Raw genomic sequence first — 115,343 nt, 5'->3', positions numbered from 1 at the left:
TCCCGTTGCCATGACACCGATGTATTGGCATTTGTGCGCATGGGATAGCAGTTTTTCGTTTAGTATAACCTTGTTCGTTAAAATAATATCGGCATCAGCAATGCGTTCAGCGCATTCTGCCATAGAGGTCTGGGCATATTGGGTAAGCGTGATGGGTAAGTCGGTTAGACGACGCAGATCCAGTGTCGTCGGATGCAGCGTGTCGGCATCAAGCAATACCGCTTTCATCAGAACGCTTCCGTAATGGCATTTAGCGATTCTCGCACAGAGGCTGGAACAGGCACCGCACTGTTGGTTTTTCTATCCACATAAACGTACACAAACTGCCCGTGCGCAACCCGTCTTTTCGATTCACCGGCATAAACTGTCAGACCATAAGTAACCGAGCTTCTGCCCACTTTAACGACCCGTAAACCTACGAAAATAGATTCTGGATAAGAGGCAGGTGCGATATATTGACACTGCGAGCTCACTACATAGGTGACGACATTTGACGACCGCAGCGGTGTATCACAGTGGGCTTTTAAAAACCGGCTTACCGCTGTGTCGAAGTAACTGTAAAAGGCAACGTTATTTATGTTGCCGTTTTCGTCATTGTCTTGTAGTCGACTAGATAGCTCTACTGTGTAGGGATAATCACTAAGCGACGGCACAAAATCGGTCATGCAAGTTCCAGTATAATCGACATAGGATCAGCATACCCATTTGCTCAGTGCATTGCCAGAACGGGATTGGAACTGGCGTCTCGGCACTATAGCATCGGGTTGTCAAGCAATACCAGGTTGTCGCGGTGCACCACTTCTTCACCACTGTCATAGCCGAGTACCGCGGAAATATCTTTGCTTTTTTTTCCTTTAATGCGCTTAAGCTCAACGCTGTCATACTGCACCAGCCCTTTGGCAATAGCCACGCCCGCATGGACTATTTCAATAGCATCGCCGGCTCTAAATCGGCCCGAAAGATCCGTAATACCCGATGGAAGTAACGACGCACCCCTTTCGACAATGGCATTTCTTGCACCTTCATCAATACTGACGACGCCTCGGGTTGAAAGGGTATGGGTAAGCCATAGCGATCGCGCTTTATTTCGGGATTGGGTAGGGGCAAATAAGGTTCCCGGACAGCGACCATTAATGAGGGAATCGAATACCGCACCGTCACGACCATTTACAATCAGGGTTTGAATACCACTTTGGCTGCACTTATCCGCGGCCTCGATTTTTGTTTTCATTCCCCCGGTACCCACAGCTGTGCCAGCGCCTCCTGCTAACGCGTAAATATCAGGGGTAATAGCATCAACATAGGGAATAAAAGATGCAGAGAGATCTTTACGCGGATCTGCAGTATACAACCCATTAATGTCAGAACAGATAATCAGCGTATCGGCTTCCGCTACTATGGCCGTGTAAGCGCCGAGATTGTCATTATCGCCAACTTTGAGTTCGGCAACCGCGACCGTGTCGTTTTCATTCACTACCGGCAACGCATGGTGAGCCAATAATTCCCGCAGGGTATTTTGGATGTTCACATAGCGAGTGCGGTCATGTAGATCATCAGCGGTAAGTAGTACCTGGGCACAGGGGAAATCAAAAAAACGCTGCCAGTTAGCCATCATTTGCATTTGACCAATGGCGGCCATTGCCTGTTTCTCAGCAATAGATGGAGAGTGATTCACCGGGATCCGGCTACGCCCCGCCGCTACACTTCCAGATGACACCACTATCACTTCTTTACCCGCAGCACGGCTTTCCACTATAAAACGGGCAATGGGAAGCACGTACTTAGCGCTTACATGTTCACCGTCGGGTGCGATTAACGCACTGCCAACCTTAATTACGGCTCTCTGCCAGGTAAAGTCTTTCATGAGGAATTGAGATAGCACACAGAAGACGTTGAGAATACTGCAAATAATAAAAGAAAAACATCCTAAAAATGCACTTTTACTCTCCTACAAGCGCTTTTCATCACGCCGGGAGGTCGTTGTTCAACTTCCTGTAATTTGCGGTGAGGTAAAAATTATGCACGGTTAAAAAACTGGCAGCCATGGGCACAAGCGTTATATTATTACAACTTCGACAGAGAGATAATTATAAGGAAAAAATAAATGAGCACGGGGAACAAACGCATGCTTTGGCTGGTTTCTGCACTAACTCTATTAGTTCAGACTCCAGTTACTCAAGCAGCGATAAAACAAACTAAAGGTGACTTCGAAGACAAGTTCAGACAACTCGACGAAGTATTACCCACTCCTAATGTGTACCGCAATGCTGCAGGAGAGCCCGGTCATCACTACTGGCAACAAAAAGTAGACTACACCATTGAAGCCAGGCTCGACGAAGAAAAGCGCCGCATCGACGCCAGCGAAACCATTACCTACTACAACAACTCACCGGATACGCTTAAATATCTCTGGGTGCAGCTTGATCAAAACAAATTCCGCAATGACTCAATGTCAGCACTTACTACCACCTTCGGTGGCATTGGCAACAGGGGGCCTGCGACACAATCGGCCAACGGTAGCAGCCCGGCAAAGTTAAGCATGGGCGCACTGCGTCGCCAGCAATTTGTTGATGACAACGAACTCGGTTATCAAATTAACTCGGTTAAAGATGCCCGAGGTAAATCCCTTCACTACGTCGTTGTAGGTACCCTGATGCGGGTGGATTTGGCTACCCCGCTCAAGCCAAAAGCCAGCACAGAGTTCGCTATAGACTTCGGCTTTAACATTGTGGAAGAAGATGCCGTCTCTGCTCGTTCAGGGTACGAGCACTTCCCCGATGACGAGCGAGAAGGCGGCAACGACATTTTCCTTTTGGCACAATGGTTTCCCCGTTTGGCGGCGTACACCGATTACGAAGCCTGGACCAACAAAGAGTTTATCGGACGTGGTGAATTCACCCTGGAGTTTGGTAACTACGACGTCAAAATGACGGTCCCGGCTGACCACATAGTGTCATCTACTGGTGTACTACAAAACCCGAAAGACGTACTCACCCGTGAACAGCGCAACCGTTTGGAAAAAGCCAAAAATGCTGACCGCCCAGTGTTCATTGTTACCGCTGAAGAAGCGCTAGAAAATGAAAAAGAAGGCACGTCGAAAACTAAAACCTGGCACTTCAAAGCAGAAAATGTTCGTGATTTTGCCTGGGCATCCTCGAGAAAATTCATGTGGGATGCACGTGGTTATGAGCAAAAAGGTGACGTAAAACACGTTATGGCCATGTCTTTCTATCCGAAAGAGGGTGGTGACCTATGGAAGAAGTATTCTACTGAGTCTGTAATCCACACACTTGACGTATACAATCGTTTTACCTTTGAATATCCCTATCCAACTGCGCAATCAGTCAATGGTCCTGTAGGGGGCATGGAATATCCCATGATCACGTTTAACGGCCCGCGCACTGAGTTACAAGACGATGGCTCCCGCACCTATTCACTGGCTGAAAAACGGTTCCTTATTGGTGTTGTGATCCACGAAATTGGCCACAATTACTTCCCTATGGTTGTCAACTCAGACGAGCGTCAATGGACCTGGATGGACGAAGGTCTGAACAGCTTCCTGGATGGCGTTGCCGGACGTGAGTGGGATCCAAATATCCCATGGGGCGTAGAGCCGCGGGATGTTACCGGCTACATGAAGTCTTCATCTCAGGTTCCCATTATGACCCAGTCAGATTCAGTGCTGCACTTAGGTCCAAATGCCTACACCAAGCCTGCTGCTGCACTGAACATTCTTCGTGAAACCATTCTCGGCCGTGAGTTATTCGACTTTGCGTTTAAAGAGTACGCGCAGCGCTGGATGTTTAAGCGTCCTACTCCCGCAGATTTCTTCCGCACCATGGAGGAAGCTTCCGGTGTCGATCTCGACTGGTTCTGGCGTGGCTGGTTTTACTCCACAGACCATGTTGATATCTCTATTGATCGAGTATACAAGCTTCGCCTCGACACTAAAGATCCTGACATTGACCTTGCCCGTCAGCGTGAAGCTGAGCTTGACAAACCCATTTCCCTCACCGTTGAACGCAATGAACAGGAGGGCCGTAAGCTGTGGGTTGAACGCTTTGATGACATCAGTGACTACTACGACGAAAACGATCAGTACACACCGACCAATAAAGACCGCAACAAATACCGCGATTTTCTGAAAAAGCTGGAACCGTGGGAGCGCACTGCGTTTGAGCGTGCGGTTCGCGAAGACAAGAATTACTATGTAATGGACTTCTCAAACCTGGGAGGCCTGGTAATGCCGATTATTCTGGAAATGGAATTTGCTGATGGCAGCAAGGAAATGATGCGCATTCCTGCTGAAATTTGGCGCCGTACTCCCAAAGCGGTATCCAAACTGGTTGTTACTGACAAAGACAAGGAACTGATTAGTGTCACCGTTGATCCTCGCTGGGAAACGGCGGATGTTGACGTGGAAAACAACTATTATCCCCGTCGCATTATTCCGTCTCGCGTTGAAGCGTATAAGTCTAAGAAAAGCACATCCCGTGTGTCTATGGACTTAATGCAAGACAGCAAAGCGGAATTGAAATCTGACGACGAGGGCGAAGATGACAACTAAGTCTTTTCGCCCTCTACAGTGGGGCCTTATGGCCCTGCTGCTCATCGCCACTCAAGTTGTTCACGCCCATCAGATTAAAGCCGCTATCACGACTGTATTGTTTAACCCGCGTACGGAAAACATTGAAGTGATGCACCGGTTTAACCTACACGATGCTGAGCACGCAGTAAAAGCTCTGTTTGATAAAAGCGCCGATATTCTGGACGATACCGCCACACAGCAGGCATTTGCCGACTATGTAGCTCTCCGTTTTGACTTATTAGACGCCGACGATAGCCCATTGTCTTTAAAAACACTGGGATACGAAGTGGAAGGTAAGTTTTTCTGGGTCTATCAGGAAACCGCTCAGCCACCGGTACTGGGAGGTCTTAAAATACGCCATGACGCACTCCGGGATTTGTGGCCAGCACAAATCAATACTCTAAATGTAGAAGGTCAGGGTGACATAAAAACCCTCACCTTCCGCGACAATGTGGAATTGCTGAGCGTAGAATTCGGCCACCACCACTAAAGTCTTATATTCTTGTATTGACCCACTCGCCTGCCATAACGCATAGTTAACCAAACCATGCTAAGGCGAGTGTTATGTCTCAAACAACTCCTCAGGACAGCTTTTCCAATCGTAGAAACATCATGTGGGTATTGTTGTCAGGCGCGATGGCGCTGTTGTTTATTGTGATGTTATTCCTACCCGGTGCCAGCCAATCAGACAGCATGTTATCTGTTTACAGCGCAATGATTTGGTGTGGCCTGTTTGGCGCTACACTCTTTCGTTATTGGAATAAAAACGGATGGGTCGGCTTCGCGGCTGGTAGCGTAGTGGGATTAGTCATACAATTTACATCGCAAATGTTCACGTAATCTAATAGCTCGCCTGAAATATGTGAGCATTTTGTGCTGATCACGCTGATACCACGGCTATTCGAACTCAATAACCCAGGGCGTATATACTGGCGAAACGCCCAGATGTTGAGACGGATCTCAGGGACATTGCATTACCATCGCTTTAATATGGCAACGTCATGCTAAATGGCAACGCCGTGGCCTGCAAAGCTTTAGGTGGGTTACCAATCATTTCATCATAGGGTGTATCGTGCTTCATCACGGATTTTTCCACCTGACAATGTGAAAATGCCTCGCGAATGTGCCCTGCGCTGAAAAATCGCATGGGTTTGTCGCTGCCATGATACACAAGGCCGGCGTTATCACCGATGATGAGGAAAACGAGATACATATTCATCTCGTAAGATTGTACTTCCAGGTAGTCGATGTTAACGGGCCGGCTGGTAATGTCGCGATAGTGAAATTTGTACATGGTATCAAGGTCTCCGATAGCATTGAGTGTAAAAACATGTTGAGCCTTTTGCCAGCACAACAGAGTGAATAAAGATTAAGTTCTTGTAATACATTTGCCTTATTTCTCAGTTATTACCTGAAAAAAGCGATCAAAAAACGACTTTTGCGAGTAGAAAACTGTTAAAAAAGAGGAATTTGTTGGGTCAATGGAACAAATTGTTCCAATTGCCCCTCAAAACAGAAAGCATATCTCTGGTAGTATGTGGACGAATGGGACTGAAACAGGGTGAAAAGAGAATGAGTGACAATTCAGAGAAGAAAACACTGGCACCGCATTTCTTAATTATTGCGGTTATCGTGGTGGTAATTATTGCTGTGTTATTGTGGCCGTCGAAGGAAACGCCTGCGCCTGCTGTTGAAGAAACGCAACCGGTAGACACACAACCTGTCGTTGAAGAACCGGATACCTTCATACCAGCCCCTGCCCCAGAGCCTGTTGAAATCGAGCCCGTCGAGGAAGTGGCCCCCTTGCCGGAGCCGGTAGAACCGGAACCCCTCGACGTATCAGATGAAGGGCTCGAAAAGGCCTTGTCCGACATTTCAGATTCTGAAGATGTAAACCGTTTGATTGTTAATGAAGGCCTTATTCAGCGCTTCGTAGTAACTGTTACTAACGTGGCCAATGATCAAATGGCGCCAGCCCAGCAAGTGCCTCTTGCCGCCCCGGAGCAAAGCTTCCGCATCTATCGCCAAGCAGATAAAGAATGGATAGATGCGGCAAGTTACAAGCGGTATACGCCTTACGTAGCCATGTTGGAATCTTTTGACAATGAGGCCTTGGTGACATTGTTCGACAAATACAAAGATGAGATACAGGCAAAGTACGACGAAATCGGCGATCCAGGTCAACCGTTCTCATCCGTAATGGTAGACGCCATTGACCAGCTGTTAGATACGCCCGAAGTCCCGGTTCCCGTTGAGGTATACTCAGATTCTGTGGCCTACAAATTTGCCGATCCTAAATTGGAAAATCTGAGCGCCCCACAGAAACAGCTACTGAGAACGGGGCCGGACAACATGCGACGGGTGAAAGCTAAGCTAAGAGAGCTCAAATCCCTGCTTGTCGACAATGGATATTAACCGACTACAGAAACAGCTTGGTTCGCGTACTGACAAAGTACGCGAACTCCCCCCAGTTGAAAACTGGAACCCGCCATTTTGCGGCGACATCGATATTGTCATTGACCGATCCGGGCAGTGGCATTACAACCAAAGCCCCATATCCCGCGCATCTCTCGTCAATCTGTTTTCATCTGTACTTAAAAAAGAAGGTAATGATTACTTCCTGGTCACGCCAGTGGAGAAAGTTGGCATCCGAGTGCAAGACGTCCCCTTTATTATTGCTGGTTGGCAATGGGAAGACAAGAAACTAGTACTAAACACCCTGCAGGACGACCGCGTAGTAGTTGGCAACAATCATCCCGTTGAATTGAGATTTTCCGCGTCGGACAACAGTGCCATCCCATACGTTAATGTCAGGCGAAATTTATGGGCACGCCTGCATCAAAATGTTTACTATCAGCTACTGTCCGAAGCGACAGAAACCAAAACCCGAACCGGAACCCTTCGCTTCACGTTGCAAAGTGGAGACTACACAGTACTGCTTGGAGAAGTCTCTTCCTGATTTAAGGTCGTTAAAAAAACTTGTACGGAAATATTGATTTGTATCCTCAACATTGTCCTTTGCATCAACAATAGGGGATACGACCGTTGATCCACTTCACCTTCTCCAGGACGTATAAAGGGAATGTCAGCATGACTTCATATTTCTGTCGGGTCATCGTGGATGACCAACCTTATTATTAGTGACGGTAAAGTTGCAGAGCACCAGCAGGAAAAAATGGGCATATCGAAAAAGCTTAAGCACACCACCAGCAAAATGGTGGATTCAAAACACATGTTAAAAGGCATCACATTGGCGTCTTTTCTTGAATCCACCATTGTTCCCATTCCATTGGAAGCTGTATTGATTCCACTAATGCAGGCCCGCCGGGAAAAACTGTGGTCGATTGCACTCATGGCCACACTCGGCTGTGTTGTTGGTGCGCTTTTTGGCTATGCCCTGGGTTACTACCTCTTTGATATAGTCGGCGACTGGATTATCCAAACTTTCGCTTCACCAGAACAATTTGAAAGTGTTAAAAGTAAAATGGAGAGCCAGGGGTTTTGGTTTGTCATGACATTAGGCGTGGCGCCTATTCCATTTCAAATCGCCATGTTAGCCGCTGGTGCCACCCAATACTCCCTTTTACTCTTTCTGCTGGCCACGGTCATTGCCAGATCGTTACGCTATTTTGGTCTGGCTCTCGCTGTCTATTACGGTGGCGATCGCGCCGAATCACTAATCAGACGCTACAAAGCCAAAGCCATCGTCGCCCTTACACTGCTCATTGTGCTTTTATGGTTTATCTCCGACCAATTTTAAAACGCGAATCGGATAACGCAATTTTATTTGATAATAATTATCATTTGCATTATTTTGATGATCAGGAGGTGCGTAAGATGAAAACAGAATATTTATGTCCAGTATACAGAAAGTGGCTTCAACTTCACCCCGAACAAGCAAGACAACACCGGCTTCAACAAGTTGAGGCAGCACTGCAATACGCTGGCGAAGGGCTGCATCAAAAAGCCCTGGAAGCCAGTAAGCAAGCCTTTGAAATAGCCCATGCTGTGGTTTTGTCGCTTCAAAAGCCGGATCAATCTGAGGTTGTTACCAAGCAGGATCTCAGTATTTTTGGCAACATTGCCATGCATCTGGCCAATCACTTTGCCAGCAATGCAGAGTGTGCAGAAGCTGCAAATTGCCTGAATGGCGCACAACAGCAACTGCGAGGCATTGCACCGTTATTTGCTTGTCACTACGATATTCTGATGTTGATCCATACCATAGACAACACACTCGCCCATGCGGCAGCCTGCTACGAACGCGAAACCTACCGCCACCGGCAACTACACTAATGCATGGTTCAATGAATAAAACCAGAATTGCCGTTCAGTTGGACGAAGATATGATCAAACAAATGCTGCGCCGGAAAGTACTGCATATCAGTGATATTCACGGTGTGGATGTAAAGGACAAAGCCAGGTTACAGCGATTGCTGATCCAAGCACTAACGGAGCGGAATTAAGAACTAATTCCGCCCTTTTTTGATCAGATACCAATAGGGCATGTTGTCGGTTTGTGAAGCGACAAGGGTATGCTCCATAAACCGACAGAAGCTGGGAATATCCCGGGCAGTAGAAGGGTCGTCGGCAGTCACTAACAGAGTTTCGCCCTCTGCCATTTTACGAACCTGTAACCTTATCATCATCACAGGCTCAGGACACCGCAAACCAAGGGCGTCGAGCTCATGATCAGCGGTTCCTTCTTTATTCAACATCTCAGATGCCATATTGCTCACGATAAGCTTTGATATCTGCCATATGCTCACCATGGGTACCACTTTCCTCGAGGTACTCAATAACATCCGTCAGCGACACAATGCTTACCACCTGGGTATTAAAGTCTCGCTCAACTTCTTGTATGGCTGACAACTCACCTTTACCCCGTTCCTGACGGTCGAGTGCAATTAATACACCTGCAAGAATGGCATTGTTTTGCTCTATTAATGCCATTGACTCGCGGATAGCGGTACCTGCCGTAATCACGTCATCTACCAGCATGATCCGCCCGTTTAGCGGGCTGCCAACAAGATTGCCGCCTTCTCCATGATCTTTGGCTTCTTTGCGATTAAAGCAATAAGGCATATCCATATCATGATGATCGGCGAGGGCCACAGCGGTTGTTGTTGCAATGGGGATACCTTTGTAAGCAGGTCCAAACAGCACGTCAAACGGAATGGCGGCATCTGCCAATGCAGCAGCGTAATAACGCCCTAATTTAGCCAGGTCTCCACCGCGGTTGAACAACCCTGCATTAAAAAAATACGGACTGGTGCGCCCGCTTTTCAGCGTAAATTCGCCAAACCTGAGTACGCCCCTGGCTATCGCGAATTCAATAAATTCTCGCTTAAATGGTTTCATAAGGGCCTCTTATGCCAACGCCGCTTTTTGAATATCAAATAATTCACGCAGGCCGTGTTTGGCAATGTCCAGCATTTCATTCATTTCATCAAAGGTGAAGGGGTCGCCTTCTGCCGTTCCCTGAACTTCAATAAGTTGCCCGGTTTCAGTCATGACCACATTCATATCGGTTTCTGCAGTAGAATCTTCCGTGTACTCCAAGTCAGCGATAGGCGTGCCTTCGTGGATCCCCACAGATAGCGCCGCGACCATAAATTTCAACGGGTTAGTTTTGATGATGCCTTTACTTCTCATATGAGTAAGCGCATCGACCAGGGCCACACATGCACCCGTAATAGACGCGGTACGCGTTCCACCGTCGGCCTGAATCACGTCACAATCGAGAGTAATCGTGTTCTCACCAAGAAGTTTTAGATCTACGGCTGCGCGCAAAGAGCGCGCGATAAGGCGTTGAATTTCCAGCGTGCGCCCCCCTTGTTTACCCCGCGCGGCTTCCCGAGCACTACGTGTATGCGTTGCCCGCGGCAACATACTGTACTCAGCGGTAATCCACCCCTTTCCTTGCCCTTTCATAAAACGGGGAACACCTTCTTCCACTGTCGCGTTGCACAGCACTTTGGTGTTTCCAAATTCTACTAGTACCGAACCTTCTGCATGACATGTGTAGTTACGGGTAATAGTAACAGGGCGAATTTGACTGGCGGTTCTGCCGCTTGGACGCATAGGAGTCTCCTGAAAGGGTAAAATAACTGCATCAATTAAACAGCGGCAATTATAACGCAAACAAGAAGAGAAATTGAATGTTAGTGAGCGGCGTTCTTAAAAACTTAAAGGAAAAACGCCGCAGAAGCGGCGTTTGACCAACTAGTTCAAGTTGCTTCGCAAGAAATTCACCACTGTCTGGTAATATCTAGCCCGATTATCTTCATCGTAGAAACCGTGGGTTTCGGTATCTTCAACAAACCACTGATACGGTTTTCCTGCCGCTTTAAGGGCGTCTCTTAATTTCTCCGCATGTTCAACAGGAACCCTGCGGTCACGCGACCCGTGAGCAATTAATACAGGTCCTGACAATTTTTGCACATGTGTGACAGGGGAGAATGCAGTAAGTTGAGCGTGATCAGTACCTAGCACTTTTTCCAGGTAAGCATCACCAGAAAGAAATTCGGTGATATCTCCGGTAGTAAGCATAAGGTTTAAGTCGTATACGCCTGCAGTAGCAACGGCACACTTAAACAAATCAGGTGCCATTGTGGCAGACATCACAGAGGCATAACCACCAAAGCTGGCCCCCATAATACACACTTTACTTCCATCTACCTTACCCTGTTCAATGATAAATCGCGTACCTTCAATAATGTCTTGCTGAATTCTATCACCCCAGTGCTTGTAACCCGATTCCTGGTATTCGGCTCCATAACCACCAGAACCACGGTAGTTAACCTGTAATACTGCGTATCCTTGATTGGCCAGTAATTGTACTTCACGGTCGAATGCCCAGTAGTCTCTAACGCCATGGGGTCCGCCGTGAACCAAAGTCACCAAAGGCACTTTTTCCCCTTCTTTCATGCTGACCGGGTAAGTCACAAAGCCGTGAATCGTTTTATCGTCCGACGCGGTAAAGCTGATTGGTGTAGATTCAGAGAAATCATCAATTGAGATATGATCCATATTGGCAAACAACTGGCTTATTTTGTTTTTCTTTTTGTCATACAGGTAAAACGTACCGGCATCGATATCGTTGGTAGCGTATATAATCCACAAATTGCCATCTTCAGATCGACTGGCAATATGTACGCTGTAACCCGGAAGCGTGCCCAACAAGCTCTTAAATATTTTCGCTTCTTCACCAGCACTGTCGAATACTAAATAAGCAGGACGTCCGTCATCAACCCGAATAGCGTAGGCAGATGTTTTATCTGTGGTTACGTTTACCTGCTGCAAGGACACCACTTCATCGGTGTAAATCTCTTTTCGTTCACCGGTTTTGAGATCCATGCTGAACAAACCAATTTTGTCCTGCCTGTAGTTATCCAGATAAATTGCTGAACTGGCGTCATCGGTTAATGCCACTGGCCAAAAGCCTTCGCCAAATTCATTGGATACCTCTACCCACTCATCGCCTTGTCGGCGAAACACCAATTCATCATCGTTCGCGTTGATACCCGTCGCCATAACGAGATTACCGGCTTTATCTGTAAAAAAAGAAGCCCGCTGCGCTGGCGCTTTGGTGATTTGTGCCCGCAATGAGCCCGTGTAGATATCCAGCTTATGTACCGAAGCGAAACGTTCGCCCCCTCGAGAATGCGGCTCTGAAGAAATGAGAATTTCCCGGTCATTGCCAGGTAATGTGCTAATAATTCTCGCCCAACCATCGGTTTGTTTTTTACGTTGAATTTTTGTGTCTGAGCGTTCAGCTACCGAGAAACCGTATATCAGCTCACCACGTGAACCATCGTAGTTCACGGCATACAGTTCGCCGTAAAAGGAGGGTTCAGCCTGCCAAGGTGCGCGACGCCAAATTTCCAACACGATGCGCTCGTTATTACCCCAGTAAAAATCACCGACCTCACCACGTGAACCAAGGCCGAGGCCTCCTATTGAGGAAAAATCTGACATGTTAAACACCATGAGGTTGCGAACCCCATTGTGAATAACAGCAACAGCCATTTTGGTTCCGTCGGGCGACAGTTTTGCTTGTTGATAAGTGTATTTTTGGGCAATGTCCTGAACGGAAAAATCAGCCTGGACAGAAAATGAAAGGCTTAACAGCGAAAATAACGCGACTAGCGAACGGATTAACATACACACGTCCTTGAGTTACTTCTCCAGCACCACTCAATGTACTGGACTACAAATTAAATTCTATGAAAGCATAAACGTGTTAAATAAGGTGTTCAATGGCTATGTGCATATATTTAATCAAGCCGATCCTAATGCCAGGTTTATCTTTCGTCATCGACGGCGCTACTCGTTGTCCAGTGCATCCTCAACAGGTTAACGCTGACAACTGGCGGTTATCTGCGTAAACTAGACATAAATCCGTTAGGAGGATGTGTATGATTTATAGTATGACGGCGTTCGCCCGCAACGAAGTGAAAAAAGATTGGGGTACGGCAGTTTGGGAAGTGCGTTCGGTGAACCAGCGCTTTTTAGAAACCTATTTTCGCCTGCCGGAGCAATTTCGCTCTTTAGAACCTGTTTTACGGGAACGTTTTCGCAAGAAATTACAGCGTGGAAAAGTAGAGTGCGCCTTGCGCTTTAACGCTAACGATGCCGCCGTTACCAAGTTGAATTTAAATGAAACGCTGGCCAAAGAAGTCATGCATGCCGCCGATTGGGTACAGTCTCATGGACAGTCTACTGGCGTGAACCCATTAGATGTACTGCGCTGGCCGGGCGTGATTGCCGCCGAAGAAGCCGACATGGATGCCATTCAAGGTGATATGCTTGCCGCCTTTGACGAAACCTTACGCCAATTTATTGAAGCAAGAGCCACTGAAGGCGATGCGTTAAAAGCGATGATTGAACAGCGTCTTGACGGTATCGAAAAAGAAGTGGCTTTTGTTGGCGAGAAGATGCCCGCCATTATGGAATGGCAACGAGAAAAAATTCAAAGCCGTTTTGAAGAAGCGAAAGTTGAACTGGATGCCGGTCGTTTTGAGCAAGAAATGGTAATGCTGGCACAAAAAATTGATGTAGCAGAAGAACTCGACCGCCTAAATGCCCACGTAAAAGAAACCCGTAACATCCTCAAAAAAGGCGGTGCGTGCGGCCGTAGACTCGATTTTATGATGCAGGAATTTAACCGCGAATCGAATACTTTGGGCTCAAAATCCATCAACAGTGAAATTACCCAATCGGCAGTTGAACTGAAAGTGTTGATTGAGCAGATGAGAGAGCAGATCCAAAACATCGAATAGTTTTTTTACCCGTCCAAGAATGTCTTAGAAGCCCTGTTATTTGCTTGTAAATACAGGGCTTTTTTATTTTTCCCGTCCAAATCGGTTTGCAGATGTCCGTTACCAACTACCTGTTTAGTGGTGGGCAGAATGGTGGGCAGTCCCCTCATTTTTGCTCAATAAGCATTTTGCGGTGAGCAAATTGGTGGGCAGTAAGTTACCCAATTTTCGCATTTAACTCGCCACCACAACAGGTTAGCTGCTGATTCAATAAGCAAATCGGTGGTGGGCAGCCATTATTGCCCCCTCCATTATTTCAGCAACTATGGAGTAAACATGGGAAAACTCACAGCAAAACAGGTTATTGCATACAGCAAAGCCGACCCCAAAAAATATTCAGATGGTGAAGGGCTATACTTTTGCGTCCGCAAACAGGGCTCGCCTTATTGGATGATCCGCTACACCACAGCCAAAGGAAGACGAGAAGCAACCTTGGGGCAATTTCCTTTGATGTCGTTGGCAGACGCTCGAATTGCCGCGGCTTATTTTCGAAAAGAAGTACGTGACGGCATGATCCTCTTCTAGAAAAACAGAAAATCGAGTTACCTGACATTGAAACCGTGGATCAACTGTTCCATGACTGGTATCGAACCGATCTGAGTAGACGACTAAAGCATCCCAAGATTCCGTATCGGGTTTACACCAAAGACATAAGCCCTGTCATTGGCATTAAGTGTATTGCTGAGGTGACTGCACGTGACGTACGCGAAGTATTAGAGCGCATTCGAGAAAGTAACCGCCCTACCATTGCCAACGATACCTTGATGTACATGAAGCAGCTGTTTCGACATGCGATAAAGCTCGACTTAACGCTGAACAACCCAGCCGCAGCATTTACCGTGGACGATGCCGGTGGCGTGGAGTCCAGTAAAGACAGGATGCTCAGCAAAGAGGAAATTCACTACGCCTTTAGCGTGTTTCATACCCAGATCAATAGCTTTGGCCGCGACAACTACCTCGCTTGCTGCCTGTTTTTGGTGTTGGGCGTGCGCAAAAGCGAACTATGTGAAGCCATGTGGCGTGAAATGGACTTAACCACGGGCGTATGGGACCTACCCAAAGAACGTAGTAAAACTGGCGTGCCGATCAGCATCCCCTTACCGCGCCAAGCCATTACCTGGTTTAACGAGCTGCAAATCCGTGCTTGTGGATCGCCTTATGTTTTCCCAGCCAGACGAGCAAGCCACCGTCCACATATGGGGCCAGATACACTGAACCGCGCCATTTCTAAGTTGTTTGGTCGCGAGCCTGGGCGCAAAAAGCAGCCACCCAATAAAATGGGCAAGCTTGAACACTTCACCGTACACGATTTGCGCCGCACCTTTCGCAGCCTTGCCGCCTCTTTGGGCATTGCAGGCAACGTGGCCGAACGCTGTCTTAACCATAAGCTAAAAGGCGTTGAGGGCATCTACGACCGACACGATTACTTTGAAGAGCGCCGTATTGCCCATCAAACCGTAGCTGATGTGGTTGAACCGCTGGTGAACTTTGAGCACCCTTCACAGCACAACACAGGAGGGCGTTAACATGCAACTGATGATGCGACTCGCCCCCATTACCTTTCCAATAGCCATGCTGGCAGGCCTTGGCTGGTGTATTGGCATTGCCCTACTCGAACAGCCTCATGGCATAGGCTACGCACTTACTCGATATTGCCTGACGACATTGGTGGTTCTCGCCCCGTGGCTGACGCTAAAACTCACGTTCTACGTGATTGTCAGCCTAGGACGTAAACTAGGGCTCATCCCGCCAGCACGCCCAACGCATAGCCTAGGTTATGAAGAATCACTCTATTGGTTCAGGGTATTGGCCTTCTTCGATGGCAAACGCAGCCGCATGCCGAAAAGGCCCATCAGGCGAAACTAACAATCCCCCATTTGCTCACTTACCGTGGGCAGTTGGGACAATGGGGCAACACTTGATATGACGAGCATTAGAGGGTGAATAAGAGGAAATTACACTGCCCCAAGGAATGGGGCAATTGGGGGCAGCGACTTTACCCTTCGTTTTTTATGCTGATATTTCAATCAAATCGCTTTGATTAGTTCTAACGTCAACATTGAAACAGGTTAAATGTAATTGACAAATAATCTGATCGAACCTACACTTGCTAACAATATGACCGGCGCCACTGCATTTTTGTACGCGTCGGTTCTCATTTCTACCCCCGAAGTAACCATTTCTCCCAATCACTGATTACTCCAAAATCATCTAACGTTAAAATGCCGTTTCTCGATGCTGGGCAAGCTTTAAGTAACTCGACAAGTCTAGGTAACCAAGTTGAGTTTGGGCAAATGACTCCCATGAGTTGAGCCATGATAGCAAAGTACAAAAATGGCTTTGTATTTTTAATATCTGGCCAATGATCAGGGCATGGGGAAGGTTCCAACACGTTGATATTCCATAAGCGACTATGGTGAGCAGATACGTTGCGAATAAAGTTTAGACTGCGAATCCATTTTGCCATTGTATCGCCGTCAGCAAGCCCATATTTTTTTGCAATATGGTTTTTATCTTTGAATTGCAAACCTTCAAATAAGCGTGATAACAACCCAAAATCCCAGACTTCAATAGCAACCCAAACAGGTAGCCTACCATCATATTTGCTTTTATGGTGAGTAATGAATGGTTCACGGCGAGATCGACGTAACATCGAGTTATACTTTTCAAGCCAAACTTGGTGCTCAGTTTTACCTTTGTTAGGCCCTTTTTTAATTAGCTTTTTCGTGAAATTCCCGTGTAAACACTCCGGATTCTCATGCGCACAAGGTTCTTTCTCACCCAGTAAATGAGCTACATCAACTCTGACAGCCATTTCAATCCGCTCTAATGCATCAAGAGCAAGCAATCTCAATTTTTTATCAAAGACATATAAATTAACAACATCCTCGAAATGACTATCTTGGTAAAAGTGATCAAATCTAATAGGGCACTTTTGTTCGGCTGAAGACATTACGTCTATTTCTCTAAGTGGATACCAGTAGCCACTCAAGCGGTAATAACCTATGCGTGAAAGGTAATTCATTGCGGCATGCTCATTATCAATAAGCAGGCCGCGTGACTTTAGCAGTGAAAGCTGCTTTTCCATTGATATCCAAGGTTTAACGTCGGCCATTTAACACTCCATAAAATCTAACATTTGACGCTGCTTATGCAATGCCATTACTGACATCTGTAACAGCTCAGCGGCTTTCGATTCACTAACAATTCCCTCTGCCAATGCACGATAAACCAACTGCTCAAACAATAATGTCTGTTCTTGTGGATAAGGATTCCCAGGCTCTTGCTTGCGCCAACCGTTTTTTGAGAACTGTATAAATATTTGGCGTTTTTTCTCTTCGGTGATCACACCAAGGTCGGCACTGCGATACAAACAAGCTGCCATGCTTAAGCCATATTCGTGTTTCAGGAAATATAGCTCTTTGGGGTCTACGTTCGAACGTCGCTCTCCTAGATGCTGAAAAAGGCCTACTTCGGGCAATAAAAACGCAGAAGCAAAGCGGTTGCAGGCCATCTCTTCGTCAATGGATTCATCGAGTAAGCCATGTAAAACAAGGTGGCCAAGCTCATGCGCCAATGTGAACCGCTGGCGGCAACCAGGCCAATGAGAGGACACAACAACAATTGGCTGCCCTGATATTTTGGCTTGTAACCCATCAAATTTATCGGCTTGGGGTACGTTACTGACAATCACCAGAATACCTTTAGACTCAAGCAAGTCTATTAAGTCTGGCAATGGATTCATACCCAACTGCCAATCAGTACGGACTTTAGCAGCAACCTGTTCTACTGCGTCTAAAGTGCTTACAACAGGAACGTCGGGGTGGTAGTTAAAACTCGCTATCGGGAAGTTTGGCCATACATTTTTAAGCGCTAACCAGCGCTCAGCTTGGTCAACCACATCAGACTCAATCTTCTTTAGCAACTTAGCTGAAGCTGAGGCTTTTTTACGATACTCCACCTCACCCAAAGTCACCTGTGCTGGGCGAAAGAAGTATTCAGTACGAACCGACAAAGCCGTCGCCAATTTAAGTAAAACTCCCGACGAAGGCATACTCTGGTCGTGCTCGTATTTTTTAACCATGTTGGCACTAATACCAACTTGCTTACCCAAGGCCTGCATCGACAGGCCAGCGGCTGCACGGGCTCGTTTTATGCGCTCTCCAATCATACAGACCTCTGGTTTATAGAAACTAAAATTATTTTAAAAATATAAACCAAGATGGCGTTTTTGTCGATTGGTTTTGCAGGGCAATCATTCGCGTGTTCGCAAACACACTTCCCCATGGCTTTACCCCCTTACGCCAAAACCACTATCCGTTTGGCTTTTGGATCGAAACGCCAAACAGGGAAATTAGCCCATTTACTGTTTGGCGTCTCGATTGAAATCCAACGCTGCTAGGCCTTGCCGGTACTGGCACAAAGCAAGATTTGGCACTTTTTGCACTCTAAACCAACCTCGACTCCAACGTACAAACCGTTTGATTTTTTAAACCCAGAATGCAAACGATCGTTTGGCGTCTCGATTTTTTTGCACTAGCCCAATGCCGCCAAACAGCGCTGTATTGGACGATGTATTTCAAACAGTTAGCCGCGCACAGGTCAATCAGGACAAACCGATTTGACTGGTTAGTTTGATGGCCATTTCTTTTATCTAATTCACCACCGAGTCTGCGTCCGAGCACTGAAAATAGACGGCATGATGAACCAAAAGGTGATAAGTGACGTGTTATGGGCAAGTGCTAACGATTGGGATAGAGAATGGATACAGCAGGTGGTCGCGTTACTGATTGGGCATGGCGCGTTTACCCTCTACCCGGCACTAAGCCAGTGCGATAATGCCGCCGAACGCTTAACCCGCTGGCTGACCTATCAGTTACCGCGCGTTAAACAAGCACACCCTGGCTGCCCCATTCACCAATGGCTGAACAGCATTGGCGCGCAAGTGATCGTAGAAAAATGGCAAAGCCCCGAGCAATGGCCAAACCTGTATTGGCTGCCTTTACCTGAGATTGATGGCCATGCGCAAGGCGGGTTGGTTTTGTTACCGGCACATTTTTTACCGGTATATATGAACGGCACAATACAAACCAGAACATTGCAAGCAAACACACCGGCCAATGCCTGTATTTTTTGGTGCATTACGCCTTTATCTAAAACAGGAAAGCGCGCTACCTTGCACCCCAAACAGCAAAACCGCGCCTTTTGCCTGCCCAGTTCGCCGGAGCAAATGGGCAAATCATGCACGGGGTTATTAATGAGCGGTTTAAGAAAAACCAACGGAAAACTAAACGGCAACGTGATCAGCCACCAGATCAACCTAGCGCTGCTGCACCACCTTTGTGGACCGGAGAATGATGTGTGGTTTAGAGCGAATTTTGGTGCCGTAACTCATTACGATTCCAATGAATAGCACCTACTATCCCAAATCAAAAGCAAGTTCTCAGTGAATTACCAGAACAGTTCATGCGCTAGTTAGGTGTGGTATGGAGAGCTGCGATTAATTGAACCTGTAATGTGAAGAATCAGCAAAATTCCTGCAAGGAAACACTCCATTATAACGGCAAAATAAGTTAGTATAATCCTTTATATACACTGCATTTGGATTTTTTATATATGGGGAAAATGAGTAATTTGGCAGAAAATGCATTAAATGCTGTCTGCCCCTATTTCACAATGTTTCCCTTGGAATATCCGACCAGAATTCTGAAGAAGCTCAAATCAGAATCACCGGTTGTAATGGACCCCTTCTGCGGAAGAGGAACTTCACTGTTTGCTGCAAGAAAGTTTGGAATTGATGCGTGGGGAGTAGACTCTTCCCCAGTTGCTGTTGCGATAGCAAGAGCAAAACTAGCAAGTTGCAAGAGCGATGAGGTTATTGAACTTGCTCAGAAGTTGCTCTCCACGGCGCGAGATACTCAGCTACCTACAACTGATTTTTTTAAGTGGGCATATCACAAAGATACTCTTTCGCAGGTCTGTAAAATCAGAAATGGACTCCTAAACATCCAACGCGAGACCGATGCCTCTGTTGTCTTAAGGGCTGTCTGTTTAGGAGCGCTGCATGGTCCTCTCACTAAATCTATTGATACTGCTTCCTACTTCTCAAATCAGATGCCGCGCACGTTTTCGTCGAAGCCAGACTACTCCGTTAGGTATTGGAAAGAGCGCAATATGAAGCCACCAAAGATCGATGTTTTAACGGTCATAAGCAAACGAACCCTGCGTCTTCATGGTCTTGGCGATAAAGTTTCAGGAAGCTTTCAGCAAATTTTGAATGGTGATTCTCGACTTGCCGAGTCATTTAACGGTTCAAGAAGAGATTTCACCACAGTTATTACTTCTCCGCCTTACTATGGCATGCGTACATATGTGCAGGACCAGTGGTTAAGAAACTGGTTTTTGGGTGGTCCTGACTATGTTGATTATAGTGTCGATGAACAATTGGATCATGGTGGCCAAGCTGTATTCGCCGCATCGCTAGGGAAAGTATGGAGCAACATGGCACTGTCGACGTCTGATCAGCTCAGAATGTTTGTTCGTTTTGGCATCATTCCTTCCGCCAAAGTCGACGCAAAAAAACTTTTTTTGGAATCACTCGAATCCTCAGGCGCCAACTGGAAAGTCGTATCAGTCAGAAACGCAAAAACAGCTGATGAAGGAAAGCGTCAAGCAGAACAAATGAGGTCGAACTCAACAGCATCCTCTGAGTTCGACTTTCACGTTCTAAGGGTTTAGTTCATAGCTCTCAATGCCATCTCAGCTCAAACTCTCTAGGTCCACTAGATAACGGATGAACATACTTACAGGAACTTGAGCAAAACTCGTCAAGATAAGACTTCAATGCAACTGCCGAGTGTGCAACTTTTTTGTCGCTTGGCAAATGATAGGCGAGTGACTTTGGCATAATCATGATGCATTTGGCCATAGCGCGCGATACCGCAACATTGGTCCGCTCTAGTTGCATCAAGAACTCTTCCTCGGACTCCACAATTTCTGAATCACCAACGCCAAATGAAACAATAATTGTGTGTCGCTGGCCACCTTGAAATCGTTCAACAGTGTCGACCGCAGAAAATATCTTTTCTTTATCTGCGCTTGGGAACAGTTGATTTAGCTTCGAAATTATCAGCGATTTCTGGGCCTTATGAGGCGTTACTATTCCCACGCATTTTTCGAAAAACTCATCCTCGTTTGCAGGTCTGTGGTGAACTGTCTGCTTCGTTCCGTCGAGGAAATAGCTGGCGCTGTTAAATAAGTGCCAAATCAAAGTAACTACTAATTCTGCCTCTTCGGGATTTGCTTGAGATGAAGCGATATCTTCATGAATTAAACTGATTACCGATTTGTTCGGCGCTAATGTTTCACCAATCAGAGGAGAATAAGAAATTCCGGTCGCAGCCGGAGCACTGCTAGGCGCATTGATTTGATGTATTCGCAAATCTGGAAATTCGGGAACCAAAGCCTGAGGGTAGTCCAGGCTTCGTGCGTAAGCGACGATATCTGCACCTGAACGATAGTTGACCAGCAGGGGGAATGGCTTCAAGTTGAACCGTTGCAATAGATATGTCTGGATACTCCCAACCAGATACTCTGCGCCAACTGGAGCATCTAGGCTCGCAATTGGCGGCATTTGCATGTGGTCTCCTGCGATCACCAACTGAGATGAATCCTTAAGAACTGCTAAGGCGCGTAGTGCCAGCGTTACGGGAACCTGCGAGCTCTCATCAATAATCGTTAAATCGAATATGGGTGCCAATGAGCTTTGGTAGCCCAGCAGTTGAACCATCGATGGCAGGGCATGTGCAGCGGTACCAACAATTGTCACCCTGTTGACATCCTGCATGCTTTGCAAAAATGCTCCGTACAGCGGATCGCTGTTTGTAAACCTTAATGCACCTCCACCCAAATGGGCTGCATTAAGATTCAGAGGTACAGGCTCTCTTGATCGAGAAAAGCCGCTAAATACGTCGAGCGCGCAGGATGCGTCGTTTTCAATACTACTGATTGTTCTGTCTATTAATTCTTGAACAGCGCGATAGTTAGGGCCGGTTAGCAGAATTTTTAGACCGGAACCTTTCGCAATAGCTTCTGAAGCTAGCGCATGAATCAATGCCGACAACGTATCGGTTTTGCCAGTACCAGGAGGCCCCCAGATAATACTGAGGCTCTGTTTCGCACAACCTTTAATAGCATCGATTTGGCTTGGATTAAGGGGATGCCGGTTTAAGCTCTTAGCTTTTGAAACAATTGCTGTGACCTCTGAATGATTCCGGACAGCCTGCTTTGCTAGCTTATTAGCCTCCCAAAGTACAGCAGACGCGGGCGTTGCCGTATCAGTACCTGCTTTACTCGATGGTGCGCGTCGACCTAAAGCAATGACTGCATTCCTGTCTGCTTTCGAGTTAACAGGGTGGCCAATAGCTTCGAGGATATCGATTGTATTGTCGGAATCATCGTATGGTGCTGACTCCATTAGAAATACCGGTGATGCGCAGTTGTTAATCGGGGCACTACTCATTGCAGATTGAAATAAAGCATCAAACGCTGCCGGGTTAAAACGAGGTCTAAATTCCACTTCTGCCAGCCGATTTACCCTATCAAATCGAATCAGCGAGGCTGCGATAAATTTGTGAGTAGGCACTCTAAGCTGGTCAGCAACCGGATATGGAAATGACGGTGTGATGCCCAAGGAAAACCCGTTTTGAAGCAGAAATCCAGGAGTGCTAATTGAGCCTAGGGAAAGAAAATTATTACCTTCCTCTAGTTTCGACTCTGTTGAGTCTGGGCTTACTTCAAATTCAAAATGGTACGGGCCTAGCACACGAATAATGCGTGTTAGTACTATCGCCTTAAAAGACGATTCCAGTCTTTCTCCGGGCATAGTGAACTCAGAAACCCGTTCAACCTTGCTCGTAGCGGCATTGACCAACTCCCATTGTGCCCACAACTTCGAATCGTCAGCTACACCTCTTTTCCCTGAAACACCTTGCAAACGAAGAACACGCGCCGAGCCTTTTAACTTGCCTCTAAAGTCATGTCGCAATCTAGCGGTAATAGTCGCTAGGGAATATGCCTGAGCCCTGAGCGCCTTGCCGTAATCGGCGATAGCATCATGAACCATAATGGTCCTGGAACCACGCATGAATACACCTGCTGGGGATTTCCATATCTCGTAGATACGCTCGCGTGGAATGCTGTTGCCAAGCGGTTCTTGATAATAGTTGTCCACATTTTGCGGTGGCATTTGGGCTAGATGGTATTCTTCTGCCACCCTTAAAAGGGTAAGCGCAAAGGGAATTGGTGTATTCACAATTCGCTGAATAATATCTTGGATGAACACAATTGCAGGACTTATTTCACCGTCCTCTTTTTCAATCAGTTCATCCGGTGGAAATACCCAAGCTAGGCTTTTCTGCTTGGCCGTAGGCAGAGCAAGAATTGCTCCCAAATGACGACTGAAGGCTTTGCAAAGCTCTTCATACTGGCGAACCTCCCAAAAGTAAATTTGCGTCTTGGGACTGCCAAGATTCTGTGCGCCAAATTTGTCAACAGCCGAATCAACAACTCGGACAAATTCCTCAATGAAGTTCTGGACCACACCCCACTCAGATACCACCTCGTCTTTAGGGTTTATGAAACTTGTAAGGCTTAAGCGCTCCGGAGCACTCGCTGAACCATACGGATATAGCAGGTTTGCTCTAAAGCCAATGCCAGTTAAGTATCCTGAGGATGCATCAAAATTAACCGTAATATCGATCTCCAAATTTATATCCCGGGCAAGCCCAGCGACAATTGCGTTGGCGTCGGTCGTTAGGCTATTGGTCAATAAAGCCTGGGCTTTACCTTCGATTGAATTTCGTTCGCGCTTCAAAAAGGTATGCTTGCCAAGTATGGCGGGTGAGGTGCTTGGCACCTGAGCCAGTGCATTAACAGTGCTCACACCGTTATTGGACAGAATTTGTCGTGCACCTTTGCTTAAGCCAGGAAGTCTACAAAGATGGTCCTGTGTTTCAGCAGCTCTGGAGCAATAGTTTTCTGGATTATGTTGGAAGAAAATTTTATCTGTTGGATTAAGCCATTTCTCTACACCAAGCCAATCGCAAGCATTGCATTTTCCAGAGACATGGTAATCGACGGATTTCCAACCGCTGGAGTCGCCAATAGTAATTACCCGAATTAGATCTTCCCTGAAAAACTTGAGCACGCTTGGCATGTAAAGCAGGTAATTAACTGGCTCCCAGTCATACCGCAATGCATCGATTTTCTCCAATGGGGTTTTCATCGGCTTGGCAATCAATGCTTGGCTGAAATTGAATAGTTCTGCGTTACTCCAAAGAAAGCACTGGTGCGAGACGTAATATTGATCGTCTAGATTGTTAACGCTCAAATAGTTAGATAGGAATATTGAGTACAGGCACACTTCTGCTGCATAGCTGGCATTGCCCTCCTGAACATTTTTTAGGTCGATAACAGATAACGCAATACGGCCGTCGCTACCATCTATATGCGATCGTCTTCCGTCGGGCAACACCTCCCAATCGGGTTCCGGATTTGCCCATGCATAGACAAGGTCGGGGCGCATTCCACTCAGGGGCGGAATCAAGGACTGCTCGGTATGAGTGAGCCCAAGGTTGCCAAGAACGGTGTCGCGAAAGGTTTCGGGTTCTATAGCAGGCTGAATTATGAGCGTATTAGCAACGTGCGCCGATAGGGTTTTCAGCAAGTCGACATCGTTAAACGATGGCTCGAATACAACGTTGCCTGGCAGCTCCCTCACTAACATCTCATACTGCCCGCGCTCAAAATCATTGCCTGCTTTGGTAATGATCTGAACGCCTGGGCGGGACTTAAGCGGTACTGAAAGTCCGGCGGCCTCGATGTTCTCTTTTTTACCAGTATGCAAAGATAGATAGAGCTCACGGTCACATGCTGTTCTAAAGAACATCGACATAGTACTTTTGGAAATTCTTTTTTTGACAGTCATTCATCTTTCCCTGTTAGTAATGTTCTTCGATGTAAGCATACGCCTTAGCAAAAAGCTCTTTATCTTTACCAAGACCAAACTGAGCCAGTGTCACCAGCAGCGCCTTTTGAATCTCTCTTGGGCCACTGTTGGAGTTTTGCCAACCTTCAAAACGGGTGGCTTTAACGATTTTGTCGATTTGCTCTACCACATCACCGATTAGCTTGGGCGTGGTTTCGGGGCGAGTTTCCAGGAAGAGTTTGGTTAAGGCCTGCTTGTTGTCCTCTTCGGTCACCACATGATCACCGGTTTCGCGCTCAGCTTGCACCGTGTCTTTAGCGGCATCTAACAGGCCTTTTAACCAGTCGATGGCTTTGATGACGCCGGCTTCGTAGTCTTGGCGCAGTTTTTCTAAGCGTTCACCTAACTCGACAAACTTAGGATCGTTACTGCCACGCAGGCGGCCCATCAAGTCAATTTCCAGTCGTTTCGCGCGCTGCTCTTGCTCTTTGTCTGTCAGGGTGAAAATGGCGTGTTCATCCATGATCAGCTCGTCGATATCGTCGCGGATGCGATTGATGTCGGTATGCTCGTGGATCATCTTGATGGTTTCAGGGCCTAGCGCGGCCCACACCAAAGCGCCGGTTTGGCCGACGGGGCGCACGGATTCATAAATCTGTGCCAGCCATTTATAGTCTTTGCGATACGGGGCTAAGAAGGTGTCTGGGTTAATGGCCGACCATAGCTTGGCTAACACGCCAAAGCTGGCTGCAAATTCATCGCGCTTTTCATTGGTTGGCAAGCACTCTTGCGCCGCCATAATGCCTTCGAAACCTTCTAAGGTGCGGTCCACATTGGGGAAGAAGGACAAACACTTATCTAACTGGGCCGGTAATAATTCTTTAAAAGCCTCAATGCCTTCTACCACGCCATCGATTTCTTCCGGGTTGTAGGCCAGTGCTGTGCGCAGATTTTCAAACACGCCAAGGTAATCAATGATCAGACCCATGTCTTTGCGCACATCGTCTGTTTCGTACAAACGGTTGGTGCGGCACATGGCCTGTAAAAGCGTGTGGTCGCGCAGCGGTTTATCTAAGTACATGCAATAGCAGATCGGCGCATCAAATCCGGTGAGCAACTTGGCAGTCACGATAATAAGTTGTAACGGATGCTTGGGATCTTTAAAGCTTTCGATTAAGTCTTTCTGGGTTTGGTCTTCGGCATCTATGTGCTGCCAGCGCTCAAAATCTGCTTGTTTAATCGGCAGTTCTAAATCGTCGTGCCATTTACGCCAGTCTTTATTGAGCTTGTCTTTTTTACCGCCTTCTTCGGCTTTTACGGGTGCCTGGTCGACGTTCATCACCACTTCAACGGCATCAAAGCCGAGTTTTTCACCTAGCAAGTAGTACATCTGCACGCAGGCATCGCGGTCGTACACCACCACCATGCCTTTCATCTTTTTCGGCTTTACGTGGCTGGTAAAGTGCTCGGCAATATCATTGCTAACGGCAGCCATGCGCTTGGGGGCTTTGAGCATTACTGCCAATTTGCCCGCACGTTTTGATAGCGCGGCTTTTTCTTCGTCGTCGAGATTATTGTCTTTGGCAAGCTGCTCAAATTCTTGGTTGATGGCATCACGGTCTACCCGTAGTTCCGCCAAGCGTGGTTCAAACTTCACCGGGTTAGTAGCGCCATCGCGGATCGACTGCTTGTAGCTGTAGCGGTTCATGTAGCGGCCGGGGTCTTCTTCGGCACCGAATAGCTTGAAGGTATTGCGGTCAATACCGGAAATCGGTGTGCCGGTTAACCCATAGAAGTGCGCTTGTGGCAGGGCCCAGCGCATTTTCTCACCCAAGCCGCCTTCCTGCGTGCGGTGGGCTTCGTCCACTAACACAATAATGTTGTCGCGGTTGTTCAGGCCGTTAGGGTTGCCTTCATCAATCTCGACATCTTTAAACTTAAAGATGGTGGTAATCAAAATGCCACGGCTGTCTTGCTCGATATGTTGACCGAGCTTTTTGCAGCTTTGTACCTTGATAAGGTTTTTAACATCCGCTCCACCAAAGGTTTCGCTAATTTGCGTGTCTAGGTCGCGGCGGTCTACCACGATCAATACGGTGGGGTTTTTCAGGGCATTATCGCTACGCAGCATTTTGGCGGCGTAGAGCATGAGTAAGGATTTACCCGAACCTTGGAAATGCCAGATCAGGCCTTTTTTCGGGTAGCCTTTGCGTACTCGCTCAACAATCTGTTTGGCCGCTTCAAACTGCGGGTAGCGTGGCAGAATTTTAATGCGCTTAGGTGACGTGTTTTTACCGGTTTTCACCGTTGAAAACAGCGCGAAAGATTCTAGCAACTGCAATAAGGTTTGCGGGTTTAACAAGCCCTCACAGCTGTCCAGCACCGATGCCAAACCGGGCAAAATATCATCGCGCAGGTCAGTATTGTGCCAAGGGCCCCAATCTTTTACCCGGGCGTTGATGGCGCCATAAGCAAAGGTTTTTCCTTCACTGGCAAAACACAGCAGGTTGGGCACAAAGAAGGGTTCAACGTTTTTCCAGTAGTGCTTTTTACCGCCCATAAAATCGGCGGCGCCGTCTTGCCAGGTCACACTCGGGCGGGTAGCGGTTTTCACTTCGCCCACCACCAAGGGAATACCGTTCACATAGAGCACAATATCAAAATAAACTTCAGTCGCCGCGATATAGTGCACCTGCTGCGACACCACAAAGTGGTTGTTGTTGATATTGTCGAAATCTATCAGGTTGATGGTGATATGGTCGCCATTCTCACCAAAGGGCAAGGTCTTCTCGGCCATTAACCATTCATGAAAATTTTCATTGGCTTTCACCAGACCGGTATGGCGTGCTTCTAGCACCACACCACGCAACTTATAAATCACCTCATCGGCATAATCAGGCTGTTTGGCGATATCGGGGTTTAACGAACAAAGCGCATCTTTCAGCCATTCATCGACGAAGATATCCTGCGCTTTCTTGGGCAGGCTGTCGCCGTGGCAGTAAGTCCAATTTACCCCGCCTAAACCTTTTAAGCGGTCGATAATTCCATTTTCTGTGACGGTTTGTTCGTTAAACATATCTACCGAATCCTAAAAATTGCTTTTTTAACTGTCTTTATCTGCACATCTTTGTCGGCTAACGAAATCAAAATTGGCTTTATCCGACCGTGTAATTCAACAATCTCTTTTTGATTTTTGATTGACGGGTACTTAAAAGGCATGTCTTCAATTTGTTTTGCGTTAACATTTGGTTGAGCTCCGCCCCTGGCTGCTCCACTTAGCCAGCTTTTATACGCGCTCGAAAAAGTGAAAATTTGAAAGAACTCTGGTAACACTAGCTCTGGATTTAGTCGAACCCTAATTAAATATCCAGCGAACACAGCATGTCCAAACTCTTTCTTGTAGAGCAACGTCTTACCGACAGTGTTTCCACTTCGTGCTATTAGAAAGTCATCGTCATTTAGCCCAAACTTGGTTTCAAAACTACTGTCTACGCCTACGACATCTGATTGATCCAAAACGCCAGATTCAGATATGTCAGTCACACGTATATATCTTGGCCGCCCTTGATCATAAGGAACTGCTTTCGCTGCGGCTCCATACTCAGGCTTTCCAAGTAATACATCTCTCAAATTGCAACTAGACCAGTCTAACGAGTTATTCCATTGATCTTCAAAGAACGACGTAAATAGCTGGCGGGTTGATTGGAGGCTCTGTTCAAGCTCTCTCAATACCATTTCAGAACCATTTAATATCTTCAACAGCCTTGACTGGTTATCTATATCTGGGAGCGGGAAATTTTGCTCAGCTAAAACCTTCCATTTAATTGTTGGTGAAAGCGACCCCTCAGAAACTGCCACTGCCCGATTCATAAACACATCAGACTGCATAAAGAACGGTAAAAATTCAGGTATAACATTCTTGGGGTTCGCCTCAAGCACCATGGCATGTGCCGAACAAATACAGTCCCAGTCTGCCACGGCGACCTTGCGCTGATAGGCACGACGCTTACCAAAAATGATTTGCCCTTTCTTCACCAAAAGTTTTTGGCCTGCTATATCACTGGGCACACCATGACGTTTAATTTTCAAGCTGTCTGGGTCCAAATGTTCTAGACCGACATAGATTTCAAGGTCGGTTTCACTGGGCTCGACACGCTTGGAGATATGTTTGGCAATATCGCCAAACTTCACCATTTGCCAGCCTTCGGGTAATTGTTGCTCAGTCATTTACTGCTCCACCTTGCTAACTTCAGTCTCAAATCCCAGCTCAGCAAGGCTTTGGAATAACTTATTGGTCTGTTTTTTCAATTGCACCCGGCTAACTTTCCATGCCTCGATGGCATGCTCAATATCGTGCACTTCGCCATTGGTTTGTGCCTGCACATAGAGCGGGATAGAAAGGTTGTAGAGGTTGTCTTTGATGGTTTCGATATCGACCAAAGCGGTGATGTCGCTTTGCCGCTCAGGTTCAAAGTAAGCTTCACAGAGCACAGCCAAATCCTCATCCGATAAGCGGCTGTGGGCGCGCTCGCGGGTTACGTTCTCCACACCATTGATAAACAACACCTTGTTTTTGCGCTCGGCGGATTTATTGCAATTGAGCACCACCACGCAGGATTCCATCGGCGAGTTGTAAAACAGGTTTGGCCCAAGGCCAATCACCGCTTCGATAATGTCGGACTCAATCACTTGTTTGCGAATGCTCTGCTCGGAGTCGCGGAACAATACGCCGTGTGGCCAGAGCATAGCAGCGCGGCCAGTGTCGGGTTTCAGGCTTTTAATGATATGAGTATAAAACGCATAGTCGGCGCAGCCCTGCGGCGGTACGCCGTAGAGGTTGCGGCCGTATGGGTCGGCAGCGAACTTATCGCGGTTCCACTTTTTAATCGAATATGGCGGGTTAGCGAATATCACATCAAACTGCTTGAGCTGATCGTTTTCAATAAACTTGGGCTCAGCCAAGGTATCGCCGCGCAGTACATCGAACTCTTCAATGTCGTGCAGGAACATATTCATTCGGGCGATGGCTGAGGTGAGCAGGTTTACTTCTTGCCCATAGAGGTGCACCGAGCGCCATTGCTGTTGATCCGCTGAAGGCCCTCCCTGCGAACGCAAGTCCATCACCGCATTCAGCAACATACCGCCGGTGCCGCAGGTTGGGTCGTAAGCCGTTTCACCCGGTTTTAAGCCCATGATACGCGTCATCAGATGCACCACAGTGCGGTTGGTATAAAACTCAGCAGCAGTGTGGCCGGAGTCGTCGGCGAATTTTTTGATTAGGTATTCGTAAGCCTCACCCAGATCATCCTGAGCAACCGATTTAATCCCCAGCGGTATTTTACTGAAGTGCTCAATCAGATCAGCCAATAGGTGGTCAGGTAACCGCTCTTTATTGGTCCATTGGGCATCACCAAACACCCCATGTAAACGCGGGTTGTTGGCTTCAATTAAACGCAGCGCATTCTGAATGGCCTCACCAATGTTTTTACTGGTGTGGCGCACTTTTTCCCAGCGGGCTTCTTGTGGAATGTCAAAACGGTGGAACATGGGCATGGCGGCGTATTCGGCATCGCCTTCATGGATCTCCAAGGCTTCGGTGTATTCTTCCAAATACACGTCCGACAGGCGCTTATAAAACAGCAGCGGGAAGATGTACTGCTTGTAGTCTGAGGCGTCGATTTGGCCGCGCAAAAACTCGGCGGCGCCCCAGAGTAAATCTTCTAATTTTTTCTTATTTAATGCGCTCATGATGTCTTCTTATCGCTTAGTTGCTGCTGTACTTGTTGCTTTAGCTGCTGGCCAAGCGCGGTTAAACGGTATTTTTGGTTACGGCTGGTTGGCTTGTCTGGAATGGTCATTTCCACCAAGGCTGGGGTTATCTCCAGCGCCGGTTTTAAGTAATGCTTACGGAAATGCTCGGCGTTTTTCAGTGCCATTAATGCCATTAATTCGTCGCGGCTATGCTCTTGGCTCATCAGGCTGATCATCCGTGTAACTTCCGTGGTGACTTCCGTGGTGACTTCCGTGGTGACTTCCGTGGTGACTTCCGTGGTGACTTCCGTGGCGAACAGGGTCAAAGTCACACCGGAGCTGCTGTCGGAGTGCCATTGCGGCGCGGGTAGGCCCGCTGCTTTACAAGCATCTTGGATCACCACACTGCCGCGGCCAAGCTTTTCCATATAGCCTTGCAGGTATAAGCCGTGGGCGATGTCTGGGTTACGCAGTACCGAGATATGGCCTTGCTGAATCTTGTGCTCGTCGATGCCTTGCGGAAAAGCACCGGCGTTCCATATTTTTAGGTGCGCTGGGCTAACTTCAACCTTAATGCCCCCGGCAAAGTTGCTGTAATCACGGTGGGCAAAGGCATTTACAATGGCTTCGCGTACCGCTTGTTCTGGGTACATGGGGATGTCTTCACGCTGATTATTAGCGCTGCTAAAGCGTGCGCGCGATGGCGTATTGCGCATCACAAAGGTAATCAGCTGCTCGATCACCTCGACCATTGGACCATCGAGGTGCTGTAAATCCTGATATTCGTCGTCGGCCTTATGGCGATAACACACAGCACGCACGCGGGCTTGCGGATGGCGTTTACCCGGCGCACTGGCCAATAATACATCGGCGGCGTTGGTTAAGCGGCCGTATTTGGCCAAAGATAACAATTGCAACTGGTGCAGTAGGCCTTGTTCGGCTTGCGCGACCTCTTTGGGAATGCGTTTGGCGGATAGCAGTTTTTTACAAGCGCTGGCTGATAAACCTTGTTCATCGAGTTCAGACGAGAACAAACGCTCCCAGCGGGTAGGCTCTACTTGCTTGCGCATGACCATGTCGCGGATGGTATCGACATCGGCTTTTTGGGTTTGTTCGCCGGCACGTATGTAGATGTCACTGTTAAAGGCGTAAGGGATGTCTTTGCCGGCACGTATGTAGATGTCACTGTTAAAGGCGTAAGGGATGTCTTTGCCGGCCGGCACTTCAACCACTAATAACTGTTTATTTTCAACTTGCTGTACTTCTACCGAAAACAGCACTGGCGGTTGAATGGCCGATTTAAGCTGGCTTTCGAGCTGTTCAGCTACCTGTTCGGCCTGTTCTACGCCCTTGATTTGGCCGTTGTCATCGACTCCACATAGCAGGTATCCGCCTTGGGTATTTAAAAAGGCACAAACTTGCGGGCCGCAGTGTTTTAATTCGCAGCTGGTAAGATATTCAAGGGTTTGGTTTTCGCCCAGCGACAGTAGTTGCTTGAGTTGTGAGGCCGTTTTACTCATGGCTTGCTCCTACTGAGGCGCTCACTTGACTGACATTTTGAAAATGTTCGGTCAGGCGCTGCTCTACGTCTTGATAGCGAGAGAATTGCGCGACCACAAAAAGGTTGGCGTCGTCGTCCTGCTCATATTTTTGTACCCAGTTTCCAACACGCTCTATAACAGCCTTATCATCTAACTCAGGAGTACGAATTGCATCTTCATACATTTCTAGTACTCGGAGGTCTTCAATAGATTTTGAGCCCTTTTTTAATTCTAGCTTTGAACGAGCATCTCTATCAGGATAGCCAAGGTCCGTTAGTAATCTTCGAGCAAATACAACCTGGTCATGGGCTAAGAACCAACGTGGTTTGTTGAGTTCAATTGCCTTTTTAATCTCTTTGTGTGTGATAGATAATTCCGTTTTATCTTTTTCCTTACCACTACCATATTGCGGTGTGATAATACCCAAAAATAAGTCACACTTTTCAACTGCGGCAATACAAGACTCAAAAGCTGATTGATTCGAAAAAACCGGTACTGTACCTTTATGCGACATCCAAACTTCATAACCAAAGGCGGTGAGTAGTGAATACACGCGGTCTAGCAGCTCTTCTACGCCATAAACGGTGGATGACACCATCACAGTGAGCTTCTTACTCATAGTTTAAACCCTTCCTTGATCAGCAGTGCTTCCAGTTCATTTTCAGCCTGCTCTAGGGCGGCCAGTTTTTGCTGGAAGTCTTTTAGCGCCTCTTCCACTGTGATGGTTTCTTCTTCCAGTGGTTTTTGTACATAACGTGCGATATTGAGGTTGAAGTCGTTTTCTTCAATCTCAGTTAACGCGACCCAGCGGGCAACGCCTTCGATTTCTTCGGCTTTAGGGCCTAAAGTTTCTTGCTTACGATAGATGTTAAAAATTTCGTCGGCTTGATCATTAGACAAGGTATTTTGCGCACGGCCTTTGGTGAAGATTTCTTCTGCGTTAATGATCAGCACGTGATCTTGATGATCGGCTGGGCGTGATTTGCGCAGTACTAAAATGCAGGCCGGAATACCTGTGCCATAGAACAGGTTTGACGCTACGCCAATGATGGCTTCGATACGGCTTTCTTTTAACAGTTGTGTACGAATTTTACCTTCTGCCCCACCACGAAATAGCACGCCATGGGGCAATACCACTGCCATGCGCCCTTGCTCGTTTAATGAGGCAAACATATGTTGCACCCAGGCAAAATCACCGTTGGTTTTAGGCGCTAAACCATATTGTTTACGGCCATAAGGGTCGGCAGACCAGAGATCATAGCCCCATTCTTTGAGGCTGAATGGCGGGTTGGCGATTACACAATCAAAGGTTTCTAAGCGATCATTCACTAAAAACTTCGGTTCGCGCAGGGTGTCGCCACGAACAATGTCGAAATCTTCCTGGCCATGCAGAAACAGGTTCATGCGGGCAATGGCTTCGGTGGTTAGGTTCTTCTCCTGGCCTTTGATTTTTAACAGACGTGGGTCGCCACCGTTTTCTTTCACGTGGTGGATGGTTTCAAGCAACATGCCGCCAGTACCACAGGCCGGGTCGTATACGCTTTCTCCTGCTTGTGGGTCTAGGATGTTAACCATTAGGCGAACAATGGTGCGCGGGGTGTAGAACTCACCAGCCTTTTTGTTGGCCTTATCGGCAAAGCGTTTGATGAGGTATTCGTAGGCTCGGCCCATATCGTCGTCACGAACAGATGCCACACCTAGATTTACTTTGTTGAAATGGTTAAGCAAGGTAGATAAGAGTTCATCCGACAGGCGCTCTTTGTTGGTCCAGCTGGCATCGCCGAATATGCCGTGTAGATTTGGGTTGGCCAGTTCAATACCGCGAAACGCATCTTTTAAGGCTTGGCCTATGTCTTTGGTTTCGGCAAAAACGTCTTTCCAGTGGCACTCTTGTGGAATTTGAATGCGGTGAAACATATCGCCTTTGGCAAGCTCTTCATCACCCACTTGTTCCATGGCGTCGATAAATTCCTCGTCATACACATCGCAAATGCGCTTAAAAAAGAGGATCGGGAAAATATAAGTCTTGTAGTCCGATGCATCGATAGGCCCGGTAATGATGTGAGCTGCATGCCAGAGGTGTGCTTCGAGGTCTTTGATGTTAATTAGGGTCATTTTGTATTCTCATTCACAGCGGAGGCCGCAGGCGATTTTTCGAGTAGTTCGTGTATATCGCAGTTAAACAAATCGCACAGCTTATCTAATGCCTCTAAGTCCACCTTAAGCGCCGTTTCTTTGTAAAGTAGCGTGACGGTGGTACGGCTTAGGCCGGTTTCACGCATCACGTCGCTAATGCGCATTTTTCTCTCACCCATTAATCGGGCTAGGTGGCAGCGGATCATGCTCTCTCCACGGTGTTTTTAACCATAAAATTGGGGATTTTTCACTGTTGCTTAACCGTAGCACGATTATGATTTTTCTCAACTTATTTGAGTTAAAACCAAATAATTGAGCGTATTTGTTATTCGTTCAGTGCTGGTTGTTGGTACGCTAGCGGTTCACGGGAATGCCTCTAGCGGTATTGTCTGCGTTGGACTTCAAGCATCGATAGCTATTTATGTTGACTGGCAGTTCACCACAAGGCGACAAGCCCACATAGTGTTTATCGCCTTTTTAATCATCTAAGATACTGCCTTTCACGCAGTACATGCGTGGACGGGTGTTGTCGGGCAGGCTGACCTTGCGCTGTGGTCGGTTGCCATCGGGGATTAAGTAGCCTGCGGCCATCAGTGCTTTGGCAGCGCGATCTGGGCTTAGGCCTTCGGTAGCTTCACGCCAGCCTGTTGGGTAAAACAGGTAGAGGGTTTGTGGGCCGGTGACATCTATCCACCCTGCGCGTTGGCGTACTTGGCTGCTGTAACCGGTTTGTTTGAGCGTAAAGCGGCTTTCGCCATGTTGCTCAATAAAACTGCGCACCTGGCGAATGGCTTGTTGGTCTTCATTGGCAGCCACACCACCGCGAGCGAGTATCCATTGGTTAAGCTGGCTTAAACAGGCGGCTTCGACACTTTGGGTTGGCCAATCAAGTACTTTGGCTTGAATGGCTAACAGGCCAGCGCTGGCCAGTAAGGCAAATTTTTCGGCGACTCGGCGCACTTGGCCGTCTGCATCAGTGGGTAAGCTGGCTAAAAAGCATTGCCGTACGTTTTGGAAAACGGGTCGCACCTGCGCGCTGTGCTGCGTTAAATACCGCAACCAATCCAAGGCCAAGCTGCCGTAATGTTGGCGACTTTGTTGTTTTAGGTGGTCGGCTAAATCGGCGGCGTTCATGCCATGGCTATGGTTAAACACACCCATTTGCTCTCCGGCATCGGCACTGAGATCAATCACGCGCACTTGCTGCCCCGCTTTCACGCGCTTGCCGATACTAGCAAGGTGGCTTTCGAGCGTCACTTCGCCAGTAGATAAAAACACCAAACGCCAACGGGCGGGTAAGCGCATTTCACCGTATTTGCCTGCGCGTGTTTTACCCTGACCATTGGCAAGCATGTAAGCGACATCGCCCGCCTCTTTTGGGTCAACTTCGCCCATTTCATCGAGCGCCAGCAAGGCATCGTTATGCGCTAATGCTGTGCCTTCTAAACCGTTGGCCGTGGCACGCCAACTGTGGCGCAGTTGATTAGGCTCGCCCCACACCGATAATGCCGGATACAGCGCTGCGGTTTTACCAGTACTGCTGGCACCGTAGAGGTGTAAACCAAAACCATCCACCCCGCACAAGTGCAACAAAGGGGCAGCCAGTGCAGCGCAGACACCAACAATTAATAGCGGGTTATCCAGACAATAACGGCCAACGTGCTGCCGCCAACTGTTGCTACTACCTTGTTGAATAAAGCCTTCTATCGGGTTCATGGTTTGTAACACCATGCGCGGGTTGTTGCTGTGTTCACTAGGGTAAAAGGTGAGGCGCGGATGCACATAAGCATGGTGATGCCAGCCAATGCTGTTCACACTAATAGCCTTTTGCGTAGCCAGTTCGCCCATTTGTTGAATAAACAGCGAGAGCAACTGCCGCGCTTTGACACTGTTGCTTAGCCGCATACCTCGGCTGAGTAGGATTCGGCGGTACTCGCTGCCGTCTCCGGCCAATAGTTCTGCTGGCATAGCCCAGTAGCGATGGCGATTGTCATCGTCTAACCAGTGTAATAAATAGCCGCCCTTTGTTTTCAAGAGAAGAGTCCCCTTGCGGATCGCGGGTGCGAGCAGCCACTTGCAGCCAAGAGCAGATTTTGACTGGGCTATCTTGCCCCGCTGGTTGCATCACCAGCCAGTTTTGCGCGTTATAGGCAAAACCAGCTGGTAATTTTGGCTCGTTGCTATGCATATCACTGGCAGGTAATTGGTTTGATGCTGATGGTTTATCCACGGCCATAAGCAGCACCGATACGGCGGGTTTCAATCCACTGGTCGATATCGCTTTCTAACCAGCCCACGGCACGCGCACCAATTCGAATAGAACGTGGAAATTCACCGCTGGCCATCAGGGCATAAATGGTACTGCGGCCAAAGCCTGTTTTGGCCTTTACCTCGGGCAAGCGCAAAATCCGCTGCTGACGCGCTGGGTGTACTGAGTTTGTGGGTAATTGTGTGGTTGGGTTCATCGTTTGCTTCCTCACTGATCTGTTAAGTTCTCTTAGGAGTTTGTCCCCACTAGTATTAAAGAGTTAAACGGACGCAGTAGGCAGATAAATGCTCAGATCGTGCAGCTTTCTGAGGGTACAGGTCGCTACTTGCCCCAGTTTGTAGCTAGTGCCCAAAACAATAAATGCTCTGTGGGCAGGGTTAGTGTGTGCCTAAGTGGCGTGAACTAAGGCTTTGCCCAAACTGCCCCAAAAGCCCAAAGGGTAAGTGTCCAAAGCCATCTCAAAAGGGAAAGCCTTGCCCAACGATAACGCCATAACACTTTTATGCGCATAAAAATGTAAAATTCCACACTTTTCTGCGCGTAAAGGTGTGCAATGCAAGTTGAGTCCTCTATGCGTTTTACCGAACGGGAAAATCCAGCGGTTAGAGGTCTACACAAAGTGACTTTATGGGTAACAATCTGTAGACCTAAAGGCGGACATACAAGCTTTCAACCAATCAAAACTGGACGATATTTTTTGCTAACAACATTTGACCTGTCTATAACTTCATAGTTTATCGTCATTCGTGTTCTGGTCTGTTTGAGCCAGCCGCGCCATTATTAAAAAGAACTGAAAGGACGTTTTATCTGTGTATCGCATTTCTGAGTTAGCTGAAAAAGTCGGGCTGTCACGGTCAACCTTGCTCTACTACGAAAAGCTAGGTTTGTTGCAGGGTGTTCGCCAAACCAACGGCTATCGGCTGTATTCAGATAAAGATGTTCAGCGGTTGCGCTTGTTGCAACAACTGCAAGCGGGCGGTTTAACACTTAAGGAATGTAAATCCTTTTTGGACAGCAAGGTGCAGCGCACTGTACTTGAAAAGCGCTTGCAGCAGCTGGACGAAGATATCGCTAAAAAGCAACAAGCTCGCGCGTTACTTGCCGCCATGCTTGGTGAAGGTTCGCTTCGTCTTTGGCACCAACAGACCGATAAATTTGCACCAGATGCCCATCTGGAGTGGTTAAAGCAGCAAGGCTTTAATGAACAACAAGCCCTGCATTTGAAATGGTTATCAAAAGATATGAACGCACACGAGAAATACATGGCTGACTTTATGACGGTATTCCAACGCTTAGAACGCTGGGGACCAAGTTCTGATGCCGATACACTAAAAGCCTTGGCAACGCTGCCAACAATACCCACCAAGATCATTGATATTGGCTGCGGCAAAGGCTTTTCAACCCGGTTATTGGCAAAGCACACCCAAGCCGAGATTGTGGCAGTGGATAATGAGCAAAGTGCGCTGGATGAACTCGGTGAACGCCTCACTGAGCAGGGATTAGATACCCGCGTTAGCTTAAGCTGCGCCAGTATGACGAATCTGCCTTTTGCACCTAAAAGCTTTGATTGCATCTGGCCTGAAGCAGCGGCTTACATAATGGGTGTCGAGCAAGCGTTAGCTCAGTGGCGTAAACTACTGACTGATAGCGGCTTCATAGTAATCAGTGACCTAGTATGGTTAACCGACAACCCAAGCCAAGAGGCGGTTGCATTCTGGGAAGGTGAATACCCAGATATGCAAACCATCGAAAAGCGCTTAAGCCAAATGCGCCAAGCAGGCTTTGAAGTGATTGATCATTTCACCTTAAGGGAACAAGCATGGCACGATTACTATCAACCACTCAAAGCGCGAGTGGCAGAAGTAAAAGCAAGCATGCCAAATTCAAACGCCATCGCAGATATCGAGCGAGAAATTGCGATTTATGAACGCTACCTAGGCGAGTTTGGGTACCAGATGTTTGTGCTGCGCAAAGGAGCGTAAAACAGGAGCGTAAAAACGCCCCTGCCACAAACACCGTTTAACTAAGCATTAGGATGAGCCTTAGCGACAATAAAGCGCTGCATTTTCTTGTTTGCGCAGCTCCAATGTCTTAGCAATCGCAGACACTGTTGTTTTACTGATCCCTTGCTGCTGTGCCAGATACGTAAATTGGCTGATCGCTTCTGCGACTTCTTCAATGACTTGCCTTGCATCATGCCAATTCGCAAAGCCAGCACTGATCGCAAGTTTTTGCATCACCTTAAGCGGTGGCGCCTTGCCATAACCGCCGAACGCAGTGGCGTGTTCGTTGAATGGATGTGGGCTGTAGGTAACATCGTAAAAAGGGGCAGGATCCCATTGACCGTCATCCGCTTGCAAAAACGCCCAGTTTTTACTGTGGTCGTCTTGATTAGACGACAGCAGGTTAAAAATGGCGCGGCGAAATTGCAGTTGTCCAGCAGCTGGCGATTTACACAACTGACGGCTGGCTTTAATCAAATCAATGTAATCTAAACTTGGCGTTCGAAAGTCTGCATCCAGTAGCCCGCAAGCGCTGTGCATATGCAATCGATCTGCACTGCGCTTTCTGCCTAAGTCGGCCTGTTCAGTGACATAATCAAAACGCTTAAGCACCAACCAAGCAGACGCACCGCTTGTAGGTGGTGCTTCAATGAGTTGCCATTGCGGCGGTTGACACTTAGCAAGTTCTGCCATTTGTAAATAAACCGCCTCACACAAACCTTCTTCATGGCCAAGTGCGAGATTTTTAGAGGTAAACTTCACCAGCCAAGCCTCATCTCCAAGCTGAGCGAAGGTTCGACAATGCTGAGTTTCCCCAGCAGGCATATAAATTTGTGCCTTAGGTCTGGCCCCGCCCGAACTACCTCCGGCGACTAATGCGGCCAACACCTGTTGCGTATGCCCATCTAACTCATCGTGATTATCATCCATATAATCTGACATCGAAGAATCGAACAGCGTTTGTGCTTCTAAGCCTAACGTCGCTAAATCAATATCCGCGTGCGTGGTGGCTGAAAACTCAGACACCGGAGAAAAAGACAATGCTCCCATGCCTTTATCACCGACAAAGGCTAACCTATCCATCGCCGTTAATTGATTAGGCAGGATGCCCTGTTGCCGGAAAATACGATCTTGTAACAGCATGCCCCAGCCATCGGGTAAACAATCTCCAAATACGCCATGTACACCTTGGTGCGGCGCTTTAGGAGCGACTTGAACTTGCGCGTTCGCATGCAAGGTAAAAGGTGATAAGTTGCCAAACTGCTGCAAATAGCTGTCTGCATACTGAAAAAAAACGCCTTGCCGATTCTGCGCCAAGACCCCTACAGCAACCTGCTCACCTGAGCTTAACGTGCGAGTCACGGCGAGTTTTTGAATGGGTTTAAAACTCATCTTTTAGCACCTCATCAATACTCGTGGGCATAGCAGCGCGTTCTTTGCTAGGTTGTGTGAGTTGATAGAGCCTCTCTAGCGAATCAAGGGTCTGCCATAGCAACAGCAATTGGCGAAATGAAATTTGCCCGGTCAGCTCAAATTTCTTAATGGTGGCCGCAGGTACACAGCTTCGCTCAGCAAGCGCCGATCGTGACAGCTTTGCCTGCTTTCGTAACTCACGTAAATAAGCCGCATAGGCTTGGCTTACATCGGTATCATCAAGTAAGGTAAAATTCATCCGCACAGACCAGGTGGATACAGTTATATCCATTATAGCGAAATAAAACAGAAATTGGATACTATTGTATCCGCTAACGGATGAGGTGTTGAAAAATCACTCGATAAAGCCCTTCAAAACTGCTATGTTTTAGCTCTAACAGCAGCATAAAAACGGCACTGTTTTTCCATTGCTAACCACTAAGATTTCGTAAAAGCCATAGGCAAGTGGTGGGCAGTTTGGTGGGCAAACAGGCATTTTTGAGCGGTTTCTTTTCGATAACTCATTGAGTTTGTTAGGTTCTATCCCGCTGTTCAATGAGCAGATTCAGAATATAGAATAAACTAGGTGAGGAAAGCACTGCGCCTTCCACATAGGCAGAAGGGAATTTAGAAATAAAAAAGCTACCAAAAGAGGTAGCTTTTTTAGTTTACATAAGACGCTTTACAGCTGTGGTCCTAACAGTTCAAATTCAGCTACTTGCATCAAGCTGTCATCACCTTTGTTTTTGGTAATGTTGATGCGATATTGGCTGAATGCCCTGCCGTTTGTAGTAGAGAATACTTTGCGCTCAAAGCGTTCATCAAAGCTCTCCCCAGCCCAGGCGCCCAGTTCCTGCCAGTTTTCACCGTCGTTAGAACCAAGTAACACAAAGTTCTCAGGATCCCGTGATGGTGCATCGTTCGCGCTGGTCATTGCAAACTGGTTCACAACCACTGGCTCCGGAAGTACAATTTCTACCCAAGATGGATCATCAGTAGTTGGAATACCTGCGTTGTCTAACCACTTGGTGGCAATACTGTTGTCAAACACCATTTCGCCGGCTTCTGCGTCACTGATCGCCGCTCTTGCAGTAACAACTTTAGCGCTGTTATCACTGTGATCTACTGCCGCATAGTCAGTTCCGTACAAGCCAAATTCGGCAACCTGCATTAAAGAATCATCGCCTTTGTTTTTGCTAATTTGTACTTCGTAACGGCTGAATGCGCGCATATTGGATAGCGCAAAAGTTTGCGTTTCAAAACGCTCATCAAAGCTAAGACCTGCCCACTCACCCAATACAAACCAGTCTTCGCCGTCATCTGAGCCCAGCAGAGCTACATTTTCCGGGTCGCGACTTGGTGCGTCGTTAGCGCTGGTAATCGTAAAGGTAGTCACGGCTTTTGCTTCAGGCAATGTTACTGTTGCAAAACTAGGGTCTTCAGCGGTTGGAATACCTGTATCGTCGAGCCACTTCGTATTGGCATCTCCATCAAAGGCCATTGCGCCAGCTTCTGCCTCACTAATTGCACCTCTGGCCTCAACAACAACGCCACTTGCGGCACCAAGGTTCTCAGGAGCACTAGCTGGGCCAATAAGTGAAAGTTCAGCTACCTGCATCAGGCTATCATCGCCCGCATTTTTGGTAATATTAATGCGATATAGACTGAATGACTTCGCATTCTGGAAACTAAACGACTTGCGCTCAAAGCGCTCGTCGAAGGTTTCGCCTACCCAACTGGCCAACGTCGTCCAGGTTTCCCCATCGTCATTAGACCCCAACACTGAGAAATTCTCAGGGTCGCGGGACGGCGCGTCATTGGCGCTGATCATCGCCAACGTATTAACGTTAACCGGCGATGCAAACGCAAGGTCTACCCAGGAAGGATCGGTTTCCGACGGCACACCAGAATCGTCAAGCCATTTAGTTTCACTGCTGCCATCAAAAGCCATTTCCGGCGCTTCACCATCGCTGATAAAACCTCGGGCTGTGATTTCACTCGCACTATCTGAATGCACAACCGCCGCTTCAAGTGGTCCGCTAAGCTCAACCTCAGCAATTTGCATCAAGCTGGTATCACCTTTGTTTTTGGTGACGTTCATACGGTAGTGAGTATAAGCCAGACTATTATCCACAGGCAGATCCAGTGTCTGGAAGCGGTCATCAAAAGACAAGCCAGCCCATTCGCCTAAGGTTATCCATTGCTCCCCATCATTAGACGCTTCCAGCGACACATTTTCCGGGTCGCGGTCTGGTGCGTCATTAGCACTGGTGATCGAAAGTGTATTTACCGGAATGGCTTGCTCAAACGCGATGCTAATCCAGGACGGTTCTTCGGCGGAAGGAATTGCTGCATTGTCGAGCCATTTGGTGTTGTTGTCATTGTCAAATACCTTGTCACCAGATTCACCTTCACTGATCTCCGCCCGCCACTCAATAGCAGCAGAAGCAATGTTTTGCGCAGTAGTATATTCCACTACAGGACCTGAAGCCTGGGATTCCACCACTACAGGTAAAGTCAGATCCACAATAGTAGCCGGGTCGATAGCCAACTCATTGACAACAGGGTGTGCTGTTAACGCAGCTAATAACTGCGTACGAATTTGCGTAATTGCGTCTTCGTCACCGGCTGCAGCCAATTTTACAAGGGCGGTTAATGCATTGATGTGTGCCGCAATTGTCACGTCTTCAGTTGTGTTAGCAAGCGCCGCGTTTATCAATGATGCAGTAAGCGCATTTCCACTCAAATCTGCTACGCTGTCTACCGAATCAACACTTACCAAAGGCATGGAGAACACGTCTACATTTGAGGCATCTACACCTAATATACGCATTAACAATACGCTGTATTCACTTTGCGCTGGTAACAAGGTTGCTTGTGCAGAAATATTACGTCCTTCTGCAATAGCTTGTTCAACTAATACTGTTGCAAATGTCGTTAATGCATTGGCCTGGAATTCAGCTTCTGCCGTGCCATCGGCTTGGCTTCCCAATGGGGATTCAACCCAAGTTAACGTAGAAAGCGTCACGCCATCGAGCTGCGTCGCATCTACAGTTTCCCCCAGACCAACTGCGCCGCATGCACTGGCGTCACAGATCATGGTTGTGTCGTTATCTGCAGTAGCATCAATGCGATAGAGGCCTTTAAAAGCGAAACCGGGCTTAGAATTGACGGTAAAAAATGCAGTGCCGTTGCTGTCTGTTTCCGCACCACTTGAGCTGGCTTCTCCGCCAACCAGAGCTGTTGCAGAAAGGTTAGCCCCTATCATTGTGCCTTTAATGACACTTCCGGATAACTCAGCCTGTGTTGATGGCGGCTGCGGCGCGTCTTGTGGATCCGGCTCATTGCTGCTGCCGCCACAGCCCGACAATAAACCCAGTACAGCTGCTACACACAGAGACACTTTTGTTTTCTTGATATTGTTCATAATCGTTCCTATTCGTTTTTATTCTGTGACACCCTGCATTAGAAGTTGTAGGTAACACCTACGTAATAACGCTTACCTGAGTAACTGGTGTTGTATATTCGCGACGAAACGTCGTCGCCCACACGTGACGTGGCTTCTTCTCCGGTCACGTTGACCACAGACGCGTTCACCACGATGTCTTCATTGATCGAATAGGACGCATTTAAATCAATTTGATCATACGGGTCTTGGTAAACGTTGAAGCCGCTATTAAGGCCCAGAACAGTATCACCACGCTTATTCCATGACGCACGCAAGCTGTAATCATCGGTTTCGTAGTAAGCCGACAGGTTGTACTGATACTTCGCACTGCCAACAAGAGGAGACTGCCCCTCTAACACGCCATCTACGGTTATATCCGCCTTGTTGGTGATATTGCGGGTGTAGTTCGCATATAACCCAAAGCCGTTTTCAAAGGCATGCTGGATAAATACTTCCATACCTTTTGACTTGGCATCAGAACCGTTACCCGAAGTAGAGTAGGGTGATATGGTAATTTCACCGGCAGGTACAATATCGCCAAAACCAGCGAAGTCAGTGGTTCGATCTATAACTAATGGAACAATGAAGTTATCTACTTTTTTATAGAAAACAGCTGTACCGACGGCAGACCCTTCACCGTAATAGTACTCTAGTGACAAATCGAATTGGTCAGAAAGATACGGTTCGAGATTTTTGTTACCACCACTGCCTCTAAAGCCCGGTAGCTCGTTAAATTCTGCACGGTCAGACGCCCACTCATCAGACACAAAGGAAATTCTTTCCTGAGAACCTAATGCGCTATAGCCAGGCCGAGACATTACCCTGGCAGCAGCAGCCCGAACCACCAAGTTTTCACCAGCATCCCACACAATGTTCAAGCTGGGTAACACTTCAGTGTAGGTATTTTCCGATTCAATAAGATCAAACGATTCAACAAACCGATCATCACCAGTAACGGGTTCACCTGTTTCATCATCGACATTATCAAGGAAATAAGTATACAAATCAGTAGATGCAGCAGTGGTTGTCGTGCGTACTACGCGAACACCCACGTTACCGCGAAAATCAGAGTATTGGAATTCACCTTGTACGTATGCCGCTTGGATTTCTTCTTCAATGTCGTATACAAACTGATCTTCAATACGCGTGTAAGGAACGTAATTCGACGTAATGATATCGCGGTACTTATCCCAGTTTATTGTTGGCATCAAATTAATGTCGAAGCCACCTGCGATATTGTCTTCACCTGATGAATTAAGCACATCAGCAGCGGCTGGCATACCGTCATTCCACTGGTAGCTATCAAATACGTCGATACCGTCTTCAGTGGCCTCTGCTGCTGCAATGTCAAAGTCAGGGTCGAGGAAGAAGTTATTGCCGGTTTCGCGATGCAGCTCTCCTTTGCGATATTTCATACCGGTTTTAACTGTATGGAACATGCCCCAATCTACAAATATATCCAAATCGATTTGCGCATAATCCTCTTCCAGTTCACTGTTTACAAAGCTCGAACCTGAAGAACCAGGATCGGCCGCACCACCCACGCCAGAAAGTAAAGCGTTGAGGGTGTTAGGGTCCATATACATACTAAGTCTGTCGGAACCCAGTGACCAACCGGCATATTGCGCAGCATTTTCAATGAAGTCATCGCCCTGACCCCAGTTAGAACTCTTGTAAGCCGCTTCCCAATTTTCTGTAGGTCCGCCTTCCGCTTCGGTATGCCCTACCACAACGGTGGCAGAAAAGTCATCGCCATCGTATGAAAAGCTAAAATCGAAAGTATCTGAAGTTGACTCTTCCCGTGTATAAGTTCCTCTAATCCATGGAAACTGCATGTCTTTCTCAACACCACCAGCACCGACGACATAGTCAACGCCAATCACGTTTAACCCCGCATCATCAAGAGTTACGTTGGAGAGAAAATTAGGACTTAACGACCATTCCGGAATATCAACTACTGACAAGGTTCTATCCTGACCTAGTTCAAAACCAAAATAGTTTGCGGTTATTTCAATACGATCTGTTGGTCGCCATTGACCGGTTAACTGAACACCCTGACGCTGGCGGTCTTCTTCTATAACAGAGGTTCTCGCTACCTGAGGAAAATACACATCGCTATATGTATTGCCGTTGGCATCGTTTAGTGCCGCCCAAGGGTTGTTGTTGTCGATGGGATTGCCATTGGCATCCACAGCACTGCCGGCTTCGCCGGTCCAACGCCATATGTTGGCATCAGTTCCCCCCGACAAAGTACGGTTAGTTCTGTCTTGCTTCGTATAACCAACTAAAAAGCCAAGTGTTTCGTCTTCATTTTTCCACGAATACAACGCCGTACCCTGTGGTTCATAATCTTCCGTTACATCTGCATAGGTAGCTTCTAAATTCAGTACTCCGGAATTCGCTTCCATTTCAAACGGCTTACGGGTATGCAGAAGAACCGAACCACCCACGCCGCCTTCATCCAGGCGCGCTTCTGATGATTTGAATACTTCGACTTTTTTGATCATAGCTGAAGGCAGTAACGTATAATCAAATGACCGGGAAGGTTCACCGGGAGAGGAGGCAATAAAGTTACCGTTCAACTGGGTAAAGGTAAGATCTGAACTCAAACCGCGAATACTTACTCGTGCACCTTCACCACCATCCCGTGCGATAACAACACCAGGTACGCGTTGCAGCGAGTCAGCTACGTTCTTATCAGGGAATTTACCAATATCTTCAGCAGTAATGGCGTCAACCACCGCTTGCGACATTCGCTTGGTTGCAAGGTTTTCCGCCATACTTGAGCGAATGCCTTTAATTTCTATAATTTCCAGTGCGTCGTCAGCTTGGGCGGTCTGTTGATCTGTCTGCTCTTGTGCATGAGCGGCGCCAAAGGCGGAAAGAACTGATAAACACATCAGTGACTTCTGAAACCTCGTCACTTTTCTTGTTTGTCCCGGTTTTTTGTGCGTAGTCATGTGTTGCCTCCATTAGATATGTAATCGAAATCACAATCACATACAGGAATATCAAATTGGTTTTTATTTATAAATTTTTCAGATGGATACATGCACTAAAGCATGGTTAGTGTAAAAACGTTCTCTGAAATCTTTATGAAATCGTTTACAGTAACAAGTCGATATTATGACTGACAATCAAGGTTGTCAACAAAGAAACCTAAAAATTATTTACAAATCATTAACTGCTGGTACTTCGGGATACAAATTAGGTTGCTAGGTAGTCTTTGCCGGACCTGAACTTTCGCGTTCAAGCAGCTGAAATGGAAGAATTTCCCGTTTCCTCGCTAAGGGCTCGTTTTTAATCATTTTAATTAACACATTCACCGCGCGCTGACCCATGTCGAACGCGGGTTGGTCAACAGTTGTTAAAGGTGGATTAACATACCCTGACACGCGAACGTTATCAAAACCCGTAATTGATATATCGTTAGGCACAGACAAACCACACCGAGTTAATTCGTACAATGCGCCCATGGCAATATCGTCATTAAAACAACAAATTGCGGTAGGCTGTTCTGACTTGGCTAGTAATTCTTTCGCACCTGACACGCCGGTATCCAAGTCATAACTTGCGCCAACCAGGTAGGACTCGTCGAAGGGGATCCCTTCCTCAGCCATAGCGCTTTTCATACCGGCGAGGCGATCTTGAAATATCAGCGATGACCGCTGGCCAGCAATAAATCCAAACTTTTTATGACCATAGCTTATAAGGTGATTCATAACCGCACGGCCTGCTGCGTAATTATCAAGTTCTATGTAGGGGTAAGGTTTATCCACTATGCGCTCACACACACTGACCATAGGTACTTTTTCGGCCAACTCGGCGTCGGCTTCTGAGAACGGAAAGGAGTGATCCAGCTGTATTAAACCATCAGCTCGATTAGACAATACCATGCTGGCGTATTCATTTTCTCTTTGCTGATCACCCTGAGTATCACCCAGTAACACTGTGTATCCACGCTCTTGAGCGGCATTCTCGATGCCCTCAATAATACGCATGAAAAACGGGTTTACCAGGTTGGGGACTAACACAACAATGGAGTTAGACTTACCACTTTTAACGCTACTGGCAAGCCAGTTTGGTCGGTAGCCAGCCTGTTTAACTGCAATCATCACCTTCTCACGGGTCTTAACATTTACCAGCGAGGGCGTTTTAAGGGTACGGGAAACCGTTGCGGTCGATACCCCAGCAAGTTCACTAACTTTCTTAATGTTTGTCATGGAATCCCTTGCCTCTCGTCAATCAACGCTGAGGCGTAAAATTACTTTAATCCTGAAACCTTATAATAGCGGGAATAATGCAGAAATAGCAACAAACGCCAAGTAAACGTTTACATTTTTACTTATTTATGTTCATTTCTTGATACATTAAGGCTGAAAGGGAAGTTTATCGACAAATTCCAGGATTTATTCCGTTTATTTATCCAGCCATGGATGTAATCGATTACACCCCAAAAACACGACTGTTGCGTTTAACAGCTGAGAAAAAGAGGGAGTAAAAGCTCCGGGAATACTTGTTTGAGAAGAGGCGGCACGAGCACCTAGTCTGATAAAACTGATGCGTGCCGCTTAAATAAATAAACGTATTGCTCTTATTTTTACCAGCATATAAGCCAGTCATTATCGAATATCTACTTGGTGTGCACACCGCAGCCGGAGCGATAGCTTGTGTGAATGTCACTCCTTTTTCAGCCAGCTCATCAATAGCAGGTGTTTGTACGTCAGCGCCATAACGACTGATATGGTGAAAGCCTTCATCGTCAGTCACAAACACGATTATGTTCGGTTTTTTCTGAACATGTCCTTCGGCGCGAAGTTGAACCGAAAACCCCAGTAGCACTAAAGTGAGTAATACACATATTTTCATCGCAGTCTCTTCATGTGATAAGTGGAGAACGCCAGCCGCTAATAAACTATTGCGAGCAAATTAACAACGACAGCTAACGAGTAAAGACGAGCGATAACAGAAAATAACGTAAAAAAACGCCATGACAACATGGCGTTTCACAACAAGCAGTAAATTTACAAACGGTCCGTCTATTCGTCTTTTGACGGTTTACCCGTCTGGGTATTTACCACCAGATAGTGTAGAGAAGTATCAGGATTACCGTTACGCCAAGGGCAGCTAAATTGAACCCCCGTTGGGTCTGGAAGCTGATATCTGACATATCTACGGAACAGTCGGACTGCGGCTTACCCCCGTTTAGCGACACCAGAACGGACAATCCTATACAAAGAATAAATACGATGCCGATCCGGTCCATGAAGGGCAAGGTTGGCCACAAAAACATAAAAGCGAATGAAAACACTGCCGATCCCAAAGCTGATGCTAGTGCGCCCGCCGATGTCGTGCGTTTCCAAAACATCCCCATCAGAAATATGGCCGTAATCCCTGGCGAGAAGAGTCCGGTAAACTCCTGGATATACTGAAAAGCCTGATCAAATTTACCGAGTAGAGGCTCAGCCATTAGTAGCGCAATACCAAGAGACACCAAGGTAGAAATTCTGCCAATGTGAACATAGTGGCGCTGACTTCTATCAGGCACGATATTGCGATAAATATCCATAGTGAAGATAGTAGAAATACTATTAGTCATAGAAGCTAAAGAGGAAACAATAGCGGCAACCAAGGCGGCGAACACCAACCCTTTAATGCCGACTGGCATCAAGCTCATCATAGACGGATAAGCCTGATCCGGCGCCGTCAAATCAGGATATAGAATCAACGCGGCAATTCCAGGTAACACGACAATAATAGGCATAAGCAACTTGAGATAAGCCGCAAACGCGATGCCTTTCTGCGCTTCCTGTATGCTTTTCGCTGCCAGTGCGCGCTGAATAATGTATTGATTAAAGCCCCAGTAGCCAACGTTCATAACCCATAGGCCGCCAATGAGTACTGAAATACCAGGCAGACTCATATAATTGGGGTTGTCCCTGGATAAAATCATATCGAAGTGACCCGGCGCTTTTTCAGTCAGCGTTTGAAAACCGGCCAAAACACCCTCGCCACCAGCAATAGTGTCAAGAGCCAAATAGCTCAAAAACAAGCCCCCGAATACCAGTAACACCACTTGTATAATATCCGTATAGGCAACCGCTTTTAACCCGCCATACAGTGAATAAGCTACCGACAGCACGGCCAAAAAAATCATACCGAACATCCAGTCAACACCCGCTACGGTTTGAATAGCTAAGCCGCCTAGCCATAGCACGGAGGTCAGATTGACAAAAATAAAAACCGCCAGCCAAAACAGTGCAAGGGTTGTTTTTACGCGACTGTCGAAGCGCTGCTCCAAGTATTGAGGCATAGTGAAAATGTTGTTTTTGAGAAAAATTGGCAGTAGATACTTACCAACCAAAATTAAGGTAATGGCAGCCATCCATTCGTAAGATGCAATGGCCAAACCAATAGCATATCCCGACCCAGACATACCTATGATCTGTTCAGCTGAAATATTTGAGGCAATAAGTGAGGCACCGATTGCCCACCAGGGCAATGCTTTGCTGGCCAAAAAATAGTCTTCGGTATTCCGATCCCCCTTGTGATCGTTCCTTGAAATCCATAGAGCAATACACAATAGGCCTATGACGTAGGCGATAAATACAGTAATGTCGAGCTGTTCCAGTTTCATTTCTCTTACCTTTTTATAATTTTCATCTTTGCTCACCTGCTAGTTAAATAGTGGTCGCTATGAAGCCAACCTAATTTGAGCATTATTAAAATTCAATAACTGTTAGCCTAAGCGCGAAAAATATTAAATATTTGTTTTTATTGTTAACATTACGTATTTATCGGAGCCACGACAGAAGCAATTTACAATGGTTACCACGATAGTTTCACAACGGAAAAGTAAATAAAAAGAAAATAACACGTATTAACCCAACGCCAAATAAATTTTTAAAACACTGAAAAAAAAGAATTTATCAACACAAATCCGTATATCAACAGCCCAAAAAAACTACACAAATAAATACAAAATATTTACAAAATGATTGCATGATGATGTTTCTTGCTGAAATCCTGTTAGTTTTTACACGTGCTCCTACATAGCATTGGTTGCTACGCGTGATGCGCTGAATGCAAGCCATTACTGTAATCAAAGCCAGGAGACGAGAAATGAAATTTAGCGGAAGATTCAAACTTCTCACCGTTAGTATGGCGGTGTCTGCCGCCTTTGGGTCGGGCCACGTTCTTGCCCAAGCACCACAACCCGCTGCTGACAATAGTGTTGAAGTCATTCAGGTGAGAGGTATTCGAAGCAGCTTGAATGAATCCATGTCATTGAAAAAAGACGCATCTTCTATACAAGACAGTATTGTCGCTGAAGATATTGGAAAATTCCCCGATCAAAACGTAGCGGAGTCGCTCCAACGGATCAGCGGAGTGATGATTTCTCGTACCAATGGAGAAGGCACCGCGATAACAGTAAGGGGGTTAGGTCCCAAATTCAACACTGTTAAACTTAATGATCGAACTTTGGCAACCTCAGAGAGAGGGAGAGAATTTGATTTCCAGGTGCTGCCCTCAGAATTAATAGCGGGTGCCGATGTAATAAAAGCGTCCCGCGCTAATATTGCAGAAGGCGGTATCGGTTCCTACGTTACAATTAACACGGCTCGTCCATTAAATAGCCCAGGTGAGCATATAGCCGGTTCGGTAAATGTAAAATACAATGACCTGGCTGACGCCTACACTCCTAATTTTTCGGGTATTTATAGCAATACGTACAGCAATGACAATATTGGCGTGCTGCTCGGTTTTGCCCATACTAAAACAGAAAACCGTATTGATGCCCACGAAACCGCGTTTTGGGACAACGTACAGGCTGATGATGTACAACGCGCTCCAGGGCCTATTGTAGATGAAAGCGGCAGTGTCATTACCGGTGGAACGCTATGGTACCCGGGCCGAGCTCAATATATGTCAGATATTGAAGATCGCACCCGAACCAGTGCCAACGTAACACTACAATTTGCGCAGAGTGATGACATAACTCACACTCTTGACGCTTTTTATACCGATTTTGAACGGGATGCATTTAGCAACGGCATGCAAGCGCCTTTACATCGCGACGGCTTCGAAGATGTTATCGTCTCGCAAAACAGTACCATTTTGTCAGCCAGAAAGAATGCCGATCCTTTAGATGGTTTATTTCAAACCCGAGGAGAGTCTTCTAAAACCTATGCGATTGGCTATAATTTTTCAGCGTATAAGGGAAACTGGCACTATGAAGCCGATGTTTCTTATTCAAAGGCAGAGTCCGAGCCGAGGCTGGAGCAGTATGTTCCCAATATAATCAATGCAGATGGATTAACCGACAGCGATTACATCTCTTTTGACAGTCGCGGAGCGGATATTATTAACATCGATTCCAGTATTCAGTGGAATGACCCGGCAGGCGTTAAGGCTCACTGGAACAGACGCTCACGGGATGAGCGGGAAGACGAGGTACTCGAAGTCAAATTCGACGCTACTTATGCCGTCGACGCAGGTACCCTATACAGTGTAGATATGGGTATCGCGTACACTGACAGGGAAAAATCACTCAACCAATACAACTCAGACAATACTCAGTGTGGATCTGCGGCAGTAAATACCTGCGGTGCACTCATTGACTTAGACGACGACTTATTTTCCGTGAGATCCGGGGGAGATTTTCTAACAGATGTAGACGGTAACTTCCCTCGTAATTTCATTTCAATTAATAGTTTATCCGACTATATTGCCGCAATGAAAGCCATTACACAGGATGAAAACTGGGGTGCAAATGAACTCGTCCCCAATGCATCAGTAGAAAACACCGAAGAAATTTTAGCGTTGTATACACAGCTAAACTTTGAAGGTGACTTCAATACCGTCAGTTGGACGGGCAACGTGGGTGTTCGCTATATTGATTCTGAAAATACCTCTCAGGGTTTTGCGATACAAGTACTCGATATACGCATGGATGAAGTAGGTCGGGATGATGGTGAGAAAATTGTTGTTACCACCTCCGACCCCGTGTACACAGATGCCGCTACCTCTTACAGCGATTTTCTTCCCAGCGCCAACCTAAACTTTAACTTTAACAACGGGTTCTATATTAAAGCCTCGGCAGCCAAAGTAATGACACGAGCACCGCTGGAAGACGTGGGCGTAAATATGTCAGTGTCAGGGGTACGCCTCACAGAATACGCAAGAAATCAGGGCAACCCGTATCTGGAACCCTATCAGGCCACCCAGTTTGACGTAGCTTTGGAGTATTACCAAGACAACGGAAACAGCTACAGTATTAACTTTTTCACTAAAGATTTCAGCAGTTGGATTGCTACCCAAACCTTTGTACAGGATTCCGGTTTCGACGTTGACAGAAACTTTGATGGTACAGATGACTGGGATGTAAGAGAAACCGTTACGCAAAAGAGTAACCGCAGTGGTGTTTCTTTAAGTGGAGTAGAACTGGCGGCTTTGCACTTCTTTGATTATTTACCCGGATGGCTTGACGGCTTTGGGGTACAAGCAAACTATACGTACACAGACAGCAGTGATGATGAAGCCGACGTATTTGAGCAGGAAGGGGTGCTGTCGCCGGGCAGTGGTGTGGAAGGCTTCTCTCAAAACGCTTACAACCTCATTGCGTTTTACGACAAAGACGGGTTTCAGGCACGTCTGGCATATAACTGGCGCGAAGCTTTTCTCATTCAGCGCCAAAGTGAGGTGGGCGGAGGCTTACCAAAACACGCCGAGGACTATGGTCAATTCGATTTTAGTACATCCTGGGACATTGACGACAACTTTACCCTTAAGGCTGAGGTTATAAACTTAACAGATGAAAACATTCTTGAATACGCAGACGTAAGAGAACGCGTTACGCGCTTACAGTATTCAGGGCGTCGTTTCCAGGTAGGGGTATCGGCCACATTCTGATTTAAAAAGGCAGCCAAAACTGTGTGACCCCATACGCGCTGCCCAATCATCAGCGCGTATTTTCCATCATATCTGTGATAGCAGACTCAATTATCAACAAAAATAAAAAACTGTTTGTCTCTCAAACTATATTATCAACTTTAAAAAAATCCATAAACTGGCTTATATCGTGTAAATCGTTATCGGAGCCATACCATGTCACAGCAAATCATTACTGATCTCAACAAGCGTTATACTGCGAAAAAGTACGACGCATCGAAACGAATTTCCGACACTGATCTTGAAATAATAAAAGAGGCCTTGCGGTTATCAGCTTCCTCTATTAATTCTCAGCCGTGGAAATTTATCATCATAGAAAGCGATGACGCCAAGCAGCGTTTTTCTGATTCTTTTGCCAATAAACATCAGTTTAATCAACCTCATGCCAAGGAAGCTTCACATATCATTCTGTTCGCCTACGACCCGTTCTTTACCAGAGATAAATTTCGCGAAAGGGTAGACGCAGAAGTTGCTTCAGGCCACTTACCAGCTGAGATGTACGACAACTTTATGGGTGCCTACGCATTTGCAGAGGCCAATACCGACGAGCAAGGCTATAACGGTCACTGGACTAAAGCGCAACTATATCTGGCATTGGGTAACGTATTGCACACGCTGGCTCGTTTGGGAATTGCATCAACCCCTATGGAAGGTGTTGACTCAGAATTGCTTGGCGAGATATTCGAAACAGAATTAGACGGTCACGTGTGTGAAGTGGCATTAGCCATGGGCTATCACAAAGAAGGTGAAGACTGGAACTACGGATTACCAAAAGCCAGGCTACCCCAAGAAAAAATTATACAGACACTTTAGAAAAGGAAAACGCCGCATTGCGGCGTTTCTTTTTTACATCGTAAACAACACTTTCACAGAGTCATTCACAGCGCCGGCATCGACAAAACCGATTGCACCTGTATCTGACGATACCTGATTGAGTACGTCAGCATCACTCCCTAACTCTTTTGGTGGACGTCCACCACCGGTAAAAGACAGCTTTGCCCAGTAGGCTTTAAACTGGCCAGAATTTCGCGACAGTACTTTGTCGATAAACTCATCGGCCACCGCGCCTTTTTGCATGAAGGGCGTTAACGATTTATCTTTACCTAGGAAGATTTGAGATACCACTTCCTTATCAGCACTTCCTGCATAAGACGGGTTCACAATAACGGCCACGTCTGCCAGAGCCTGACTACTCACTAACAGCCCAAACGCCACAGCTTTTAACGTCACTTTAGTAATTTTCATAGCAGCTCCTTAAAATACAGTAACCAAAGCAACCTGGAACAGGCCGGCATCACCACCCTCAGCCAGATCTGTATGCGTATACTCAGCTTTAAAGGCAGCAGAATCGTGAAAATCCCAGCGCAAACCTACAGTGTAAAACATGTTTTCATAGGTGTTCCTGTCTATCACCCCTTCTGTGGTCGCAATTAATGCATCTAAAGCAGGATCAACGCCCACTGGCACACCGTTTACTGAGGTTGCAGATTCAACAACATCTTCGCCCACCGTGCCGTGTATCATGTATTTCCCTTCACCGAAACGCTTACCAACAGAAACCATCCACGGTTCGTAGTCACCAATTACGGAATTTTCCAATGTAGACGGAATATATTCGGCAAGGAATAGCCAATCCTGATTATCGAAGATTACGCCCACTTCGAAGCCGGTCAGACGGTCTTCATTTATGGCAAGATCGTCACCCACACTGCCGTAAGGCGTTTGCTTCCACGCATTTACCAGCTCGCCCAGGCCGATGTTACCTGTCATATCAAATTGGATATAACTGGTACGAAATGTCCACCAGCCGTAGTTCACGCTGGCAACCACACTGAATACATCATCCAGCTCCAGTTCATCACCATCTGCATTGGTATAATCTTCCTGCCCGTAATAAGCACGCAGGTTAACCATGGCATCACCCACACTAAAATCGTGAATAGAGGAAATACCATCGATGGAGTCAAAAGTCGCTTTGTATACTTCGCTCGGCGGCGCTATCCAGTGATAAGCATAAGACACATCCAGATAGTCGGAATACAAATAAATGGGAATACGCTGGCGACCCACCTGGATCCGCCAATTCGTGTCGACTTCGTAAGACAGGTAAGCCCAGGTAAACTCGGGTTCCCAGTCGTCTAGACCACGCGCGCGAACTTGCACCGTGGCGCTTAAACCGTCACTTAAGTCAGAATAAGCCTGTAAGGCAAAGAAAGAGCCTTGTTTTATTTCCACGCTGTCTTCATAGCCGCGAACAATTGCGTCGCTTTCTGTGGAAATTCCTCCAACTACGCTGCCAAAGCCACTCAGGTTAACTTCAGCAAACGCGTTGAAAGGCGCGGCTGACGCTAGTAAACAAGCTGGAATAATAAGGTTTTTCATAGTGATTTCTCTGGTAAAGGTTGTTCGATTCGAAGGCGAGCCATACCCGTCACACGCTCTGCCCTTCGTGATTTCAAGTTTTCGTAGCTGTAGCTACTGTTGTTGTTAAAATTAGACTTTAAATTGTCGCGCTATCGACTCAAGGGTACTCGCCAGCCCGGCTAATTCATTGCTTGCTGAGGCCAGCCGAACTGAGTTTTTCGAGGTTTCATCAGTGCGCGCGTAGATTTCGTCAACATAACCCACAATTTCAGTGGCGACTGCCTGCTGCTCATCGGTTGAGCTGGCAATTTGCCCGTTCATTGCACTTATCCGACTGATGGTTTCGGTGATGACTGTCAAACTTTCACCTGCTTTTGTCGCTTCTACCACACTTGCATCAGCTTGTGATGTACCTGAAGCCATCACAGTGACCGCCGATCGAGCGGCGTTTTGAAGTTGTTCAATAGTTGATTGAATTTCTTCCGTAGATTGTTGAGTTTTAGAAGCCAGGGTACGTACTTCGTCGGCTACAACGGCAAATCCACGGCCCTGCTCTCCGGCGCGAGCCGCCTCAATTGCGGCATTAAGTGCCAATAAATTTGTTTGCTCTGCAATGCCTTTAATCACATCCAAAACAACGCCCACTTGATTAGAATCGTTTTCAAGCTGACGAATCACTTCAGCAGTGTCACTGACATTTTTTGCCAAAGACTGAATGCTGGAAACTGTACTGTTTACCACCTGCTGACCATTTGTAGACGCTGAAGATGCTTCGTCAGCAGCGGTAGCAGCTTCCGCCGCACTTGCCGCAACGGCACCTACAGATTCATTCATATTATCTACTGCACTTTTTGCTTTCGTAGCAGCCCCCTGCTGGACTTCAATAGTCTGATTTGTGACATCTGTCAGCTGACTGAGGTTTTGCGCGAGATCTGCCAGTGGCAACGAAGTATTAACGATGTCTTTAACCACCGTCTGTAATTTTTCCATAAAACGGTTGAAGTACTTCACCAGTTCACCCACTTCGTCTTGTGATTTTGCCTCCAAACGAATAGTGAGATCCCCGTCTTCTTCTGCTAAATCCTTGAGCGAACCCACAACCCTTAATAAATTTCCTCTGATCTCATTGATAATAGGTAACGCTGTCGCAAACAAAATGAACGTCGTTATTACACCCATAATAATTCCCAACCAAAACAAAAAATCTTGGGCAGAATTATATTCTGCAAAAGCGCGCTCAAAAGTAGCCTGCCTTTCGCTTTTAAAGGTGTTCAGCGTACTGATACTTTGATCGTATTTTTGATTCATTTGTTCGAGCTGCTCACCAAGCGAGTTGTAATCCACCGTGTCTGTCATCATGCCGGTTGTCAGAGATTCTGCTTGAGAAAAATAGCTATTGAAGTCATCCAAAATGCGTTTGACTGAATGACTTAAACTCGGGTCAATTTGTTTTATATCAGATAGCTCGTCACGTACTTGTCCGGCAAACTGCACGGCTTGATCAATCGCATCTGTGTCGCCAGTAGTTACTGCCGAAGCTAGTGCGTCACGAACCTTTTCCATATTTGTGGAAGCCGATGTGCTAAGTTGTAACGCTGGGAAGTCAATAAGTTCCGCAGCTTGCAACTGTCTGGCATTTTGCGCAGATACAATACTATTGATAATAACGAAAGCCACGAAACTCACAGCCCCAATAATAGGAATAAGATAGATTTTCTGAGCAACTGATAAGCGAAGTAAAAAGTTCATGTGTGTCCTATCAAGGCAGACAAATGTCTGTTTCAAAATTACTAACGAACATTAAAAAAATAGTTCACACTTTTCAGAAAGCAAATTTCCAACGTAATTTTTTAAGAAAGTTAGTTCTTATAGAATGCACTGAATTTTATAGTAAAAAGTACTGTCAGCAAGGCTGTACATTCGTCTAACCTTATACTTTAGAGAACTGTAGAATGACCAGGAATACCTTAGATATTAAGAATATAGACAAAAGTTGAATTGACCGGTTAAGGTCTCCAAACTATCGGAATGGAATGAAGGAAGAAAAGGGGGGCTCCCCCCTTTTTTGAATCTATCGCGCAGTATTGCTTTGCGTCAAGGGTTGGATTTTTAGTTCCACTCGTCTGTTCATTTGCCTGTTATCGGCAGACGTATTTGGTACTTTTGGTTGATATTCACCCAACCCCACAGTGGTAACCCGTGTTGGATTTACGCTGAATGTCACCAGCAAATTTTTTACTGATTGTGCCCGCTGTTCAGACAACGTTTGGTTATAAGCCGCCGTTCCCGTATCGTCTGTATGCCCTTCAATCAGCAGTACTGTTTTCTCATACTGATTAACCACTGTTGCTACGTCTTGTAACACGGGATTGAAATTGGGACTAATTGCAGCACTGTTAGTCGCAAACGTGATATCCCCAGGCATAATTAACCGCAAATTATCGCCTTCCCGCACAACCTGTACGCCAGTATCAGCTAGTTGCTCTCGCAGTGCATCTTCTTGCCTATCCATATAGTTGCCAATTGCACCACCAGCAATAGCACCAACTGCAGCCCCCCAAGCGTAGCGACTTTTATCATTGTCACCGGTAGCTTTACCTAAAAGCGCCCCCACCACTGCACCAATAGCGGCGCCTTTCTGCGTGTTGTTAGGGTTATTTGCACATCCCGCCGCCGTAAGCGCGGCAGTCATTAAGCCCACTGCCAAAATTTTTCTCATACTTACCTCAGAGACCTTATTCGATGATGAAAACACTAACAGCAAATACCATTCCATTTCTGATTTGCTCAAGAATAAGGATAGGTGAACCTCGATGAACGCTGGCTGAATGCATGTTCGGCATGAGAGAGTGGCTTGTTTACTACTTATTGTTACGATGGGCAGATGGGAAATATTTTCCCATCTGTCTTTATTTTGCTACAACGCTTACAGGGAAATGTGTTGTGAAAAGTACTGATTAAAATCGATCTTGAAATCGCTCGCTTTCACCGCTTTTTCAACTTTTATACGTGAATCCTGCACTAGATTAATATCTTTAGCCGGAACGTAATGATTGCCTTTCACTGAGTAAAAAACCTTGACCACTGGCTTAAGGGGGTTATCAGTTTGTTCCAATACCATGGCAAGCCTATCATTCGACAACTGAACCAAACTGCCCACGGGAAATATCCCCATACTTTTGATGAACTGTTGTACAAGCGCGGTATCAAGCTTATTGGGACAATCACTCATTAGGATCTTAAACGCTTTTTGTGATGGCATACCAGGTTTGTAACAACGGTCAGCCGTCAACGCATCGTACATGTCAGCAATGGCAAGCATACGTCCCGCAACGCTGATATCGTCCCCTTTTGTTCCTGCAGGGTAGCCAAGGCCATCTAATCGTTCGTGATGCTCACTTACCGTTCTAATCAGCGCCTTGTCCAATTCAACGTCCATCAGCGCTTCTACTCCGTATTCAACGTGTCTGCGCATCACCTCCATTTCATCGTCAGTAAGCCGAGCTGGTTTGTGTAAAATTTCGTCCGGAATGCGTATTTTCCCTAAGTCGTGGAGAAATCCAGCACAGGCTAAATCTTGTACTGCGTCATCATCCATTCCCATGTGACGGGCAAAATTTGCTAACAGGATGGCCACGTTCAACGAATGTTCCAGTAAATAATCGTCTTTTTCTCGAATTCGAGTAAGGCAGAGTAGGGCGTCGGGGTTTCTGTCCACTGACTCAATCAGACTATGGGAAAATGCACTGGGTATGCGGTCATCAAAAGGTAAACCTTGCTTTACCGCATTCAACAAGGCTTTCTGAATACTCTTACCCTGTTTGTAAATGGTTTCCGCTTTAACGAGCTCAGTATTGAAATTCGCTTTTGTTTTTTTTTCTTTTTTTGAGATGGTGGCATCCGATTGCTCGGTCTTTGCAGATTCGTCTTCCGGATCAAACTGTTTAGATAAATCAATAATAAGTTTTAGCACACCCCGCTTGCGAAGAGCCGTCACAACATTCTGACTAGTCACTCGCCCCTGGCTTTTTAACTTCACCTTACCAGACTGCTCAACAATGTCACTGACGTACATCCCTGGTGTCAACTCACTAATTGTTATGGTTTTAAAATTCTCGTCCGTCACTTTTCACACCAAAATAGCTGCTAGTTGTTAATCTACATAAAACCGCATTAATCAACTTTCAAGAGAGGCTTGCCAAAATACTAATATTTCAAAGTGTGGAGTATCTCTGCTAGATCCGGCTGCCATTGAAAACGTTTCATAGAAATCCGGTTGTTGCGGACAACAACACCTTCAGCAATCAACCTTTGTCTTTGCTCTTCCGCTTTTTCACTGCCAACAGGAAATGCTATTTTTCCATCTGAACGCACAATGCGGTGCCAAGGGATCGCTGCGCCCTCAAACGTATTAGTAAGCTGTTTCCCCACCAGCCTGGCGCGCCCGGGTAAACCAGAAAGATCGGCTACTTGACCATAACTGGCAACAAAACCAGGTGGCACCACTTTTACAGTATTTAGGATTCGCGCAATAATGCTAACATTCGTCATGGTTTTTCACGCTATAGTATTTATTATGCGCGCCGTCTGTAAACAGTGTCTATATCCACTAACTACCTGCCTGTGCTCTGACGTTGCGCCCGTAATGTCGCCAATCCCCATACTTATACTCCAACACAAAAAAGAAGTCGGTCATGCAAAGAATACCGTGCGGTTGCTATCACTGTCGCTGAAAAACCTCACAGTTATTACCCACGACAATCACGCTGTGGCTAGCCAGGCTCTCAGCGCTCTACTGTCTAAGTATCGCAACCCAGCTGTAGTCTACCCTACTATTGGAAGCTTACCCATAGAGCAATTAAAAGGCCACTCGAAACACGATGCGTATATTTTGCTCGATGGCAGTTGGCGGCAATCACGTGGCATGTGGCTGGCCTACCCAGATCTTCACCCTTTACCACATTATCATTTCACAGACGCAGGTAGTTCAAACTACGTAATTAGGCATACGAAAATGGAACAGGGGCTATCGACACTAGAAGCCGTCGCTTATACATTAACTCAAACCACCACAGTTGATACATCTATTCTTTATCGCTTACAGGCCGCCATGCAAAAAAACTGGCGAGGCCCTCAACACCACTTGCGAAAACGAAAAGATAAATAACCCACTCCGTTTTTAGCTAATACTGCATAGGTACGTAACCTTTCTGGTCGGCAATCCGCTCCAGCCAGTGCTGTATACCTGTATAGGAGACCAATTCAAAGCCACCTTCATGTGCAACATGAGTGTAGGCATACAAACTAATATCAGCAAGAGTAAGCTGCTCACCCACCAAAAAAGGTGTTTTCTCTAATTGTTGATTCATTACAGCCAGCGCCTTGTGTCCGCCAGCCTGTTTACTTTGATATTCGGCTTTGCGTTCTTCTGGCAAACCTAAATACAAATTAATATACCGGGCTACTGCAATAAAAGGTTCGTGGCTATATTGTTCAAAAAATTGCCATTGCAACATGGTGGCATAGTCAAAGGCCGATTGAGGAATAAGAGGGGATCCTTGAGCGAGAAAAGAAATAATAGCATTAGATTCAGCCAGTGTTCTGCCATCATTCATTTCCAAAAGCGGTATTTTGCCGTTGGGATTCTTCTGAAGAAATTCAGGTTGTTGTGTTGCACCATCTAATACGTTGATTTCTTCCCATCTACATTGCTTGCCAAGCAGCGCCAAAAGTAGTTGGATTTTGTAACAATTGCCCGATCGACTGTCTCCATACACAACCATATTAAACCTCGTTTCCATTATAAAACGACAGCTTACTGAGAATTTTTTCAGGCCACAAGTTGCTCCAGCTGCATTAAGATAAACCACGATAGCGGAATTGAAGACAGTACTAACAGTACCCGACGCAGTTGTTTGAAGCTCGTGGGTATAGATGATGTTGACGCAACAACTTCAATATCCTGTTGCGCGCTTACATTATTAATATCACTACCAGCGGAACAAGCCGGTGGTATCTTTTGATTAATCATTGACGAAAGCGATGCGAACATCGCGTGTTTTGTATTGCCGATAGCTCGGTATGCCTCGATTGCCGGCCATATTACATAAACAGTCAGAAAAGTGAAAAACACTATCACCATTACAATGTCCACAAATGGAATACTTCGGTTAAACCAAAACACCGGTGCTATGATAAGTGCGATCAATCCGTACATGGCATTTTCAATGGCAAGTGATGCTACTCTTCTAAGAGCTTTAAGCGCCGCCACATCAAGCACTACGGACTGAACAAAATGCGTTCTCATATAGCGTGTTGACGATACAATTTGAAATAGGAAAAGCCAGAAGAAAAACCAAAAGGGGTAGGAAATAAGATCTAAGACCAGGGTTTTCGGAGCGAGATCGATAGCCAGTAGCTCTTCACTAATGAGGTAAACTGAATTAAAAGAGATAGCAAACGTTGCAGCAGTAATGGTGTGCTGTCTTAGTTTCTCTGACAACCTGTCGCGATGCTCAGCGAACTCACACAACCGATTATTGTCTAGCAGATAGCGCATGATAGTGCTGGCAACATTTTGTTGCTGAGCTCTGATAGACATCCAACAAAATGCAGTCAAAATAGGCAAGCCCAATGCACAGTTGAAGTCTCTTTGATCCCGTTCACTTCTGATATTATAGTAGTCGAGGGCGCCAGTTAGGTAATTTGCCACAAAACACAGCGCTAGGTAGCACAGAGGCGCAAACCAAACGGAAGTAGTTGTAATTGTTGGATAGGGATAGCGGTTCTTCATTTCGGCCTTCACAAAACATCTAGCAAAGTCCTTCCCACTACTGTTTTACAGGTTTATTATTTTCAACGTAGTGTAATATTTTGACGTCGATTTACAAGGATCCAAATCAATTATTAACGCTTGTTGAACTTTTATTGTGTTTCTTCGTAGTTTTCTGACCACACAGCAAACTCTGAACCGCCAGGTTCGCGGAAATGAAAGCGGTAACCACCGGGAAAAGCGAAGATATTTACCGTGATTTGGCCCCCGGCACGACAAATTTCGTTTTTGATACTATTAAGATCATCACTATAGAACACAGGTAGTGCAGCTCCCAAAGCTGCATTGGAAGCTTTGTCACTGTGGTAAAAGCCACCGTCGATATTATCCAAAGTGAATGCTGTGTACTCTGGTCCGTAGTCGGTAAAAGACCAATTGAAAACAGAAGAAAAAAACGCTTTTGTTTTTTCCAAAGACAGCGAGGGAACCTCAATATAATTCATAGATTTGTTTTTCATTCAGGCGACTCTTTAGCAAACGCAGCAATGATTTCCGCCCCTGTCATTTTTTTGGTATCTGGGCTAAGCGGGTAATAACTGGCTTTTTCGTCAACAAAAATATCAGATTCCAATGTAAAGCTCGGTTCGTTAAACAAGCCAGCAGGAAGATAATACTCTTGTGTTTCCTTGTACAGATAAAACAAATGGGTCCCACAACGATGACAAAAACCCCGCTCTGCCCATTGAGACGAAGCAAAGCGTGTAATGGCATCTTCACCTTTGAAGGTTACTCCAGTGCCAGCCTGAACCGTGTACAGAGGTCCGCCTCCCCAGGTTCTGCACATTGCACAATGACAGGCGTGAATGTGACTTGTGTATTTGGCCAGTTGGACATTTACCTCACCACACAAACATTTACCGGATAGCATGAGTAATGCTCCTTTTTGCTGTTTAAATATACAGTACATGATTTTGTAGTAAAGTGAATAGGGAGGCGAAAAAAAATACAAAAAAACCCGGCGCAATAGCCGGGTCTTTCAAACAGCTAATATCTATTTGCGCAGTTTTTGAATTAGGCGCAATTGAGCAATGGCTTCTGCCAGCTCATGTGCCGCTTCTGCGTAATTGAAATCAGCGCCTGGGTTGGCGATGTGCTCTTCAGCTCGACGTTTCGATTCTTCTGCAGCCTGTTCGTCCAAATCTTCCGCACGAACGGCTGTATCAGCGAGAACGGTTACCGTGCCGGGTTGTACTTCAAGTACACCACCGGCAACGTAAATCATTTCTTCTTCGCCGTGCTGCTTAACCAAACGCACCATACCAGGTTTTATTGCAGTGATAAGTGGCGCGTGACCAGGGTGGATACCCAGCTCACCTTCACTTCCTGTTACCTGAACTGTTTCAACGAGACCAGAGAAAATCTCTTTTTCTGCGCTTACTACATCCAGGTGAACGGTCATAGCTGCCATTGTAAACTCCTTAGTAAGGAACGTGAATCAAGTGCAGACAGGGTTGTAACCTGCCTGGCTTCATTCTTATTTCTTGGCTTTTTCCAACGCTTCGTCGATAGAACCAACCATGTAGAAAGCTTGTTCTGGTAAGTGATCATATTCACCTTCCAAAATGCCTTTAAAGCCACTGATAGTGTCTTTCAGAGAAACATACTTACCAGGAGAACCGGTGAATACCTCTGCTACGAAGAAAGGTTGTGACAAGAAACGCTGAATCTTACGAGCACGGGATACGACTTGCTTATCTTCTTCTGACAGCTCGTCCATACCGAGGATCGCAATAATGTCTTTCAACTCTTTATAACGCTGAAGCACGGTTTGAACGCCACGCGCTGTGTCGTAGTGTTCTTGACCGATTACCAGAGGGTCCAACTGACGAGAGGTGGAATCCAGTGGGTCAACGGCAGGGTAGATACCCAGTGATGCAATATCACGGGAAAGTACCACTGTTGCGTCCAGGTGAGCAAACGTTGTTGCAGGTGATGGATCAGTCAAGTCATCCGCAGGTACGTATACCGCCTGAATTGACGTGATTGAACCCGTCTTCGTTGACGTAATACGTTCCTGAAGAACACCCATTTCCTCTGCCAGAGTAGGCTGATAACCTACCGCAGATGGCATACGGCCCAACAATGCAGATACTTCTGTACCAGCAAGAGTATAACGGTAAATATTATCTACGAAGAACAGTACATCACGACCTTCATCACGGAATTTTTCCGCCATAGTCAGACCCGTCAATGCGACGCGCAAACGGTTACCCGGTGGTTCGTTCATCTGACCGTATACCAGGGATACTTTATCAAGTACGTTTGATTCGTTCATTTCGTGGTAGAAATCGTTACCCTCACGAGTACGCTCACCCACACCAGCGAATACAGAGAAACCACTGTGTTCGATAGCGATGTTACGGATAAGCTCCATCATGTTTACGGTTTTACCTACACCGGCACCACCGAACAGACCAACTTTACCACCCTTAGCGAATGGGCATACCAGGTCAATAACCTTGATACCGGTTTCCAGCAATTCAACAGAGCTGGACTGGTCTTCATAGCTAGGCGCTTCGCGGTGAATAGACATACGCTCTTCTTCACCAATTGGGCCCGCTTCGTCGATTGGGTTACCCAATACGTCCATGATACGACCTAGTGTAGATGTACCTACTGGAACCATGATTGGGTTACCGGTATTTTCTACTGCCAGACCGCGTTTTAGTCCGTCAGTAGTACCCAGTGCGATGCCACGAACAACACCGCCACCTAATTGCTGTTGCACTTCCAGGGTTAATCCTGATAAGTCACCTTCGGTAACTCTTAGTGCGTCATACACTCTTGGTACCGCATCTTGTGGAAACTCGATGTCCACAACGGCGCCAATGATTTGGACGACCTTACCTTGACTCATAATTAGTCCTCGTTATTTCTTCTAAACCTTTGCCTACACCGCTGCGGCACCGCCAACAATCTCACTGATTTCTTGTGTGATTGCGGCCTGACGCGCTTTGTTATATACCAGTTGTAACTCATCAATGAGATTACCGGCATTGTCGGTTGCTGCCTTCATGGCAACCATTCTCGCAGCTTGTTCTGAAGCTGCGTTTTCTACAACACCCTGATACACCTGAGACTCAATGTAACGAACCATCAATGATTCCAAAATTTCTTTTGGATCGGGTTCGTAGATATAGTCCCAACGGTGTTGGTATTCTTCGTCTTCCGACTTTGGCAAAGGCAATAACTGATTGATCACAGGTTTCTGTGTCATGGTGTTAACGAAGTCATTGAAAACCAGGAAAACCCTGTCAATCTTGCCTTCGTCATACGCTTTAAGCATAACGCGTACAACACCTACTACATCAGCTACAGACGGTTTATCACCTAAACCTGATTCAGCAGCAAGTAAAGTGCCACCAAAACGGTTAAAGAAACCGCATGCTTTTGAACCTAATGCAGCAAAATCCACTTCTACACCCTGGTCACGCCATTTTTTGACGTCCTGGGTAACAAGCTTAAATTCGTTGGTGTTCAAACCACCACATAAGCCTCGGTCAGTGGAAATCACAATATAACCAACGCGCTTGATTTCACGCTCTTCCAAATAAGGATGGCGATATTCAAGGTTGCCGTTAGCAATGTGACCAATCACTTTAAGCATGTTTTGTGCATACGGACGGCCATGAGCCATACGTTCCTGCGCCTTTTTCATTTTTGACGCAGCAACCATTTCCATCGCACTGGTAATCTTTTGAGTATTTTTGATACTCCCAATTTTACCTTTTATCTCTTTACCGCTGGCCATGATTATCTCTCCGATTACTCAACGAATTGTGCTGACCTTTTGGGTCAGCACCATTGATTACCAAGTTTGTGTCGCTTTAAAGTTAGTTAAAGCGTCTTTCAACTGAGCATCAATATCATCGTTGTAGTTGCCGGTTTCATTGATAGTCTTCATTAGCTCAGCGTGTTCGCTGTTCATGTAAGCGTGCAATGCTGCTTCAAAATCAAGGATTTTGCCCAGCTCAACATCTTTCAAGAAGCCTTTCTCAACGGCGTACAAAGAGACACCCATATCAGCGATTGACAGAGGCGCATATTGCTTCTGCTTCATCAGTTCTGTTACGCGTTCACCGTGTTCCAGCTGTTCACGAGTTGCATCGTCAAGGTCAGAAGCGAACTGTGAGAACGCCGCCAATTCACGATACTGTGCAAGTGCCAGACGAATACCACCACCTAATTTTTTGATGATTTTAGTCTGAGCAGCACCACCAACACGAGATACTGAAATACCGGCGTTTACAGCAGGGCGAATACCAGCGTTAAACAAGTCAGTTTCCAAGAAGATCTGACCGTCGGTAATTGAAATAACGTTTGTCGGTACGAATGCTGATACGTCACCGGCTTGGGTTTCAATAATAGGGAGCGCAGTCAGTGAACCGGTTTTACCTTTCACTTCACCGTTAGTGTATCGCTCTACGTACTTGTCGTTTACACGAGCAGCACGTTCAAGCAAACGGGAGTGGAGATAGAAAACATCACCGGGATAAGCTTCACGGCCTGGAGGACGCTTCAGCAGCAATGAAATCTGACGATAAGCAACAGCTTGCTTAGACAGATCATCGTATACGATAAGCGCGTCTTCACCGCGGTCACGGAAGTATTCACCCATGGTACAGCCAGAGTACGGTGCCAGATACTGCAATGCTGCAGATTCAGACGCAGATGCTGCAACAACAATGGTATGAGCCATTGCGCCATGCTCTTCCAGCTTGCGAACCACGTTAGCAATGGTAGAGGCTTTTTGGCCTACCGCTACATAAACGCATTTAATGCCAGAATCTTTCTGCTTGATGATGGCATCAACAGCCATGGCTGTTTTACCACACTGACGGTCACCGATAATCAACTCGCGCTGACCACGACCAATTGGAATCATAGAGTCAACTGACTTATAACCCGTTTGTACTGGTTGATCGACTGATTGACGTTCAATAACGCCCGGTGCAATTTTTTCTACCGGTTCAAAACCGTCAGACTCAATAGCGCCTTTACCGTCAATCGCTTCACCCAGTGTGTTAACAACACGACCCAGCAAACCAGGACCAACAGGTACTTCCAAGATACGACCAGTAGACTGTACTTTTGTACCTTCTTGCAGGTCCGCATAGGGACCCATTACAACAGCACCAACTGAGTCACGCTCGAGGTTTAGTGCAATTGCGTAGCGACTACCAGGAAGCTCGATCATTTCACCTTGCATTACATCGGCCAGGCCGTGAATGCGGATAATACCGTCGGTTACTGCGACGATAGTCCCTTCGGTGCGTGCTTCACTGGTTACATTAAACTGTTCAATTCGCTTTTTGATCAGTTCTGCAATTTCAGTGGAATTAAGTTGCATACTCTTATCCCCGTTATGCTTGCAACGCGTCTGCGAGACGGTTCAATTTCGATTTTACGGAACCATCAATAACTGTATCACCGGCTTTTACTACAAAGCCTGCGACCAGAGCAGGGTCCACGTTACAATTAAGCTTCACTTTACGTGCCAAACGTTTTTCCAGCGATGCGCCAATAGCAGCCTTTTGCGCTTCGGACAAGGCAGAAGCGGAAGTTAAATCCACTTCAACTTCTTTGTCGTAATCTGCTTTTAAAGCAGAAAATTGCGCAAAAATCGCAGGTAGGGCGATCAAACGTTTATTTTCAGCCAATACTTTAATCAGGTTTTGGCCGTGATCGTCGAGCGTATCACCACATACATTGATAAACACTTCAGCAAGTTGCTCTGCGGCAATGGCACCGGTTAATAACTGATGCACATCTTCGTTTTTCGCAACTTCGCCAGCAAACATCAACATATCCTGCCATTTGGCAACGGCGTTGTGCTCAACGGCAAAATCGAAAGCTGCTTTAGCGTAGGGGCGAGCGACAGTTGTCAATTCAGACATGGCTCATCTCCCTCTTATAGCTCAGCGACAAGTTTTTCAACAATGTCGTTTTGGGCGTTTGCGTCGATTTCACGTTGAAGAATTTGCTCTGCACCAGCAACAGCCAAAGCGGCTACTTGTGCACGTAATTCTTCCTTGGCACGATTACGTTCAGATTCAATTTCGGCATAACCGGAAGCGATAATTTTCTCTCGCTCGGCATGACCTTTCTGCGTTTCATCTTCAACAAGTTGATTTGCACGCTTTTTGGCTTGCTCGATAATTTCAGCTGCTTGCGCTTTCGCGTCTTTCATTTGCTCAGTGGCTTTCGCCTGAGCAAGTTCTAAATCTTTTTCGGCTCGCTCGGAAGCTTCCAGCCCATCGGCTATCTTCTTCTGACGCTCCTCAATTGCTGCCATAATCGGTGGCCAGACTTTCGCCATACAGAACCACACGAAAATAATGAAAGCAATGAGTTCACCGATTAGAGTCAAGTTGATATTCACAACCGATCCCCTCTATTCGTTGATAAACTTAAACCCTGCTTATTAAACAGCAAACTTAGCGCTTTCAACGAACAGTAAGAATAAGGCAATAGCAACACCGATCATCGCGATAGCATCGATCAGACCTGCTACGATGAACATTTTTACTTGCAGAGTAGGAGCAAGCTCTGGTTGACGAGCAGCAGATTCAAGAAACTTGCCACCCAACAGACCGAAGCCGATCGCTGGACCCAATGCACACAGGCCGATCAGGATACCTACTGCAATGTACAGATTACCTAAAATTTCCATAGTTTTTTCACCTTTAGTTTTGAAGTTAAAAAATAAAAATTAAGAATTTAAAAATTAGTGTTCTTCACTGGCTAAACTCAGATACACGATGGTCAACATCATGAAAATGAAAGCCTGCAAAGGAATAACAAGTAAGTGGAACGCTGCCCAAATGAAGTGCAATGGAAGCTGCCATAAGCCCATTGTGCCTGCGATCAGAATGAAGATAAGCTCGCCTGCGTACAGGTTACCGAACAAACGAAGTGACAGAGACAACGGTTTCGCCAGCAACGACACCACTTCGAGAATAAAGTTAAACCAGTACAGCCACGGCGTATTAAATGGGTGCGCATAAAGCTCTTTTAAGAAGCCGCCCACACCTTTAATTTTAATCGAGTAGAAAATCATTAAGGCAAATACGCCCAATGACAAAGCAAACGTCATGTTTACGTCTGTCGTAGGTACGACTTTCATGTAAACATGGTCAGGATCATGCCCCATAGCGCCGCCAATTTGCTGTGCAATCCACGGCAAGAAATCCACCGGCACCAAGTCCATCAGGTTCATGAGCAATACCCATACGAAAATGGTCAGGGAAAGCGGTGCTATTAGTGGACTTTTCCCGTGATAGGTGCTTTTTACTGTGTTGTCGACAAACTCAACAATGATCTCAATAACGGCCTGAAATTTTCCAGGAACGCCACTGGTCATGCCGTTTGCTGCTTTTTTGAAGATATATAAGAATAATATTCCCAAACCCACAGACCAAGCCAACGTATCGACATGAACAGCCATAAAGCCTTCACCGACAGTAGCATTGGTCAAGTGGTGCTGAATATAACCGCTTATGGATTGTTCGCCACCAGTTGATGCCATGTTAATTCCCAAATTGTTTAAAGTTAAAAAATTCTGGCGCCTGAATTCGCTAACCTTTTTGGGGAAATCAGGCAAATTACACGCATATTTTTTTAGTTAGTCGTTTTTGTTCTGCGTGTAACAAATAATATTGCTGGCCACTGCGCTACCATGGCAGTGATGTATCCAATGAACAGCGGAAATACCAGCGCTGTAGTATGCTTAAAAACCAATGCAAAAAGCACCATGGTTAACAATAATTTTAAAACACTTCCCTTGCGAAAACTTTGCACAACCTGTTTGTTTTTTTGTGCACCGGCGTATCGGAACGCGAACAGCGCAAAAACAGCACTTGGCAAAATACAGATGCCGGCACCAATCAGCGCAAAAATACCGCCTTCCTGGCCCATAATTAGCGCAATAACGAGAGAACTAAACAAACCGGCGCAACCCTGAATTATGATTGTTTTTGCTGCTAACCGTTGCCCTTTTCGGGCGATACTATTTACCACGTTAACCCTAGGCTCTCGTCGCTAATTTAAAAGCGTCAGAAGTATACTGTTTTAACGATAATTTTCAACTATACATCGCATTTCGAAAGTTATTTTGAAAATTTACTTAAACAATAACAATCGACGCGCATTGTACGTTAAAAGTCAATCGATAACGACAGACATTAACAAATATTTTACGTTTGCAGAATGGTTGACTAATTTATTTTGGAGAGGATGCCATCAAGTTGATCTAAGTCATTAAAACTTATAACTATTTTACCTTTTCCACGAGCGTTATGATCTATGCTTACCTGGGTACCGAGGTTGTCAGACAAACGCGTCACAAGATTTTGAACATCGGGATCAATCTTCTTTTCCGGTTTAGGCTTCTCTGGCTCAAGATATTTGCGCACCAGCTTTTCAGTGTCTCTTACCGTTAACCCTTTACCTGATACTACTTGCGCAGCATCTGTTTGTTGCTCACCTTCTAATGCCAACAGCGCCCTTGCATGGCCCATTTCAATATCACCATGTTCAAGCAATAACTTGACATCTTCGTTTAAGTTATTAAGCCGCAGTAAATTGGTCACAGTAGCTCTGGATTTACCTACAGCCTCAGCAGTTTGAGCATGGGTAAGTTCAAACTCGTTCATCAAACGCTGTAATGCCTGTGCTTCTTCCATGGCGTTGAGATCTTCCCGCTGAATATTCTCTATCAGCGCAATAGCTACGGCAGCTTCATCGGGCACGTCTTTAATTAAACACGGAACCACGTCTAGCTTGGCAAGTTGCGCCGCACGCCACCGACGTTCACCAGCAATAATTTCATAGCTGTCTTTGGCCAGTGTTCTTACCACAATAGGCTGAATAACACCCTGAGAACGTATTGATGAAGCCAGTTCTTCCAAGGCCTCTGGAGACATGTCTTTACGAGGTTGATATTTTCCCGGCTTCAGAAACTCAATAGGCAACTTACTCAGTTCGCTTTTACTGGCCAACTGACTTTCTGTTTCCTGATCCTGACGGGCGGAAGAAGACTGACTGGTGGCAAGAAGCGCATCCAGACCGCGTCCTAGTCCTCTTTTTTTAGCAGACATAATTTCCTCAATGACTCGCACTATAGACTGACAAGGTAATGGCCTAGTTTAACAGATTAACTGGCTTTTGCAGGCTGAATAGATTTTTCCCGGCGTCGGAGAATTTCCCCAGCCAGGGACAGGTATGCTTTTGCGCCAGCAGATGATTTATCATAGTACATCGCCGGCATGCTGAAACTAGGAGCTTCGGCCAGTCGGACGTTGCGCGGAATAACTGTGCGATAAACCTGCTCGCCAAAATGCCGCTTTAGCTGTTCTGAAACGTCATTCGCCAAGCGGTTTCGCGGGTCATACATGGTGCGCAACACCCCTTCAATTTTTAAATCTGGATTCACCACTGATGCCAATTTCTGAATAGTATCCATAAGCGCGGTTAACCCTTCCAGTGCGTAGTATTCACACTGCATAGGTACGAGCACAGAATCCGCGGCTGCAAGCGCATTTACGGTGAGTTGGTTTAGCGAAGGAGGGCAATCGATGAAGACAAAATCGTAGTAATCCATTACCGGCTCGAGGGCGTTGCGCAAGCGCACTTCTCTGGCAAACATTTCCATAAGCTTGATTTCTGCAGCGGTAACATCTCCGTTCGCGGCTATGAGATCGTACTTACCCGACGTTTCTCTGAAGATAACCTCTTCAACGGGTTTTTCTTCAATGAGCAACTCAAAACAGGTTGCTTCTGCTTCATATTTATCCAACCCACTTGCCATCGTGGCATTGCCTTGGGGATCAAGATCAATAAGTAAAACTTTACGTTTAGTTGCTGCCATGGAAGCAGCAACATTAACAGCAGTGGTCGTTTTACCCACGCCGCCTTTTTGATTCGCTATTGCGATTACCTTCGCCACAATGTACCCGTTAAACTTTTCGAATAGTTACCAGATGGCGGTCGCCTTCCAGATCCGGTACTGACAGTTCAGTGACTGACTCGATCTGAAAGTGATCACTCACTTCATCTATTTCACTTTGAGGGAATTGCCCTTTCAATGCAAGGAAGACTCCTGATGAATCTACCAGATGCTGGCACCAGTGCAACATATCTTTCAGTGAAGCGAATGCCCGACTGAGTACAACATCGTATGGTTGCCCTGGCTGATGTGCTTCAACCCGGCTGTGAAGGGGTGACACATTTTGCAAACCCAATTCATAAGCACATTGCTTCATAAAACGCACCCGTTTGCCTAAGCTATCGAGTAATGTAAATTGGGTATCGGGCAACATGATAGCAAGCGGTACGCCAGGCAACCCAGGTCCGGTTCCCACGTCTATCACCCTTTTCCCTCCCACGTGTGGAGTAACAGCAATAGAATCGAGAATATGTTTAACCATCATTTGTTCCGGATCCCTAATTGAGGTGAGGTTATACGCTTTATTCCATTTGTGAATGCGCTCTACAAACCCTACCAGCTGTGTTGCTTGAGTATCAGAAACAGATAACTTAAGAGCGTCGGCACCTTGAGCCAACACCTGGTGAAGCTTAGTTGTATCTATATTACTCACGCTGTTTTGAGTTCCTGCTTACGTAACATACCGTGCTTCTTCAAATACACCAATAACAACGAGATAGCAGCCGGCGTAATACCTGAAATTCGCGATGCTTTACCGATGGTTTCTGGCCGTGCTTCTGTTAACTTGGCCACAACCTCATTAGACAACCCGGATATTTTACTGTAATCGAAGTCTGCGGGTAAAAGGGTATTTTCGTGTCGTTGTGACTTTGCAATTTCGTCCAACTGACGAGCAATGTACCCCGCATACTTAATTTGAATTTCAACCTGTTCAGCAGCGATGGGATCTTCTACGCCAGGTCCCAGTGAAGCAATTTGCATTAATGCCTTATAGGTCATTTCCGGACGTCGGATCAGTTCTTCAAGAGAATGTTCCCGACTTACCGGATTTTTTAACAGTGGATTTAATTCTGCGGTAGCAGCGTGATCCGGATGGATCCACTGACCTTTAAGCCTTTGCATTTCCCGTTCAACTGTTTCTTGTTTTTGATTGAACGAGGCCCATCGCTGTTCATCAACCAAACCGATCTGGTAACCCAGTTCGGTTAAACGACTGTCAGCGTTATCTTCACGCAGCAACAAGCGATACTCTGCTCGGCTGGTAAACATGCGATACGGTTCTTTCGTTCCCATTGTGGCAAGATCGTCTATAAGCACGCCCATGTAGGCTTGATCTCGTCGCAATATAAGCGGATCTTTTTCCTTCACTTGAAGCGCAGCGTTCGCTCCCGCCAGTAATCCCTGGGCACCGGCTTCTTCGTAGCCTGTTGTCCCATTGATTTGTCCGGCGAAGAAAAGCCCTCGAATGAATTTTGTTTCCAGTGTTTGTTTCAGATCCCGAGGATCGAAGAAATCGTACTCAATGGCATAACCAGGGCGAATAATATGAGCATTTTCAAAACCGCGAATGGAATGTATGAGTTGTTGTTGAACATCAAAAGGCAAGCTGGTTGAAATACCATTCGGGTATACCTCAATGCTGTTTAAACCCTCTGGTTCAACAAAAATTTGATGTGACGTTTTGTCTGCAAAACGAGTGATCTTATCTTCAATACTAGGGCAGTAGCGCGGGCCTACGCCTTCAATTACGCCTGTAAACATAGGTGAGCGATCTAAACCACCGCGAATGATGTCGTGGGTTTTTTCATTAGTATGAGTGATGTAGCAATTTATTTGCTCTGGATGCATTTTCCGTGAACCCATAAACGAAAACACCGGTGTAGGAGTATCGCCGGGTTGTGGCTGCATGACGCTGAAGTCCAGTGTTTTTGCGTCAAGGCGAGCAGGGGTACCGGTTTTTAACCGGTCGACTCTAAACGGCAAAGATCGTAATCGTTCTGCAAGGGCAATGGATGGCGGATCGCCTGCCCGGCCACCTCGATAATTTTCAAGGCCAATATGAATTGTACCGCCCAAAAAGGTTCCTACTGTCAGAACAACGGTTTTAGCCTTGAACTTGAGGCCCATCTGGGTAACCACACCCACTACACGATCGTTTTCAACGATCAAGTCATCACAACTTTGTTGAAAAACCGATAGATTTGATTGATTTTCTACAGTGTTTCGAATTGCTTGCCGATATAGGCTTCGATCGGCCTGGGCGCGAGTAGCACGTACTGCAGGCCCTTTACTTGAGTTCAGTGTGCGAAATTGGATCCCGCCCAGGTCGATCGCCAGTGCCATAGCGCCACCTAAAGCATCGATCTCTTTGACTAAATGCCCTTTTCCGATCCCACCAATGGCTGGATTGCAGGACATTTGCCCAATGGTTTCCATATTGTGAGTAAGCAATAGGGTTTTCACACCCATGCGTGCAGAAGCAAGTGCAGCTTCTGTACCTGCGTGTCCACCACCTACAACGATGACATCAAACGCTTCCTGATAAAACATGGTAAACCTCACAAATTACGGTACTTAACGTAGAACACCAAACTTTTTCAAATGAAAGACTATGTGAAAAAGGGCGCGTATTTTAGCTGACTTATTGGCTAATGAAAATGGTTAAATTTTCTTCAACGTCATTTAATTTTGGTTCTGTGAGTTTGCTTATTAAAAGTAAAGATCCCTTTTAAGATCTTTATATTTATATTTATTAGGATCCGAAAGATCTGTGAGTAAGTGACAATTCCAACTTTAGATCATGATCTTACGGAATTAATAACATTGGTACAGAGGGGATCATAACCCACCTGTGATCGTGTGTATAACCCCCTATATTATCCACAGGCGCGTTGATTGAGAAAGTTATGCTTTTTGTGATCAAAGCTTATGCACAGCGGTTTAGGGGATCCTATCCACAGCGGTGATCAAGATGTGATCCAATTGGGGATAACTTGTCGAGAACGATCAGATATGATCGCGCTGGCTCCGCGTTTTAATGGGCTTATAGTGCCGATCGGCCTGTGATTAGATCTTTTCCACATGATCCCCTGTTTTTCACGGCATCGTGATCCACAGTTTTTTTTAATTGTCGGTTTGTTTTGTTAAGTAGTCACAATTTTTTGCCAATGGCCTTGGCGTTTTTATTAAAATAAGCCCTGACAGACGTTGAATTGTGAAAATTTAAAGGAAATATTATGGCTACCTGCACAGTAACAAGTAGCCTGAAGTGGGGGGTTAACGCAACTGGTTGGGCGTGTAACGAGTGTTCTGTGTATCTGACTGGCTTTGCTCGTCTTGTCCGAGACTTTGCCTTCTGCTTGGCCCACTGAAGCGCACCTTGTAAGTGTCGTATTCCTTGATGGACTCAAAACAATATTTACCCAATGCTAACTCTAATTCACTGAGGTTGTGATTGGTAATGATAATACAGTTCTTTTTATTCACGAGGCGTTGTCTGAGTAGATTGCCCAACCAACTCTGCTGATTCTTCTTTAAAACGGTTTCATTTACACAAACTTCGTCGAGAATGAGAAGATCAACATCCAATAATTCCTGATGAGTTTCCCTAAAACGCTGGCCAATATTGTCCTGTGAACCAAAATCAAAGGAAAAATGGCGCATTTCCATAAGTGTAGAAAGCTGTCTATATAGTACGGTTATCTCGTATTGCTCAATTAATTCGTGAGCAATGGCACCTGCTATATGGGATTTTCCACGCCCATAGTCACCGTAAAAGAGCATCATATGAGATCCGGCCTGACGCCATTCTTTGTCGCTGTGAGCAGCAATAAAAGACTGCGCAATACTCACCGCTTCGATAACGTCTTCACTGTCTTCTACCAGTGTAGAAAAGGTCCAGCGTGGGTTGAGATCTGAGCGCCCGTGAATATCAGTGATCCGCTTTTTCTTGCTTTGTCGCTGTAGTTGCCGTACTTCTTCATTAGCCTTTTTCTCGAATTCTTTTCGCAGTGTGTCGTAGTCAGTATAGCCTTCCTGAACGGGGGGCTTACCCATTGCCTGAGCGAGTGCGTTGAGTTTGTCTTTCAGCGATTGCATTGTTGTTAACTCTTCTTTTTAGCTGCGTATTTTTCTACCAGTTTCCTGGCATTATCATCTGCTTCAATGCCTGGCGCAATGGGCACTTTCTGCGTACCTGTTTTTTTTGTCGCTGTGTAGCTTACAGTGGCGGTACGCTTGCGTTTCATGGCGTAGGCAAATTTTTGAGTCCATTGAAAGTAACTGAATATGGCGTCGGGGCGCCCCAGCCAGTAAGCGACGAATTCGCCAATGTCCTCATCGGTAATTTGCCGATCGATGAGACCAAGTAGATCTGCCATGTCGTTAAACAACGCCGGATCGGGACGCCAACGGCCGTGGATGGCCGCATGTTGTCGATGTAGATGGGTATAGTCATTCTGATTTTGACAGTACAAGGGGAGCAGCAGACGTTGTCCGCTCAAGGATTCACTTAGCCTGGTATTACCCTGCAATGCGATGAGGCCTTGCTGCTCCAGTTCAGACAGTACCGTATTTATTTGTTGTCCACGGGTAAACTTCTCTTCGCCTTCATGATTGCCGTTAAGGAGGGTGATGAGAAACTTGTAGTTCAGTGGTTCCGTTATACCCGATGTACCGTCTGCGGTAGGCCTAAGGCCCAGACAATAGAGTACCCGGCAATCGTTTGATATTGACGCAGTTAAAGCGTGATATTCGGCTTCGGTGAACATGCCTGTTAGTTTTGCAGCTGTTTGTTAAACCAGTCTACCGCAATATCTTCTGGAATGGGGTGATTTAGTACGTCGATGTGAAGCGGTTCGGCCAGTATTGTCGCCCCTGCCTTGAGAAGTTTTCGTTCCATGGCTATTGCGCCATGACAAAACGTGTCATAACTGCTGTCACCTAAACCTACCACATAGGCTTTAATACCTGATAGATCACAATTTTCCAGTGCTTCGGCGAAAGGTTGTATATTTTCTGGCAAATCGCCGGCACCGTGAGTAGAAGTACAAATTAGCCAGGTGCCCTTGAGCGGCAGGGTGTCGATATTGGGTTCAAACTGAATCTGTGTATCAAACCCCGCGTTTTTTCCTACTTGTTCCAGGGCTTCGCCCACGTACTCTGAAGCACCTAATACTGAACCGACAATGACAGATAGGGTGTTTGTCATAACTATTTCCCAATACAAAATGACGAGAAAATTCGTCCTAGTAGATCGTCAGAGGTGAATTCCCCTGTTATTTCAGTTAACGCCTGATGTGCTAAACGAAGCTCTTCAGCCAGTAGCTCTCCTGCGTGGTTTCCCAGCAGTTGCTGTTGTCCGCTTTCTACGTGTGCGTTAGCTTTTGTTAGGGCATCTAGGTGCCGTCGGCGAGCGATAAACTGACCTTCAGTTGTCGTGTCAAAGCCCATGGTGTCTGCGAGGTGCTGGCGAAGTAACTCGACGCCATTACCAGTATTAGCCGATAAAGCGATAACGGCAATATCACCATGTTGTGTGGCTATGGTTTGACTTTGCACTGGTTCTTCAGACAGGTCAGCCTTATTTCGAATAATAGTTGTTGGAATGGCGTCGGGTAATCGCGCCATAAATTCTGGCCAAATATCATAGGGATCAACCACATGGGTATCTGTGCTGTCTACAACGAAGAGTACCCTGTCGGCATCTTCGATTGCTTTCCATGCGCGCTCAATGCCGATTTGCTCAACTTTGTCAGGACTTTCCCGTAGCCCTGCCGTATCGATAATGTGGACAGGCATGCCGTTTATTTCAATATGCTCTTTGAGTACATCTCTGGTTGTGCCAGCGATGTCGGTGACAATGGCACTGTCCCGGCCAGCCAGGGCGTTGAGTAAACTGGATTTACCAGCATTGGGCTTACCGGCAATGACGACTTGCATGCCTTCGCGAAGTAAAGAACCCTGTTTTGCCTTTGCCCGTACTTGCGCGAGAGTATGCAGAATAACTGCGAGATCGCCTGCTACTTTGCCGTCGGAAAGAAAATCAATTTCTTCGTCCGGAAAGTCAATGGCTGCTTCGACATACATTCTTAAATGGATAATTTGCTCTGACAGGGCCGTTACGGTTTTGGAGAATTCTCCTTGCAAGGAACGAAGTGCACTTTTTGCGGCCTGTTTTGAACTGGCGTCAATGAGATCGGCAATGGCCTCTGCTTGTGCCAGATCGAGCTTATCGTTTAAGAATGCTTGTTCGCTAAACTCTCCCGGCTTCGCTAAGCGAACGTTTTCACAAGTAAGTACGGCGTCAATTAACATGTCCATTACTACCTGACCACCATGACCCTGAAGTTCTAGTACATCTTCACCTGTGAATGAATTAGGCCCTTTGAAGTAAAGCGCGATGCCCTGATCGATAACTTCACCGTGCTGACCGAGGAAGGGTGTATACATTGCCTGTCGGGGTGATAGTGTCTGCGGCACCATCTTTTTAGCCACTTCGCAGGCGGCAGGCCCTGATATTCTGACAATACCCACGCCACCGCGGCCTGGCGCTGTTGCTTGAGCAACTATCGTATCTTGTGCAAAAGACATGGCTAATCTTTCATATTCTTAAATTGAAATGGCTGGCCTAAATTGGCGCCACGCACCAGCGCGATAACTTGTTGCAAGTCATCCCGTTTCTTTCCTGTCACCCGTAGCTGATCACCTTGAATGGCTGTTTGCACTTTGATCTTGTTGTCTTTAATTAGCTTGACGATTTTTTTTGCTGTGGCTTGCTCAATACCTTCTTTAAAAGCAATGACTTGCGTACAGGTTTTACCCCGTTGATCGCACTCTTTTACGTCCAGAATACTGGTATCGAGGTTTCGTTTGGCACAGGCGTTTCGAAACATGGATTGTAGTTGTTGTAATTGGAACTCGCCTTCGGCTTTCATCACAACAGTTTTGTCTTTAAATTCAATGCTTGCATCCACTCCGCGAAAGTCAAAACGCGTAGCAAGCTCCCGTTCAGTGTTTTCCGTCGCGTTGCGGACTTCTTCAATGTTGATTTCAGAAACGATATCGAAAGATGGCATGATTTATATATCTCTTTGAAAAGTCAGCCCGCATGTGCGGGCTGAATGAGTGTTTTACTTGGAACTAATGCCTTTCTTTTCCATTGCGGCATAAATCAGCTTGGCCTGAATAAGCGTGATGATATTACTCACAAGCCAATACAGAACCAATCCTGCAGGGAACCACAGGAAGAATATACTCATTGCCACAGGCATGAACTGCATAATCTTCTGTTGCATAGGGTCGGTTACCGTTGTTGGCTGTAGCTTTTGCAACAGCCACATACTGGCTCCAGTAAGAATTGGCAATACAAACCAGGGATCTTTCACAGACAGATCGGTTATCCACAGGAAGAAGTCAGCATGGCGCAATTCAACACTTTCGAGTAATACCCAGTACAAAGCAAGGAAAATAGGCATTTGCAAAATGATGGGCAAACAACCGCCCATGGGATTTACTTTTTCCTTGCGATAGAGATCCATCATTGCTTGCGACATCTTTTGTCTGTCATCGCCGAAGCGGTCTTTTAGTTGTTGCATTTTGGGCGCTAGGTTGCGCATCCGAGCCATGGATTCATACTGCTTTTTAGTTAACGGGTACATGGCACCTTTCACTATTACAGTGATAAGAATAATTGCTACACCCCAGTTGCCCACTAAACTATGTAAAAATTGAAGCAGTGAAAACAACGGTTGCGACAGCCACCATAAAATACCGTAATCTACAGTTAGATCTAAGCCATTGGCGAGAGTAGCGAGACTGTCTTGATCTTTTGGCCCTAAATAGAGCTGGCTTCCAATTGTTGCTGTCTCTCCTGTCGCCACATTAATTGGCGTGCCGGTAAAGCCAATGATGGCGTATTGGTTTTGAGAAAACGTTGAGTACAGGTTGTTTATCTGTGTTGCTGGGGGGATCCAAGCGGCGACGAAATAATGCTCGAGCATACCAACCCAGCCACCTTCAGTAGACGTTTTTAGCTTTTTGTCTTCAATTTTGTCAAACGTGTATTTCTCGTAGCGCTCTTCATCTGTGCCGTACGCTGCGCCACGGTAGGTGGGCATGAACATGTTGCCACCATCAGGTACTTCTGTGGTTTGCTTTAGTTGTGCGTACTGCTGAAAAGTTGTGTTTTCATCACTGTTATTTACGATAGTGTAAGTCAAAGCTATGTCATGACTTCCCTTCGTGAAGTTGTAAGTTTTTGTAATACTAAGACCATCGGCATTTTGCCAGGTCAGGGGCACTGATAATGTATCACCCTTCATCACAAAATCTGTTTCAGTTACGGTGTAGCGCGGACGTCCGGCTTTATTCCCATCCGGGCCATTTCGACCTACAAGGCCACTTTGCGCTATGTATAAACCATTTATAGGCCGAAGTAAGCTGTAAGTTTCTTCTGACTCTTGGGTCAGCGGAAACTTGACTAAATTTGCCTTAACGACATCTCCACCTACCAAGTCAATGCGCAAATCGAGAGTGTCAGTTAGCACGTGAACAAAGCGGTTATCTGCAGACGTCGCTTCCTGAATTTGTGTTGGTACGTCTGCTTGTACACCTTCAGGCACATCGCCAGAAGCTGCAGTAGCAGAAGGTACGCCATTGTCTGCACCGCTTCCGGCAGACTGGCTTGTTGCTGGTTTTACAGGCTGCGGCCCATAATCTTGTTGCCATTGCTGCCAAAGTAAAAAACTTACTAAGGCGAGGCCAATTAACAGAAAACTACGTTGCGATTCCATATAGGTCTCTTTAATCTGAGTGTTTATTGTTCCGTGGTTCCGGAACGGGGTCTATTCCGCCCGGATTGAAAGGGTGGCATTTTAATATGCGTTTAATCGATAACCAACCGCCAATTAGCAATCCGTGCGTTTTTAATGCCTGAATTGTGTAATATGAACAGGTTGGGTGAAAACGACAACGTTGCCCGAGTATCGGTGATATGAACCACTGATAACACTTTACCAGTAAAAGCGGTATAGCGATGGTTATTTTGCGCAGCGTTTTGCGAGCTTTTTCCATTGCTTATCCAAAAGTGAAAATACCTGGTCATTTGTGAGGGCGTCTGCTCCTGATTTTCCGACAACGATAATATCAATGGCAGGCAGGACGTGCTGGTGATGACGAAAACTTTCTCTGATAAGGCGTTTAAGCCGGTTTCTTTCGTGTGCTTTCTTTATTCTTTTTTTGGCCAACGTAATGCCTAACCTGGGATGTGATAGGTCATTTTTTCTGGCTAAAAGGGTAAAAGCAGGGGATACAGCAGGAATTGCGTTATCAAACACATAGGTAAAGTGGGAGGGAGTTAACAGACGTAACTCCCTGGAAAACGTATTTTCACCCACTTTTGGGATAGTACTCTTAAGCAGAAAGGCGAGCGCGACCTTTAGCACGGCGAGCGGCTAGTATTTTACGACCGTTTTTAGTCGCCATACGAGCACGAAAACCGTGAGAACGCTTGCGCTTTAAGTTGCTCGGTTGAAATGTTCTTTTCATGACCAAAGTCTCACTTTCTAGTTAAATATCAGACGTTCAAAGTAACGCCCAGTTTGTTAAACCACAGTGGTTTTACAGGTGGTCGTTACGCCGCCCATCCAAAAGGACGCTGAATTCTAGAGATCTCGGGCTCTGGTGTCAATGTAATTCGGGCTTTTACCGCATATTTTTTTATCATTGCTCGTTCAATAATTCATCAGTCATATGGTTATATCCAATGCTATCTCTATGGATTGTGAATAAAATAATAGTTTATATTTACTTATCCACAATTATGACAGAGATTTGCATAGATCGCGATAAATGTCGTAGTGATCCCAGTGGCTGATCGTCTGTACAGTAGTTTTCTATTTATAAATTTCAATCTAATGGTGTTATTGAAATTTATAATAATTTCAATTGGTTGTGTTTTTGATCTAAAAGATGGGTGAAGATCCGGATTTACTTTTTAGCCAGAAGATCAGATAATCCACAACGATCAAAATATAAAATAAAATCATCGCTGTTACCCAGACACCAACTTCGCATTCCTCTCGTATTTCAGCAGGAACGGTCGTTCTTTCATTGTCTTTTACGTTTGGTCCTCAGCGTCTTTTGGAGCCAAAGATATTATGTCCTTATGGAATATGTGCTTAGAGCGCTTACGCCAGGAATTGCCGACTCAACAATTTAGCATGTGGATAAGACCGCTGACCGCTGAAGAAGAAGCTGGTGTACTCACCTTGTTTGCTCCAAACCGCTTTGTGCTAGATTGGGTTCGAGATAAATATCGTGACAAGATCACCGAATTATTCACCGAGTTTTGTGGGCAGGATTCGCCTCAGTTACATTTGGATGTAGCTGTTCGTTCAGCCCGACCTGTATTTCGAAGTACACCAATGACAGGTAGTAACCCGTTATCCGCTTCACCGGAACGGGGTGACCAAATAAACAGCCATTCTGCAGCACAGGCTGTGGCAGCGTTGCGGGACGCCCAGCAACGCAAGCAGCACGGAACTAATGTGCAGAGCGACGGCGGGTCTACTCGCGATGGTGAACAGCAGCCTGGCTCAAGAGCTGGATCGAGTGCCAATCCATCTGTGGTACCTATTCCAGAAGCAATGAAGCACAAAAGTAATATAAATCCTACGTACCAGTTTGAAAACTTTGTTGAAGGTAAATCGAACCAATTGGCCCGGGCGGCGGCAACCCAAGTCGCCAATAACCCAGGGGGTTCTTATAATCCGTTGTTCATTTACGGTGGTACGGGTTTGGGTAAAACTCACCTTCTTCACGCAGTTGGAAATGGCATCGTTGTAAACCGGCCGGGCGCGAAAATTGTGTATATGCATTCAGAGCGCTTCGTACAGGACATGGTGAAAGCACTGCAAAACAATGCTATCGAAGATTTTAAGCGTTTCTACCGCTCTGTCGATGCGCTTCTGATTGATGATATTCAGTTTTTCGCTAACAAAGAACGATCTCAAGAGGAATTTTTCCATACGTTTAATGCGCTACTGGAAGGCAATCAACAAATCATTCTTACGTCAGATCGCTACCCCAAAGAAATCGATGGGGTAGAGGATAGGTTGAAATCCCGTTTCGGCTGGGGTCTAACGATTGCTATTGAACCTCCAGAGCTTGAAACTCGTGTTGCTATTCTTATGCGCAAAGCGACTGAGAATCGCATTCATCTTCCCGACGAGGTTGCGTTTTTTATTGCTAAGCGATTGCGTTCTAACGTGCGTGAACTTGAAGGGGCATTGAATCGGGTTATCGCTAACGCCAATTTTACCGGCAGACCCATAACTATCGATTTTGTCAGGGAAGCACTGCGGGATTTACTCGCTTTGCAGGAAAAGTTAGTAACGGTAGATAACATCCAGAAAACTGTGGCAGATTATTATAAGATAAAGGTATCTGATATTTTGTCTAAGCGTCGCAGTCGCAGTGTTGCCCGCCCAAGACAGGTAGCTATGGCGTTAGCAAAAGAGCTAACGAATCACAGCTTGCCGGAGTTGGGGAATGCATTTGGTGGCAGGGATCACACAACGGTGTTACACGCTTGCCGAAAAATAGAGCAGCTTAGAGAAGAAAGTCATGATATAAAAGAGGACTATAAAAACCTGATTCGTACTCTATCCTCATAATATTTGGACATTCCGGGCGGGAAAGTAAATAAATGAAATTTACCATCAGTCGAGAAAATTTTCTGCAACCGTTGCAGTTGGTCTCCGGTGCAGTTGAGCGTCGTCATACTTTACCTATTTTATCTAACGTATTAATTAAAGTTAGTGAGGACGCACTATGGCTTACGGGTACTGACTTAGAGGTTGAACTCATTTCCAGTATGCACCTTGAAGGCGATTACGAAGAAGGTGAAATTACCGTTCCCGCAAAAAAACTATTCGATATCTGTCGAGGTATCGCTGATGGCACTGATATTCATTTTTCGTTGGATGGCAACAAGGCGCTAGTTCGCGCTGGCCGTGGGCGCTATACTTTGTCTACATTGTCGGCTAATGACTATCCTAATCTTGAAGATTGGGAAGGCGAAGTCGAGTTCGAAGTCCCATCTTCAGATTTAAAGCGCCTGATCAACAGTACGCATTTTTCCATGGCACAACAGGACGTTCGTTACTATTTGAATGGTATGTCTTTGGAAACGGAAGATAATATCATTCGTACGGTAGCAACTGATGGTCATAGACTGGCTTTGTGCAGATTAGATTATAGTGAAACATCGTTGCCGTCTCGCCAAGTGATTATCCCTAGAAAAGGGGTGCTTGAAATTTCCAGATTGATAGGCGATGAAGAGCGCTCAATTAAAGTGCAAATTGGTGCGAATCATATTCGAATGTTTTCTAATGAGTTTATTTTTACCAGTAAACTCGTCGATGGTCGCTTTCCAGACTATCGTCGTGTCTTACCTCGTGATGGTGATAAAACCATAATAGCAAGTAAGGCCGTGTTAAAAGATGCGTTTACACGGGCCGCAATATTGTCTAATGAGAAATTTAGAGGGGTTAGATTAAACCTTGCCAGTGGTGAATTAAAGATTACTGCAAATAACCCCGAACAAGAAGAAGCCGAAGAGATCGTCGATGTCAACTACGAAGGTGACGACTTGGAAATTGGTTTCAACGTTGCTTACCTTATTGATGTACTCAATGCGTTAACGACGGAGGAAGTGCAAATTCTTCTATCTGATTCTAATTCCAGTGCTCTTATTCAAAATTCCGGGGACGATTCTGCACTATATGTCATTATGCCTATGCGTTTGTAGTATCAGTGTTTGCTCGATAGCGATAGCAGCATCTGCTATCGAGCCGTTTCGAGAACGTTTACGAGTTATTTTATGAAACTGGACAATGTCCAGCTGTCTGATTTTCGAAATATCGCCAGCGCTTCTCTTCATCCTTCGCATTCCCTTACGCTTATAACTGGTAAGAATGGCAGTGGTAAGTCGTCTTTAATTGAATCGTTATTCTATCTTGGGTTTGGTCGGTCCTTTCGCACAGTGAAACACACGTCTGTGATCAGAAACAATTCAGACAAATTCAGTGTGTTTGCTAAGTGCATAACGGATATGGGGGAAGAGCTTAATGTCGGCTTGCAACGTAGTCGAAGTGAACAGTTTTTATGCTCAATAAACGGAGAGCATTCAAATCGTCTTACAGATTTAGTTAGCCGCATTCCATTGCAACTTTTTACACCCCAAAGTACCGACCTTATTATTGGCTCACCAGGTGAAAGACGTCGTTTTATAGATTGGGGCTTGTTCCACGTGGAACATAATTTTAATAAAGTGTTTCAAACTTATCATCGGCTGCTAAAAAATAGAAATGCATTGCTCAAACAAGGTGCATTACTGACTGCCAAAGAGAATGCCTACTGGGAGCAGCAACTGGCTGCTGTTGGGGAAGAGCTCAATGTAAGGCGAAAATCCTACGTAGATGAGCTACAGAGCGTATTTAATCACATTTCAAGTGAATTTCTACCTGAGTTTTGCCTCGAAATTTCGTATTATAAGGGGTGGGAAAAAGAGCTTTCACTGGCTGAAAGTTTAGTAAAAAAAAGTGCCTATGATATAAAAGTGGGTTTCACGTCATCAGGGCCACATAAGTCAGATTTGCGGTTTAAAGTAGATGGTACAATTGCCCAAGAGTTGCTTTCGAGAGGGCAGTTACGAATGGCCGTCGCAGCCCTACAGCTGGCGCAAACCAAGCTATTCCAGCAACAGACATCGAGAAAGAGTATATTCTTACTAGATGATGTTGGGGCGGAATTGGATATCGAAAAGCGAGAACGTTTTATAGATGGGTTACTTGCGATGGATACGCAGCTATTTGTAACAGCAATTGAGCGTGAGCAACTTGCATTTATAGACAAATATAAAGATAAAAAAATGTTTCACGTGGAACATGGCCGCGTGAACGAGGAGTAAAGGTTACAGTATGTCAGAGCAAAACAACTACGACTCGTCCAGTATTAAGGTATTGAAGGGACTGGATGCAGTACGCAAACGTCCTGGTATGTACATCGGCGACACCGATGATGGTACTGGTCTTCACCATATGGTTTTCGAAGTTGTAGATAACTCAATAGACGAAGCCCTGGCAGGCTATTGTTCTGAGATTTTTATACAAATCCATTCAGACGGATCAGTATCTGTATCTGACAATGGACGTGGAATTCCAACAGCTATTCACCCTGAAGAAGGCGTGTCCGCAGCTGAGGTTATCATGACAGTACTTCACGCTGGTGGTAAGTTCGATGATAACTCTTATAAAGTTTCAGGTGGATTGCACGGCGTAGGCGTTTCTGTTGTAAATGCGCTATCCAGTAAATTAAAACTCAAGATTCGTCGCGAAGGAAAAATACACGAACAAGAGTACCAACACGGGGTTCCACAAGAGCCACTTGCGGTTACAGGAGAAACAGACAAGTCGGGCACCTCTGTTAGATTCTGGCCAAGTAGTGATACATTTACAAACACTTTGTTCCATTATGAAATTCTCGCAAAACGGCTACGAGAGCTTTCGTTTTTGAACTCTGGTGTATCGATTAGGTTGAAAGACGAAAGAGATGGAAAGGAAGATCACTTCAAATATGAAGGTGGGATTCAAGCATTTGTCGAGTATTTAAACCAAAACAAAACACCGGTTCATCAAAAAGTATTTCATTTTACTTCTGAAAGAGAAGATGGCATTTCTGTTGAAGTAGCTATGCAGTGGAACGATGGTTTCCAAGAAAGTATATTTTGTTTTACCAACAATATTCCTCAACGTGACGGTGGTACTCACTTAGCTGGGTTTCGCGGTGCATTAACGCGTACGCTGAACAACTATATGGAAAAAGAAGGCTTAAATAAAAAAGCCAAAACCAATGCCAGTGGGGATGATGCGAGAGAAGGGCTAACAGCGGTAATTTCTGTAAAAGTACCTGATCCTAAGTTCTCCTCACAGACAAAGGACAAATTAGTATCATCTGAAGTACGTCATGCAGTAGAGTCAGCTATGAATGAAAAGTTAGCTGATTTTTTACTGGAAAACCCTCAGGAAAGTAAAATAATCGCGTCAAAAATAATTGACGCAGCCCGGGCGAGGGAAGCGGCTAGAAAAGCCAGAGAAATGACCCGAAGAAAAGGCGCATTAGATTTAGCGGGCTTACCAGGTAAACTTGCGGACTGTCAGGAAAAAGATCCTGCGCTTTCTGAACTCTATATTGTAGAGGGTGATTCTGCAGGCGGGTCTGCAAAGCAAGGGCGAAACAGGAAGAATCAAGCAATTTTGCCACTAAAAGGAAAGATTCTAAACGTTGAAAAGGCCCGCTTTGACAAAATGCTGTCATCACAAGAAGTAGCAACATTAATCACGGCCTTGGGTTGCGGTATTGGTAGAGATGAATACAATCCTGAAAAGCTTCGATATCACAGCATTATTATTATGACTGATGCTGATGTAGACGGTTCTCATATTCGTACATTACTTCTCACGTTTTTCTATCGTCAAATGCCTGAAATCATAGAACGGGGCTACGTTTATATTGCTCAACCACCTTTGTACAAAGTTAAGAAGGGTAAACAAGAGCAATATCTTAAAGATGATGAATCGCTAACGAACTATCTAACCTCCATCGCTGTTGATGGTGCAGCACTGTACACCAGTGAAGATGCGCCTGGAATTAGCGGTATTGCATTAGAAAATCTCGTTAAGCAATATCAAGGCGTAGAGAAGATGATAAAGCGTCTGCACCGCGTCATGCCACCAGCAATCCTTTACCGTTTAGTTTATTCGCCCACGCTAAATGTAGAAGATTTAAAAGATGCAGCCATCCTAAATGATGTAGCAGATAAATTTGTGGCCAGTCTGAATGAACGGGAAAATGACGGTGCCACCTATCGCTATGAAATTCAAAAAGATGATGAATTAAACGAATTCTATATCGAAATCATTATGCGAATGCACGGCATCGACTATTCATACAAGCTTAATCATGATTTCATTGAGTCTACCGACTACGGACGAATTAGAGATCTAAACGAAGCTATCAATGACATGATGAATGACACTGCATTCGTGCAACGAGGCGAGCGGAAGCAGCCTGTAGACTCATTTAAAGATGCACTTGAATGGTTGATGAGTGAAGCGAAAAGAGGACAGTATATCCAGCGCTACAAAGGGCTAGGAGAGATGAACCCTGATCAACTTTGGGAAACAACAATGGATCCAGAAGGTCGTCGTATGCTCCAGGTAACTATTGAGGATGCCATAGCTTGTGACCAATTGTTCACCACGCTAATGGGCGACCAGGTAGAGCCGCGTAGAAACTTTATTGAGCAAAATGCGCTGAAGGTTGAGAACCTCGACGTATAGATTGAATAAATGATCTAGATAGAAAAGCCGCCTTAAAATGAAGGCGGCTTTTTTTTAGCTAACTCATTCTATTTGTTAAGTAGAACAACAGAATGGATAGTAAAAAGCTAAATACCTAAAGTCCGACTGTAAGTAAAAATGACATTTATGGAAAACAATCTACAGAGATTTAAGACACTTTTGGTATTTTGCTGAGTGGAGAAACGGCCAGAAGGGTAAAGTAATTAATTGGTATTCGGATAACTTGAAATCTAAGTTGTTAACGTTGTAAAAAAATCCCCCGGTAAGTATTCACTTACAAATATAGTTAGTTCTTTCTGTCGGAAAAAGTGGAAACAATAGTAAAGCAATAAAAAAGCCCGTTGCGAATACAAGGGCTTGAAATACAGCGTTATGGATTAACTAGACCTAGCTTGTCTTTGGCGTTACGGTGAGCATGACTTCTCCGCCACTGGCCGGGTTAAAGGTGAATCTATAAACCCCTGTTTTTTCTGGGGTAAATTGCAGGTTCTCTGATTCTGTACCGCAAACCATATACATGGTTGTCTGGATCAGCACTATTTGTCCGCGATAACGAGCGCCACAAGTCTGATCTGGCGTCCAAAAGCCATCTGACAAGCGAAAGTCGTAGGGTTGACCGTCTGCAATAAGCTCAACATCAACAAACCACCCCTGTTTGTTTTGCTTTAGTTGATAAGCAGCAGTGGCTTCCCACCAGTTGAAAACACCTCGTAAGTACATGTTTTCAAACTTTAATTCCGGGCCGCTTGTTATGCCCGGAATGTCGACGACACTGGTGCTACTACAGCCCGAAAGCGTTATTGAAGCAAAAAAACCGAGGTTGAGTAGTTTCTTTTTCACATTGATCCTCGTCTGGTTTGCCCAGCGCAGGCTGGGCATGACATGGAAACCGGCACAGCAGTTATTTCGCGAGCAACGAGATATCGGCAGTACGCAGGAATTGCTGTCTCAACAAAGACAACAAAGCCAAGCGATTGTTCCTTATCGCATCGTCTTCTGCCATTACCATGACGCTATCGAAAAAGTTATCTACATCTGAACGCAAAGTCGATAACGCGCTAAGTACGGCTTTATAATCGCGGCTTTCAGACGCTTCAACCTGGCCGATAACATTCATTAAAGAGTAATACAACGACTTCTCTGCATCTTCTGTAAGCAGCTCAGCTTTAACTGATGTGCTTACTTCTGATTGCTGTTTAGCCAAAATGTTGGCAACGCGCTTGTTTCCAGCTGCCAGGGCTTCAGCCTCATCCTGTAACTTAAAAGCAGATACAGCATCAATTCGGGCTGCATAATCTGCAGGGCGAGTGGGGCGTCGAACTGCAACGGCCTGAATAACATCGATACTTACACCTTTGTCCTGCAGTAGCGCGACAAAACGACCGAGTATGAAGTCCACAACCTGTGTCTGGCAATCTACGTTGGTTAGCTTGTCACCGTATACTTCAACTGATTTTGCCACCAAGGTCTCAAGGTCAAGATCGAGATCTTTTTCGACGATTATACGAAGCACACCAATGGCTGCTCGACGCAATGCGAAAGGATCTTTGTCACCTTTTGGAAGCTGGCCAATGCCGAAAATACCAACCAACGTATCGAGCTTATCGGCTAGGGAGACGGCTGCGCTGACGCCCGTAGACGGTAATGTATCTCCGGCAAAGCGGGGCATATATTGCTCGTAGAGCGCTTCGGCAACAACAGCTGGCTCACCATCGTTCAACGCGTAGTATTTTCCCATAACGCCTTGTACATCGGGGAATTCCATGACCATGTTGGTCATCAGGTCTGTTTTTGCCAACAAACCAGCTCGAGCTGCTAAGGCATTGTCTGCTGATGTTTTCTCGGCTATGAATTCGGCCAACCGGGAAATACGAATAGACTTGTCTTTTAGCGTTCCCAATTGTTTCTGAAAAAGAACCGTGCTGAGACTATCAAGGCGACTTTCAAGCGTCGATTTTTTGTCTGTCGTAAAGAAAAACTCAGCGTCAGCTAAACGAGGGCGAATGACTTTTTCGTTTCCTGAGATAACCTGAATAGGATCCTGAGATTCAATATTGCTGACAAACAAAAAGCGGCTGTCTAGCTTATTGTCCGCAGTGAGCAGCGGCACGTACTTTTGGTCGTCCTTCATGGTGTAAATGAGTGCTTCTTTAGGTACCTCAAGAAATGCTTCATCAAAAGACGCTTGCATTACCACAGGCCATTCAACCAAAGAGGCTATTTCTTCCAGTAAGCTTTCGCTGTAGTCGGGCTTAAGGGAAAGGGCAGAAGCCGCTTTTTCTAATTCACTGCGTACATATTCTGCGCGTTCGTGAAAATCTGCAATAACGTAATGGGCTTTAAGTGCCGTTGCGTAATCGTCTGCATGAGCTAGCTCAAAGGTCGCCTCGCCATGGAATCTGTGGCCCTGAATAACACGGCTGCTGGTTTTTCCCAATACAGTAAGCGGTAACACATCTGCACCGTACAGCGCAGTGACGGTGTGTACAGGACGAATAAACTGGGTTGCAGAATTGCCCCAACGCATGGCTTTAGGTATGGGTAATTTTGCGATTGCCTGATTCACCAGCTCTTCAATAAGCGTGTTAATTGATTGACCTTTTACTTTGGCGCGATAGAGAAGCCATTCACCCTTGTCAGTAGAAAGTCGATCTGCATCGGCTATGTCAATGCCATTGCCGCGAGCCCATCCCATGGCTGCTTTCGTCGGGTTGCCGTTGCTGTCAAAAGCGGCTGAAACAGCAGGGCCACGCTTATCAACCACTTTGTCTTGCTGTGATTGCGCTAGTTGAGAAACTGACACCGCCAAACGTCTGGGAGCTGCGAACCAATGCACACTGTCATAAGCCAATTCAGCTTTATCCAAAGCGTATCTAAAGTGCTCAGCAAAGCTTTCACCCAAGTTTTTTAGTGCTTTAGGGGGTAATTCTTCAGTACCAATTTCTACCAGTAAATTTTCGCTGCGCACAACTACTGCTCCTTATTACACATAGGGAAACCTAACGCCTCACGCGCTTGGTAATAACTTTCTGCACATGCTTTTGCCAGTGTACGAACACGAAGTATGTATCGTTGGCGTTCTGTCACTGAGATCGCATGTCGCGCATCGAGCAGGTTGAAAGCGTGGGATGCTTTCATTACCTGCTCGTAAGCAGGAAGGGGGAGATTCTGTTCAATTAATAGCTGACTGGCCGCTTCGCATTCATCGAAAGTTTTGAATAAAAATGCCACGTTGGCGTGCTCAAAATTGTAAGCTGACTGCTCAACCTCATTTTGGTGGAATACATCACCATACGTTACCTTGCCCATCGGGCCGTCTGTCCAAACGAGATCGTAAATACTGTCTACGCCTTGCACATACATGGCCAAACGTTCGAGACCATAAGTAATTTCACCGGTAACAGGTTTGCATTCAAGACCGCCGACTTGTTGAAAGTACGTGAACTGGGTCACTTCCATACCGTTCAACCAAACTTCCCAGCCCAAGCCCCAAGCGCCAAGAGTAGGGGATTCCCAATTGTCTTCAACAAAGCGAATATCGTGTACCAACGGATCGAAACCAAGTTCTTTAAGCGAGCCTAAATACAACTCCTGTATATTGTCAGGGGAAGGCTTTAACATAACCTGAAACTGGTAATAGTGTTGCAGACGATTAGGGTTTTCGCCGTAACGGCCATCAGTGGGCCGACGGCAGGGCTGGACATACGCGCTGCTAATAGGCTCGGGCCCCAGCGAGCGTAGAAACGTCATTGGGTGGAATGTACCTGCGCCCACTTCCATATCAAGTGGTTGGATAATAACGCATCCCTGACGCGCCCAGTAATCCTGCAGTGCTAGGATCAAACCCTGGAAGGTTTTAATATCGTATTTCTGCATGTTCGCTACTTATAACTGACCAAAGTAAAGGTGGAGTAGTATACAATCTGTCAGCTAATGAATGTAGGCTGAAACACGGAAATCTGCTGAAAAAACGAATAAATAAGGGGCAATAAGCATGAATTTTCTCGACAGGCCCATTCGGTGTGGTTGGGTGTCAGATGATATTGAGTATCAAAGGTACCATGACACGGTGTGGGGAAGACCTGAACTCGACAGTAAAAAGTTGTTTGCCAAACTGTGTTTGGACGGTCAGCAGGCTGGATTGTCCTGGATAACGATTTTAAAGAAGCAAAAAAACTATGAACGGGCATTTTATCAGTTTGAGCCGGAAAAGATCGCCAGCATGACAGATAAAGACGTAGAAAGGCTGATGCAGGATAGTGGTATTGTAAGAAACAGGTTAAAAATACAAAGTATTATTACTAATGCACAAGCCTACTTGAATATCGCTTCTACAATGGCGTTTAGTGATTACATATGGCAATTTACTAACCATAAGACAATCACAAACGGGTGGAGTGATTACCGTGATGCTCCCGTGAGTACAGATGCATCTAAAGCGATGTCGAAATCATTAAAAAAAGATGGCTTTAAATTTGTGGGGGAAACGATCTGTTATGCTTTTATGCAGGCAGCGGGACTGGTGAACGACCACGCAACAAATTGTCACTGCTATGAATCTGTGCGATCTTTGGCGAGAAAATAAACCGTCATTAAAAAATATAACTACAAAAGGCCGGCAAACGTCATTTATTTACCGGCCTTTTGGCAATATTACGCAGCGGTTTTTGCTGCTAAGGCCTCACACCACCGACAGATATCGTCGAGCTCACGGAGAACCAATGATTCATAGTCTGATTCAATTTGTTCACGCGCGGTGTCCTGCTTTCTCTTTTCTGTTGCTGAAAGCTTCTTTCTCTCTTCTAAAATGGCAAACCCGCTAATTTCCACAAAGAGTTTGTGAATATGCGGGAAGTTGCCGCGGTAGTCTGGCGGTGATTGCAAAGGTAACGCATTGAGCAATTTACAAATTCGGATTGCGCCTTCTGACAAGTCACACTGTTGCTGCTGCATTGCCTTACCAATAACAATGATGCTCTCGGTGATATTTGCGATACGGGCATCACGGGCTGCTTTCTGTCGGTTGTTTTGTTGCTTCAACAAAAACAGCAATCTACCAGCATAAAAACCGAGCCCCAGAATAATCGCCAGGCCAACAATGACAGCAGTGGTTAACCACATAACGATAACGCCTTAATCTTTAAATTCGTCCAAACTAATAGCATCTAGGTCAGAAAGTGGGTCTTTGTCTTCATCAATGTCTTCGTCTTCTTCAACAATACCCAATAAATCACATAGCGTGCGGTGTCGCGCCATCTTTTCATCTACATAACGCTGCTCTTCTATGGAGATAGTCTTGCCATCGTCCAGCTTGTCTAATAACGTTGACAGCCTGTTGTCTGCTTCCAATGCCGCCAATTCCTCGGCTGGAGTGGCATATTTTTTTACCTCCGACTTTTTAAGAGGCGCCTTAATTAGCGCGACAGGCTTCTTACTGCCAAGACGAGGGTCTTCGACCACCTTTGCCTGTTTACTATTCCCTTTCTTAGATTCCACCGCGTTTCTAGAACCTGCTTTGTTCCCTTTATGACGTTTAGTCTTTGGCGGGTTTACCGGTGTTTTTGATTTTTTTTTCGGATTGTTAAAGTCGGGATCTTTGCGAACACCAATAACCCCAACTTTGCGTGTTTTCTTCGAACGAGACGACATATAGTCTCCCTTAAACATGTTAATGACACTAATTATACCGCGTATTTAAGGACGCTTCTTCAACAATACAACATCTTTACCACGGAAAGACACGTTAAATCCCATTCTGTCGCCAATGTAATAAAAGGTAGCGTCAGAAAAAAAGCTAACGTGAGTTAAATCGTTTTTGTAATGCCAGTTTGTAAAGCGGCTTTTGCTTTCAACCCGCTTTGTCATGACAACCAGTAAGCCGTTTTCTTTGAGGAGTGAACTAAAAAGTTTGAGCTCTTTTACCGGTTGATGAAAGTGTTCTATCGCTTCGGTGCAGGTAATGAAATCATAATAGTGTCGGCGATATAAAACTGGTTCTGAAGGCGCGTATATAGGGTCAAATACGTCCATGATAAACCCGTTATTCGTGAGCATATCAGCCAACACAGGTGCCGGACCACAGCCAAAATCCAATCCGCGAGCGCCTTTTTTCATGCTATTTACAACGGGATCACGTGCCCGTGACAGAAATTGCCGGTAGCCCTCATCTGCAGCGTGATTCTCGTGCAGATCGTATTCCTGTTTTTCCCGGGTGAGAGTAGGGAGTAAATCGGGGTGTACGAAAACGAGATAGCAATGTGTGCACTGAAAGTATTCTCTGCGTGTGTCCTGATGGTAAAATTCAGTATCGGCACAGTGGCATAGAGGACAAGAGAGTTTTTGCATTTATTGTGAGAGGCGCAGCGTGGTTTGTTGAATTATCTAATGATAAAAAAGAAAAAAGGCGATGGCTATTAACCATCACCTCATTTGTGAGTGCCTCTGATGACGACACCTCTCCCGATTTTGCACTTACATGCAAAGGGTAGCTCTACTTTTTGCTTTTATTAACAGAGCAAATATTAGTTCAAGGCCTTCCTGACACTTTATCCAATAATCCATTAATTCATTTCTTATTGTTATTATGTTTGTACTGTTACAGACACAGCACCAACTTGATGAAGCATATTACAGAAGAATTAATAAATTGCAAGGTGAAATTTACAATTAATTAACAACCTTTATACAACAACGACTTAGTGCAAGCCTGCCAAATAATTCGCCAGAATATCCATGTCTTCATCTGTGAGTTTCATTGCGATGTCACGCATCATGCCGTTCATGTCATTCGCGCGCTGACCGTCGCGGAAAGCCTTGAGTTGTGCGACTACGTAATCGGGATGCTGCCCGCTGATATCAGGAAAGCCGGCCAGACCCATGCCATTGCCGTCGGGGCCATGACAAGCTCCGCAGGAGGGGATACCCCGTGCTTCATCGCCACCGCGGTACAAGGCTTGTCCTGCTTCAACGTAATTTTCCGGTGTCTCACCGGGTTTGGCTTCCTGGCTGGCAAAGTATGCGGCTAAATCAGCCATATCCTGCTCTGAAAGGGGAGCAGCCATTCCATTCATAACTGCATTATTACGGCCTTCTTCACCGCCCGTTTGGGAAGCGAGTTTGAATTCTTTCAGTTGCTTTTCCAAATATCCCGCGTGTTGCCCTGCAATTTTGGGATTAATGGGGATCATAGAATTTCCATCCATGCCGTGACACGCTGCACAAACAGCTGACTTCGCTTTACCTGCTTCAGGATCGCCTTTAGCAGAGGCTGCCCCGGATAAACCTAACGACAGAAATACAAGCACACACAGTTTTTTCATAACTAATCTCTATAAAGGAGCAAACGGCTTTATCGATATACGTGATATGATCAATATTCTACACGTTTAACTCGTTAGAAAAACCTATTCCATAATAAAACTATGGTTTTATAACCTTTTCCTGACGAGAGTCAATTAAAATAAAGTTAAAACCCAGTATAGACGGATATTGAAATGACGTATTACACCAAAGCAAAATTTCTAATGAGCGCGCCGGATATCCGCCATTTGAAAGAAGATGAAGGTATTGAAGTTGCCTTTGCCGGGCGATCAAACGCGGGGAAATCCAGCGCACTTAATACACTGACCAGACAAAAAAACCTGGCCCGAACCAGTAAAACGCCAGGCCGAACGCAACTTATTAACATTTTTGAGTTGGATGAAAACCGAAGATTAGTGGACTTGCCGGGATATGGCTTTGCTCAGGTGCCGATTGCCATGAAAAAGAAGTGGCAACAATCGCTGGGCGAATATCTGCAAAAGAGAAAAAGTCTAAAGGGCCTGGTTGTTATGATGGATATACGTCACCCATTTAAGGATTTGGATCAGGATTTGATTTTCTGGGCTGTAGACGCGGGCTTACCGGTACTGGCGCTGCTGACAAAAGCAGACAAACTCAAATCGGGAAAGCGTAAAGAACAGCTTATGTTCGCCAAAAACGCGGCACTAGCATTTAACGGTGACGTGACTGTTCAGGCTTTTTCTTCATTGTCAAAAATTGGAGTCAATGAGGCTGCTACTGTATTGGATGCGTGGTTCGGGCTAAACAAGGATGACGAAGAAGAATAACTTTTCCAAGTCTAGAAAAGAAAAATCCCCATCCAAATGGATGGGGAAAAGGACTGAGAGAAAACACATAAAAACCGTAGATAAGAGCATCGCAAACGCACCAAAGTTCAAAATAAAATTCGATTTATTTAATTAAATTTTAAAACTTATATAAAACAGGTAGTTGGGTTGTTAATCGGCGTGCGATTAAGTCGTGATTAGTTGAACAGACATAAAAAAACCCCGGTAAAACTACCGGGGTTAAAGCAAAGGTTTGAAAACAGATTTCTCACCTCTGTACCCTACATGTACAGGGTACATCAGATCACTAAAAAGGCAAGAGTCTTTGTAATAAAATTACCAAATATTCGTATTAAACACGATAAACTGGCTAAAAATTGTAATCTTATTACTGATTAGTGGGCTTCATCCCAGTTTTCACCTATCCCTGCTTCTACCTGGAGGGGAACTGACAAGGTGGCAGCTTGCTCCATTAACGCGGTAATTTTTGCTACCGCTTCGTCTACTTTTGTTTCTCTTATCTCAAAAACCAATTCATCGTGCACCTGCATCATCATAAACACATCGTCACGGGCTTCTTTGTTTATCCAATCGTCAACTCGCAACATGGCCAGCTTGATAATGTCTGCTGCAGTACCTTGCATAGGCGCGTTAATGGCCGCTCTTTCTGCGCCTTTTCGTCGAGCTCCGTTGCTTGCCTTAATGTCTGGCAAATAGAGTCTGCGACCGAATACAGTTTCTACATACCCTTTTTCTTTTGCATGTTCGCGGGTTTTATCCATGTAGTGCAGTACGCCGGGATAACGCTCGAAATACAAATCCATATATGACTGTGCATCATAGCGAGGAATATTTAGTTGACGTGACAAACCAAACGCTGACATGCCGTAAATTAAGCCGAAGTTTATCGCTTTTGCACTTCGACGCTGTTGTGCGGAGACTTCTTCTAATGGTACCGAGAAAACTTCGGCAGCCGTCGCTTTGTGAATATCCTTACCCTGAGCAAATGCGCTGAGTAAACCTTCGTCTTTAGAGAGATGCGCCATAATACGAAGTTCAATTTGGGAATAGTCGGCGGCGACAATTTTGTATCCATTGCGAGGGACGAATGCCTGACGAACACGACGGCCTTCCTCGTTTCTAATGGGAATGTTTTGCAGATTCGGATCTGTGGATGACAAGCGTCCGGTAGCGGTTACCGCCTGATGGTAAGAAGTATGAACCCGGCCTGTACGATGGTTGATCATCTTGGGCAGTTTGTCTGTGTAGGTATTTTTTAACTTTGTTAGTCCGCGGTATTCCATGATCATTTTAGGAATAGGGTAGTCTAGCGCCAGTTCCTGTAACACTTCTTCTGAAGTTGATGGAGCACCTTTTGGTGTCTTTTTGATCACGGGTAACGACAGCTTTTCAAACAAAATGTGTTGCAACTGCTTAGTTGAGCCCAAATTAAATGTTTCTCCCGCAGCGTCATGAACATTGGCTTCGAGTTCTTTTATCCGTTTTGCAAGATCCTGACTTTGTTGGGCCAGTTGTTGTGAATCAATAAGTACGCCGAGTTGTTCCATACGCGCAAGTACACTGGCCAATGGCACTTCAACATTCAAGAGTAGCGCTTTGAGGGAATCGTGTTGCTGAAGTTTATCCCAAATCACACTGTGCAAACGAAGTGTAATATCGGCATCTTCACAGGCATAGGGAGCGGCTTCTTCTAATGCTATTTGGTTGAAAGTGAGTTGTTTCGCACCTTTCCCCGCGATATCTTCAAAATGAATGGTTTTGTGGTTGAGATAAGCCATGGCCAGAGAGTCCATATCGTGACGTGTGGCAGTGCTGTTGAGCACATACGATTCCAACATAGTGTCAAAGGCAATACCCGCCAGCGTGATCTCGTAGTTTGCCAGAACATTTTTGTCATACTTTAAGTGCTGTCCCACTTTTTTAATGGTGTCAGATTCAAGAATGGGCTTGAGCTTTTCCAGCACCCAATTGCGATCCAGCTGTTCTGGTGCGTCTGGATAGTCATGAGCAACAGGAATGTATGCTGCTTCACCAGGAGTTATACAAAAAGAAACCCCAACTATTTCCGCTTCCATGTAGTCGAGGCTGGTTGTTTCTGTATCAAACGCGAAAAGTGGTGCTGCTTTTAGCTTTTCGAGCCACTCTTTAAACGTTACCTCGGTGGTAATTGTAACGTAGCCATCTTTGTCTATCGCGGATAGCGGTGGACTTTCCTCCATTGACTTTTCGACCTTTTCTGCTGCGCTTTCAGATGATACTTCGGTAAACCATCGCTTGAATTCATACTCAGAAAATAGCGCTGCAAGTTTAGTGTTGTCTGCTTGTGTCGGCGTGAGGGACTCGGGAGAATAATCCATCTCTACATCAAGTTTTATGGTGGCCAGTTCATAGGATAAACGGGCTTGTTCTTCGTATTCCTGCATTTTTGCGGCCATTGTTTTACTGCCGCGAAAAGACAAACCTGCTATTTCATCGAGGTTATTGTATATGGCGTTTATACCACCGATGCCGTTTAGCAGGGCTTGTGCGCTTTTGTCGCCTACGCCGGGTACGCCAGGAATGTTATCGACTTTGTCGCCCTTTAACGCGAGAAAATCGATTACTAATTCTGGAGGAATCCCGAACTTTTCCTTAACTCCGTCTACATCCATGACCTGATTGGTCATTGTATTTATAAGCGTGACGTGTTGATTGACCAACTGTGCCATGTCCTTGTCGCCAGTACTTATTAGCGTATCAATACCTTTTTCAGAGGCTTGTTTTGACAGTGTCCCTATAACGTCATCGGCCTCTACCCCTTCTTCGACAATTATAGGTAAGCCCATGGCTCTGATAATCTCGTGAAGGGGTTTGATTTGAGAGCGCAGTTCATCCGGCATAGGAGGTCGGTTCGCTTTATATTCCTTGTACATATCATCGCGGAATGTTTTTCCTTTCGCGTCAAATACCACTGCGATATGGGTGGGGTTATACTGACGAATAAGGCTGCGAAGCATATTAATCACGCCGTATATTGCCCCGGTATCCTGCCCTTTTGAGTTGGTTAGAGGTGGTAATCCATGGAAAGCTCGGAATAAATATGAAGAGCCATCAACGAGAATAAATGGGGGCGTTTTGTTTTCAGACATACGTTACTAATCTTAGGGAAGGACAATGTGTGAAGGATGCCATAGGCTTGGCTTGAACGCCACAGAAGGGTAAATACCGGAAATGAGATCTTTCTGTGGATAACTTTGTGATCAATGAGCGGGCTGACAAGGATCACATTGCGCGATCTGGATCAAGGGGTATTGCCGCAGATCTTTAAAAACAAGGCATAGAAAGAATACGAAGTGATATCCGTACCTAGACAATAGCTTCCCTGAAAATGTGGATAACTTGGTGTATGGCGTTTTTAGTAGTTAACCAAGTTGGTCAGTTAATGTAGCATATGAATAACAAAAAACGACAGCAGTCTTTCATATTTTTTAATTTTAATGTTGGCCGTTTTTTAAGCACGATTAGCATAAGACAGAGATGGCATGGCCTAAAGAGCAACAGGAGCATAAAAAGTGAAAAGAGTCGCAGTGATATTAAGTGGAAGCGGGGTGTTTGACGGTACAGAAATACACGAAGCAGTAATATCCCTTTTAGCGATTCGGGAAAACGGCGCACAGTATGAATGCTTCGCTCCCGATATGACGCAATTGCATGTGATTAACCATCTTACCGGCGAGGTGGCCGACGGAGAATCTCGCAGTGTTTTGGTTGAGTCTGCCCGCATTGCCAGGGGGAGCGTCAAACCCGTTACCGCGTGTAAAGTGGAAGATTTTGATGCTCTTATTTTACCCGGTGGTTTTGGCGCAGCTAAGAATTTGTGTACATTCGCAATAGACGGTCCGGAATGTAAAATAAATGAGGATGTGTTAGCCGTGTGCAAGGCGTTTGCCAATGCCAAAAAGCCAGCAGGTTATGCGTGTATTGCTCCTGTTTTAGCCGCCGCAGTTTATGGCAGTGGTCACAAGGTAACTATTGGCAACGACAAGGACACAGCCGGTGGTGTAGAAGAACTGGGAGGCAGCCATGTTGATTGCCCGGTCACGGAAATAATTGTTGATGCGAACGCTAAATTAGTGACAACACCTGCGTACATGCTCGCGTCGGATATTCTCGAAGCGAAAGCAGGCATCGACAAAATGGTAGCTACTGTGCTGGCCATGGCGTAATGAGGATCTGGCGAAGGGGGGTTTCCCTTTCGCGATTGTCACCGCATAATGATAGCGAATAAGTAGTAATACAAAAACAAAAAGGCTTAACGGAACATGCACTATCGTGCGATCGTACGCATACTCGGGTTACTGGTAGCACTGTTTAGTGTCACAATGATCCCGCCAGCTTTTATTTCTCTTTTATTTGAAGATGGCAGTGGTTTGCCGTTTGTCATCGCGTTTGTTCTCTCTGTCATGATTGGCATGACCCTGTGGTATCCGAATCGCTATCACAAAAAAGACCTTCGTGCGAAAGAGGGCTTTCTTATTGTTGTGCTGTTTTGGACTGTGTTGGCGAGTGTCGGGGCTATTCCGTTTATTCTGCTTGAGCAACCAAGCATGACAGTAACCGATGCGTTCTTTGAATCCTTTTCCGGATTAACGACGACCGGTGCTACGGTAATTGAGGGTATTGAGTTTTTGCCTCACTCAATTCAATTTTATCGGCAACAATTGCAGTGGCTCGGCGGTATGGGAATTATCGTACTTGCTGTGGCCATTCTGCCAATACTGGGTGTTGGGGGCATGCAGTTGTACCGCGCTGAAACACCGGGGCCGGTAAAAGACTCGAAGATGACTCCCCGTATAGCAGATACGGCAAAGCACCTTTGGTATATCTACCTTTCACTGACAATAGCCTGCACGGGAGCTTATTTCATTGCTGGAATGGATTGGTTTGACGCGGTATGCCACGCCTTTGCCACGGTGGCTATTGGTGGTTTTTCGACCCACGATGCAAGTTTAGGCTATTTTAATAGCCCCATGGTGAATATGGTATGTTCCGTCTTTTTACTGATTTCAGCCCTAAATTTTTCGTTGCACTATGCTGCAGTGAGCTCTCGTTCCATACGCGGATATATTCGGGATCCAGAATTCAAAGCGTTTCTTTTTATTCAGTTCACCCTGATTATGATTTGCTTTTTGGTACTGTCATTAAGTGGCTACTACAGCTCTGCTGAAGAAGCGCTGGATCAAGCTATGATTCAGGCGGTATCAATAAGCACTACGGCGGGTTTCGCCACTACCGATTTCTCATCCTGGCCGGCGTTTTTACCCATACTGCTAATATTTTCCAGTTTTATTGGCGGCTGTGCGTCCTCTACGGGAGGAGGGCTTAAAGTCGTTCGGGTTTTGCTGCTTTTCCTACAAGGTAAACGAGAAGTTGACAGACTGATTCACCCTAAAGCCGTGTACTCAGTTAAACTTGGAGAACGGGCTATGCCAGACCGTGTGGTAGAGGCTGTTTGGGGATTCTTTTCTGCCTACGCAATTGTGTTTGTGTTAATAATGATAGGCATGATAGCCACTGGCCTTGATAACATTTCTGCCTTTACCGCCACAGCGGCAACGTTGAACAACCTCGGCCCTGGATTGGGGAGTGTGTCTGGAACTTATTCCGCAGTGAGCGATTCGGGTAAATGGTTACTTATTCTGGCAATGCTATTTGGTCGTCTGGAAGTGTTTTCACTACTCGTGTTGTTTTCACCTACGTTCTGGCGCAGTTAAGCCTGTTTTCTCACAGGATGAAATTTGGGTTTACGTCGGAAAAATTTATCCGAAGAAAAATGCGCTGGGCTGGAAGAGTTTTTCTACGTCACTGATGTATTTCTTATCCACCAGAAATAAAATAACGTGGTCGTTGGCTTCTATTTTTGTATCACTATGCGCAATGATAACGGAATCTTCACGCACCACTGCACCAATGGTTGTACCTGGAGGGAGCTTTATGTTGCCGATTTCCTTGCCTACCACCTTAGACGTGTTTTCATCTCCATGAGCTATGGCTTCGATAGCTTCTGCAGCCCCTCGGCGCAATGAGTAGACGTTCACAATATCACCCCGGCGAACGTGGGTCAGCAAGGCTGAAATCGTTGCTTGTTGGGGAGAAAAGGCGATGTCTATCTCGCCGCCTTGAACCAAATCCACATAGGCACTGCGCTGAATAAGCACCATGGCTTTTTGAGCGCCCATGCGTTTTGCCAGCATCGCTGACATGATATTTGCTTCATCGTCGTTAGTAACGGCGATAAATGCATCTACTTCATCGATGCTTTCTTCATTGAGTAGCTCTGGGTCGGAAGCATCACCACAAAATACAATGGTTCTATCCAGATTAGCCGACAGGTATTGTGCTCGTTCAGGACTAAATTCAATCAATTTCACGTTGTGCTTGTGCTCAAGCCTTTTCGCTAGCCCAGCACCGATTAGCCCTCCGCCTGCTATCATGATGCGCTTGTAACTCGATTCAAGTTTTTGCAGCTCACTCATCACTGCTCGAATATGTTTCGTGGCAGCAATGAAAAATACTTCGTCATCAGCTTCAATTACGGTAGTACCCAACGGGCGTATAGGACGACCCCGACGATATATGGCGGCAACCCGGGTTTCCACATTTGGCATGTGTTCTTTGAGTGCAGACAAAGCATGACCAACCAACAACCCGCCATAGTATGCTTTAACGGCTACCAGGCTTGCTTTACCATCTGCAAATTCAACAACTTGTAACGCCCCCGGGTAATCAATAAGACGTTTTATTGCCGTGGTTACAAGCTGTTCCGGTGCAATAATATGGTCGACAGGGATGTTTTGTTCTTTGTACAGTTGTTCCTGATAAATAATGTATTGCTCGCTTCGGACACGGGCAATTTTAGTGGGGGTCTTAAACAGACTGTAAGCAACCTGACACGCCAACATATTACTTTCGTCACTGTTGGTAACGGCGATGAGCATGTCGGCATCTTCTGCACCGGCTTTTTTTAGTGTGTCTGGGTGAGATCCTACGCCTTCAACAACCTGTAAATCCAGGCGGTCTTGTAGTGCCCGAAGAATGGAAGGGTCTGAATCAATGACTGTTATTTCGTTCTTTTCACCAACCAGATTTTCGGCGAGCGTTCCGCCCACCTGACCTGCGCCAAGAATGATAATTTTCATTGATTACTTTCAGACTCTTACCGTTGTTTATTCTCAGACTTTATCAGTCTCGCGTAGTAGAAACCATCCATTTGTTGTTCTCCGGGCAGGATCTGTCTGCCAGGATGGCTGTCGGTATCGCCATCGTTTAGTGGTAGCCGCAATGCGTCACTGTGACGCGTTAAAAAGGCGGTAATTTGGTTGACGTTTTCTTCAGGCAACATGGAACAGGTTGCATAAAGCAATGTTCCTCCCGGCTTTAGCAACAACCACATAACATCCAGAATGTTTGCTTGCAGCGCGCCGAGGGCGGCTATATCGCTCGCTTTGCGCAACCATCTGATATCCGGATGACGACGAATGACGCCGGTCGCTGAGCAAGGGGCATCGAGCAAAATGCGATCAAACAATTCGCCATCCCACCACTCCTCAGGCTGCAAAGCGTCACCTTGTTTAATGATGGGATTGTGTTGTAGCCGTTGCATATTTTCTTTTACTCGCAGCAAGCGAGTGTTGTCGCTGTCAATGGCCAAGCAAAGTTTCATATCAGGCTGCACTTCAAACAGATGGCCGGTTTTCCCCCCGGGGGCTGCACAGCAATCTAAAACCCGGTCGTTAGGTTCGGGTTGCAAGTAAACTGCTGCCAATTGTGCGGCACCGTCCTGCACAGAAAACCAACCCTGGCTGAAACCGGGGAGGGAAGTTATATCCGTTCTATCGGTCAGAATAACACCCGCTTTCTGTTCCTTTGGCAGGGTATAGCTTATTTGGTGTTCATTCAGCGATAGGCAAAATGATTCACGTGAAACCTTTTGTGTATTTACTCTAAGCCAAATTGGAGCAGGACTATTTGTGCTAGCAATGATGTCATTGGCTATGCTGGGGTAATGTTGGTTAAGCCGCTTGTAAAGCCATTTTGGTAGGCCTGAATTGACAATAGGATCGTTAATGGGCTGGTTGGCTAAGTCTTGACGTTGAAAATTTCGAAGTACAGCGTTTACCAGCCCCTTTAACGACATAGCGCCAAGGTAGGATGCCGCATTCACGGTTTCACTGACAGCAGCATGCGATGATACTCGTGAGAAGGCGAGTTGGTACATACCCAGTAAAATAAGGTGTTCAACTACTTTCTTTTTTCCTTTGAGGGGAGTATCGAGGAGCTTTCGCAACCAATATTGCAGCGTGGGGAGCTGTCGCATAACGCCTAAAGACATCTCCTGGATCCACGCATTGTCTTTACCTTCATGACGCCGTTGTACCTTATTCAGGCAATCACGGCTTGAGCGGCCTTCTTCCAGAATTTGATGGATCACCCAGGCGGTGTCAGAGCGAAGATTTTTCTGTTTGGGAAGCGGCGTTGCCATTAATAATTGCTGCCAATAACTTGCCCCACAATAAACCATTGTGGTCGGGCGTTTAACACATCAGCAGCGGGTAGCGATTTTTTACCCGGTATTTGCAACTGAGTAAGACATATATCACAACTGCCGGTAGAGACAACTATACCGTGTTTATCAGCTTTAACTACTACACCAGGTGTACTTGATGATGTACTTTCAAGTATGCGGGCATCCCACACTTTTACATTATCAACGCCAATTTTCATCCAGGCTACAGGCCAGGGATTAAATGCCCGAATATTTCGTTCTATTTGCTCAGACGGTTGTGACCAGTCAATCAATGCTTCTTCTTTACTCAATTTGTTGGCGTAAGTTGCCAGCCGGCTGTCCTGGGGTTCCGCTTGATCGGTAAAGCGAGGTAAATCATTTAACACTTCCAGCAATGCAGCAGGAGCGCAAGCTGCTAATTTTGTATAGAGAGAAGCGCTGGTTTCCGTGTCAGCAATGGGTACCTTAACAACATGTAACATATCACCGGTATCCAGTCCTGCATCCATCTGCATAATGGTGACACCCGTGTCTTTGTCGCCCGCCCAAATCGCTCGTTGTATTGGCGCAGCACCCCGCCACTTAGGCAGAATAGAACCATGAACATTTAAACAGCCATACTTAGGTGTATCTAATACCACCTGAGGTAAAATAAGTCCAAAGGCAACCACTACCATGATGTCTGCATCGATAGATGCCAGTTCATCCTGAGCCGCTTTTGTCTTCAGCGATTGTGGTTGATATACCGGGATGTGCTCCGCTTCAGCGAGTACCTTCACCGGACTGGCTGTGAGTTTTTTACCTCGTCCAGCTGGTCTGTCGGGTTGGGTGTATACCGCGACGACCTCATGAGCAGAATCCAGTAGAGCTTTGAGGTGATCTGCGGCGAAATCCGGCGTACCGGCAAATATTATTTTTAGTGGGCTCTTCACGGAAATTTTATACCTTCGCTGCGAGACGCGCTTCTTTCTCAAGTTTTTTGCGAATACGCTGACGCTTCAGGGGAGAAAGATAGTCGATGAAAAGCTTGCCCTTCAGGTGATCCAACTCATGCTGAATACAAACGGCCAGCAAGCCATCGGCTTCGAGCTCGAACGGGTTGCCTTCGCCATCGAGTGCTTTTACCGTTACTTTCTCCGCACGATCTACCTTGGCGTAGTTGCCAGGTACTGAAAGGCAGCCTTCTTCACTAATCGTAGAGCCTTCTTTGGCCGTAATTTCAGGGTTGATGAAAACCCTGGGCGTATCGTGGTTTTCCGATACATCCATTACGACGACTTGTACATGCCTGTCTACCTGGGTGGCTGCCAGGCCAATACCGTTCTCATCGCGCATGGTTTCGAACATGTCTGAAATGAGTTGTTTTATCTCATCATTAACCGATTCAACTGGCTTCGCTACAGTGCGTAGCCGCTCATCGGGAAAACTTAATACATTTAAAATAGCCATCTGTCGTTCAACTTAACTTGCTTGTATGAATTAATATACGATCCAATAACCAGCACTATTTACACCTTGGTTTCTGATACTATTCTATCGTATAACAGGTAATATCGTGCAGGTTTTTTGATTCAACGCGGTTTCCTTACGGAATATTGAATTTAATTAGGTCATGGCCGATATAGAGCCAATGTCGAAAATTTCAACAGGAGTGGTTGGCCTTATGACAACCAGAACAATGGGAAAGTGCCGATTAATGTGGTTAAAAATAGGCTTGCTGCTGTCTGGCTTTGCCATCAGCTTTTTTGTCAGTGCCGTTGCGCTGAAAGAAAGTGCGCCGCAAACTTATACTGTTAAACGTAATGATACCCTGTGGGACATTGCGAACCTGTTTCTAGATAAACCCTGGTTGTGGCCAGAGCTTTGGCGTAAAAATGCGCAAATTATAAATCCACATTTGATATATCCGGGTGACGTGCTGGTTATTCGTATGGTCAATGGCGAGCCAGTATTAACCGTACAGCGCGAAAAACAGCATATATCGCTGGGGCCGTCACTCAGAAAACAAAACAAACCCTCGCCAATTAGTATGTTGCCATGGTCGTCTATAGCTCCCTATGTCAATCAAAACGAATTACTCAACGAAGAAGTATACGAGAAATTGCCTCATATTCTGGGTAATCAAGCGGGGGATATACGCTTCGTGACCGACGACATTGTCATTAGCAGAAGTTATGGCCGATCTTCTGATCAGTATCGCGTATTGCGACGTCAGGCTACTATTAAAAACCTTGATGGCGACATATTGGGTGTACAGGTTCATCACGTGGCAGATGCTAGCATGATAGATGATTCAGTACCTTTTCAATGGCTGGTAAAAGTAACTAAGTCAAATTTTGAGGCTCGCCGCGGAGATCGTCTCTACGACGGCGTTTTTACCGACAGCGAAGATCTGATTCTACAGGCCGCCAACGAAGAACAGCGGGGTCATGTGGTGGGTAATCTACATCAGCATGAGTTGTTGGGAAAAAATGATGTAGTGATCGTCGATTTAGGGAAGGATGACGTCGCGCCAGGTACTGTTATGGGTATATATGCCCAAGGGCCGGACATTATTGATGGTGATCCGCCGAAGTACGCGGGTGAAAACAACGCGCTAAACAGCGTGTTTAATGATGGCAGTACGGTTCAACAGCCCGCAATCAAGATTGGAGAAATCGTCATATTCAAATCTTTTGAAAAAGCGAGTTACGGCATTATTACCCGTGCCCGTGCGCTGGTGGAAACCGGTGCTATAGTGGCCAACCCCTGAACCTGAGGTATGCCGTCTCGTCTGGAGTAACGGCATGCCTATTCCTCGAAATCACAACTACATTACAGCTTGTCTGGCGATGAGCTCTGTTTTTTCTGTGTCTCCAGTCAAATGGCGCGCTCTGCTGGGGATGCCTGGTGTTTCTGCGGAGTCGCTGATTTTTGGTTGTAGTGATGGGACGACCCTGGATTCATTGACAGCCCAACAGCAGGAATACGTTGTAACCCTGCAAAAAGCAATAGATTGGAAAGCGGTTGATAACGCTTTGCATTGGCTGGCTAAAAGCGATACTCATCACATCGTTACCGACAAGCACGAACACTGGCCAGAGAGTTTTGGATTGTTGCAAAGTGCGCCATTAGTCTTGTTTTGTAAGGGGGATACAGCCTTGTTGTCAAAACAACAAGTGGCTGTGGTGGGAAGTCGCCGAGCTTCGCCTGCCGGTTTGCAACACGCCTATGATTTCTCAGCCCAGTTGGCCGGTAGTGATATTGTCGTTACTAGCGGCCTCGCCTGCGGTGTCGACGGTGCGGCTCATAAAGGGGCTCTGTCTGAACAGGGCCATACTATAGCGTTTCTGGGCACTGGCCCTGATCGTACTTATCCCTATCGCAACCGGAAACTGCAAGAGCGGATTACACAGGAAGGCGGGCTGGTGGCCTCTGAATTTTTTCCCGGAACCCCGCCCAAACGTCACCACTTCCCACAGCGCAATCGTCTGATTGCCGCTATTGCAGAGGGAACGCTGGTGGTCGAAGCAACGACAAAAAGCGGCACCTTGATAACTGCAAATTTGGCCGCAGATATGGGGCGCGATGTTTTTGCAATACCGGGCAGTATCGACAATCCATTATACGAAGGTTGTCACGCACTCATTCAGCAAGGTGCTAAACTGGTAACAAACGCCGGTGAAATCGCGGAAGAGTTGACTGGTTCGTTTAATGCAGTCGGCATTGCTCAACAAACTAATGCTCAAAAAAGTGAAGATCAAAACTTGGCAACCGATAAATTATTAGATAATGTGGAATTTGATGTAACTAGCGTTGACATCATAACCGAACGCAGTGCCTTGCCTGTATCTGAAGTATTGGCAGCATTATTAGAATATGAACTGCGAGGTCTTGTGGCCGCCGTTCCTGGTGGTTACGTCAAATTGAGGGGGAAATAAACCATGTTCGACATCCTCATGTATCTGTTTGAGAACTTCATCCACAGTGAAACGGAAATTCGCGTAGATCAAGACGAGTTGACAGATGAGCTTATACGCGCTGGTTTTCATCATGATGAAATCTACAAGGCCTTGGCGTGGCTGGAGAAACTTGCTGCACTTCAAGAAACAGACGACAAACCTTATTTTTGCAAAGGCATTTCGTCAGGAGTAAGCAGAATATACACCCACGAGGAACAAATGCGCCTGGATGTTGAATGCCAGGGCTTTTTGTTATTTTTGGAACAGGTCGGTGTTTTGGATGCCTCAACTCGCGAAATGGTCATTGACCGGGTGATGGAAATAGATTCACCTGAGTTTTGTCTGGAAGATTTAAAGTGGGTTGTACTCATGGTACTTTTCAACGTACCAGGTAAAGAAAACGCGTACGCGCAAATGGAAGATCTTTTATTCGAAGAGTCTGACGGTACGCTGCACTAATCAGGAGCATCACCGGCATACTTTATGTCAAAAATTGATCATTCATTATTTAGTGCACATGAGCATGCTCTGGAGCACGACGTTGGTGATTGCCCGGAGTGTGGTAATCGCCTGCAAATACGCAATAGCAAATCGGGGCCCTTTATCGGGTGTTCTGCCTATCCAAATTGCCATTTCAGCAAGCCCTTACACGACCAACAGACTACCGTTCTAAAAGAGATTAAAGGTACACATTGCCCCGAATGCCAAAGTGTTTTGGCGATTAAGAAAGGGCGATATGGTATGTTCATCGGTTGTACTAACTTTCCTGCATGCCATCATATTGAGCCGATCAAAAAGCAAGAGGATACACAGTTACTGTGCCCGCAGTGTGAAGAAGGGCATATTACCGAGCGAACAAACAAATATGGGAAGCGATTTTATTCGTGTAATCGTTATCCTCAATGTCGATATGTGATAAATTCCGTGCCCGTTGTAGGCAAGTGCCCTCAGTGTGGTTGGGGCTTGCTAATTGAAAAGAAAGGGCGGGTATGTTGCCCACAACCAAAGTGCGATTATCAGGCAGAATCTCAGTAACGAATTAGCGTAACTATGACTTTAGAAAATGTGCAATCTGCTGATCTCATTAGACCGGCATTTGAACAGGGCGATCTTATTGTGTATCCCACCGAAGCGGTGATGGGAATCGGCTGTGACCCCGACAATGAAACAGCGGTTCTCAATCTCTTGAGTCTTAAGCAAAGGCCGCGAGAAAAAGGGGTGATACTAATAGCCGATTCGTACTCTCGTTTACTCAGATACGTCGATGACAAAGCGATCCCATCCCACCGACGCACAGAGGTTTTTTCATCTTGGCCCGGGCACATTACGTGGTTGCTGCCGAAATCGATGGATGCGCCTAATTGGATAACCGGTGAACACGACAAAATCGCCGTTCGCGTGACTGCTCATCCGGTAGTCATTTCGCTATGCCAAACACTTGGAAAACCATTGGTTTCAACAAGCGCGAATCCGTCAGGGGCGTCGCCGGCCCTGACAACTGAGGAAGCTAAGCAGTATTTTGGTGATAGGGTAATTTACGCATCAGGAGAAGTTACTTGCCCAGGCAAACCCAGTGTCATTAAAGACTGCGAAACAGGCCAGGTGATCCGAGGGTAGATATGGAAGACCATAACGTTATGCAAGATACACAGTTGGCCATCAATAAAGTTAAGGCTTTTCTTTTAACGCTTCAAGACGATATTTGCCACACATTGGAAATGTGCGATGGTTCAGGGCAGTTTGTTGAAGACAGTTGGGAGCGACAGCAGGGAGGAGGCGGACGGTCTCGCGTTATGAAAAACGGTGCGGTAATCGAGCAGGGTGGTGTGAATTTTAGTCACGTTTTTGGCGATGCCATGCCGGCTTCAGCAACCGCTTCACGTCCCGAGTTAGCTGGTCGAAGTTTCCAAGCCATGGGGGTTTCATTGGTTATTCACCCTCATAACCCTTATATCCCAACATCCCATGCAAATGTTCGTTTTTTTATAGCTGAAAAGAAAGGTGAAGCGCCTATTTGGTGGTTTGGAGGCGGTTTCGATCTCACGCCGTTTTACCCTTTCAAAGAAGACGTGGTGCACTGGCATAACACGGCGAAACGCATTTGTGCGCCCTTCGGCGATGATGTCTACGCCGAATACAAAAAATGGTGTGATGAATATTTTTACCTCAAGCACCGAGGTGAGACCCGAGGGGTTGGTGGGCTGTTTTTTGACGATTTAAATCAATGGGGGTTCGAAGACAGTTTTGCATTTATGCAGGCAGTTGGACACGGATATTTAGATGCCTACGTTCCCATAGTCGAGCGTAGAAAGAGCTTGTCTTTCACTCACAGAGAGCGGGAATTTCAACTTTACCGCCGGGGCCGGTATGTAGAATTCAACCTCGTATATGACCGGGGCACGCTATTTGGCTTGCAAACTGGTGGCAGAACTGAGTCTATTTTAATGAGTATGCCACCTTTGGCTAGATGGGAGTATGGGTATGAAGCTCCTCATGGCAGTGCAGAAGCCAAGCTGGTGGAGTGGTTAACACCTACAGACTGGTAATTGACGATGAGAATATTGACTTGGATCAAGAGCTTGTTTAGGCACCCGTTTCAGTATTTTCAACCTTGTTCCAGATCAACATTTTGATTCTCCACGGGCGTACAGTAGCGCCATCAACGTTAAATACACGAGAGAATCAACATGAAAAAGACTACTTTGGCTACAGTTATACTTGCCACACTGGTTACTGCTCCGGTTGTTCAGGCATACGAAAAGGGTGATTGGGTTGTCCGCGGAGGCTTTACAACGGTTGCTCCAGATGATGAAAGTTCCAACATCTTTGTCGGTGAAAGCGATCTTGGGGTAGATCTGACTGTTGATAGTAATACCCAGCTGGGTCTAAATGTCGCTTACTTTATTACTGACAACATAAATATTGAAGTGTTGGCCGCAACACCGTTTACTCATGATGTGGATTTCGGTGTTGAGGATCCTCTGGGAAGCGGCACTCAACTGGGTGAAGTGACGCACTTGCCGCCAACAATCACGGTTAATTATTACTTCAATGATCCTGCCGCAGCATTTCAGCCGTACGTAGGGGCAGGGTTAAACTATACGTTTATTTATGATGAAGCCTTCACTTCAGCGAATGATGACGCAGGGCTAACAGATTTGTCTCTCGATAATTCTTTTGGCGTGTCAGCACAATTTGGCGCTGATTTTATGATTGACGAAAAGTGGCATATTAACGGTTCTGTTCGTTGGATAGACATTGATACAGAAGCTACATTCAAACTAAACGGAGCAGAAGGTGAAGTAGCTGACATTCAAATCGATCCTTGGGTATACACCATCTCTATTGGTTACACTTTCTAACACTGAACTCCGCGTTTTCGCACTTGCTCATTGCCCTTCTTTTTAGAAGGGCTTTTTTATCACTCCTGGGGTACCTGTGAACGAGATTAATCGGTGTTGATCATGTGCTCAGCTAATTGATCTAGTGAATGAAGCAGTTTCTCCGCCAGACTTATATCGGTAACTGTGTCCATCATCGCCTTTCGCATGCAGTACATCCATTGTCTTTTCAGTTCTGGGGTGACCGAAAAGGGGAGGTGTCGGGCTCTTAGCCTGGGATGGCCGAACTGTAATTCGTAATTATTAGGGCCACCCAGCCACATGATCAAATAAAGCGTGAATACATGTCTAATTCTGTCCAATGGCTTCGGGTGCAACGCTAAAAGTTCAGCGGCAAAAGGATCTTGCTCCATGATGTCATAGAATTTATTGGCTAGTTGCGTTACTTTTGCGTCACCGCCTATTAACTCGTAGGGTGTGGTTGGCGTCTTGTAGCGCCGTTTTTTCTCTTTCATTTTATTAAAATAGCCTAAAATACTCATGAAAAAATTCGCTGTATTTGGAAATCCTATCGCACATAGTCTATCACCTGCCATCCACAAAATGTTTGCCGAAAATACTGGGGAAGAGATTGACTATGGCATTGTTGAATCAGACATCGATGCATTTGAATCGGACATTGAGACTTTTTTCACCCAAGATAACGTAGTGGGATGTAATGTAACTGCGCCCTTCAAAGGACGCGCGTATGAGCTAAGTAAAAATAATTGCAATGCAGAGGCAAAAACTGCAGAAGCGGTAAACACGCTATTTATGAAAGACGGGACCTTGCTTGGCTATACAACAGATGGCATGGGGCTCGTGGCTGACCTTCATTCTCAAGTTGGTTCTTTGGTCGGTCACACGGTTTTGCTATTAGGTGCGGGTGGCGCAACCCGCGGAGTGGTTGAGCCCCTGTTAGGAGCAAAGGTGAAAGGGCTGTACATTAATAACAGAACCGAAATAAAGGCCCAAGCTATTGTAGATGCCATAAAAAGTCCAGTCTTCGAATGCGTAAGCAAAAACGATCTTACTTCTCTGCAACCCGACATTGTAATTAACTGCACGTCTGCTAGCTTGACGGGAGATTTACCCCAGGTTTCTACTTCTGTGTTTAAAAGATGCTCTCTTGCATACGACATGGTGTATGGCAAAGGCGAAACGAGGTTTATGGAGTTTGCTAAAACTCATGGGGCAAAGAAGGTGAGTGACGGCTTTGGCATGCTCGTAGAGCAGGCGGCGGCCGCGTTTACTATATGGACAGGAAAGAAACCTGATACGGCCAAGGTAATTGAAGCCCTTAGACCGCGATGACAAAACTGATTATACTTGATTCAGATAGTCGTCTTTGAGCAAAACGTAGTTTTCAGCCGATTGTTTTAGAAACTGGCGTTCATTGTCTGTTATTGGCCGCTTTTCTGTCATTGGGTTACCAACGTAGAGGTAGCCGCTCCTTAGTACCTTATTAGGTGGTACCAAGGTACCTGCACCAATAAACACATCGTCTTCTACTATTGCACCGTCCATGATGATGGCTCCCATACCAACGAGAATGCGATTACCAAGTATACAACCATGCAACATACACTTGTGACCCACGGTAACATCATCTCCGATAATTAGCGGGAAGCCCTTGGGATGCTGAGGAGATTTTCTAGATACATGGAGCACAGTGCCATCCTGGATGTTAGTCCGGGCACCAATAGCTATTGAGTTGACATCTCCGCGGGCAGCAACCAATGGCCAAATACTCACATCTTCAGCCAGTGATATTTGTCCAACTAATACACTGGATGAATCGATGTAACAGCGAGGGCCAATTGAGGGACTGTGTTTGTGATAAGCTCTGATAGACATAAAAGATGCTCACTTGTTGAAAAGATAGTAGTGCAAATATTCCAAGATGATGGGGTATTAAACACATAAAATAAAGGTCGTTGTGTCCTGAAAGCTGATTCCCTATCTAAGATTAGTTATAAATGAGTCGATAAATGATTGGTTTTTGTACCGCAAAGGTTGAGAATTGACCGGTTAAACGAAATATGACAGTTTTTTTAAAATAGTTGTTGACGGTGAGATTTAAATCCCTAAAATGCGCATCCGCTTCGGCAGGAAAGCAAAACGACTTTCCGGCAAAAGCTAGTCAGCACTATCGCTAAAGCGTAAGTCTGGCGAGGTTTTCAAAGAAATGCTCTAGAAAATAAAATTTCAAAAAGTGTTGACAAGAGAATCGAAAGGCGTAAAATGCGCGCCTCGCTTGAGAGAGTTGGAAACAACACTGGAAAGCAAGTTTTTAGAGCTAGCAACGCTTCGAAATAAAATTTCAAAAAGTTGTTGACACTGAAAACGAAACGCGTAGAATGCGCGTCCCG

Annotated in this window: 104 protein-coding genes and 2 pseudogenes (1 of these 106 running past the window's edge); 33 read left to right on the top strand and 73 right to left on the bottom strand. The window is 45.9% G+C overall.

Annotated features, from left to right (window positions below; translation table 11 throughout):
• The 3 genes from KO518_RS00530 to proB form a co-directional block, all read right to left on the bottom strand.
• On the bottom strand, nt 1-228 hold the start of the coding sequence (locus KO518_RS00530; protein WP_216023861.1) for a D-2-hydroxyacid dehydrogenase. 714 nt of this gene lie to the left of the window's left edge; only the first 228 of its 942 coding nucleotides appear in the window; it begins with the start codon at nt 226-228; the stop codon falls past the left edge of the window.
• Nucleotides 228-665, bottom strand: coding sequence for a thioesterase family protein (locus KO518_RS00525; RefSeq protein WP_216023860.1), 438 nt, complete (start codon nt 663-665; stop codon nt 228-230). The genes KO518_RS00530 and KO518_RS00525 overlap by 1 nt, the downstream gene beginning before the upstream one ends.
• An 86-nt stretch (nt 666-751) precedes the next feature.
• On the bottom strand, nt 752-1,864 hold the full coding sequence (proB, locus tag KO518_RS00520) for a glutamate 5-kinase (protein ID WP_216024376.1): 1,113 nt from the start codon (nt 1,862-1,864) through the stop codon (nt 752-754).
• Nucleotides 1,865-2,104: 240 nt separating this feature from the next.
• Between proB and KO518_RS00515 the strand changes: the two genes are divergently transcribed.
• The 3 genes from KO518_RS00515 (at nt 2,105) to KO518_RS00505 (ending at nt 5,428) form a co-directional block, all read left to right on the top strand.
• A complete protein-coding gene (locus KO518_RS00515; RefSeq protein ID WP_216023859.1) occupies nt 2,105-4,567 on the top strand; it encodes a M1 family metallopeptidase in 2,463 nt (820 codons plus the stop codon).
• A gap of 28 nt (nt 4,568-4,595) precedes the next feature.
• A complete protein-coding gene (locus KO518_RS00510) occupies nt 4,596-5,078 on the top strand; it encodes a DUF6702 family protein (RefSeq protein WP_216024375.1) in 483 nt (160 codons plus the stop codon).
• A 74-nt stretch (nt 5,079-5,152) separates the two neighbouring features.
• Nucleotides 5,153-5,428, top strand: coding sequence for a hypothetical protein (locus KO518_RS00505; protein ID WP_216023858.1), 276 nt, complete (start codon nt 5,153-5,155; stop codon nt 5,426-5,428).
• A 145-nt stretch (nt 5,429-5,573) separates the two neighbouring features.
• Here KO518_RS00505 and KO518_RS00500 read toward each other — a convergent pair whose 3' ends face one another.
• Nucleotides 5,574-5,882 (bottom strand): DUF6482 family protein, encoded by a 309-nt coding sequence (locus tag KO518_RS00500; protein WP_216023857.1) that lies wholly within the window; start codon nt 5,880-5,882, stop codon nt 5,574-5,576.
• 278 nt (nt 5,883-6,160) lie between these two features.
• On the opposite strand from KO518_RS00500, the gene KO518_RS00495 reads away from it, so the two are divergent.
• The 5 genes from KO518_RS00495 (at nt 6,161) to KO518_RS00475 (ending at nt 9,054) form a co-directional block, all read left to right on the top strand.
• On the top strand, nt 6,161-7,003 hold the full coding sequence (locus KO518_RS00495; RefSeq protein WP_216023856.1) for a DUF3014 domain-containing protein: 843 nt from the start codon (nt 6,161-6,163) through the stop codon (nt 7,001-7,003).
• Nucleotides 6,993-7,547, top strand: coding sequence for a DUF1285 domain-containing protein (locus KO518_RS00490; protein ID WP_216023855.1), 555 nt, complete (start codon nt 6,993-6,995; stop codon nt 7,545-7,547). The genes KO518_RS00495 and KO518_RS00490 overlap by 11 nt, the downstream gene beginning before the upstream one ends.
• Nucleotides 7,548-7,763: 216 nt before the next feature.
• Nucleotides 7,764-8,348: a YqaA family protein gene (locus tag KO518_RS00485; RefSeq protein WP_216024374.1), complete on the top strand. Its 585-nt coding sequence runs from the start codon at nt 7,764-7,766 to the stop codon at nt 8,346-8,348.
• A gap of 77 nt (nt 8,349-8,425) precedes the next feature.
• Entirely contained in the window at nt 8,426-8,884 is a 459-nt protein-coding gene (locus KO518_RS00480) for a hypothetical protein (protein ID WP_216023854.1), read from the top strand.
• 11 nt (nt 8,885-8,895) lie between these two features.
• Nucleotides 8,896-9,054, top strand: coding sequence for a hypothetical protein (locus tag KO518_RS00475; RefSeq protein WP_216023853.1), 159 nt, complete (start codon nt 8,896-8,898; stop codon nt 9,052-9,054).
• Between the two features lie 3 nt (nt 9,055-9,057).
• Here the strand turns inward: KO518_RS00475 and tusA are convergent, their stop codons facing one another.
• The 4 genes from tusA to KO518_RS00455 all read right to left on the bottom strand — a co-directional run bounded on the left by tusA (nt 9,058) and on the right by KO518_RS00455 (nt 12,754).
• Nucleotides 9,058-9,306 carry a sulfurtransferase TusA gene (gene tusA / locus KO518_RS00470; RefSeq protein ID WP_216023852.1) on the bottom strand — a complete coding sequence of 83 codons (249 nt, stop codon included), beginning with the start codon at nt 9,304-9,306 and terminating at the stop codon, nt 9,058-9,060.
• A 1-nt stretch (nt 9,307) separates the two neighbouring features.
• Nucleotides 9,308-9,949: an orotate phosphoribosyltransferase gene (pyrE, locus tag KO518_RS00465; RefSeq protein WP_216023851.1), complete on the bottom strand. Its 642-nt coding sequence runs from the start codon at nt 9,947-9,949 to the stop codon at nt 9,308-9,310.
• A gap of 9 nt (nt 9,950-9,958) precedes the next feature.
• Nucleotides 9,959-10,672 (bottom strand): ribonuclease PH, encoded by a 714-nt coding sequence (gene rph, locus KO518_RS00460; RefSeq protein WP_216023850.1) that lies wholly within the window; start codon nt 10,670-10,672, stop codon nt 9,959-9,961.
• Nucleotides 10,673-10,813: 141 nt separating this feature from the next.
• Entirely contained in the window at nt 10,814-12,754 is a 1,941-nt protein-coding gene (locus tag KO518_RS00455; RefSeq protein ID WP_216023849.1) for a S9 family peptidase, read from the bottom strand.
• A 254-nt stretch (nt 12,755-13,008) separates the two neighbouring features.
• Here KO518_RS00455 and KO518_RS00450 point away from each other — a divergent pair, with 254 nt between their 5' ends.
• The 3 genes and pseudogenes from KO518_RS00450 to KO518_RS00440 all read left to right on the top strand — a co-directional run bounded on the left by KO518_RS00450 (nt 13,009) and on the right by KO518_RS00440 (nt 15,777).
• Nucleotides 13,009-13,872, top strand: coding sequence for a YicC/YloC family endoribonuclease (locus KO518_RS00450; protein WP_216023848.1), 864 nt, complete (start codon nt 13,009-13,011; stop codon nt 13,870-13,872).
• A gap of 315 nt (nt 13,873-14,187) precedes the next feature.
• Nucleotides 14,188-15,437, top strand: a pseudogene (locus KO518_RS00445) (tyrosine-type recombinase/integrase).
• 1 nt (nt 15,438) lies between these two features.
• A complete protein-coding gene (locus KO518_RS00440) occupies nt 15,439-15,777 on the top strand; it encodes a hypothetical protein (protein ID WP_216023847.1) in 339 nt (112 codons plus the stop codon).
• A gap of 295 nt (nt 15,778-16,072) precedes the next feature.
• On the opposite strand, the gene KO518_RS00435 is transcribed toward KO518_RS00440, so the two are convergent.
• Both KO518_RS00435 and KO518_RS00430 read right to left on the bottom strand, forming a co-directional pair.
• Nucleotides 16,073-17,026 (bottom strand): Abi family protein, encoded by a 954-nt coding sequence (locus tag KO518_RS00435; RefSeq protein WP_216023846.1) that lies wholly within the window; start codon nt 17,024-17,026, stop codon nt 16,073-16,075.
• Nucleotides 17,027-18,082, bottom strand: a complete 1,056-nt coding sequence (locus tag KO518_RS00430; protein ID WP_216023845.1) for an ImmA/IrrE family metallo-endopeptidase — start codon at nt 18,080-18,082, stop codon at nt 17,027-17,029.
• A gap of 555 nt (nt 18,083-18,637) precedes the next feature.
• Here KO518_RS00430 and KO518_RS00425 point away from each other — a divergent pair.
• The gene (locus tag KO518_RS00425; RefSeq protein WP_216024373.1) at nt 18,638-19,324 is read left to right on the top strand and encodes a hypothetical protein; all 687 of its coding nucleotides are present in this window, start codon (nt 18,638-18,640) and stop codon (nt 19,322-19,324) included.
• A 212-nt stretch (nt 19,325-19,536) separates the two neighbouring features.
• Nucleotides 19,537-20,649 carry a DNA methyltransferase gene (locus KO518_RS00420; RefSeq protein WP_252735698.1) on the top strand — a complete coding sequence of 371 codons (1,113 nt, stop codon included), beginning with the start codon at nt 19,537-19,539 and terminating at the stop codon, nt 20,647-20,649.
• A gap of 10 nt (nt 20,650-20,659) precedes the next feature.
• On the opposite strand, the gene KO518_RS00415 is transcribed toward KO518_RS00420, so the two are convergent.
• From KO518_RS00415 to KO518_RS00370, 10 genes and pseudogenes are all read right to left on the bottom strand, one after another.
• Nucleotides 20,660-24,898 (bottom strand): ATP-binding protein, encoded by a 4,239-nt coding sequence (locus KO518_RS00415; RefSeq protein ID WP_216023844.1) that lies wholly within the window; start codon nt 24,896-24,898, stop codon nt 20,660-20,662.
• A 13-nt stretch (nt 24,899-24,911) separates the two neighbouring features.
• Nucleotides 24,912-27,974 carry a type I restriction endonuclease subunit R gene (locus KO518_RS00410; RefSeq protein WP_216023843.1) on the bottom strand — a complete coding sequence of 1,021 codons (3,063 nt, stop codon included), beginning with the start codon at nt 27,972-27,974 and terminating at the stop codon, nt 24,912-24,914.
• A gap of 2 nt (nt 27,975-27,976) precedes the next feature.
• On the bottom strand, nt 27,977-29,125 hold the full coding sequence (locus tag KO518_RS00405) for a restriction endonuclease subunit S (RefSeq protein WP_216023842.1): 1,149 nt from the start codon (nt 29,123-29,125) through the stop codon (nt 27,977-27,979).
• Entirely contained in the window at nt 29,126-30,646 is a 1,521-nt protein-coding gene (locus KO518_RS00400) for a class I SAM-dependent DNA methyltransferase (RefSeq protein ID WP_216023841.1), read from the bottom strand.
• On the bottom strand, nt 30,643-32,169 hold the full coding sequence (locus KO518_RS00395; RefSeq protein ID WP_216023840.1) for an RNA-binding domain-containing protein: 1,527 nt from the start codon (nt 32,167-32,169) through the stop codon (nt 30,643-30,645). Before KO518_RS00395 ends, KO518_RS00400 begins: the two co-directional genes overlap by 4 nt.
• Nucleotides 32,162-32,809, bottom strand: coding sequence for a DUF4062 domain-containing protein (locus KO518_RS00390; protein ID WP_216023839.1), 648 nt, complete (start codon nt 32,807-32,809; stop codon nt 32,162-32,164). Before KO518_RS00390 ends, KO518_RS00395 begins: the two co-directional genes overlap by 8 nt.
• Nucleotides 32,806-34,305: a class I SAM-dependent DNA methyltransferase gene (locus KO518_RS00385; protein ID WP_216023838.1), complete on the bottom strand. Its 1,500-nt coding sequence runs from the start codon at nt 34,303-34,305 to the stop codon at nt 32,806-32,808. The genes KO518_RS00390 and KO518_RS00385 overlap by 4 nt, the downstream gene beginning before the upstream one ends.
• The gene (locus KO518_RS00380) at nt 34,302-34,532 is read right to left on the bottom strand and encodes a helix-turn-helix transcriptional regulator (protein WP_000617363.1); all 231 of its coding nucleotides are present in this window, start codon (nt 34,530-34,532) and stop codon (nt 34,302-34,304) included. The genes KO518_RS00385 and KO518_RS00380 overlap by 4 nt, the downstream gene beginning before the upstream one ends.
• A 271-nt stretch (nt 34,533-34,803) precedes the next feature.
• Nucleotides 34,804-36,562 (bottom strand): annotated as a pseudogene (locus tag KO518_RS00375) (DUF927 domain-containing protein).
• Nucleotides 36,549-36,791 carry an AlpA family transcriptional regulator gene (locus KO518_RS00370; RefSeq protein WP_064663305.1) on the bottom strand — a complete coding sequence of 81 codons (243 nt, stop codon included), beginning with the start codon at nt 36,789-36,791 and terminating at the stop codon, nt 36,549-36,551. The pseudogene KO518_RS00375 and the gene KO518_RS00370 overlap by 14 nt, the downstream one beginning before the upstream one ends.
• 613 nt (nt 36,792-37,404) lie before the next feature.
• Here KO518_RS00370 and KO518_RS00365 point away from each other — a divergent pair.
• On the top strand, nt 37,405-38,577 hold the full coding sequence (locus KO518_RS00365) for a MerR family transcriptional regulator (protein WP_216023837.1): 1,173 nt from the start codon (nt 37,405-37,407) through the stop codon (nt 38,575-38,577).
• A gap of 60 nt (nt 38,578-38,637) precedes the next feature.
• On the opposite strand, the gene KO518_RS00360 is transcribed toward KO518_RS00365, so the two are convergent.
• The 7 genes from KO518_RS00360 to KO518_RS00330 all read right to left on the bottom strand — a co-directional run bounded on the left by KO518_RS00360 (nt 38,638) and on the right by KO518_RS00330 (nt 50,096).
• Entirely contained in the window at nt 38,638-39,990 is a 1,353-nt protein-coding gene (locus KO518_RS00360; RefSeq protein ID WP_216023836.1) for a type II toxin-antitoxin system HipA family toxin, read from the bottom strand.
• Entirely contained in the window at nt 39,980-40,270 is a 291-nt protein-coding gene (locus KO518_RS00355) for a helix-turn-helix transcriptional regulator (RefSeq protein ID WP_216023835.1), read from the bottom strand. Before KO518_RS00355 ends, KO518_RS00360 begins: the two co-directional genes overlap by 11 nt.
• A 423-nt stretch (nt 40,271-40,693) precedes the next feature.
• Nucleotides 40,694-43,438 carry a discoidin domain-containing protein gene (locus tag KO518_RS00350; protein ID WP_216023834.1) on the bottom strand — a complete coding sequence of 915 codons (2,745 nt, stop codon included), beginning with the start codon at nt 43,436-43,438 and terminating at the stop codon, nt 40,694-40,696.
• A gap of 38 nt (nt 43,439-43,476) precedes the next feature.
• Nucleotides 43,477-46,419: a TonB-dependent receptor gene (locus tag KO518_RS00345; protein ID WP_216023833.1), complete on the bottom strand. Its 2,943-nt coding sequence runs from the start codon at nt 46,417-46,419 to the stop codon at nt 43,477-43,479.
• Nucleotides 46,420-46,674: 255 nt separating this feature from the next.
• On the bottom strand, nt 46,675-47,682 hold the full coding sequence (locus KO518_RS00340; RefSeq protein WP_216023832.1) for a LacI family DNA-binding transcriptional regulator: 1,008 nt from the start codon (nt 47,680-47,682) through the stop codon (nt 46,675-46,677).
• Between the two features lie 223 nt (nt 47,683-47,905).
• Nucleotides 47,906-48,328: a sulfatase-like hydrolase/transferase gene (locus KO518_RS00335; RefSeq protein ID WP_216023831.1), complete on the bottom strand. Its 423-nt coding sequence runs from the start codon at nt 48,326-48,328 to the stop codon at nt 47,906-47,908.
• Between the two features lie 205 nt (nt 48,329-48,533).
• Nucleotides 48,534-50,096: a sodium/sugar symporter gene (locus KO518_RS00330; RefSeq protein ID WP_216023830.1), complete on the bottom strand. Its 1,563-nt coding sequence runs from the start codon at nt 50,094-50,096 to the stop codon at nt 48,534-48,536.
• A 485-nt stretch (nt 50,097-50,581) separates the two neighbouring features.
• Between KO518_RS00330 and KO518_RS00325 the strand changes: the two genes are divergently transcribed.
• Both KO518_RS00325 and KO518_RS00320 read left to right on the top strand, forming a co-directional pair.
• On the top strand, nt 50,582-53,371 hold the full coding sequence (locus KO518_RS00325) for a TonB-dependent receptor (RefSeq protein WP_216023829.1): 2,790 nt from the start codon (nt 50,582-50,584) through the stop codon (nt 53,369-53,371).
• Between the two features lie 195 nt (nt 53,372-53,566).
• Nucleotides 53,567-54,223 (top strand): nitroreductase family protein, encoded by a 657-nt coding sequence (locus KO518_RS00320; RefSeq protein ID WP_216023828.1) that lies wholly within the window; start codon nt 53,567-53,569, stop codon nt 54,221-54,223.
• Nucleotides 54,224-54,256: 33 nt separating this feature from the next.
• Here the strand turns inward: KO518_RS00320 and KO518_RS00315 are convergent, their stop codons facing one another.
• The 6 genes from KO518_RS00315 to KO518_RS00290 form a co-directional block, all read right to left on the bottom strand.
• Nucleotides 54,257-54,655 carry a phosphate ABC transporter substrate-binding protein gene (locus tag KO518_RS00315; protein ID WP_216023827.1) on the bottom strand — a complete coding sequence of 133 codons (399 nt, stop codon included), beginning with the start codon at nt 54,653-54,655 and terminating at the stop codon, nt 54,257-54,259.
• 9 nt (nt 54,656-54,664) lie between these two features.
• Nucleotides 54,665-55,792, bottom strand: coding sequence for a hypothetical protein (locus KO518_RS00310; protein ID WP_216023826.1), 1,128 nt, complete (start codon nt 55,790-55,792; stop codon nt 54,665-54,667).
• Nucleotides 55,793-55,903: 111 nt separating this feature from the next.
• Nucleotides 55,904-57,523, bottom strand: a complete 1,620-nt coding sequence (locus KO518_RS00305) for a methyl-accepting chemotaxis protein (RefSeq protein ID WP_216023825.1) — start codon at nt 57,521-57,523, stop codon at nt 55,904-55,906.
• A 322-nt stretch (nt 57,524-57,845) separates the two neighbouring features.
• A complete protein-coding gene (locus KO518_RS00300; protein WP_216023824.1) occupies nt 57,846-58,493 on the bottom strand; it encodes an OmpA family protein in 648 nt (215 codons plus the stop codon).
• 207 nt (nt 58,494-58,700) lie between these two features.
• Nucleotides 58,701-59,900 (bottom strand): HD-GYP domain-containing protein, encoded by a 1,200-nt coding sequence (locus KO518_RS00295; RefSeq protein ID WP_371742202.1) that lies wholly within the window; start codon nt 59,898-59,900, stop codon nt 58,701-58,703.
• Between the two features lie 80 nt (nt 59,901-59,980).
• Complete coding sequence (locus KO518_RS00290; protein WP_216023823.1) at nt 59,981-60,325, bottom strand: MGMT family protein; 345 nt, start codon at nt 60,323-60,325, stop codon at nt 59,981-59,983.
• On the opposite strand from KO518_RS00290, the gene KO518_RS00285 reads away from it, so the two are divergent.
• Complete coding sequence (locus tag KO518_RS00285) at nt 60,309-60,941, top strand: tRNA-uridine aminocarboxypropyltransferase (RefSeq protein WP_216023822.1); 633 nt, start codon at nt 60,309-60,311, stop codon at nt 60,939-60,941. The two genes, KO518_RS00290 and KO518_RS00285, sit on opposite strands and share 17 nt — an antisense overlap.
• A gap of 16 nt (nt 60,942-60,957) precedes the next feature.
• On the opposite strand, the gene KO518_RS00280 is transcribed toward KO518_RS00285, so the two are convergent.
• The 26 genes from KO518_RS00280 to rpmH all read right to left on the bottom strand — a co-directional run bounded on the left by KO518_RS00280 (nt 60,958) and on the right by rpmH (nt 82,098).
• A complete protein-coding gene (locus KO518_RS00280) occupies nt 60,958-61,557 on the bottom strand; it encodes a glutathione S-transferase family protein (protein ID WP_216023821.1) in 600 nt (199 codons plus the stop codon).
• A 47-nt stretch (nt 61,558-61,604) separates the two neighbouring features.
• Nucleotides 61,605-62,486 (bottom strand): hypothetical protein, encoded by an 882-nt coding sequence (locus tag KO518_RS00275; protein ID WP_216023820.1) that lies wholly within the window; start codon nt 62,484-62,486, stop codon nt 61,605-61,607.
• A 212-nt stretch (nt 62,487-62,698) separates the two neighbouring features.
• Nucleotides 62,699-63,064 carry a VOC family protein gene (locus KO518_RS00270; protein WP_216023819.1) on the bottom strand — a complete coding sequence of 122 codons (366 nt, stop codon included), beginning with the start codon at nt 63,062-63,064 and terminating at the stop codon, nt 62,699-62,701.
• The gene (locus tag KO518_RS00265) at nt 63,061-63,474 is read right to left on the bottom strand and encodes a GFA family protein (RefSeq protein WP_216023818.1); all 414 of its coding nucleotides are present in this window, start codon (nt 63,472-63,474) and stop codon (nt 63,061-63,063) included. The genes KO518_RS00270 and KO518_RS00265 overlap by 4 nt, the downstream gene beginning before the upstream one ends.
• 123 nt (nt 63,475-63,597) lie before the next feature.
• Nucleotides 63,598-64,014, bottom strand: coding sequence for a F0F1 ATP synthase subunit epsilon (locus KO518_RS00260; RefSeq protein WP_216023817.1), 417 nt, complete (start codon nt 64,012-64,014; stop codon nt 63,598-63,600).
• Nucleotides 64,015-64,080: 66 nt separating this feature from the next.
• A complete protein-coding gene (atpD, locus tag KO518_RS00255; protein ID WP_216023816.1) occupies nt 64,081-65,463 on the bottom strand; it encodes a F0F1 ATP synthase subunit beta in 1,383 nt (460 codons plus the stop codon).
• Nucleotides 65,464-65,496: 33 nt separating this feature from the next.
• Nucleotides 65,497-66,357 carry a F0F1 ATP synthase subunit gamma gene (gene atpG / locus KO518_RS00250; protein WP_216023815.1) on the bottom strand — a complete coding sequence of 287 codons (861 nt, stop codon included), beginning with the start codon at nt 66,355-66,357 and terminating at the stop codon, nt 65,497-65,499.
• 57 nt (nt 66,358-66,414) lie between these two features.
• Nucleotides 66,415-67,956 carry a F0F1 ATP synthase subunit alpha gene (gene atpA, locus KO518_RS00245; protein WP_216023814.1) on the bottom strand — a complete coding sequence of 514 codons (1,542 nt, stop codon included), beginning with the start codon at nt 67,954-67,956 and terminating at the stop codon, nt 66,415-66,417.
• A gap of 13 nt (nt 67,957-67,969) precedes the next feature.
• Nucleotides 67,970-68,503, bottom strand: a complete 534-nt coding sequence (gene atpH, locus KO518_RS00240; protein ID WP_216023813.1) for a F0F1 ATP synthase subunit delta — start codon at nt 68,501-68,503, stop codon at nt 67,970-67,972.
• Nucleotides 68,504-68,517: 14 nt separating this feature from the next.
• The gene (atpF, locus tag KO518_RS00235) at nt 68,518-68,988 is read right to left on the bottom strand and encodes a F0F1 ATP synthase subunit B (protein ID WP_216023812.1); all 471 of its coding nucleotides are present in this window, start codon (nt 68,986-68,988) and stop codon (nt 68,518-68,520) included.
• 42 nt (nt 68,989-69,030) lie between these two features.
• A complete protein-coding gene (gene atpE / locus KO518_RS00230) occupies nt 69,031-69,279 on the bottom strand; it encodes a F0F1 ATP synthase subunit C (protein ID WP_073318383.1) in 249 nt (82 codons plus the stop codon).
• A 54-nt stretch (nt 69,280-69,333) separates the two neighbouring features.
• A complete protein-coding gene (gene atpB, locus KO518_RS00225) occupies nt 69,334-70,134 on the bottom strand; it encodes a F0F1 ATP synthase subunit A (protein WP_216023811.1) in 801 nt (266 codons plus the stop codon).
• A 92-nt stretch (nt 70,135-70,226) separates the two neighbouring features.
• Nucleotides 70,227-70,553 carry an ATP synthase subunit I gene (locus KO518_RS00220; protein WP_216023810.1) on the bottom strand — a complete coding sequence of 109 codons (327 nt, stop codon included), beginning with the start codon at nt 70,551-70,553 and terminating at the stop codon, nt 70,227-70,229.
• A 269-nt stretch (nt 70,554-70,822) separates the two neighbouring features.
• A complete protein-coding gene (locus KO518_RS00215) occupies nt 70,823-71,704 on the bottom strand; it encodes a ParB/RepB/Spo0J family partition protein (protein ID WP_216023809.1) in 882 nt (293 codons plus the stop codon).
• 56 nt (nt 71,705-71,760) lie between these two features.
• Nucleotides 71,761-72,552 (bottom strand): ParA family protein, encoded by a 792-nt coding sequence (locus KO518_RS00210; RefSeq protein ID WP_216023808.1) that lies wholly within the window; start codon nt 72,550-72,552, stop codon nt 71,761-71,763.
• 10 nt (nt 72,553-72,562) lie between these two features.
• Nucleotides 72,563-73,195 carry a 16S rRNA (guanine(527)-N(7))-methyltransferase RsmG gene (rsmG, locus tag KO518_RS00205; RefSeq protein WP_216024370.1) on the bottom strand — a complete coding sequence of 211 codons (633 nt, stop codon included), beginning with the start codon at nt 73,193-73,195 and terminating at the stop codon, nt 72,563-72,565.
• A 5-nt stretch (nt 73,196-73,200) separates the two neighbouring features.
• Complete coding sequence (mnmG, locus tag KO518_RS00200; protein ID WP_216023807.1) at nt 73,201-75,102, bottom strand: tRNA uridine-5-carboxymethylaminomethyl(34) synthesis enzyme MnmG; 1,902 nt, start codon at nt 75,100-75,102, stop codon at nt 73,201-73,203.
• Between the two features lie 726 nt (nt 75,103-75,828).
• Nucleotides 75,829-76,650: an ATP-binding protein gene (locus tag KO518_RS00195; RefSeq protein ID WP_216023806.1), complete on the bottom strand. Its 822-nt coding sequence runs from the start codon at nt 76,648-76,650 to the stop codon at nt 75,829-75,831.
• Nucleotides 76,651-76,655: 5 nt separating this feature from the next.
• The gene (locus KO518_RS00190) at nt 76,656-77,321 is read right to left on the bottom strand and encodes a DnaT-like ssDNA-binding domain-containing protein (protein ID WP_216023805.1); all 666 of its coding nucleotides are present in this window, start codon (nt 77,319-77,321) and stop codon (nt 76,656-76,658) included.
• 5 nt (nt 77,322-77,326) lie between these two features.
• On the bottom strand, nt 77,327-77,761 hold the full coding sequence (mioC, locus tag KO518_RS00185; protein ID WP_216023804.1) for an FMN-binding protein MioC: 435 nt from the start codon (nt 77,759-77,761) through the stop codon (nt 77,327-77,329).
• Nucleotides 77,762-77,763: 2 nt separating this feature from the next.
• Nucleotides 77,764-79,143 (bottom strand): tRNA uridine-5-carboxymethylaminomethyl(34) synthesis GTPase MnmE, encoded by a 1,380-nt coding sequence (gene mnmE, locus KO518_RS00180; RefSeq protein WP_216023803.1) that lies wholly within the window; start codon nt 79,141-79,143, stop codon nt 77,764-77,766.
• Between the two features lie 2 nt (nt 79,144-79,145).
• Nucleotides 79,146-79,628: a YajQ family cyclic di-GMP-binding protein gene (locus KO518_RS00175; protein WP_216023802.1), complete on the bottom strand. Its 483-nt coding sequence runs from the start codon at nt 79,626-79,628 to the stop codon at nt 79,146-79,148.
• A gap of 54 nt (nt 79,629-79,682) precedes the next feature.
• On the bottom strand, nt 79,683-81,344 hold the full coding sequence (yidC, locus tag KO518_RS00170) for a membrane protein insertase YidC (RefSeq protein WP_216023801.1): 1,662 nt from the start codon (nt 81,342-81,344) through the stop codon (nt 79,683-79,685).
• A 10-nt stretch (nt 81,345-81,354) separates the two neighbouring features.
• Nucleotides 81,355-81,603, bottom strand: a complete 249-nt coding sequence (gene yidD, locus KO518_RS00165) for a membrane protein insertion efficiency factor YidD (protein WP_216024369.1) — start codon at nt 81,601-81,603, stop codon at nt 81,355-81,357.
• Nucleotides 81,591-81,947 carry a ribonuclease P protein component gene (gene rnpA / locus KO518_RS00160; RefSeq protein WP_216024368.1) on the bottom strand — a complete coding sequence of 119 codons (357 nt, stop codon included), beginning with the start codon at nt 81,945-81,947 and terminating at the stop codon, nt 81,591-81,593. Before rnpA ends, yidD begins: the two co-directional genes overlap by 13 nt.
• Before the next feature lie 16 nt (nt 81,948-81,963).
• A complete protein-coding gene (gene rpmH / locus KO518_RS00155; protein WP_049791785.1) occupies nt 81,964-82,098 on the bottom strand; it encodes a 50S ribosomal protein L34 in 135 nt (44 codons plus the stop codon).
• Between the two features lie 611 nt (nt 82,099-82,709).
• On the opposite strand from rpmH, the gene dnaA reads away from it, so the two are divergent.
• The 4 genes from dnaA to gyrB all read left to right on the top strand — a co-directional run bounded on the left by dnaA (nt 82,710) and on the right by gyrB (nt 88,955).
• Entirely contained in the window at nt 82,710-84,227 is a 1,518-nt protein-coding gene (gene dnaA / locus KO518_RS00150; protein ID WP_216023800.1) for a chromosomal replication initiator protein DnaA, read from the top strand.
• A 32-nt stretch (nt 84,228-84,259) separates the two neighbouring features.
• On the top strand, nt 84,260-85,363 hold the full coding sequence (gene dnaN, locus KO518_RS00145) for a DNA polymerase III subunit beta (protein ID WP_216023799.1): 1,104 nt from the start codon (nt 84,260-84,262) through the stop codon (nt 85,361-85,363).
• Nucleotides 85,364-85,435: 72 nt separating this feature from the next.
• Entirely contained in the window at nt 85,436-86,524 is a 1,089-nt protein-coding gene (gene recF, locus KO518_RS00140; RefSeq protein WP_216023798.1) for a DNA replication/repair protein RecF, read from the top strand.
• A gap of 10 nt (nt 86,525-86,534) precedes the next feature.
• Nucleotides 86,535-88,955: a DNA topoisomerase (ATP-hydrolyzing) subunit B gene (gene gyrB / locus KO518_RS00135; RefSeq protein WP_216023797.1), complete on the top strand. Its 2,421-nt coding sequence runs from the start codon at nt 86,535-86,537 to the stop codon at nt 88,953-88,955.
• A 408-nt stretch (nt 88,956-89,363) separates the two neighbouring features.
• Here the strand turns inward: gyrB and KO518_RS00130 are convergent, their stop codons facing one another.
• From KO518_RS00130 to glyQ, 3 genes are all read right to left on the bottom strand, one after another.
• Complete coding sequence (locus KO518_RS00130; RefSeq protein ID WP_216023796.1) at nt 89,364-89,816, bottom strand: hypothetical protein; 453 nt, start codon at nt 89,814-89,816, stop codon at nt 89,364-89,366.
• A gap of 61 nt (nt 89,817-89,877) precedes the next feature.
• The gene (gene glyS / locus KO518_RS00125) at nt 89,878-91,944 is read right to left on the bottom strand and encodes a glycine--tRNA ligase subunit beta (protein ID WP_216023795.1); all 2,067 of its coding nucleotides are present in this window, start codon (nt 91,942-91,944) and stop codon (nt 89,878-89,880) included.
• A 2-nt stretch (nt 91,945-91,946) separates the two neighbouring features.
• Nucleotides 91,947-92,852 (bottom strand): glycine--tRNA ligase subunit alpha, encoded by a 906-nt coding sequence (gene glyQ, locus KO518_RS00120; RefSeq protein ID WP_216023794.1) that lies wholly within the window; start codon nt 92,850-92,852, stop codon nt 91,947-91,949.
• Between the two features lie 118 nt (nt 92,853-92,970).
• On the opposite strand from glyQ, the gene KO518_RS00115 reads away from it, so the two are divergent.
• Nucleotides 92,971-93,561: a DNA-3-methyladenine glycosylase I gene (locus tag KO518_RS00115; protein ID WP_216023793.1), complete on the top strand. Its 591-nt coding sequence runs from the start codon at nt 92,971-92,973 to the stop codon at nt 93,559-93,561.
• Between the two features lie 68 nt (nt 93,562-93,629).
• Here the strand turns inward: KO518_RS00115 and KO518_RS00110 are convergent, their stop codons facing one another.
• From KO518_RS00110 to KO518_RS00095, 4 genes are all read right to left on the bottom strand, one after another.
• Entirely contained in the window at nt 93,630-94,097 is a 468-nt protein-coding gene (locus tag KO518_RS00110) for a DUF2489 domain-containing protein (RefSeq protein ID WP_216023792.1), read from the bottom strand.
• Between the two features lie 12 nt (nt 94,098-94,109).
• On the bottom strand, nt 94,110-94,625 hold the full coding sequence (gene yihI / locus KO518_RS00105; RefSeq protein ID WP_216023791.1) for a Der GTPase-activating protein YihI: 516 nt from the start codon (nt 94,623-94,625) through the stop codon (nt 94,110-94,112).
• A gap of 45 nt (nt 94,626-94,670) precedes the next feature.
• Nucleotides 94,671-95,321: a class I SAM-dependent methyltransferase gene (locus tag KO518_RS00100; protein WP_216023790.1), complete on the bottom strand. Its 651-nt coding sequence runs from the start codon at nt 95,319-95,321 to the stop codon at nt 94,671-94,673.
• Between the two features lie 350 nt (nt 95,322-95,671).
• Entirely contained in the window at nt 95,672-96,295 is a 624-nt protein-coding gene (locus KO518_RS00095) for a cytochrome c (RefSeq protein WP_216023789.1), read from the bottom strand.
• 174 nt (nt 96,296-96,469) lie between these two features.
• On the opposite strand from KO518_RS00095, the gene yihA reads away from it, so the two are divergent.
• A complete protein-coding gene (gene yihA, locus KO518_RS00090; RefSeq protein WP_216023788.1) occupies nt 96,470-97,084 on the top strand; it encodes a ribosome biogenesis GTP-binding protein YihA/YsxC in 615 nt (204 codons plus the stop codon).
• A gap of 395 nt (nt 97,085-97,479) precedes the next feature.
• On the opposite strand, the gene polA is transcribed toward yihA, so the two are convergent.
• Nucleotides 97,480-100,233 (bottom strand): DNA polymerase I, encoded by a 2,754-nt coding sequence (polA, locus tag KO518_RS00085; RefSeq protein ID WP_216023787.1) that lies wholly within the window; start codon nt 100,231-100,233, stop codon nt 97,480-97,482.
• 423 nt (nt 100,234-100,656) lie between these two features.
• On the opposite strand from polA, the gene elbB reads away from it, so the two are divergent.
• Together elbB and KO518_RS00075 are read left to right on the top strand one after the other, a co-directional pair.
• Nucleotides 100,657-101,310: an isoprenoid biosynthesis glyoxalase ElbB gene (gene elbB / locus KO518_RS00080; RefSeq protein ID WP_216023786.1), complete on the top strand. Its 654-nt coding sequence runs from the start codon at nt 100,657-100,659 to the stop codon at nt 101,308-101,310.
• Between the two features lie 96 nt (nt 101,311-101,406).
• Nucleotides 101,407-102,858: a TrkH family potassium uptake protein gene (locus KO518_RS00075; protein ID WP_216023785.1), complete on the top strand. Its 1,452-nt coding sequence runs from the start codon at nt 101,407-101,409 to the stop codon at nt 102,856-102,858.
• A 45-nt stretch (nt 102,859-102,903) separates the two neighbouring features.
• Here KO518_RS00075 and trkA read toward each other — a convergent pair whose 3' ends face one another.
• Genes trkA through def form a run of 4 tightly spaced genes read right to left on the bottom strand, consistent with a single transcriptional unit; the run spans nt 102,904 to nt 107,099 of the window.
• Nucleotides 102,904-104,283 (bottom strand): Trk system potassium transporter TrkA, encoded by a 1,380-nt coding sequence (trkA, locus tag KO518_RS00070; RefSeq protein WP_216023784.1) that lies wholly within the window; start codon nt 104,281-104,283, stop codon nt 102,904-102,906.
• Nucleotides 104,284-104,300: 17 nt separating this feature from the next.
• Nucleotides 104,301-105,626 (bottom strand): 16S rRNA (cytosine(967)-C(5))-methyltransferase RsmB, encoded by a 1,326-nt coding sequence (gene rsmB, locus KO518_RS00065; RefSeq protein WP_216023783.1) that lies wholly within the window; start codon nt 105,624-105,626, stop codon nt 104,301-104,303.
• The gene (gene fmt, locus KO518_RS00060; protein WP_216023782.1) at nt 105,626-106,582 is read right to left on the bottom strand and encodes a methionyl-tRNA formyltransferase; all 957 of its coding nucleotides are present in this window, start codon (nt 106,580-106,582) and stop codon (nt 105,626-105,628) included. The genes rsmB and fmt overlap by 1 nt, the downstream gene beginning before the upstream one ends.
• A gap of 7 nt (nt 106,583-106,589) precedes the next feature.
• Nucleotides 106,590-107,099 carry a peptide deformylase gene (gene def, locus KO518_RS00055; protein ID WP_216023781.1) on the bottom strand — a complete coding sequence of 170 codons (510 nt, stop codon included), beginning with the start codon at nt 107,097-107,099 and terminating at the stop codon, nt 106,590-106,592.
• Between the two features lie 214 nt (nt 107,100-107,313).
• Here def and KO518_RS00050 point away from each other — a divergent pair, with 214 nt between their 5' ends.
• The 7 genes from KO518_RS00050 to KO518_RS00020 all read left to right on the top strand — a co-directional run bounded on the left by KO518_RS00050 (nt 107,314) and on the right by KO518_RS00020 (nt 112,953).
• Nucleotides 107,314-108,402 (top strand): LysM peptidoglycan-binding domain-containing protein, encoded by a 1,089-nt coding sequence (locus KO518_RS00050; RefSeq protein ID WP_216023780.1) that lies wholly within the window; start codon nt 107,314-107,316, stop codon nt 108,400-108,402.
• Nucleotides 108,403-108,436: 34 nt separating this feature from the next.
• Entirely contained in the window at nt 108,437-109,570 is a 1,134-nt protein-coding gene (gene dprA, locus KO518_RS00045; protein ID WP_216023779.1) for a DNA-processing protein DprA, read from the top strand.
• 3 nt (nt 109,571-109,573) lie between these two features.
• Nucleotides 109,574-110,050, top strand: coding sequence for a DUF494 family protein (locus KO518_RS00040; RefSeq protein WP_216023778.1), 477 nt, complete (start codon nt 109,574-109,576; stop codon nt 110,048-110,050).
• A 24-nt stretch (nt 110,051-110,074) separates the two neighbouring features.
• Nucleotides 110,075-110,626, top strand: a complete 552-nt coding sequence (locus KO518_RS00035; RefSeq protein WP_216023777.1) for a type I DNA topoisomerase — start codon at nt 110,075-110,077, stop codon at nt 110,624-110,626.
• Nucleotides 110,627-110,641: 15 nt separating this feature from the next.
• Complete coding sequence (locus tag KO518_RS00030) at nt 110,642-111,208, top strand: Sua5/YciO/YrdC/YwlC family protein (protein WP_216023776.1); 567 nt, start codon at nt 110,642-110,644, stop codon at nt 111,206-111,208.
• Between the two features lie 20 nt (nt 111,209-111,228).
• On the top strand, nt 111,229-112,137 hold the full coding sequence (hemF, locus tag KO518_RS00025) for an oxygen-dependent coproporphyrinogen oxidase (protein ID WP_216023775.1): 909 nt from the start codon (nt 111,229-111,231) through the stop codon (nt 112,135-112,137).
• A gap of 141 nt (nt 112,138-112,278) precedes the next feature.
• Complete coding sequence (locus KO518_RS00020) at nt 112,279-112,953, top strand: OmpW family outer membrane protein (RefSeq protein WP_216023774.1); 675 nt, start codon at nt 112,279-112,281, stop codon at nt 112,951-112,953.
• An 86-nt stretch (nt 112,954-113,039) separates the two neighbouring features.
• On the opposite strand, the gene KO518_RS00015 is transcribed toward KO518_RS00020, so the two are convergent.
• On the bottom strand, nt 113,040-113,474 hold the full coding sequence (locus KO518_RS00015) for a group II truncated hemoglobin (RefSeq protein WP_216023773.1): 435 nt from the start codon (nt 113,472-113,474) through the stop codon (nt 113,040-113,042).
• Here KO518_RS00015 and aroE point away from each other — a divergent pair.
• Nucleotides 113,473-114,285: a shikimate dehydrogenase gene (gene aroE / locus KO518_RS00010; RefSeq protein WP_216023772.1), complete on the top strand. Its 813-nt coding sequence runs from the start codon at nt 113,473-113,475 to the stop codon at nt 114,283-114,285. The genes KO518_RS00015 and aroE overlap by 2 nt on opposite strands.
• Nucleotides 114,286-114,294: 9 nt before the next feature.
• Here the strand turns inward: aroE and KO518_RS00005 are convergent, their stop codons facing one another.
• Entirely contained in the window at nt 114,295-114,828 is a 534-nt protein-coding gene (locus KO518_RS00005) for a gamma carbonic anhydrase family protein (protein WP_216023771.1), read from the bottom strand.
• Between the last annotated feature and the right edge of the window lie 515 nt (nt 114,829-115,343).

This window comes from Aestuariibacter sp. A3R04, from assembly GCF_018860805.1.
Classification (GTDB): Bacteria; Pseudomonadota; Gammaproteobacteria; order Enterobacterales; family Alteromonadaceae; genus Alteromonas.
Note: the sequence above shows the minus strand (reverse complement) of the source record. Positions and strands in the feature narration are given on the sequence as shown.

What these genes read in the sequence shown, in the direction of transcription:
- KO518_RS00305 (WP_216023825.1), bottom strand. Translation starts at nt 57,523, where the DNA reads ATGAACTTTTTACTTCGCTTATCAGTTGCTCAGAAAATCTATCTTATT.
- mnmG (WP_216023807.1), bottom strand. Translation starts at nt 75,102, where the DNA reads ATGTTTTATCAGGAAGCGTTTGATGTCATCGTTGTAGGTGGTGGACAC.
- atpD (WP_216023816.1), bottom strand. Translation starts at nt 65,463, where the DNA reads ATGAGTCAAGGTAAGGTCGTCCAAATCATTGGCGCCGTTGTGGACATC.
- KO518_RS00490 (WP_216023855.1), top strand. Translation starts at nt 6,993, where the DNA reads ATGGATATTAACCGACTACAGAAACAGCTTGGTTCGCGTACTGACAAA.
- KO518_RS00415 (WP_216023844.1), bottom strand. Translation starts at nt 24,898, where the DNA reads ATGACTGTCAAAAAAAGAATTTCCAAAAGTACTATGTCGATGTTCTTT.
- KO518_RS00410 (WP_216023843.1), bottom strand. Translation starts at nt 27,974, where the DNA reads ATGTTTAACGAACAAACCGTCACAGAAAATGGAATTATCGACCGCTTA.
- KO518_RS00435 (WP_216023846.1), bottom strand. Translation starts at nt 17,026, where the DNA reads ATGGCCGACGTTAAACCTTGGATATCAATGGAAAAGCAGCTTTCACTG.
- KO518_RS00075 (WP_216023785.1), top strand. Translation starts at nt 101,407, where the DNA reads ATGCACTATCGTGCGATCGTACGCATACTCGGGTTACTGGTAGCACTG.
- KO518_RS00320 (WP_216023828.1), top strand. Translation starts at nt 53,567, where the DNA reads ATGTCACAGCAAATCATTACTGATCTCAACAAGCGTTATACTGCGAAA.
- KO518_RS00455 (WP_216023849.1), bottom strand. Translation starts at nt 12,754, where the DNA reads ATGTTAATCCGTTCGCTAGTCGCGTTATTTTCGCTGTTAAGCCTTTCA.
- KO518_RS00405 (WP_216023842.1), bottom strand. Translation starts at nt 29,125, where the DNA reads ATGACTGAGCAACAATTACCCGAAGGCTGGCAAATGGTGAAGTTTGGC.
- polA (WP_216023787.1), bottom strand. Translation starts at nt 100,233, where the DNA reads ATGTCTGAAAACAAAACGCCCCCATTTATTCTCGTTGATGGCTCTTCA.
- KO518_RS00395 (WP_216023840.1), bottom strand. Translation starts at nt 32,169, where the DNA reads ATGAGTAAAACGGCCTCACAACTCAAGCAACTACTGTCGCTGGGCGAA.
- KO518_RS00335 (WP_216023831.1), bottom strand. Translation starts at nt 48,328, where the DNA reads ATGAAAATATGTGTATTACTCACTTTAGTGCTACTGGGGTTTTCGGTT.
- pyrE (WP_216023851.1), bottom strand. Translation starts at nt 9,949, where the DNA reads ATGAAACCATTTAAGCGAGAATTTATTGAATTCGCGATAGCCAGGGGC.
- KO518_RS00100 (WP_216023790.1), bottom strand. Translation starts at nt 95,321, where the DNA reads ATGCAAAAACTCTCTTGTCCTCTATGCCACTGTGCCGATACTGAATTT.
- tusA (WP_216023852.1), bottom strand. Translation starts at nt 9,306, where the DNA reads ATGTTGAATAAAGAAGGAACCGCTGATCATGAGCTCGACGCCCTTGGT.
- KO518_RS00285 (WP_216023822.1), top strand. Translation starts at nt 60,309, where the DNA reads ATGCTAACATTCGTCATGGTTTTTCACGCTATAGTATTTATTATGCGC.
- KO518_RS00345 (WP_216023833.1), bottom strand. Translation starts at nt 46,419, where the DNA reads ATGACTACGCACAAAAAACCGGGACAAACAAGAAAAGTGACGAGGTTT.
- KO518_RS00095 (WP_216023789.1), bottom strand. Translation starts at nt 96,295, where the DNA reads ATGAAAAAACTGTGTGTGCTTGTATTTCTGTCGTTAGGTTTATCCGGG.
- KO518_RS00290 (WP_216023823.1), bottom strand. Translation starts at nt 60,325, where the DNA reads ATGACGAATGTTAGCATTATTGCGCGAATCCTAAATACTGTAAAAGTG.
- KO518_RS00400 (WP_216023841.1), bottom strand. Translation starts at nt 30,646, where the DNA reads ATGAGCGCATTAAATAAGAAAAAATTAGAAGATTTACTCTGGGGCGCC.
- mioC (WP_216023804.1), bottom strand. Translation starts at nt 77,761, where the DNA reads ATGACAAACACCCTATCTGTCATTGTCGGTTCAGTATTAGGTGCTTCA.
- yihI (WP_216023791.1), bottom strand. Translation starts at nt 94,625, where the DNA reads ATGTCGTCTCGTTCGAAGAAAACACGCAAAGTTGGGGTTATTGGTGTT.
- KO518_RS00370 (WP_064663305.1), bottom strand. Translation starts at nt 36,791, where the DNA reads ATGAACCCAACCACACAATTACCCACAAACTCAGTACACCCAGCGCGT.
- KO518_RS00500 (WP_216023857.1), bottom strand. Translation starts at nt 5,882, where the DNA reads ATGTACAAATTTCACTATCGCGACATTACCAGCCGGCCCGTTAACATC.
- KO518_RS00015 (WP_216023773.1), bottom strand. Translation starts at nt 113,474, where the DNA reads ATGAGTATTTTAGGCTATTTTAATAAAATGAAAGAGAAAAAACGGCGC.
- KO518_RS00430 (WP_216023845.1), bottom strand. Translation starts at nt 18,082, where the DNA reads ATGATTGGAGAGCGCATAAAACGAGCCCGTGCAGCCGCTGGCCTGTCG.
- KO518_RS00340 (WP_216023832.1), bottom strand. Translation starts at nt 47,682, where the DNA reads ATGACAAACATTAAGAAAGTTAGTGAACTTGCTGGGGTATCGACCGCA.
- mnmE (WP_216023803.1), bottom strand. Translation starts at nt 79,143, where the DNA reads ATGTCTTTTGCACAAGATACGATAGTTGCTCAAGCAACAGCGCCAGGC.
- atpH (WP_216023813.1), bottom strand. Translation starts at nt 68,503, where the DNA reads ATGTCTGAATTGACAACTGTCGCTCGCCCCTACGCTAAAGCAGCTTTC.
- KO518_RS00360 (WP_216023836.1), bottom strand. Translation starts at nt 39,990, where the DNA reads ATGAGTTTTAAACCCATTCAAAAACTCGCCGTGACTCGCACGTTAAGC.
- yidC (WP_216023801.1), bottom strand. Translation starts at nt 81,344, where the DNA reads ATGGAATCGCAACGTAGTTTTCTGTTAATTGGCCTCGCCTTAGTAAGT.
- def (WP_216023781.1), bottom strand. Translation starts at nt 107,099, where the DNA reads ATGGCTATTTTAAATGTATTAAGTTTTCCCGATGAGCGGCTACGCACT.
- KO518_RS00190 (WP_216023805.1), bottom strand. Translation starts at nt 77,321, where the DNA reads ATGTTCACCGAAGCCGAATATCACGCTTTAACTGCGTCAATATCAAAC.
- KO518_RS00440 (WP_216023847.1), top strand. Translation starts at nt 15,439, where the DNA reads ATGCAACTGATGATGCGACTCGCCCCCATTACCTTTCCAATAGCCATG.
- KO518_RS00265 (WP_216023818.1), bottom strand. Translation starts at nt 63,474, where the DNA reads ATGCTATCCGGTAAATGTTTGTGTGGTGAGGTAAATGTCCAACTGGCC.
- KO518_RS00505 (WP_216023858.1), top strand. Translation starts at nt 5,153, where the DNA reads ATGTCTCAAACAACTCCTCAGGACAGCTTTTCCAATCGTAGAAACATC.
- KO518_RS00110 (WP_216023792.1), bottom strand. Translation starts at nt 94,097, where the DNA reads ATGTGGTTAACCACTGCTGTCATTGTTGGCCTGGCGATTATTCTGGGG.
- KO518_RS00355 (WP_216023835.1), bottom strand. Translation starts at nt 40,270, where the DNA reads ATGAATTTTACCTTACTTGATGATACCGATGTAAGCCAAGCCTATGCG.
- rph (WP_216023850.1), bottom strand. Translation starts at nt 10,672, where the DNA reads ATGCGTCCAAGCGGCAGAACCGCCAGTCAAATTCGCCCTGTTACTATT.
- KO518_RS00280 (WP_216023821.1), bottom strand. Translation starts at nt 61,557, where the DNA reads ATGGTTGTGTATGGAGACAGTCGATCGGGCAATTGTTACAAAATCCAA.
- KO518_RS00005 (WP_216023771.1), bottom strand. Translation starts at nt 114,828, where the DNA reads ATGTCTATCAGAGCTTATCACAAACACAGTCCCTCAATTGGCCCTCGC.
- KO518_RS00495 (WP_216023856.1), top strand. Translation starts at nt 6,161, where the DNA reads ATGAGTGACAATTCAGAGAAGAAAACACTGGCACCGCATTTCTTAATT.
- KO518_RS00390 (WP_216023839.1), bottom strand. Translation starts at nt 32,809, where the DNA reads ATGAGTAAGAAGCTCACTGTGATGGTGTCATCCACCGTTTATGGCGTA.
- KO518_RS00450 (WP_216023848.1), top strand. Translation starts at nt 13,009, where the DNA reads ATGATTTATAGTATGACGGCGTTCGCCCGCAACGAAGTGAAAAAAGAT.
- KO518_RS00475 (WP_216023853.1), top strand. Translation starts at nt 8,896, where the DNA reads ATGAATAAAACCAGAATTGCCGTTCAGTTGGACGAAGATATGATCAAA.
- KO518_RS00315 (WP_216023827.1), bottom strand. Translation starts at nt 54,655, where the DNA reads ATGAAAATTACTAAAGTGACGTTAAAAGCTGTGGCGTTTGGGCTGTTA.
- KO518_RS00115 (WP_216023793.1), top strand. Translation starts at nt 92,971, where the DNA reads ATGAATTTTCTCGACAGGCCCATTCGGTGTGGTTGGGTGTCAGATGAT.
- KO518_RS00175 (WP_216023802.1), bottom strand. Translation starts at nt 79,628, where the DNA reads ATGCCATCTTTCGATATCGTTTCTGAAATCAACATTGAAGAAGTCCGC.
- KO518_RS00385 (WP_216023838.1), bottom strand. Translation starts at nt 34,305, where the DNA reads ATGACCCTAATTAACATCAAAGACCTCGAAGCACACCTCTGGCATGCA.
- KO518_RS00350 (WP_216023834.1), bottom strand. Translation starts at nt 43,438, where the DNA reads ATGAACAATATCAAGAAAACAAAAGTGTCTCTGTGTGTAGCAGCTGTA.
- proB (WP_216024376.1), bottom strand. Translation starts at nt 1,864, where the DNA reads ATGAAAGACTTTACCTGGCAGAGAGCCGTAATTAAGGTTGGCAGTGCG.
- KO518_RS00040 (WP_216023778.1), top strand. Translation starts at nt 109,574, where the DNA reads ATGTTCGACATCCTCATGTATCTGTTTGAGAACTTCATCCACAGTGAA.
- KO518_RS00035 (WP_216023777.1), top strand. Translation starts at nt 110,075, where the DNA reads ATGTCAAAAATTGATCATTCATTATTTAGTGCACATGAGCATGCTCTG.
- rpmH (WP_049791785.1), bottom strand. Translation starts at nt 82,098, where the DNA reads ATGAAAAGAACATTTCAACCGAGCAACTTAAAGCGCAAGCGTTCTCAC.
- dnaA (WP_216023800.1), top strand. Translation starts at nt 82,710, where the DNA reads ATGTCCTTATGGAATATGTGCTTAGAGCGCTTACGCCAGGAATTGCCG.
- KO518_RS00260 (WP_216023817.1), bottom strand. Translation starts at nt 64,014, where the DNA reads ATGGCAGCTATGACCGTTCACCTGGATGTAGTAAGCGCAGAAAAAGAG.
- atpG (WP_216023815.1), bottom strand. Translation starts at nt 66,357, where the DNA reads ATGGCCAGCGGTAAAGAGATAAAAGGTAAAATTGGGAGTATCAAAAAT.
- KO518_RS00195 (WP_216023806.1), bottom strand. Translation starts at nt 76,650, where the DNA reads ATGCAATCGCTGAAAGACAAACTCAACGCACTCGCTCAGGCAATGGGT.
- KO518_RS00480 (WP_216023854.1), top strand. Translation starts at nt 8,426, where the DNA reads ATGAAAACAGAATATTTATGTCCAGTATACAGAAAGTGGCTTCAACTT.
- trkA (WP_216023784.1), bottom strand. Translation starts at nt 104,283, where the DNA reads ATGAAAATTATCATTCTTGGCGCAGGTCAGGTGGGCGGAACGCTCGCC.
- KO518_RS00030 (WP_216023776.1), top strand. Translation starts at nt 110,642, where the DNA reads ATGACTTTAGAAAATGTGCAATCTGCTGATCTCATTAGACCGGCATTT.
- dnaN (WP_216023799.1), top strand. Translation starts at nt 84,260, where the DNA reads ATGAAATTTACCATCAGTCGAGAAAATTTTCTGCAACCGTTGCAGTTG.
- atpA (WP_216023814.1), bottom strand. Translation starts at nt 67,956, where the DNA reads ATGCAACTTAATTCCACTGAAATTGCAGAACTGATCAAAAAGCGAATT.
- KO518_RS00515 (WP_216023859.1), top strand. Translation starts at nt 2,105, where the DNA reads ATGAGCACGGGGAACAAACGCATGCTTTGGCTGGTTTCTGCACTAACT.
- KO518_RS00215 (WP_216023809.1), bottom strand. Translation starts at nt 71,704, where the DNA reads ATGTCTGCTAAAAAAAGAGGACTAGGACGCGGTCTGGATGCGCTTCTT.
- aroE (WP_216023772.1), top strand. Translation starts at nt 113,473, where the DNA reads ATGAAAAAATTCGCTGTATTTGGAAATCCTATCGCACATAGTCTATCA.
- KO518_RS00380 (WP_000617363.1), bottom strand. Translation starts at nt 34,532, where the DNA reads ATGATCCGCTGCCACCTAGCCCGATTAATGGGTGAGAGAAAAATGCGC.
- KO518_RS00420 (WP_252735698.1), top strand. Translation starts at nt 19,537, where the DNA reads ATGAGTAATTTGGCAGAAAATGCATTAAATGCTGTCTGCCCCTATTTC.
- glyQ (WP_216023794.1), bottom strand. Translation starts at nt 92,852, where the DNA reads ATGCAGAAATACGATATTAAAACCTTCCAGGGTTTGATCCTAGCACTG.
- KO518_RS00050 (WP_216023780.1), top strand. Translation starts at nt 107,314, where the DNA reads ATGACAACCAGAACAATGGGAAAGTGCCGATTAATGTGGTTAAAAATA.
- KO518_RS00485 (WP_216024374.1), top strand. Translation starts at nt 7,764, where the DNA reads ATGGGCATATCGAAAAAGCTTAAGCACACCACCAGCAAAATGGTGGAT.
- recF (WP_216023798.1), top strand. Translation starts at nt 85,436, where the DNA reads ATGAAACTGGACAATGTCCAGCTGTCTGATTTTCGAAATATCGCCAGC.
- KO518_RS00310 (WP_216023826.1), bottom strand. Translation starts at nt 55,792, where the DNA reads ATGAAAAACCTTATTATTCCAGCTTGTTTACTAGCGTCAGCCGCGCCT.
- atpB (WP_216023811.1), bottom strand. Translation starts at nt 70,134, where the DNA reads ATGGCATCAACTGGTGGCGAACAATCCATAAGCGGTTATATTCAGCAC.
- yihA (WP_216023788.1), top strand. Translation starts at nt 96,470, where the DNA reads ATGACGTATTACACCAAAGCAAAATTTCTAATGAGCGCGCCGGATATC.
- KO518_RS00020 (WP_216023774.1), top strand. Translation starts at nt 112,279, where the DNA reads ATGAAAAAGACTACTTTGGCTACAGTTATACTTGCCACACTGGTTACT.
- atpE (WP_073318383.1), bottom strand. Translation starts at nt 69,279, where the DNA reads ATGGAAATTTTAGGTAATCTGTACATTGCAGTAGGTATCCTGATCGGC.
- KO518_RS00330 (WP_216023830.1), bottom strand. Translation starts at nt 50,096, where the DNA reads ATGAAACTGGAACAGCTCGACATTACTGTATTTATCGCCTACGTCATA.
- KO518_RS00325 (WP_216023829.1), top strand. Translation starts at nt 50,582, where the DNA reads ATGAAATTTAGCGGAAGATTCAAACTTCTCACCGTTAGTATGGCGGTG.
- dprA (WP_216023779.1), top strand. Translation starts at nt 108,437, where the DNA reads ATGCCTATTCCTCGAAATCACAACTACATTACAGCTTGTCTGGCGATG.
- KO518_RS00525 (WP_216023860.1), bottom strand. Translation starts at nt 665, where the DNA reads ATGACCGATTTTGTGCCGTCGCTTAGTGATTATCCCTACACAGTAGAG.
- gyrB (WP_216023797.1), top strand. Translation starts at nt 86,535, where the DNA reads ATGTCAGAGCAAAACAACTACGACTCGTCCAGTATTAAGGTATTGAAG.
- KO518_RS00300 (WP_216023824.1), bottom strand. Translation starts at nt 58,493, where the DNA reads ATGAGAAAAATTTTGGCAGTGGGCTTAATGACTGCCGCGCTTACGGCG.
- KO518_RS00270 (WP_216023819.1), bottom strand. Translation starts at nt 63,064, where the DNA reads ATGAAAAACAAATCTATGAATTATATTGAGGTTCCCTCGCTGTCTTTG.
- hemF (WP_216023775.1), top strand. Translation starts at nt 111,229, where the DNA reads ATGCAAGATACACAGTTGGCCATCAATAAAGTTAAGGCTTTTCTTTTA.
- KO518_RS00510 (WP_216024375.1), top strand. Translation starts at nt 4,596, where the DNA reads ATGGCCCTGCTGCTCATCGCCACTCAAGTTGTTCACGCCCATCAGATT.
- rsmB (WP_216023783.1), bottom strand. Translation starts at nt 105,626, where the DNA reads ATGGCAACGCCGCTTCCCAAACAGAAAAATCTTCGCTCTGACACCGCC.